The organism is Uliginosibacterium gangwonense DSM 18521, assembly GCF_000373965.1.
Taxonomy (GTDB): Bacteria; Pseudomonadota; Gammaproteobacteria; order Burkholderiales; family Rhodocyclaceae; genus Uliginosibacterium; species Uliginosibacterium gangwonense.
The window spans coordinates 1-115,343 of record NZ_KB892836.1 but is presented as its reverse complement, the minus strand read 5'-3'; the positions used below and the strand labels follow the sequence as shown (position 1 = coordinate 115,343).

The 115,343-nt window shown below is 56.5% G+C and carries 98 protein-coding genes, 1 pseudogene and 1 riboswitch (1 of these 100 running past the window's edge); of the genes and pseudogenes, 41 read left to right on the top strand and 58 right to left on the bottom strand.

Annotated elements, in window-relative coordinates; translation table 11 throughout:
• From nuoH to fusA, 9 genes are all read left to right on the top strand, one after another.
• Positions 1 to 867, top strand: partial view of an NADH-quinone oxidoreductase subunit NuoH gene (nuoH, locus tag B145_RS0106080; RefSeq protein WP_018605916.1) — the 3' portion only. The gene continues 189 nt to the left of window position 1, outside the view; 867 of the gene's 1,056 nt are visible here — the last part of the coding sequence; its start codon lies off the left edge, out of view; the stop codon is at positions 865 to 867.
• Positions 868 to 871: 4 nt separating this feature from the next.
• The gene (nuoI, locus tag B145_RS0106075; protein ID WP_018605915.1) at positions 872 to 1,360 is read left to right on the top strand and encodes an NADH-quinone oxidoreductase subunit NuoI; all 489 of its coding nucleotides are present in this window, start codon (positions 872 to 874) and stop codon (positions 1,358 to 1,360) included.
• 21 nt (positions 1,361 to 1,381) lie between these two features.
• Entirely contained in the window at positions 1,382 to 2,026 is a 645-nt protein-coding gene (locus B145_RS0106070; RefSeq protein WP_018605914.1) for an NADH-quinone oxidoreductase subunit J, read from the top strand.
• On the top strand, positions 2,023 to 2,331 hold the full coding sequence (gene nuoK, locus B145_RS0106065; RefSeq protein ID WP_018605913.1) for an NADH-quinone oxidoreductase subunit NuoK: 309 nt from the start codon (positions 2,023 to 2,025) through the stop codon (positions 2,329 to 2,331). The genes B145_RS0106070 and nuoK overlap by 4 nt, the downstream gene beginning before the upstream one ends.
• 6 nt (positions 2,332 to 2,337) lie before the next feature.
• Positions 2,338 to 4,371 carry an NADH-quinone oxidoreductase subunit L gene (gene nuoL / locus B145_RS0106060; protein WP_018605912.1) on the top strand — a complete coding sequence of 678 codons (2,034 nt, stop codon included), beginning with the start codon at positions 2,338 to 2,340 and terminating at the stop codon, positions 4,369 to 4,371.
• A 42-nt stretch (positions 4,372 to 4,413) separates the two neighbouring features.
• Positions 4,414 to 5,892 carry an NADH-quinone oxidoreductase subunit M gene (locus tag B145_RS0106055; RefSeq protein WP_018605911.1) on the top strand — a complete coding sequence of 493 codons (1,479 nt, stop codon included), beginning with the start codon at positions 4,414 to 4,416 and terminating at the stop codon, positions 5,890 to 5,892.
• 35 nt (positions 5,893 to 5,927) lie between these two features.
• Entirely contained in the window at positions 5,928 to 7,418 is a 1,491-nt protein-coding gene (gene nuoN / locus B145_RS0106050) for an NADH-quinone oxidoreductase subunit NuoN (protein WP_026258873.1), read from the top strand.
• Between the two features lie 95 nt (positions 7,419 to 7,513).
• Entirely contained in the window at positions 7,514 to 8,053 is a 540-nt protein-coding gene (locus B145_RS0106045; RefSeq protein ID WP_018605909.1) for an NUDIX domain-containing protein, read from the top strand.
• A gap of 105 nt (positions 8,054 to 8,158) precedes the next feature.
• The gene (fusA, locus tag B145_RS0106040) at positions 8,159 to 10,207 is read left to right on the top strand and encodes an elongation factor G (protein ID WP_018605908.1); all 2,049 of its coding nucleotides are present in this window, start codon (positions 8,159 to 8,161) and stop codon (positions 10,205 to 10,207) included.
• A gap of 192 nt (positions 10,208 to 10,399) precedes the next feature.
• Here fusA and B145_RS0106035 read toward each other — a convergent pair whose 3' ends face one another.
• Positions 10,400 to 13,273, bottom strand: a complete 2,874-nt coding sequence (locus tag B145_RS0106035; protein WP_018605907.1) for an adenosylcobalamin-dependent ribonucleoside-diphosphate reductase — start codon at positions 13,271 to 13,273, stop codon at positions 10,400 to 10,402.
• 646 nt (positions 13,274 to 13,919) lie between these two features.
• Between B145_RS0106035 and B145_RS0106030 the strand changes: the two genes are divergently transcribed.
• Positions 13,920 to 15,044 carry a hypothetical protein gene (locus B145_RS0106030; protein ID WP_169558540.1) on the top strand — a complete coding sequence of 375 codons (1,125 nt, stop codon included), beginning with the start codon at positions 13,920 to 13,922 and terminating at the stop codon, positions 15,042 to 15,044.
• Positions 15,045 to 15,046: 2 nt separating this feature from the next.
• Here the strand turns inward: B145_RS0106030 and B145_RS0106025 are convergent, their stop codons facing one another.
• The 4 genes from B145_RS0106025 to B145_RS0106005 all read right to left on the bottom strand — a co-directional run bounded on the left by B145_RS0106025 (position 15,047) and on the right by B145_RS0106005 (position 19,140).
• A complete protein-coding gene (locus B145_RS0106025; protein ID WP_018605905.1) occupies positions 15,047 to 15,493 on the bottom strand; it encodes a YqaA family protein in 447 nt (148 codons plus the stop codon).
• 50 nt (positions 15,494 to 15,543) lie between these two features.
• On the bottom strand, positions 15,544 to 17,202 hold the full coding sequence (locus B145_RS0106020; protein WP_018605904.1) for a fatty acid--CoA ligase: 1,659 nt from the start codon (positions 17,200 to 17,202) through the stop codon (positions 15,544 to 15,546).
• Between the two features lie 217 nt (positions 17,203 to 17,419).
• Positions 17,420 to 18,136, bottom strand: a complete 717-nt coding sequence (locus tag B145_RS0106015; RefSeq protein WP_018605903.1) for a site-2 protease family protein — start codon at positions 18,134 to 18,136, stop codon at positions 17,420 to 17,422.
• A gap of 194 nt (positions 18,137 to 18,330) precedes the next feature.
• Entirely contained in the window at positions 18,331 to 19,140 is an 810-nt protein-coding gene (locus tag B145_RS0106005; RefSeq protein WP_026258872.1) for an AraC family transcriptional regulator, read from the bottom strand.
• A gap of 76 nt (positions 19,141 to 19,216) precedes the next feature.
• Between B145_RS0106005 and B145_RS0106000 the strand changes: the two genes are divergently transcribed.
• Positions 19,217 to 20,203: a bile acid:sodium symporter family protein gene (locus B145_RS0106000; protein ID WP_018605897.1), complete on the top strand. Its 987-nt coding sequence runs from the start codon at positions 19,217 to 19,219 to the stop codon at positions 20,201 to 20,203.
• Between the two features lie 25 nt (positions 20,204 to 20,228).
• On the opposite strand, the gene B145_RS0105995 is transcribed toward B145_RS0106000, so the two are convergent.
• Positions 20,229 to 20,903, bottom strand: coding sequence for an energy-coupling factor ABC transporter permease (locus B145_RS0105995; protein ID WP_018605896.1), 675 nt, complete (start codon positions 20,901 to 20,903; stop codon positions 20,229 to 20,231).
• 128 nt (positions 20,904 to 21,031) lie between these two features.
• Positions 21,032 to 22,186, bottom strand: coding sequence for a metallophosphoesterase (locus B145_RS0105990; protein ID WP_018605894.1), 1,155 nt, complete (start codon positions 22,184 to 22,186; stop codon positions 21,032 to 21,034).
• Between the two features lie 352 nt (positions 22,187 to 22,538).
• Between B145_RS0105990 and B145_RS0105985 the strand changes: the two genes are divergently transcribed.
• The 3 genes from B145_RS0105985 (at position 22,539) to B145_RS0105975 (ending at position 26,035) form a co-directional block, all read left to right on the top strand.
• Positions 22,539 to 24,830, top strand: a complete 2,292-nt coding sequence (locus B145_RS0105985) for a M30 family zinc metallopeptidase (protein WP_018605891.1) — start codon at positions 22,539 to 22,541, stop codon at positions 24,828 to 24,830.
• A gap of 107 nt (positions 24,831 to 24,937) precedes the next feature.
• Entirely contained in the window at positions 24,938 to 25,450 is a 513-nt protein-coding gene (locus tag B145_RS0105980; protein ID WP_018605888.1) for a M48 metallopeptidase family protein, read from the top strand.
• Positions 25,451 to 25,687: 237 nt separating this feature from the next.
• Positions 25,688 to 26,035 carry a YajD family HNH nuclease gene (locus B145_RS0105975; RefSeq protein WP_018605887.1) on the top strand — a complete coding sequence of 116 codons (348 nt, stop codon included), beginning with the start codon at positions 25,688 to 25,690 and terminating at the stop codon, positions 26,033 to 26,035.
• A gap of 78 nt (positions 26,036 to 26,113) precedes the next feature.
• Here the strand turns inward: B145_RS0105975 and B145_RS0105970 are convergent, their stop codons facing one another.
• The 4 genes from B145_RS0105970 to B145_RS24590 all read right to left on the bottom strand — a co-directional run bounded on the left by B145_RS0105970 (position 26,114) and on the right by B145_RS24590 (position 31,747).
• Positions 26,114 to 26,353 carry a hypothetical protein gene (locus B145_RS0105970; RefSeq protein WP_018605885.1) on the bottom strand — a complete coding sequence of 80 codons (240 nt, stop codon included), beginning with the start codon at positions 26,351 to 26,353 and terminating at the stop codon, positions 26,114 to 26,116.
• 482 nt (positions 26,354 to 26,835) lie between these two features.
• Positions 26,836 to 28,350 carry a UxaA family hydrolase gene (locus B145_RS0105965; RefSeq protein WP_018605884.1) on the bottom strand — a complete coding sequence of 505 codons (1,515 nt, stop codon included), beginning with the start codon at positions 28,348 to 28,350 and terminating at the stop codon, positions 26,836 to 26,838.
• Positions 28,351 to 28,466: 116 nt separating this feature from the next.
• A complete protein-coding gene (locus B145_RS0105960) occupies positions 28,467 to 29,963 on the bottom strand; it encodes a tagaturonate reductase (protein WP_018605882.1) in 1,497 nt (498 codons plus the stop codon).
• 392 nt (positions 29,964 to 30,355) lie between these two features.
• Positions 30,356 to 31,747, bottom strand: a complete 1,392-nt coding sequence (locus tag B145_RS24590) for a S41 family peptidase (RefSeq protein WP_169558539.1) — start codon at positions 31,745 to 31,747, stop codon at positions 30,356 to 30,358.
• A 287-nt stretch (positions 31,748 to 32,034) separates the two neighbouring features.
• Between B145_RS24590 and B145_RS0105950 the strand changes: the two genes are divergently transcribed.
• Together B145_RS0105950 and B145_RS0105945 are read left to right on the top strand one after the other, a co-directional pair.
• Positions 32,035 to 33,165, top strand: a complete 1,131-nt coding sequence (locus B145_RS0105950) for an ABC transporter substrate-binding protein (RefSeq protein ID WP_018605879.1) — start codon at positions 32,035 to 32,037, stop codon at positions 33,163 to 33,165.
• A 64-nt stretch (positions 33,166 to 33,229) separates the two neighbouring features.
• Positions 33,230 to 33,700 (top strand): ribonuclease HI family protein, encoded by a 471-nt coding sequence (locus B145_RS0105945; RefSeq protein WP_026258870.1) that lies wholly within the window; start codon positions 33,230 to 33,232, stop codon positions 33,698 to 33,700.
• Between the two features lie 38 nt (positions 33,701 to 33,738).
• On the opposite strand, the gene B145_RS0105940 is transcribed toward B145_RS0105945, so the two are convergent.
• Positions 33,739 to 34,053 (bottom strand): hypothetical protein, encoded by a 315-nt coding sequence (locus B145_RS0105940; RefSeq protein ID WP_018605875.1) that lies wholly within the window; start codon positions 34,051 to 34,053, stop codon positions 33,739 to 33,741.
• Between the two features lie 130 nt (positions 34,054 to 34,183).
• Positions 34,184 to 35,026: a polysaccharide deacetylase family protein gene (locus B145_RS0105935; RefSeq protein WP_018605873.1), complete on the bottom strand. Its 843-nt coding sequence runs from the start codon at positions 35,024 to 35,026 to the stop codon at positions 34,184 to 34,186.
• Positions 35,027 to 35,247: 221 nt separating this feature from the next.
• Between B145_RS0105935 and B145_RS26945 the strand changes: the two genes are divergently transcribed.
• Positions 35,248 to 36,825: an acetoacetate--CoA ligase gene (locus B145_RS26945; RefSeq protein ID WP_018605871.1), complete on the top strand. Its 1,578-nt coding sequence runs from the start codon at positions 35,248 to 35,250 to the stop codon at positions 36,823 to 36,825.
• A 142-nt stretch (positions 36,826 to 36,967) separates the two neighbouring features.
• On the top strand, positions 36,968 to 37,174 hold the full coding sequence (locus tag B145_RS0105925) for a hypothetical protein (protein ID WP_018605869.1): 207 nt from the start codon (positions 36,968 to 36,970) through the stop codon (positions 37,172 to 37,174).
• A gap of 101 nt (positions 37,175 to 37,275) precedes the next feature.
• Here the strand turns inward: B145_RS0105925 and B145_RS24580 are convergent, their stop codons facing one another.
• The 12 genes from B145_RS24580 to urtB form a co-directional block, all read right to left on the bottom strand.
• Positions 37,276 to 38,499 carry an HD-GYP domain-containing protein gene (locus tag B145_RS24580; RefSeq protein WP_018605867.1) on the bottom strand — a complete coding sequence of 408 codons (1,224 nt, stop codon included), beginning with the start codon at positions 38,497 to 38,499 and terminating at the stop codon, positions 37,276 to 37,278.
• Positions 38,500 to 38,630: 131 nt separating this feature from the next.
• Positions 38,631 to 39,257: an urease accessory protein UreG gene (ureG, locus tag B145_RS0105915; RefSeq protein WP_018605864.1), complete on the bottom strand. Its 627-nt coding sequence runs from the start codon at positions 39,255 to 39,257 to the stop codon at positions 38,631 to 38,633.
• A complete protein-coding gene (locus B145_RS0105910) occupies positions 39,254 to 39,946 on the bottom strand; it encodes an urease accessory protein UreF (protein WP_018605863.1) in 693 nt (230 codons plus the stop codon). The genes ureG and B145_RS0105910 overlap by 4 nt, the downstream gene beginning before the upstream one ends.
• Positions 39,943 to 40,509 carry an urease accessory protein UreE gene (ureE, locus tag B145_RS24575; protein WP_018605862.1) on the bottom strand — a complete coding sequence of 189 codons (567 nt, stop codon included), beginning with the start codon at positions 40,507 to 40,509 and terminating at the stop codon, positions 39,943 to 39,945. Before ureE ends, B145_RS0105910 begins: the two co-directional genes overlap by 4 nt.
• Before the next feature lie 4 nt (positions 40,510 to 40,513).
• Positions 40,514 to 42,220 (bottom strand): urease subunit alpha, encoded by a 1,707-nt coding sequence (gene ureC, locus B145_RS0105900; protein ID WP_018605860.1) that lies wholly within the window; start codon positions 42,218 to 42,220, stop codon positions 40,514 to 40,516.
• Positions 42,220 to 42,525 carry an urease subunit beta gene (locus tag B145_RS0105895; RefSeq protein WP_018605858.1) on the bottom strand — a complete coding sequence of 102 codons (306 nt, stop codon included), beginning with the start codon at positions 42,523 to 42,525 and terminating at the stop codon, positions 42,220 to 42,222. The genes ureC and B145_RS0105895 overlap by 1 nt, the downstream gene beginning before the upstream one ends.
• A 32-nt stretch (positions 42,526 to 42,557) precedes the next feature.
• Entirely contained in the window at positions 42,558 to 42,860 is a 303-nt protein-coding gene (gene ureA, locus B145_RS0105890; protein WP_018605856.1) for an urease subunit gamma, read from the bottom strand.
• A gap of 18 nt (positions 42,861 to 42,878) precedes the next feature.
• Complete coding sequence (locus tag B145_RS0105885) at positions 42,879 to 43,736, bottom strand: urease accessory protein UreD (protein WP_026258869.1); 858 nt, start codon at positions 43,734 to 43,736, stop codon at positions 42,879 to 42,881.
• 8 nt (positions 43,737 to 43,744) lie between these two features.
• On the bottom strand, positions 43,745 to 44,437 hold the full coding sequence (gene urtE / locus B145_RS0105880; RefSeq protein ID WP_018605852.1) for an urea ABC transporter ATP-binding subunit UrtE: 693 nt from the start codon (positions 44,435 to 44,437) through the stop codon (positions 43,745 to 43,747).
• Between the two features lies 1 nt (position 44,438).
• Positions 44,439 to 45,215 (bottom strand): urea ABC transporter ATP-binding protein UrtD, encoded by a 777-nt coding sequence (gene urtD, locus B145_RS0105875; protein WP_245541832.1) that lies wholly within the window; start codon positions 45,213 to 45,215, stop codon positions 44,439 to 44,441.
• A 59-nt stretch (positions 45,216 to 45,274) separates the two neighbouring features.
• The gene (gene urtC, locus B145_RS0105870; protein ID WP_018605849.1) at positions 45,275 to 46,384 is read right to left on the bottom strand and encodes an urea ABC transporter permease subunit UrtC; all 1,110 of its coding nucleotides are present in this window, start codon (positions 46,382 to 46,384) and stop codon (positions 45,275 to 45,277) included.
• 8 nt (positions 46,385 to 46,392) lie between these two features.
• Positions 46,393 to 47,970, bottom strand: coding sequence for an urea ABC transporter permease subunit UrtB (gene urtB / locus B145_RS0105865; protein WP_018605847.1), 1,578 nt, complete (start codon positions 47,968 to 47,970; stop codon positions 46,393 to 46,395).
• A 240-nt stretch (positions 47,971 to 48,210) separates the two neighbouring features.
• On the opposite strand from urtB, the gene B145_RS0105860 reads away from it, so the two are divergent.
• Entirely contained in the window at positions 48,211 to 49,368 is a 1,158-nt protein-coding gene (locus B145_RS0105860; RefSeq protein WP_026258868.1) for an AAA family ATPase, read from the top strand.
• A gap of 176 nt (positions 49,369 to 49,544) precedes the next feature.
• A complete protein-coding gene (locus tag B145_RS0105855) occupies positions 49,545 to 50,132 on the top strand; it encodes a hypothetical protein (protein WP_018605845.1) in 588 nt (195 codons plus the stop codon).
• 77 nt (positions 50,133 to 50,209) lie between these two features.
• Here B145_RS0105855 and B145_RS0105850 read toward each other — a convergent pair whose 3' ends face one another.
• The 17 genes from B145_RS0105850 to B145_RS0105770 form a co-directional block, all read right to left on the bottom strand.
• The gene (locus tag B145_RS0105850; protein ID WP_018605844.1) at positions 50,210 to 50,719 is read right to left on the bottom strand and encodes an ureidoglycolate lyase; all 510 of its coding nucleotides are present in this window, start codon (positions 50,717 to 50,719) and stop codon (positions 50,210 to 50,212) included.
• Complete coding sequence (alc, locus tag B145_RS0105845) at positions 50,713 to 51,741, bottom strand: allantoicase (RefSeq protein ID WP_018605843.1); 1,029 nt, start codon at positions 51,739 to 51,741, stop codon at positions 50,713 to 50,715. The genes B145_RS0105850 and alc overlap by 7 nt, the downstream gene beginning before the upstream one ends.
• A gap of 7 nt (positions 51,742 to 51,748) precedes the next feature.
• Positions 51,749 to 52,477 (bottom strand): amino acid ABC transporter ATP-binding protein, encoded by a 729-nt coding sequence (locus B145_RS0105840; RefSeq protein WP_018605842.1) that lies wholly within the window; start codon positions 52,475 to 52,477, stop codon positions 51,749 to 51,751.
• Positions 52,458 to 53,117, bottom strand: a complete 660-nt coding sequence (locus B145_RS0105835; RefSeq protein ID WP_018605841.1) for an amino acid ABC transporter permease — start codon at positions 53,115 to 53,117, stop codon at positions 52,458 to 52,460. The genes B145_RS0105840 and B145_RS0105835 overlap by 20 nt, the downstream gene beginning before the upstream one ends.
• On the bottom strand, positions 53,114 to 53,785 hold the full coding sequence (locus B145_RS0105830; RefSeq protein WP_018605840.1) for an amino acid ABC transporter permease: 672 nt from the start codon (positions 53,783 to 53,785) through the stop codon (positions 53,114 to 53,116). The genes B145_RS0105835 and B145_RS0105830 overlap by 4 nt, the downstream gene beginning before the upstream one ends.
• Positions 53,786 to 53,849: 64 nt before the next feature.
• Complete coding sequence (locus B145_RS0105825) at positions 53,850 to 54,641, bottom strand: transporter substrate-binding domain-containing protein (protein WP_018605839.1); 792 nt, start codon at positions 54,639 to 54,641, stop codon at positions 53,850 to 53,852.
• A gap of 17 nt (positions 54,642 to 54,658) precedes the next feature.
• Positions 54,659 to 55,333, bottom strand: coding sequence for a FadR/GntR family transcriptional regulator (locus B145_RS0105820; RefSeq protein WP_018605838.1), 675 nt, complete (start codon positions 55,331 to 55,333; stop codon positions 54,659 to 54,661).
• A gap of 315 nt (positions 55,334 to 55,648) precedes the next feature.
• Positions 55,649 to 56,920: an urea ABC transporter substrate-binding protein gene (urtA, locus tag B145_RS0105815; protein WP_018605837.1), complete on the bottom strand. Its 1,272-nt coding sequence runs from the start codon at positions 56,918 to 56,920 to the stop codon at positions 55,649 to 55,651.
• A 286-nt stretch (positions 56,921 to 57,206) separates the two neighbouring features.
• The gene (locus B145_RS0105810) at positions 57,207 to 58,139 is read right to left on the bottom strand and encodes a response regulator transcription factor (protein WP_018605836.1); all 933 of its coding nucleotides are present in this window, start codon (positions 58,137 to 58,139) and stop codon (positions 57,207 to 57,209) included.
• Complete coding sequence (locus B145_RS24570) at positions 58,129 to 61,533, bottom strand: hybrid sensor histidine kinase/response regulator (protein ID WP_018605835.1); 3,405 nt, start codon at positions 61,531 to 61,533, stop codon at positions 58,129 to 58,131. The genes B145_RS0105810 and B145_RS24570 overlap by 11 nt, the downstream gene beginning before the upstream one ends.
• Before the next feature lie 102 nt (positions 61,534 to 61,635).
• Entirely contained in the window at positions 61,636 to 62,847 is a 1,212-nt protein-coding gene (locus B145_RS24565; protein ID WP_018605834.1) for an alpha/beta hydrolase, read from the bottom strand.
• A gap of 99 nt (positions 62,848 to 62,946) precedes the next feature.
• Complete coding sequence (gene gcvP, locus B145_RS0105795; RefSeq protein ID WP_018605833.1) at positions 62,947 to 65,817, bottom strand: aminomethyl-transferring glycine dehydrogenase; 2,871 nt, start codon at positions 65,815 to 65,817, stop codon at positions 62,947 to 62,949.
• A 52-nt stretch (positions 65,818 to 65,869) separates the two neighbouring features.
• A complete protein-coding gene (locus B145_RS28540) occupies positions 65,870 to 66,040 on the bottom strand; it encodes a hypothetical protein (RefSeq protein ID WP_018605832.1) in 171 nt (56 codons plus the stop codon).
• Between the two features lie 10 nt (positions 66,041 to 66,050).
• On the bottom strand, positions 66,051 to 66,434 hold the full coding sequence (gcvH, locus tag B145_RS0105785) for a glycine cleavage system protein GcvH (RefSeq protein WP_018605831.1): 384 nt from the start codon (positions 66,432 to 66,434) through the stop codon (positions 66,051 to 66,053).
• Positions 66,435 to 66,488: 54 nt separating this feature from the next.
• Positions 66,489 to 67,577 carry a glycine cleavage system aminomethyltransferase GcvT gene (gene gcvT, locus B145_RS0105780; protein ID WP_018605830.1) on the bottom strand — a complete coding sequence of 363 codons (1,089 nt, stop codon included), beginning with the start codon at positions 67,575 to 67,577 and terminating at the stop codon, positions 66,489 to 66,491.
• Positions 67,578 to 67,729: 152 nt separating this feature from the next.
• Positions 67,730 to 67,817, bottom strand: a riboswitch (glycine riboswitch).
• Between the two features lie 59 nt (positions 67,818 to 67,876).
• On the bottom strand, positions 67,877 to 68,167 hold the full coding sequence (locus B145_RS0105775; RefSeq protein WP_281167659.1) for a CPBP family intramembrane glutamic endopeptidase: 291 nt from the start codon (positions 68,165 to 68,167) through the stop codon (positions 67,877 to 67,879).
• An 18-nt stretch (positions 68,168 to 68,185) separates the two neighbouring features.
• Positions 68,186 to 68,713 (bottom strand): hypothetical protein, encoded by a 528-nt coding sequence (locus B145_RS0105770; RefSeq protein ID WP_018605828.1) that lies wholly within the window; start codon positions 68,711 to 68,713, stop codon positions 68,186 to 68,188.
• A gap of 42 nt (positions 68,714 to 68,755) precedes the next feature.
• Between B145_RS0105770 and B145_RS0105765 the strand changes: the two genes are divergently transcribed.
• The 16 genes and pseudogenes from B145_RS0105765 to B145_RS0105685 all read left to right on the top strand — a co-directional run bounded on the left by B145_RS0105765 (position 68,756) and on the right by B145_RS0105685 (position 87,705).
• The gene (locus B145_RS0105765; protein ID WP_018605827.1) at positions 68,756 to 69,601 is read left to right on the top strand and encodes a 3',5'-nucleoside bisphosphate phosphatase; all 846 of its coding nucleotides are present in this window, start codon (positions 68,756 to 68,758) and stop codon (positions 69,599 to 69,601) included.
• Positions 69,602 to 69,644: 43 nt separating this feature from the next.
• Entirely contained in the window at positions 69,645 to 70,268 is a 624-nt protein-coding gene (locus B145_RS0105760; RefSeq protein ID WP_018605825.1) for an L-threonylcarbamoyladenylate synthase, read from the top strand.
• A 190-nt stretch (positions 70,269 to 70,458) separates the two neighbouring features.
• Positions 70,459 to 71,661 carry a tryptophan--tRNA ligase gene (locus tag B145_RS0105755; protein WP_018605823.1) on the top strand — a complete coding sequence of 401 codons (1,203 nt, stop codon included), beginning with the start codon at positions 70,459 to 70,461 and terminating at the stop codon, positions 71,659 to 71,661.
• A 6-nt stretch (positions 71,662 to 71,667) separates the two neighbouring features.
• Entirely contained in the window at positions 71,668 to 72,585 is a 918-nt protein-coding gene (locus B145_RS0105750; protein ID WP_033406457.1) for a segregation and condensation protein A, read from the top strand.
• Complete coding sequence (gene scpB, locus B145_RS0105745) at positions 72,575 to 73,243, top strand: SMC-Scp complex subunit ScpB (RefSeq protein ID WP_157288292.1); 669 nt, start codon at positions 72,575 to 72,577, stop codon at positions 73,241 to 73,243. Before B145_RS0105750 ends, scpB begins: the two co-directional genes overlap by 11 nt.
• Before the next feature lie 655 nt (positions 73,244 to 73,898).
• Positions 73,899 to 74,795 (top strand): annotated as a pseudogene (gene rluB, locus B145_RS29245) (23S rRNA pseudouridine(2605) synthase RluB); the annotation flags it as partial.
• Between the two features lie 400 nt (positions 74,796 to 75,195).
• Positions 75,196 to 75,624, top strand: coding sequence for a ribosome maturation factor RimP (gene rimP, locus B145_RS0105735; RefSeq protein ID WP_018605812.1), 429 nt, complete (start codon positions 75,196 to 75,198; stop codon positions 75,622 to 75,624).
• A gap of 28 nt (positions 75,625 to 75,652) precedes the next feature.
• On the top strand, positions 75,653 to 77,125 hold the full coding sequence (nusA, locus tag B145_RS0105730; protein ID WP_018605810.1) for a transcription termination factor NusA: 1,473 nt from the start codon (positions 75,653 to 75,655) through the stop codon (positions 77,123 to 77,125).
• A 22-nt stretch (positions 77,126 to 77,147) separates the two neighbouring features.
• Entirely contained in the window at positions 77,148 to 80,105 is a 2,958-nt protein-coding gene (gene infB, locus B145_RS0105725; RefSeq protein ID WP_018605808.1) for a translation initiation factor IF-2, read from the top strand.
• An 81-nt stretch (positions 80,106 to 80,186) separates the two neighbouring features.
• Positions 80,187 to 80,594 carry a 30S ribosome-binding factor RbfA gene (gene rbfA / locus B145_RS0105720; RefSeq protein WP_018605807.1) on the top strand — a complete coding sequence of 136 codons (408 nt, stop codon included), beginning with the start codon at positions 80,187 to 80,189 and terminating at the stop codon, positions 80,592 to 80,594.
• On the top strand, positions 80,591 to 81,502 hold the full coding sequence (gene truB / locus B145_RS0105715) for a tRNA pseudouridine(55) synthase TruB (RefSeq protein ID WP_018605806.1): 912 nt from the start codon (positions 80,591 to 80,593) through the stop codon (positions 81,500 to 81,502). The genes rbfA and truB overlap by 4 nt, the downstream gene beginning before the upstream one ends.
• Positions 81,503 to 81,598: 96 nt before the next feature.
• The gene (gene rpsO / locus B145_RS0105710) at positions 81,599 to 81,868 is read left to right on the top strand and encodes a 30S ribosomal protein S15 (protein WP_018605805.1); all 270 of its coding nucleotides are present in this window, start codon (positions 81,599 to 81,601) and stop codon (positions 81,866 to 81,868) included.
• Positions 81,869 to 82,075: 207 nt separating this feature from the next.
• Positions 82,076 to 84,178, top strand: coding sequence for a polyribonucleotide nucleotidyltransferase (gene pnp, locus B145_RS0105705; protein ID WP_018605804.1), 2,103 nt, complete (start codon positions 82,076 to 82,078; stop codon positions 84,176 to 84,178).
• A 64-nt stretch (positions 84,179 to 84,242) separates the two neighbouring features.
• On the top strand, positions 84,243 to 84,998 hold the full coding sequence (locus B145_RS24555) for a hypothetical protein (protein WP_157288291.1): 756 nt from the start codon (positions 84,243 to 84,245) through the stop codon (positions 84,996 to 84,998).
• Positions 84,999 to 85,164: 166 nt separating this feature from the next.
• Positions 85,165 to 86,529, top strand: a complete 1,365-nt coding sequence (locus B145_RS27265; RefSeq protein ID WP_169558538.1) for a sensor histidine kinase — start codon at positions 85,165 to 85,167, stop codon at positions 86,527 to 86,529.
• A gap of 129 nt (positions 86,530 to 86,658) precedes the next feature.
• On the top strand, positions 86,659 to 87,705 hold the full coding sequence (locus B145_RS0105685; protein ID WP_211209769.1) for an endo alpha-1,4 polygalactosaminidase: 1,047 nt from the start codon (positions 86,659 to 86,661) through the stop codon (positions 87,703 to 87,705).
• A gap of 76 nt (positions 87,706 to 87,781) precedes the next feature.
• On the opposite strand, the gene B145_RS27260 is transcribed toward B145_RS0105685, so the two are convergent.
• The 5 genes from B145_RS27260 to B145_RS24540 form a co-directional block, all read right to left on the bottom strand.
• Positions 87,782 to 90,919, bottom strand: coding sequence for a hybrid sensor histidine kinase/response regulator (locus B145_RS27260; RefSeq protein ID WP_018605796.1), 3,138 nt, complete (start codon positions 90,917 to 90,919; stop codon positions 87,782 to 87,784).
• 30 nt (positions 90,920 to 90,949) lie between these two features.
• Positions 90,950 to 91,939 carry a sugar ABC transporter substrate-binding protein gene (locus B145_RS0105675; protein WP_018605795.1) on the bottom strand — a complete coding sequence of 330 codons (990 nt, stop codon included), beginning with the start codon at positions 91,937 to 91,939 and terminating at the stop codon, positions 90,950 to 90,952.
• Positions 91,940 to 92,200: 261 nt separating this feature from the next.
• Positions 92,201 to 95,296, bottom strand: coding sequence for an efflux RND transporter permease subunit (locus B145_RS0105670; protein ID WP_018605794.1), 3,096 nt, complete (start codon positions 95,294 to 95,296; stop codon positions 92,201 to 92,203).
• On the bottom strand, positions 95,293 to 96,408 hold the full coding sequence (locus B145_RS0105665; RefSeq protein ID WP_018605791.1) for an efflux RND transporter periplasmic adaptor subunit: 1,116 nt from the start codon (positions 96,406 to 96,408) through the stop codon (positions 95,293 to 95,295). The genes B145_RS0105670 and B145_RS0105665 overlap by 4 nt, the downstream gene beginning before the upstream one ends.
• Positions 96,409 to 96,438: 30 nt before the next feature.
• The gene (locus tag B145_RS24540; RefSeq protein ID WP_018605789.1) at positions 96,439 to 97,002 is read right to left on the bottom strand and encodes a TetR/AcrR family transcriptional regulator; all 564 of its coding nucleotides are present in this window, start codon (positions 97,000 to 97,002) and stop codon (positions 96,439 to 96,441) included.
• Between the two features lie 82 nt (positions 97,003 to 97,084).
• Here B145_RS24540 and B145_RS0105655 point away from each other — a divergent pair, with 82 nt between their 5' ends.
• The 4 genes from B145_RS0105655 (at position 97,085) to B145_RS0105640 (ending at position 105,284) form a co-directional block, all read left to right on the top strand.
• Positions 97,085 to 98,482, top strand: coding sequence for an efflux transporter outer membrane subunit (locus tag B145_RS0105655; RefSeq protein ID WP_018605788.1), 1,398 nt, complete (start codon positions 97,085 to 97,087; stop codon positions 98,480 to 98,482).
• Between the two features lie 72 nt (positions 98,483 to 98,554).
• Positions 98,555 to 100,342, top strand: coding sequence for a tetratricopeptide repeat protein (locus tag B145_RS24535; protein ID WP_018605787.1), 1,788 nt, complete (start codon positions 98,555 to 98,557; stop codon positions 100,340 to 100,342).
• A 235-nt stretch (positions 100,343 to 100,577) separates the two neighbouring features.
• The gene (locus B145_RS0105645; RefSeq protein WP_033406408.1) at positions 100,578 to 102,707 is read left to right on the top strand and encodes a TonB-dependent siderophore receptor; all 2,130 of its coding nucleotides are present in this window, start codon (positions 100,578 to 100,580) and stop codon (positions 102,705 to 102,707) included.
• A gap of 9 nt (positions 102,708 to 102,716) precedes the next feature.
• A complete protein-coding gene (locus B145_RS0105640) occupies positions 102,717 to 105,284 on the top strand; it encodes a PepSY domain-containing protein (protein ID WP_018605785.1) in 2,568 nt (855 codons plus the stop codon).
• 71 nt (positions 105,285 to 105,355) lie between these two features.
• Here the strand turns inward: B145_RS0105640 and B145_RS0105635 are convergent, their stop codons facing one another.
• On the bottom strand, positions 105,356 to 105,664 hold the full coding sequence (locus B145_RS0105635; protein ID WP_245541827.1) for an HU family DNA-binding protein: 309 nt from the start codon (positions 105,662 to 105,664) through the stop codon (positions 105,356 to 105,358).
• On the opposite strand from B145_RS0105635, the gene B145_RS29240 reads away from it, so the two are divergent.
• A complete protein-coding gene (locus tag B145_RS29240; protein ID WP_245541826.1) occupies positions 105,648 to 106,025 on the top strand; it encodes a hypothetical protein in 378 nt (125 codons plus the stop codon). The genes B145_RS0105635 and B145_RS29240 overlap by 17 nt on opposite strands.
• A gap of 288 nt (positions 106,026 to 106,313) precedes the next feature.
• Here the strand turns inward: B145_RS29240 and B145_RS24530 are convergent, their stop codons facing one another.
• The 10 genes from B145_RS24530 to B145_RS0105585 form a co-directional block, all read right to left on the bottom strand.
• Positions 106,314 to 107,285, bottom strand: a complete 972-nt coding sequence (locus tag B145_RS24530; protein WP_157288290.1) for a cation diffusion facilitator family transporter — start codon at positions 107,283 to 107,285, stop codon at positions 106,314 to 106,316.
• Between the two features lie 236 nt (positions 107,286 to 107,521).
• Entirely contained in the window at positions 107,522 to 108,289 is a 768-nt protein-coding gene (locus B145_RS0105625) for a flagellar brake protein (RefSeq protein WP_018605782.1), read from the bottom strand.
• A 50-nt stretch (positions 108,290 to 108,339) separates the two neighbouring features.
• Positions 108,340 to 108,678, bottom strand: a complete 339-nt coding sequence (locus B145_RS0105620; RefSeq protein WP_018605781.1) for an EscU/YscU/HrcU family type III secretion system export apparatus switch protein — start codon at positions 108,676 to 108,678, stop codon at positions 108,340 to 108,342.
• Positions 108,665 to 110,026 (bottom strand): flagellar hook-length control protein FliK, encoded by a 1,362-nt coding sequence (gene fliK, locus B145_RS27255; RefSeq protein WP_083917632.1) that lies wholly within the window; start codon positions 110,024 to 110,026, stop codon positions 108,665 to 108,667. Before fliK ends, B145_RS0105620 begins: the two co-directional genes overlap by 14 nt.
• Before the next feature lie 38 nt (positions 110,027 to 110,064).
• Complete coding sequence (locus tag B145_RS0105610; RefSeq protein WP_018605779.1) at positions 110,065 to 110,394, bottom strand: flagellar protein FliT; 330 nt, start codon at positions 110,392 to 110,394, stop codon at positions 110,065 to 110,067.
• A gap of 2 nt (positions 110,395 to 110,396) precedes the next feature.
• Positions 110,397 to 110,822 carry a flagellar export chaperone FliS gene (gene fliS / locus B145_RS0105605; protein ID WP_018605778.1) on the bottom strand — a complete coding sequence of 142 codons (426 nt, stop codon included), beginning with the start codon at positions 110,820 to 110,822 and terminating at the stop codon, positions 110,397 to 110,399.
• A 16-nt stretch (positions 110,823 to 110,838) separates the two neighbouring features.
• Positions 110,839 to 112,293, bottom strand: a complete 1,455-nt coding sequence (fliD, locus tag B145_RS0105600) for a flagellar filament capping protein FliD (RefSeq protein ID WP_018605777.1) — start codon at positions 112,291 to 112,293, stop codon at positions 110,839 to 110,841.
• Between the two features lie 43 nt (positions 112,294 to 112,336).
• Positions 112,337 to 112,789 (bottom strand): flagellar protein FlaG, encoded by a 453-nt coding sequence (locus tag B145_RS28015; RefSeq protein ID WP_083917630.1) that lies wholly within the window; start codon positions 112,787 to 112,789, stop codon positions 112,337 to 112,339.
• Between the two features lie 545 nt (positions 112,790 to 113,334).
• Positions 113,335 to 114,180 carry a flagellin N-terminal helical domain-containing protein gene (locus tag B145_RS0105590; RefSeq protein WP_018605771.1) on the bottom strand — a complete coding sequence of 282 codons (846 nt, stop codon included), beginning with the start codon at positions 114,178 to 114,180 and terminating at the stop codon, positions 113,335 to 113,337.
• A gap of 293 nt (positions 114,181 to 114,473) precedes the next feature.
• The gene (locus tag B145_RS0105585; RefSeq protein ID WP_026258858.1) at positions 114,474 to 115,316 is read right to left on the bottom strand and encodes a flagellin N-terminal helical domain-containing protein; all 843 of its coding nucleotides are present in this window, start codon (positions 115,314 to 115,316) and stop codon (positions 114,474 to 114,476) included.
• Positions 115,317 to 115,343 lie beyond the last annotated feature (27 nt).

Here is a 115,343-nt window from a genome sequence, read left to right as displayed (position 1 = left end):
TTCGGCCTGCTGCAACCAGTGGCGGATGGCATCAAGCTGATGTTCAAGGAAATCATCCTGCCGTCCCGCGCCAGCAAGGGGCTGTTTTTCATCGGCCCGATCATGGCGATTGCTCCAGCAATGGCTGCCTGGGCTGTGGTGCCGTTCTCCAAGAACCTGATTCTGGCGGACATCAATGCGGGCCTGCTGTATGTGATGGCGATCACCTCTTTCGGGGTATATGGCGTGATCATTTCCGGTTGGGCCTCGAACTCCAAGTATGCTTTCCTGGGGGCGATGCGTTCAGCCGCGCAGATGGTGTCCTACGAACTGGCGATGGGCTTCGCGCTGGTGTGCGTGCTGATGATTTCGGGTTCTTTGAACCTCAATGACATTGTAATGGCGCAAAACCAAGGGATCTTTGCCAGCAAAGGGCTTGGCTTCCTGAGCTGGAACTGGCTGCCGCTGCTGCCGATGTTCCTGGTCTACCTGATCTCGGGGGTGGCTGAAACCAACCGCGCACCGTTTGACGTGGTGGAGGGCGAGTCCGAAATCGTTGCCGGACACATGATCGAATACTCCGGGATGGCCTTTGCGCTGTTCTTCCTGGCCGAATATGCCAACATGATCCTGGTGTCGGCCCTGACTGCAACCTTCTTCCTGGGCGGATGGCTCTCTCCAGTGGGCTTCCTGCCGGATGGCCTGTTCTGGCTGGCGGCCAAGATCTTTGTCATCCTGCTGTTGTTTTTGTGGGTGCGGGCGACATTCCCCCGTTTTCGTTATGACCAGATCATGCGTCTGGGTTGGAAGGTGTTCATCCCGCTTGCATTGGCTTGGGTAATCATCACTGGCGCCTGGGTCATGTCGCCGCTGTCGATCTGGAAGTGAGAACATGAGCGTTGTCAGACGATTTTTTGGCTCCGTCCTGTTGACGGAATTGATTCAGGGCCTGGCCCTGACGGGACGGCACTTCTTTGCCCGCAAGATCACCGTTCAGTTTCCGGAAGAAAAAACGCCGCAAAGCCCGCGTTTCCGTGGCCTGCACGCCTTGCGCCGCTACCCCAACGGGGAAGAGCGCTGCATTGCCTGCAAGTTGTGTGAAGCGGTCTGCCCGGCCATGGCAATCACGATCGAGTCTGCCCAGCGTGATGACGGTTCGCGCCGTACTACGCGTTACGATATTGATCTGACCAAGTGCATTTTCTGTGGTTTCTGCGAGGAAGCCTGCCCGGTTGATGCCATTGTTGAAACACGGGTATTCGAGTATCACGGCGAGAAACGCGGCGATCTCTACTACACCAAGCAGATGCTGCTGGCGGTGGGGGATCGTTACGAGGCGCAGATTGCCGAAGATCGCCAGACCGAGGCGAAGTATCGCTGAACGCCGCCTACAGAGGATTACATGGACTTCACCTTTACTTCTGTTTGTTTTTACCTCTTCGCCGCCATCACGGTGTTTGCCGGGTTATGCGTGATCACTACGCGTAACCCAGTGCATGCGGTGCTCTACCTTGTGTTGGCATTCTTTACCACAGGTATGATCTGGATGCTCATGCAGGCGGAGTTTCTCGCCATCGCCATCGTGCTGATCTATATCGGCGCGGTGATGGTCTTGTTCCTGTTCGTGGTGATGATGCTGGATATCAACATCGAGCGGGTACGCGAAGGCTTCTGGCGCTATCTGCCCCTGGGTCTGATCGTGGCCCTGGTAATGGCCGCCGAGATGGCTCTGGTGCTCAACGGCAAGTATTTCCGTGCCGAAAACATGCCCTCGCCAGTGTCGCTGCCTGCGCAGTTCAGCAATACGAAGATGTTGGCGACGCTTATTTTCACCAATTATGCGTATCCGTTTGAATTAGCTTCTCTGCTGCTGTTGGTGGCGATGATTGCAGCTGTGATGCTCACCTTGCGTCATCGTAAGGGCGTGCGCTACATGGAGCCGTCTGAGCAGATTGCCGTCCGCGCCGAAGATCGCATGGTGGTGCATTCGATCCCGGCGCAGACCAAGGATTTCGTGGAGACCCCGGCTGGAGAAACAGACAAATGAATGTGCCTCTCTCTCACGTTTTGATTTTTGCAGCGCTGCTGTTTTCCATTGGTGTCATGGGTCTGTTTCTAAACCGCAAGAACCTGATTGTCTTGCTGATGGCCATTGAACTGATGCTGCTGGCAGTCAATATCAACTTTGTTGCCTTCTCCACCTATCTGGGGGATGCGGCAGGCCAGATCTTTGTGTTCTTCATCCTGACGGTGGCAGCGGCGGAGTCAGCCATCGGCTTGGCGATTCTGGTTGTGCTGTTCCGTAATTTGCGTTCCATTCATGTTGATGATCTCGACAGTCTGAAGGGTTGAGAACAGATGACTTCCATGCAGAACCTCTATCTTCTCGTCCCCTTGGCGCCGCTGGTCGGAGCCATTCTGGCGGGCCTGTTTGGTAAACAGATTGGTCGCTCGGGTGCGCACATTGTTACGATTCTTGGGGTGGCCGCAGCCTTTGTGGCTTCCCTGTTGATCTATTTCGATGTGCAGGCGGGTCATACTTTCAATGGCGCCTTGTACACCTGGGCCACTTCGGGAGACCTCAAGTTTGAGATCGGCTTCCTGATCGACAATCTGACTGTCATGATGATGCTGGTGGTCACCTTCGTGTCGTTGATGGTGCACATCTACACCATCGGCTACATGGCCGAAGACCCTGGTTATCAACGCTTCTTTAGCTACATCTCGCTGTTTACCTTCTCGATGCTGATGCTCGTGATGAGCAACAACTTCCTGCAACTGTTCTTCGGTTGGGAAGCGGTAGGCTTGGTCTCTTACCTGCTGATCGGCTTCTGGTATACACGCCCCACAGCCATTTATGCCAACCTCAAGGCCTTCCTGGTCAACCGGGTGGGGGACTTCGGTTTCCTGTTGGGCATCGGCCTGATCGCGGCTTCTGCCAATACGCTCGATTATGCCCAGGTGTTTGCCAAGGCTCCGCAACTGGTCGAGATGGTGGTGCCCTCCACCGGCTGGCCTTTGCTCACGGCAGCCTGTATCTGCCTGTTCATCGGCGCGATGGGTAAATCCGCACAGGTGCCGTTGCACGTGTGGCTGCCTGATTCGATGGAAGGCCCAACCCCCATCTCCGCATTGATCCACGCTGCCACCATGGTGACGGCCGGGATCTTCATGGTGGCGCGCATGTCGCCGCTGTTTGAATTGTCGGAAACGGCCTTGTCCTTCGTGATGATCATCGGTGCCACCACGGCCTTGTTCATGGGCTTCCTGGGGATCGTGCAGAACGACATCAAGCGTGTGGTGGCTTACTCCACCTTGTCCCAACTGGGTTACATGACAGTGGCCTTAGGCGCTTCCGCTTATTCTGCCGCCGTGTTCCACCTGATGACCCATGCATTCTTCAAGGCTCTGCTCTTCCTGGGCGCGGGTTCGGTGATCATCGGCATGCACCATGATCAGGACATGCGCAACATGGGCGGGCTGTGGAAGTACATGAAGGTGACCTGGATCACATCGTTGATTGGTTCTGTGGCGCTGATTGGTGTGCCCTTCACCTCGGGCTTCTATTCAAAGGATTCGATTATTGAAGCCGTGCAGCTCTCGCATCTGCCCGGTTCTGGCTACGCCTATTTCTGTGTGATTGCCGGGGTGTTCGTCACCGCCTTCTACTCGTTCCGCATGTACTTCATGGTTTTCCATGGCAAGGAACGTTTTGGTCATGCCCATGATCACCATGGTGATCACGCGGACGAAGAGGCGACTACGGACCACCACCATGGTCTGGCTCCCGGCGAGAAGCCGCATGAGTCGCCCTGGGTGGTGACCCTGCCGCTGGTTCTGCTGGCGATTCCTTCGCTCATCATTGGCTTCTTCACAATTGATCCTATGCTCTTTGGTGACTGGTTCAAAGGGGCGATCAAGATTGCTGAGTCCCACAATGTGTTGGGTGAGATCGGAAGCGAGTTTCATGGTCCGTTCAACATGGCTACGCATGGTTTGGCCCAGTTGCCGTTCTGGTTGGCCATGGCAGGAGTCGGGCTGTCGTGGTTCTTCTACCTGAAGCGCCCGGATATTCCGGCAGCGATCCAAAAGCGTTTTTCCTGGATTTATACCTTGCTGGAAAACAAGTACTACTTCGACCGTTTCAACGAAGTGGTGTTTGCTGCGGGTGCCCGGATGTTGGGACGTGGTCTGTGGCGGGCAGGGGATCAGACCTTGATCGATGGTCTGATCGTCAACGGCAGTGCCCGTCTGGTTGCTTCGATTTCGCAACTGAGCCGTGGCCTGCAAAGCGGTCTGGTTTATCAGTATGCATTCTGGATGATTCTCGGCTTGGTGTTGCTGTTGGTGGCATGGTTGCCTTACCTGATGGCCGGGCTGCGTGCGTCCTGATGTATTGATCATTCGAACAAAGACTAATAACGGATTCCCAAGATGAGTGCAGTGCCTTATCTCAGTTTATCGATCTGGATCCCCATCCTGGGGGGTCTGCTCGTCCTTGCGACTGGCTCCGATCGCAATGCCCAGGTGGCACGCTTTATGGGGTTGCTCACGGCCTTGGCCGGTTTTGCGATCACGCTGCCATTGTATGTAGGGTTTGACGCAAGCAGTGCCCAGATGCAGTTCGTTGAGCAGCATGAGTGGATCACCTACTTCAACATCCAGTATGTGCTGGGGGTGGATGGCATCTCGATGCCTTTTGTGCTGCTCAATAGTTTCATCACCATCATCGTGGTGATTGCTGCGTGGGAGGTGGTGCAGACCAAGGTGGCGCAGTATCTGGCGGCCTTCCTCATCATGTCCGGCCTGATGAATGGGATCTTCTGCGCACTCGATGGGATGCTGTTCTATGTGTTCTTCGAGGCATCGCTGATTCCCCTGTACCTGGCAATTGGGATATGGGGCGGTCCGAACCGGGTGTATGCGGCCATCAAGTTCTTCCTCTATACCCTGCTGGGTTCGTTGTTGATGCTTTTAGCATTTATCTACCTGTTCCGCAGCTCTGGTAGTTTTGATATCACCGATTGGCGTGGCGTGGAACTCACGATGCGTGAGCAGACCTGGATATTCTGGGCGCTGTTGGCTTCGTTTGCCGTGAAAGTGCCAATGTGGCCAGTGCATACCTGGTTGCCGGATGCCCACGTGGAAGCGCCTACCGGTGGTTCCGTGGTGCTGGCTGCCATTGCCCTGAAGTTGGGGGCCTACGGGTTCCTGCGCTTCTCCCTGCCCATCGTGCCGGATGCCGCGCAAGAGATGGCGCCGTTCATGATCACCTTGTCGCTGATCGCTGTGGTGTACATCGGTTTTGTTGCGCTGGTGCAGGCCGACATGAAGAAGCTGGTGGCCTATTCCTCAATCTCCCACATGGGGTTCGTAACCCTGGGTTTTTTCATGTTCAACACCATTGGCATGGAAGGCGCCCTGGTGCAGATGATTTCCCACGGTTTTGTTTCGGCGGCCATGTTCCTGTGTATCGGCGTGCTGTATGACCGCATGCATAGCCGTCAGATTGCCGATTACGGTGGTGTGGTGCATTCCATGCCCAAGTTTGCTGTGTTCTTCATGCTCTTTGCCATGGCCAACTGCGGTCTGCCAGCTACCAGTGGTTTTGTGGGTGAATTCTGGGTCATCCTCGGGGCGGTGAAGTTCAATTTCTGGATCGGCTTTATTGCTGCCACCACCTTGATTCTGGGGGCTGCCTATTCGCTCTGGATGTATAAGCGGGTGGTGTTTGGCGAAATTGCCAATGACCACGTGCGTGTGCTTACCGATATCAATCGCCGCGAAGGGCTGTTCCTTGCCATTTTGGCAATCTGCGTGCTCGGCATGGGGGTTTATCCGGCAGTGGTGACTGAATTGATGCACGCTTCCGTGGCTGACTTGCTCCAGCATGTGGCTGCGGGCAAATTGTGATTCAAAGAACAAGGGCTTAACCGCACAGGCGTATGATGGACTTCCAGATCCCAAATTTTCTTCCCGCTTCGGCAGAGCTGTTCCAGGCTGGCGTGATTGTGGCGCTCTTGCTGGTGATTTCATTTTGCCGCCGTGCAACCGGGGCCGCAGTGGCATACTGGGTCTCGCTGGTGACGCTTCTGGCACTGGCTACCTATCACATTGCGACGATTGATGCGGTCGATTTCACCTTCGGCAAGATGTTCTTTGATGATCCAGTGGGCGACGTCATCAAATGCGCCGCTTGCCTGTGTGTCGCGCTGGCATTGATTTATGGTCGTCGCTACTTGCGTGATCGTGATCTGGATTCGCCGGAATATTATCTGATCATCATGTTGGCGACCCTGGGGATCTGTGTGCTGGTCTCCGCTGGTTCGTTGATTACCGTGTATCTGGGCCTGGAATTGTTGTCATTGTCTTCCTATGCCCTGGTTGCGGTGGATCGGGATTCTGTCCGTTCCACAGAAGCTGCAATGAAATACTTTGTCCTTGGGGCCTTGGCTTCTGGTCTGTTGCTCTACGGCATGTCCATGATCTATGGCGCCACGCAGACGCTGGATATTGTGGACATTGCCCGCGCCCTGAGTGCATCCAACCCCGGCCCGGAGATCAATCGCACGGTCCTGCTGTTTGGTTTGGTATTCCTGGTCGCAGGCTTGGCATTCAAGCTTGGCGTGGTGCCTTTCCACATGTGGATTCCAGACGTGTATGAAGGTGCTCCCACCGCAGTGACCCTGTTCATCGCTTCTGCCCCCAAGCTGGCTGCGTTTGCCATGGCCTACCGCCTACTGGTGATTGGGATGTGGGATTTGTCGGAGTATTGGCAGCGCATGCTCCTGATTGTAGGGGTCGCGTCTATCGTATTAGGGAACGTGACGGCCATCGCACAAACCAACCTCAAACGCATGCTGGCCTATTCCGGGATTTCCCATATGGGTTTCATGGTTCTAGGCCTTGTCTGTGGGCGTATGGCTGGGGTGCACAACTGGGGTGGTTACAACTACAACGCCTACAGCAGTTCGCTTTTCTATGCGCTGACTTACGCGGTGACGGCTCTGGCTACTTTTGGGGTGATCTTGCTGCTCTCTCGCCAAGGGTTTGAATCTGAACGAATCGAAGACTTCAAGGGGCTGAACAAGCGCAGCAGCTGGTGGGCCGGGATGATGGCCATCCTGATGTTCTCCATGGCCGGTATCCCGTTCTTTGTGGGTTTCTTTGCCAAGTTCTACATCCTGCATACCCTGATTTCTGCAGGATACCTCTGGGTAGCAGTGGTTGCAGTGTTGGCCTCTTTGGTCGGTGCTTTCTACTACCTGCGTGTGGTCAAGGTCATGTTCTTTGATGAGGCAACTGACTTGAGCCCCATCGGTGGTAGCACCTGTGTGAAGGGAATCCTGTCGTTCAATAGCCTGCTCATTGCGGCATTGGGCCTGTTCCCTGATGTATTGATGCACATTTGTGCCGTGTTGGTGGGGGCGTCTTTGTAGTGGATCTCCCATCGTAATCAATAAAAAAGCCAGCCGTTGCTGGCTTTTTTATTGGGTGCTGCTGTTATCCTCAAGCTTTTGCGGGGAGATTGGCTGTGAAGAAGGATCTGACCGAGACCTGTTTACAAAGCGAGCAAACCCATTCGGGTTATCTGCTCAAGGTCTTTCAAGATGATGTGCGTCTGCCCAATGGGCAGGAGGCCAAGCGCGAATACATTCGCCACGACGGCGCTTGCGTGGTGATTGCTGAGCTGCGCCCCGGGGTATTGGTGTTTGAACGTCAATACCGTTATCCGGTTGGGTGCGAGATGATTGAACTGCCCGCAGGCAAAATTGATCCAGGTGACACGCCGCTTGGCTGTGCCCAGCGGGAACTGCTCGAAGAAACGGGTTACCAGGCTGCGCACTGGGAACATCTGGGCATGATGCTGCCCTGTATCGGCTACTCCAGCGAGAAGATCGATATCTTCCTGGCGCGGAACCTGACCCCCGGTGAGCAAAAGCTGGATGAAGGTGAGTTTCTGGAAGTGTTTGAGATGAGTCTGGACGAGGCCGAACAAGCGGTACTCGATGGCCGGATCACGGATGCAAAAACGATAGTATGCCTGTTTTGGGCAAGGCGGGCACTGGGCTGAGCAAGCCCATTAGGGCGGAGTGGTGAAAATGCCGGCAGGGCAATTGCCCTGCTGTCTTGGTAGGTGTAGTGTCATTCTTAGAACACCACAAGAGGAGACTCCGCTATGCCTGTAGTTGAGAACATCCGTACCTTAGCGTTCTTGGGTCATGCCGGAGCAGGCAAAACGACCCTGGTTGAAAACCTGCTTGCGCTTGCAGGAGCCATCCCACAAGCAGGCAGTGTAGAAAAGGGCAGCACGGTGTGCGATTACGATGCCCTGGAAAAGGAACATCAGCACTCCGCCAAGTTGGCCGTCGCCCAGTTCTTGCAGGGTGAGGTCAAAATTCAGGTACTCGACACCCCAGGTTTTCCAGATTTTGCCGGGCAGGCCATGACTGCGTTGGATGCGGTGGAAACCATTGCCACTGTCATCAATCCTCAGAATGGTATTGAGATCAGTGCGTCGCGCGCCATGCTGTGGGCACAGACACGCAAGTTATGCCGAATGCTTGTAGTCAATCGCATTGATGCCGAGCGAATTGATCTGGCCGCCGTGGTGGAGGAGCTGCAATCAGCCTTTGGCCGGGAATGTCTGCCTATCAATCTACCTGCCGACGGTGCCAGCAGAGTGGTCGATTGCTTCTTTAATTTCGATGGCGGGGCGACGGATTTTTCGAGCATAGAAGAAGCACATCGCGCCATTGTCGAGCAGATTGTCGAGGTGGATGAAGCCTTGATGGATCGCTACCTCAATGGAGAGGAAATCGAACCTGATGCCTTGCATGACGCATTCGAACGCTCGCTGCGTGAAGGCCATCTGGTGCCGATCCTGTTTGTTTCCGCACGTACCGGAGTCGGGTTGCGTGAGCTGACCGACTTCATTACACGTCTTGCACCCAATCCGCTGGAAGGCAACCCCCCGCTGTTTGAAAAGTGGTTTTCCGGCAAGGCCGAAGAAGCCGAAGCATTCAATGCCACCCACAAGCCAGGCGATCATGTGATTGCCCATGTTTTCAAGCTCGAAGTTGACCCGTACATGGGCAAGATTGCTACCGCCCGTGTGCTTCAGGGTACGATCACACCAGATAGCATGCTCTACGTGGGTGAGGGGCGCAAACCCTTTCGGGTTGCGCACCTGTACGCCTTGCAAGGCAAGCAGTTGTTGCCGATCAATAGCGCTGGGCCAGGGGAAATCTGTGCGCTGACCAAGATTGAAGAACTTTGTTTTGACTCCGTTCTGCATGATGCGCCAGAAGACTCTGTCATACACTTCAAACCGCTTTCCTTACCTCATGCCGTGTATGGTTTGGCCGTGCGCGTCAAACGCCGGGGCGAAGAGCAGAAGCTGGTGGAAATCCTCCACCGCATGGCGATTGAAGACCCTGGCCTATTCGTAGAAAGTGATCCAACGACTCATGAAGTTGTCATTAGAGGGCAGGGCGAGCTGCATCTGGGACGCATCATGGAGCGTATGCGTGCGCAATACAAGCTGGAAGTCGACAGCCATCCACCCACCATTCCCTATCGTGAGACGATTTCCTCTGCAGCCGAAGGACACCATCGGCATAAAAAGCAGAGCGGTGGCGCGGGCCAGTTTGGCGAAGTCTTCCTACGTATTGCACCTTTGTCGCGTGGTAGCGGCTTCCGTTTCAAGGATGAGGTGAAGGGCGGTGCCATCCCCGGTGTATTCATTCCTGCTGTCGAGAAAGGCGTGCGTGAGGTGCTCACCGCCGGGGCGATTGCGGGTTTTCCGGTGCAGGACGTGGAAGTCACTGTCTATGATGGCAAGACTCATCCTGTAGATGGCAAGGAAATCGCTTTTGTCACCGCCGGGAAAAAGGCATTTCTCGAAGCCGTGAAAAATGCCCGGCCTATTGTGCTTGAACCGCTGGTCAATTTGGAAATCACCGTACCCGATTACACCATTGGTGACGTGTCTGGCGAGATTTCCTTGCGCCGGGGCCAAGTCACCAATACCGACACAGGCCGAAGCGGCATGGTCTCCATCAACGCCAAGGCGCCTTTGGCTGAATTGGGGGACTTCCAGAACAGGCTGAAATCCATCACTGGCGGGCAGGGGAGTTATACGCTCGAAATGGCTAGTTACGAGGCTGCCCCCCCCAATGTGCAGCAGCAGTTGATGGCTGCATATCGGCCAAAAGAAGAGGAATAATTCGAGCCAAAGCACAAACAGCCCTTGGCGCAAACCAAGGGCTGTTTTTTGTGTGGTGGTGGAGCCTTGCTGGGCACCCTCTATGCGGCTTTGCCAACTGACTGTCAGGTTCCAGAGGAGCCTGACAGTCAAAGCTATGCGCACGATATGATGTAGCTCACATCACTGCAACTCACAATGAACCAGCGGGTATCACCCGCAGGTTCCCACTGCGCCGCAGGCGGTGCAGAAATCGCAGCCATCCTTGCGGATCATGGTGTGGTTGCCGCATTCCGGGCAGGCAGAGCCTTGCATGAGCTTTTGTTCATCCTTTTCGCGCGGGGTTTCCAGGATGCCCATTTCGCGCATCGGGTAGCCTTCCTCGTTCAGTACGCCGAGCATGGCGTAGCGGTGGATGATCAGGCGGGCCATGTAGGCGACCGTGCTGGGCCAGTTTTGCTGGCGACGCGTGCCGGGCACGAAGGCCATGAAATCGCCCAGAGGTTCCGGGTAGTTCAGCAGCTTGCGCAACTTCATGCCGATCCAGGCCGGGTCGACCACGCGCATGTCCAGTGAGAGCAGACGGGAGAGTCCATCCAGTGCACGCGGATAGTTGCCCGAGAGCCACATGGAGTAGGGGCGAGTCATGCCATCCGGCATGGTGATTTCCTTCAGGCCCAGCACGAAGTCTTCGTTGGTGGCCGGGTTCTGGATGTCCACTGTCCAGGACAGGGTGCCATCCGCACCGGTCTTGGGTTCGGCCACACTGAACACGGCGTCCCGAACGGGGGTGTTGCCTTCCTGCTCGAAGGTGCCAAGAGATTCACAACGGTAACGCACGATCTGGGCGAATGCAGCCACAACACCGGGTACGCGCTTGTGTTCGCCATGCGGCGGGAAGGGCAGCTCGAAGGAGGATTCGCCCACGGTGTGGGCCAGCATATCCAGTTTGAGCTTGAGCCAGGCATGGTCGTTGGAACGCATGTCCATCGACAAGGTCTTGGCGACAGCGCCGAGGCCACGCGGCTGGTCTGCGCCGTTGACCCATACTTCAAAGGGCAGGCCGGGGCGGTGATTGGCCTTGTCTTCTTCTGCCTGACCAACAAAGATGGCGAAGCTGCCTTGCGGGCTGTTGAGCATGTAGGTCCAGGACAGATTGCCATTGGGCATGTCCGGGCGGCCCGGCCAACGCAGGCTGGTCAGCACAGGGGCGGGCAGATTGGGAATTGTGAGGCGTCGGTTGGCATCGCTCACCTGTACATCGTGCGGGGTCTTCTTGTCTTCTGGCGCCGGGGTGCTGGGGGTAACCGAGAGTACCGAGCCGAGCACGCTGTTGGGCCGATAGGTGGCCAGCCCCTTCAGGCCTGCTTTCCAGGCCGTCATGTAGAGGTCTTCAAAGTCCTCGTAGGGGTAGTCTTCCGGCACGTTGACGGTCTTGGAGATGGCAGTGTCGATACACGGGGCTACCGCTGCTACCATGTCCTTGTGAGCCTGGGCGGAAAGCTCCAGGGCGGTCACAAAGTAGGCGGGCAGTTTGTTGGTGTCCCCGCCCAGGTGCTTGTAGAGGCGCCATGCGTAGTCTTCGACCGCATATTCCTTGTGGGTACCGTCCACCATGCGCTTCTTGCGGGTGTAGGTCCAGGAGAAGGGCGGCTCAATCCCGTTGGAGGCGTTATCGGCGAAGGCCAGCGAGATGGTGCCGGTGGGCGCGATCGACAACAGGTGGGAGTTACGGATGCCGTGCTTGCGGATCTGCTCCTTGATCTCCAGGGGCAGGCGGGAGGCAAAGTTGCCACCCGACAGGTACAGATCAGCATTGAACAGCGGGAAGGGGCCGCGTTCCTTGGCTAGTTCCACCGATGCCAGATAGGCGGAATCGCGCATCACTTCGCTGATGTGCGTGGCCATGGCGCGGGCTTCCTTGGTGTCGTAGCGCAAACGCAGCATGATCAGTGTGTCACCCAGGCCGGTAAAGCCCAGACCCACGCGACGCTTGTTGGCGGCCTCCTGGGCCTGCTGTTGCAGCGGCCAAGCGGTGGCGTCCAGCACGTTATCCAGCATGCGGGTGGAGGTGGCGACTACTTTGCCGAAGGCCACGTCGTCGAACTTGGCCTTTTTGGTGAAGGGGTGCTTGACGAAGCGGGTCAGGTTGATCGAACCCAGGCAGCAGCAGCCATACGGTGGCAGGGGCTGTTCTGCGCAGGGGTTGGTGGCCTCAATGGTTTCGCAGTAATTGAGGTTGTTGTCCTTATTCATGCGATCCAGGAACAGGATGCCCGGTTCGGCATGATCGTAGGTGGAACGCATGACCTGGTCCCACAGATCACGGGCGCGCACCTTGCGATAGACCCACAGTCCATCCTCGCGCTGATAGGCGCCGCTGGTTTTGAGGTCGGCTGCTGGTTCGGCGCGATGCACCAGTTCGATGTCACTATCGGCTTCCACGGCCTTCATGAACAGGTCGCTCACCCCGACTGAGATGTTGAAGTTGGACAGATCGCCTTCGTCCTTGGCGTGGATGAAGGCTTCGATATCCGGGTGGTCGCAGCGCAGTACACCCATCTGCGCGCCACGGCGGGCACCAGCGGATTCCACGGTCTCGCAGCTGCGGTCGAACACGCGCATGTAGCTCACCGGGCCGGAGGCACGGCTTTGGGTGCCACGGACCTGTGCGCCGGAGGGGCGGATGCTGGAGAAGTCATAACCGACACCCCCGCCACGACGCATGGTTTCGGCAGCGTGGGAGAGTGCGGTGTAGATGCCAGGGCGGTCATCCACTTCTTCGGTAATCGAGTCGCCAACCGGCTGCACGAAGCAGTTGATCAGCGTGGCGGCCAGCGAGGTGCCTGCTGCAGAGTTGATGCGCCCGCCGGGGATGAAGCCAGCCTCCTGGGCTTCGGCAAAGCGAGCCTCCCAGTGTGCGCGGCGTTCTTCGGTTTCCTTGGCGGCCAAGGCGCGTGCCACGCGGCGGCGGACATCCGTTACCGAGGCTTCATTGCCCTTGGCGTATTTCTCCAACAGCACTTCGCCAGAAATTTCTTGGTCTCTCAGGGTCAAAACGGCCTCGTCGCGGATCGTGTCGTCCATTGATCGTACTCCCGTGTGTTACGTTTTTTTGGAAGGCTGCCCCTCGCAGGTCGCGGGGGCGGATATATCTCGAAGTGAAGCGAGGATACTACATCTAGTACCCCGCTTGTCAAACCTGACTACATACAGGCAATTTCCCCGAAAAGGGCTTGACATGGCTGAATCGCTTGCCTGGCAAGATCTGGCACGAAAATTCATCCGACAGACGTCACGATTTTTTGGGTGCGGCCAAAGGGGCATGCCTTAAATACCTGCAATTTTCTTGTGGGATTGCTTGCTTGGTGTGTGCACAAAAACTGCGTTGTGTGCGTAGAAAGTCAAGTCTATAAAACGGGCCGCTCGTCAAAGTGTTTGGACGCAGATAAACGGTTGCGATCTGACAAAAACCTGTAAGGGAATGAGGTTTTTGCACGTATGTGCCATTGCGCTCGCCTGTATGAACGTATCTGGCAAAAGCCCTGCAAAAATGCGCGCCTTGCTGCGGCCAGTTAAAGCATCTTATGGTAGATATATGCTATTGGTCTAAATTTTGAGTGGATCGGAGGCGCCTTACGTTCGTCGCAAATATCTGCGCATTTCTTGACCACTTGCGCATGGGGCGGCTACCTTCATGTGAAATATTTCATATTGCTGTAACGGGGATTCTATGAAAAACATGGCGGCGTCTGTGTTGTCTTTGTGTCTGCTTGTCGCTTGTGGTGGAGGGGGCAGCAGTGGTGCTGCCAGTGCATCCAGCTCAAGTGGCGGCAGTGCTTCATCGGGTGGTGTGGCTTTTACCGACAACTATCCGGCGGCAGGCAATTCTGCCGGGTTTTGCACGGTGCCCGGCGAGGCGGGGGCCGAAGATGTCTCCAGCCCGACCACCATCATTGGTAGCGGCACCCCTGCCAGTTGCACCGGGGATGCGGTGGTGCAGGCTGTTGCCAAAGGGGGCGTGATTACGTTCAACTGTGGTGCTGACCCGGTTACGATCACCCTGAATCAGCCTGCCAAGGTCTATAACAACACAACGGCCAAAGTGGTGATCGATGGGGGCGGCAAGGTTACGCTCAGTGGTGGTGGCAGTACGCGAATCCTGTATATGAACACGTGTGATTCCTCACTGGTGTGGACAACTTCGCACTGCGATAATCAGGACACCCCTCAACTGACGGTGCAAAACCTCACCTTTATGAACGCCAATTCCAAAGGCATGACGCCGGATGGCGGTGGGGCGATCTGGGCGCGTGGCGGGCGACTCAAGGTTGTCAACAGCCGTTTTTTCAACAATCAATGTGATGCAACTGGGCCTGATGTGGGCGGGGCCGCGATCCGGGCTTTTGACCAGTACCAGGGCAAGCCTTTGTACGTTGTGCATTCCACTTTTGGCGGCAGGGCAGATTTAGGGAATTCCTGTTCCAATGGTGGGGCCTTGAGCAGTATCGGCGTGTCATGCTCAGTGTACAACAGCCTGTTTTCCTACAACACCGCCGTGGGCAATGGTGCCAACCCGGCTCGCAATGGCACACCCGGTGGTGGTAGTGGTGGCGCGATCTATAACGATGGCAACACCTTTCAATTGAGCCTGTGCGGCAACCAGATCAACAACAATACGGCCAATGAAGGGGGCGGTGCGATCTTCTTTGTCAGCAATGATCTGAGCGGAACGCTATCGATCAGCAATTCGAAGCTGAACAGCAATCCGAGTAAGAGATTTGAGACTTCGGGTTATCCAGGTATTTTCTACCAAGGGTCAGGTTCCCCACAAATCAGTAATTCGACCTTGCAGTAGAATTATTTGATTGGCATGAGCCAGCCCGTCAGCGCGGCGATGACCAGATAGCGGGTGGTTTTCCCGAGCAGTACCAGGCTCAGGAAAGGCAGAAAACGCACGCGTAGCACACCCGCTACGAGTGTGAGCGGGTCGCCGATAATGGGTAGCCATGCAAGCAGCAGGCACCAGATGCCCCAGCGTTGGAATCTTTGCGTTGCTCGCTCAAGGGCGGCTGCCTTGATGGGAAACCAGCGCTTATGCTGAAAGCGGATCAGCCCCCGGCCCAACAGCCAGTTGACCACCGAGCCCAAGGTGTTGCCCAGGCTTGCCACCAGCAGCAAAAGCCAGACCGGATACTGGGCGCTGGCAAGCAATGCTGCCAGCAAGGCTTCAGAAGACGTGGGCAGCAGTGTTGCCGCAACAAACGCGGCAAAGAATAGGCTCAGACATGCCGAGAGAGTATTCATGAAGGCTCACCGATGGACGAGCCTGGGCATCTGCGCACGTCTCTCACCGCTTATGCTTTAGGTATGGCGCGCGCTTCGCGCATTTCGCGTTTGTTGATTTTGCCTACACTAGTCTTGAGCAGGGCCTTGACGAAATTGACCTGTAGCAACACGCCATGACGCGAAACGCCCGTTGTTTCGATTAGGTGGGCAGCAAAGTTGCGGATGGCATGCTCGGTGATTTTGCCTTCGAGTTCCGGCTTGAGTACGACCAGTGCCAACGGGCGTTCTCCCCATTTTTCATCGGGAATCCCGATTACCGCCACTTCATGCACGGCTTCGTGGCGGCTGACGAGATTTTCGATTTCCAGCGAGGATGTCCATTCTCCGGCGGTCTTGATCACATCCTTGATGCGGTCCGTGATCTTGATGTAGCCACGGGAATCGACATTGCCAATGTCCTGCGTATGCAGGTAGCCCCCGGCCCAAAGTTCTTCAGAGGCTTGTGGCGCACCCAGATAGCCTTGGGTCAGCCAGGGGCTACGCACCACCAATTCACCCGTGGCAAGGCCGTCGCGGGCGACGTTTCGCATCTGGGCGTCGACAATGCGCAGGTCCACCAGTGGCAAGGGCAGGCCGGTCTTGCAACGCAGGGTTGCCTGTTCCTCCAGGCCTGCTTCCAGATCACTGCTATGCAGATGCGCCAGGGTGAGCACCGGGCAGGTTTCAGATAAACCATAGCCAGTAAATACATCCACCCCACGTTTGAGCGCTGCCTGCGCCAATGCTTGTGACATGGCAGAGCCGCCGATCACGATTTTCCAACCTGAAAGATCGGTCTGTGTCGAATGCACATGGGTCAGCAGCATTTGCAGGATGGTGGGAACACAGTGCGAGAATGTGACCTTCTCTTCGCGGATGAGGCGCAGCAATGTTTCAGGCATATATTTACCGGGATAGACCTGTTTGAGGCCCATCATGGTGGCAATATACGGGAAGCCCCAGGCATGCACATGGAACATCGGGGTCACCGGCATATAGACGTCTTCCCTGTGCAAACGCCCATGCACAGGGGAACCCCCCATGGCTGCCGCCACTGAAAGGGTATGCATGACCAATTGCCGGTGGCTGAAGTACACGCCCTTGGGGCTACCCGTGGTACCAGTGGTGTAGAAAGTGGTGGCCTGGGCGTTTTCGTCAAAGTCCGGGAAGTCGTAATCGCTGCCCGCCTGGGCGAGCATGGATTCATATTCGGCAGAAAAACTGACGGGTGTTGCCTCGACGGGGCCATCATCGTTGATCAGCACAAAGGTACGCACGGTTTCCAGGCGCGTGGCAATCGCAGCCAAAATCGGCAGGAATTCGCGGTTGACCAGCAAGACTTCGGCTTGGGCATGGTTGAGCGTGTAGAGAATCTGCTCGCTGGACAGGCGCACATTCACAGTCTGCAGGATCGCGCCCATCATAGGTACGGCGAAGAAGCATTCAAGATAGCGGTGGCTGTCCCAGTCCATCATCGCCACGGTGTGCCCCGCCTCTACGCCCAGATTGCCCAAGGCACTTGCCAGTTGGCCGATACGCCGCCGTAGATCCGCGTAAGTGTAGCGAATCTTGCCTTGGTAGGTGATTTCCTGTTCTGCTGCAAAGGCCAGTGGCGTGTGCAGCAGTTGCTTGATCAGCAAGGGATAGGCATAGGCGGAAGGCGTAGATTGGACGAGCTTGACGGGCATGAAGTTTGTCTCATTGTTTTGGTGTGATGGTTATGCCCGCCATTTTACCCATGAGTAGGGGATTGGCGGTTTTCCTGAGATCAACGGGGTAGAAATGTTACGATCTGCGGTGGGTGAGGTGGTGCTCGCAGAACCATGTGGTGGGCGCAAAGAGTCATCAGCGCATTGTAGGACCCTGGGCCCTTTGTACTTTGCTGCGTGTGTGGCAAGTGCCTTGTTATGACTGGAGCAATGGTTGTCGCAGCAGGTCATGTACCTGCTGCGTCATGACGCCCAGGTAAGCTAGTAGGCCGATATAGAGTGCTGCATATTCGAGGCGCTTGTTCAAGGGGATGTTGTAATACTGTTGATCTTCTTCACGGTTCTTGATCGCCCGCATGACTTGTGGGGCCGCCAGCAGTACGATGAGGATCAGCACGGGGCTTGGCCGCCACAGGAACAACCCGATCATGACAGGCACGCCTACAAACCAGATGCGACGTGAGATGGCGGCTGTGACATAACCCCCATCGAAAGGTGGTGAGGGGATCAGGTTGAACAGATTCAGAAAGAAGCCCGAGTAGGAAATCGCCAGCAGCAATTGGCTCCCCTCGTTGCGAGCCCAGAAATAGCAGAGCACGGTTGCAAGGGTACCTGCCAGCGGTCCCATGATACCGACATAAGCCTCGGTCTCTGCATTGTGGGGGTGGCTGCCTAGTTGTATCCAGGCTCCCACGAACGGGATGAAGGTGGGCAATCCAACCGCCAGCCCGCGTTGACGGGCGGCGATGTAGTGGCCCATTTCATGACAGAACATGAGGAACACAAAACCTGCTGCATAGCGCCAGCCGTAAATCCAGGCATAGGCTACGACGGAGAGCAGCATGGTGCCGCCCGTGGTCAGAAGCTTTCCGAATTTGGCACCACTCAAAAGCAGCAAAAGGAGTTTGATCATGACTGTTTCGTATCGAATTCGTTTGGTTTTTTACGGCTGAAAAGTTTGTGCGCTCCGGCTCCCATGCCAACGAGTGCAACCAGCATCAGCTTACCACCCTTGGCAACAAGTACGCCAAGCATGGCGAACAGGCTGGGTCTCTTGGCGGTGATACTGCCGACAAAAGTCGTTCCGTCGGGAAATTTGACCAGAAATCAGGTGCTTGCCGTATGGTGGCGGGGGCTGAACATCTCCATCGGGGTCATGCCAAAGTTGCGACGGAAGGCCGCAATGAAGGCCGAAGGGGAGGCGTAGCCGGAATCCAGGGCAACGTGGGTGACGCGCTCGCCACGCTCAAGGGCCGCCAGCGCCAGAAGCAGGCGTAGCCGTTGGCGCCAGTCCCCAAAGCTCAGGCCTGTTTGCTGTTTGAACAGCCGCGCCAGGGATCGCTCGCTCAAGCCGGCCTCCTTGCCCCAGGCTACCATGTCCCGGGTGTCGTCTGGCGTGGCCTGTAAGGCGGCGCAGATGCGCGTCAGCCGGGGATCGGTGGGCATTGGCAGGTTGAACGCAACTTCTGGGAGTTGCAGCAGTTGGTCGACCAGTACACCAATCAGGCGCCCCGCCGCAGCTTGTTCATTATAATCAGGCGGGAGTAAGCAGGTTGCCACGATGAGTTCGCGTGCCAGCGGAGTAATACTGACAACCCGGCAGCGTGATGGCGCGGTCTGCATGAGTGTGGAATCGATGTAGAGACTGCGCATTTCTGTGGGGGCGGTATTGGTGGCCTTGTGCTCTGTGCCGGGGGGAATCCAGATGGCCCGTTGAGGTGGGGCCATGAAGCTGCCGGTGGCGGTTTCCAGCTCCAGCACGCCGCTCAGGGCGTAGGTGAGTTGCCACCAATCGTGCCGGTGCCACGGCGTCAGCGTGCCAGGGTGAAGCAATTCTGCGCGGGCTACCACGGGGCGAGGCAGGCTCCGGTATTCTGGTAGGGAACGGATAACGGATGGTTGTCTGTTTTGCTGCATGATCTGGCTTTTTGGCGTTAGACGGTAGTCTGGGTTTGGATATAGCTTAGGTCAAGTGCAATAGAGTGAATGAACCATGCAAGATTTACTGAAACGCTTGGCCAAGGACTGGTTTCTGGGCGGGATGATCCTGTCTGTGATTGCAGCGTCTTTTTTCCCTGATGTGGGGCGCAGCGGTGGGCTGATCCATGCGGATAGCTTGAGTGATGCAGGGATTTTTCTGGTGTTTTTCCTGCATGGGGTGGCGCTGAGTACCGAGAGCCTGCGCGCGGGCTTCTTGAACTGGCGACTGCATTGCGTTGTGCAGGTCTTTACCTTCGGGGTATTCCCCCTGCTGTGGTGGGGCTTGAATCTGCTGGTGGGGCATTGGTTGTCGCCTGATCTGATGGCAGGCTTTTTCTATCTGTGTGCCTTGCCTTCCACCATCTCTTCTTCCGTGGCAATGACGGCTGCTGCCGGAGGGAATGTGCCAGCGGCGGTGTTTAATGCCACCTTGTCATCCCTGTTGGGCATTTTCATCACCCCCATGCTGGTCAGCTTTCAGTTTGGCGCCTCAGGTGGCAGCCTGCCAGTTGGTGAGGCGATGCTCAAGATTGCGATCATGCTCTTGCTCCCCTTTGTGCTGGGGCAGGTGATCCGCCCGGTCTGGGGCAAGTGGTTTGCCACATACAAGCGCTACACCAATGTGTTTGACCGCTGTGTGATCCTGCTGCTGGTGTTTTCCTCGTTCAGCGATTCGGTAGCGGGTGGCCTGTGGGTGAAGCACGGTTTGCTGATGCTGGCCGAAGTGGCGATGGGGGCTGCACTATTCCTGCTCGTGGTGTTGCAGTTGACGCGCTTGACCGCACGGGCATTCGGTTTTTCGCATGAAGATGAAATTACGGCGGTCTTTTGTGGGTCAAAAAAGACCTTGGCCTCTGGTGTGCCCATGGCCAAGTTGCTCTTTGGCGCCAGCCCCACGCTCGGGGTGATCGTGTTGCCGATCATGCTGTATCACCAGATCCAACTCTTTGTCTGCGCCATGTTGGCGCGCCGCTATGTGGCGGCTGCGGCAAAGGTGTGAGCAACGCTGGTGACGCCTGGATTTTTCAGGATTTGGGTTTGCGCAGGTAGGCGTCGTCATCAAAGGATGCGACCCAGCCGGGCAGCCAGATCACCATCAGGGCGATGGCAGCCCCGGTGAGCCAGGCCTCGGAGAACCCCATCAGCAGGTAGTAGGGCAGGTAGTTGTCCAGTAACCAATCCAGGGGTTGTGTGCCGAATCCTGCCAACAATGTGGTAGCAAGCACCCCAACTGCAATTACCCCCAAGGCGGCTGCCAGGCAGGCGTTGATGAATAGATACACGAAGTAGTTGGCGGGCAGATGCCGTCGCGCCAAGCTTTGTACAGCCGTGGTGATCAGGGCGGGCAGCAGGGCGCCCAGCAGAAGATTCAAGGGCAGTGCCGTCCAGGCCATGTGGGGGCCTGTGGCGTAAGCCAGCGTAGCGCCAAGGATGAGACACAGACTGCCGAGCGGGAGGCCATAGGTCAGCGTGACCAGGGTGGCGCCCAGAAGGTGCAGATCCAGCCCTGTTCCCAACTGCCCGTGCAGGCGCCAGAGCAGGCAGACGACCAGTACGCCACCTGCCCAGCGGTGCCAGAGCGGAGTGAGCAGCAATTCTCGCCATGCTATCCGCAACGAGGCCCAGCCCAGCCACAGGATGACAGGCAGGCCAGCGAGCAGTAACAGGTCAGCAGGGAAGGTGGATGCATCGAAATTCATGATGCGCCAATTCTGCCCCTATCCTGCGTTGAAAGGAATGGCTGTTTACGTGGCGAAAACCACTTTAAAAATGATGTTTTAGATTGATTATGACAAAGGAATGTGATTGGTGCAATGGGGCATCATGTTCACGAACCAGCGCTGACCAAGCGCAGACAAGTAATTTCCGATGGGGCTCCCAGGCGTTTGGGTGGTCCCCAGTAACCCGTACCCCGGCTGACATAGACCCATAGGTTCTGCAATCTGTGCAGTCCGGCGATAAAGGGTTGCTGCAGCGGTACGAACAGGTTCCAGGGCAGGAATTGCCCACCGTGGGTGTGGCCAGATAGCTGCAGATCGAAGCCTGCCGCAGCGGCAGCAGTTGCCGAGCGTGGCTGATGCGCCAGCAAAAGCTTGGCGCCAGCATCGGCAGGAGCCCCAGCCATGGCGGCGTGCGGGTCGCTGCGGTGACTGGAGTCGAATTGATGCGCTGTGTAGTCGGTTACCCCCGCCACGACAACTTTTTGGCCATCGTGATCCAGCAGCACGTGTTCATTGATCAGCACACGCAGCCCCAGGCGACGGATTTCCTCGATCCATGCAGGCGCGTTGGCGTAATACTCGTGGTTACCTGTGACAAAGAACGTGCCGTGTCGCGCCCGCAACAGGGCGAGCGGCGCGGTATGTTCGGTCAGTTCTGCCACGCTGCCATCGACCAGATCCCCCGTGATGGCCACCATATCCGCCCCGAGTGTATTGACACGTTCAACAATACGCATGAGGTAATCCCGCTTGATGGTGGGGCCGACATGGATATCACTGATCTGGGCGATCTTGAAACCCTCCAGCGCAGCAGGCAAGCCTTTGAGTGGAACCTCTACGTCTACCACCTGGGCCAAGCGCCGTGCATTGAGCATCCCCAGCAGGGTGGCGAGCACGGCCAGGAGGGGGACGGCGATTGCTGTATCGGTGAGCAAGCCGACCGAGTGGTAATCCAGCCAGTCGGCCACCAGCAAGGCCATGTCCCGTATAAAGGTGAGCACCAGCAAGGATGAAAACAGCCCCATGGTGCTCATGCCCAGCCAGGCCAGCGCGTCTGCAAGCGGGTGATCTTCAAACAGGCGGGTCAGCATCCCTGCAGGAATCAGCAAACAGGACATGATCAGCCCACCCCAGGCCAACATGCTTGCCCCGTGCGGCAAGCCAAGATCCGCCACCACGTGCATACCGATGTAAGCATGCAGGAGTGCCAGTACAGACAGTACGCACAGCAGCAGAATTGTGATGCGGATTGAACGAACCATCGGGCAAGTGCTTGTTGTTAACCTGGTGAGTCCTAGGTGGGTGCAAGCTGAACCGTTTCAAGAGCGCATTTGGAACAACATGGCAGGGATGAAGATGTTTGGCTGTAATTGCCAATCGATCAATCACATAGCGGTTTTTTACGATTCTCAAAATGCCCTGTCGTTTGCGCCGGAATCTATGCCTTTTGTCGGAGAAACTGAGGCCCATACCTACTTAATGCCGAGTCCTTGTCAAATTGTGTTTGGGAATAAAGTTACAAGTCTTTACAATTGTGCCCGGGGAATGGTTGGCTATCTGCATGCATGCAGTGGTTTGACCAGTCATTAATCAAGAACTAAGAAAGTGCTAGAAATGATTCTTCTGAATTCGTTTCAACAGCAGGGTGTATTGCGCCAAATTGTTGTGCGTACAGCCCTGGGGTTGAGTGTATTGGCATTGGTGTCTGCCTGTGGTGGTGGAGGCGGCGGTGGCGGCGGCACATCCAGCTCAAGCGCTGGTACTACCAGTAGTGGTGGGCAGACACAACAGGCACCTTCTGCGCCTGCAATTACCGTCGGGCAAAGCGCTCCGGCGGCGGGGGACTCGGTCGCGTTCTCCGCAACCAGTACCGATCCGGCTGGATTGTCGCTGACCTACAACTGGTCTTTTGGCGACAACACGGCTACGGTGACCGGGCAGAGCGTGAATCACACCTTTACCAATGCTGGTACGTATACCGTTACTGCTACAGCAAGCAATACGGCAAGCCTTTCTGCAAGCAGCACAAAATCTGTGACTGTGGTTGCCAAGGAAGTGCTGAGCACGCCTACGATTTCGGCATCGCTATCTACCGCCAACGTCGGACAGACAGTTACTTTCACTGGTTCGGCAACAGATTCGACAAATGCTGCCTTGACCTATGCCTGGAATTTTGGCGATAACACGACTGGCAGCGGTACAAGTGTGTCGCATAGCTATTCTGCCGTGGGCAACTATACGGTCACACTGACTGTGAACAGCACCACAGGCCTGACCAAGACCAGCACTGCCACAGTCGGTGTCGTGGCCGCTACAGCCAACGCGCTGACCGTTGATTGCACAGGAACAAACTGCGGGGCAACCAGCCCAACGCAGTATAGCGGTAGCGGTACAGGGGTCTGGCGTTACAACAACACTGCGGCTTCCAATGCCAGCGTCAATATTAACATTGCCGGGGTTTCGGCTGGCAAACAGGTGACCTTGCTGTTTTCCAACGGCAACAACGCTGCAACGACTGTGCCTGCCATGGGCACTGCCGCCAATGTTGCGATGACTGCTCAACCGGCTAACGCCAATCTCCTGCGTACTCTGTCTCTTGAACAGAACCGCGAGCAAGGGCATGCACTGGTCATGCAGCGGAACAAGGAAGTTGTTGATCTGCTCAAGAGCAAGTCTATTGCAACAGCCAATGCCAATATGGCAATTCGCAGTCTTCCCAAGGCTGTAATGCCTACTCCGTCTCTGGGCACAAGTCGTTCGTGGATGGATACCATGGACAGTTCGAGTTCTCCGGTGTCTTACGCAACGACGGCTGTGGCTACCTGCAGCTTGCCCTCGGGGCGTAATGTGGTCTTCTGGCGCGATCCGAATGCTGCTTCCATGGTTACGGACGCAAACATCAGCGATATGGTCAGCATGTTCTGTGGTGCCTCAACCAGTGGCCTTGCACGTATGAATGCCTTGGTGGGGGATGTTTGGGGAAGTACTGCCACATCAACTAATTCTGCTGATTTGATTCAGGATGGTGCAAATCTGCAAGACGTTAATGTCGTTCTAATTAACAAGACAGGAACCTTGAATTGGTGCGGGTACTTCTCAAACGCAAACAACGTATTGCAGAGTTCTTGGACGAGATGGGGTTATTCAACCAAGTCCAACGAGGCCCTGGTGTTTTTCATTGATGCCAACTGCTATAGGGTTAGCGGCGCCAAATACACCAAGTCTTCCTTGTTGCATGAAGCCATGCACATGACCAACTTCTATCAGCGTCTGGTTTTACGTGGTACAGACCATGATACCTGGCTGGAAGAAACAACAGCAATGATGGCCGAAGACATCATTACACAGGCGGTGGTGAGTGGGTACAATCCGACTCAAACTGCTCGTGCCCCTAACTACATGCAATCTGGTGGCGGGGTGAGCTATGTGAACTGGGGGACTCTGACCAATAACTCCTATGCGTTGGGTGGGTCTTTTGGTGGCTTCCTCAATCGTCGGTATGGCCTGTCGATCTTCAAGCAATTGGTGACGACCTGCCAGGATGGCGTTACAGGCAAGACCAGTTATGATTGTTTGGATGGGCTGATCAAGTCCAACAATGGTGTAGGTTTTGCCGACGAGTACGCACGTTATGGTGCCACCATCTTCTCTGCGTTGGGTACAAGCGATTTCGTGGGCGGTGGCTATGGTTTCCCTGCCAAGATTGATGGTGGTTACACCTTGGCCGCGGTGGATTTGAGTGGTTATGCATATGTGATTCCGGCGACAGCAACCAGCGTGGGAAGCTCGTTCAGCGCAACGACCCATACCTATCAGAAGGATACGGTGGCGAGCGGCAAGACGACCTATGCCCGTACCGGCGTGGTAGTGCCTGCTAATACTATCCTGACCGTGATCATCAAGTAAGCCGTAGCAAGTCAGCTCCAAAAGGCCATCTTCGCATTTGCGGGATGGCCTTTTTTCGATTGTATGGTTGCGCGTATAGTTGATGTTTTTGTAGCGGAAGGTTTGTGATGGCGCAGGGGCTTGAGTATCTGGCGGGGTATCCGTTGAGTTTGCAAGAACAGGTTCAGGAACTGATCGCCAGCAAGAAACTTGGGCCCATGCTGCACAAGCGTTATCCGCATGCGCATGCAGTGCGTAACGAACGGGCATTGTATGACTATGTGCTAGAGTTCAAAAGCCAGTTCTTGCGCGGTGCGGCCCCCATCTCCAAAGTGTGTTACGACAACACGATCCATATCGTTCGCAACGCTTTGGGTACGCATACTACGATATCGCGGGTGCAGGGCAACCGGCTCAAGGCCAAGCGGGAAATTCGGGTGGCGAGCTTGTTTCGTGATATGCCTGAGGAATTTCTGCGCATGATCGTGGTGCACGAATTGGCGCATCTGAAGGAGCGTGATCATGACAAAGCCTTCTATCAGCTCTGCTGCCATATGGAATCCGATTACCATCAGTTGGAGTTTGATTTACGTGCCTACCTGTGTTGGTTGGATGCCACGGGTCTGGCCTTATGGGCTTAGCGGGTGCGAGAGATCTTTATGATATTGCATGAGGTTCAGAAAGAAGTAGTGAATTCAGCCATGTTCATCTCGCTGATATTGAGCTAATCTGCTTTCTAGAAATCCCGATTGGTGTTCAATTTATGTCGGGTGTTCAGGCAAAAGGCTTCTTTTCGTGTGAGGTTCTTTGTGCCTGAGTGATCACTACGATCAACAGACTCGCGCATGCGGGTGAAAATCACGCCTCAAGGAGAAGGAATGGATAACAAACGTCTTGATGCAGTTGTAGCGCAAGCCCGGCGTGACGCATTGGCGCGGGAAGGGGATTACCGGGCGCGGGCGCTCAAGTTGTATCCGTGGGTGTGTACGCGTTGCGCTCGTGAATTCACCCACGCCAATCTACAGCAGCTTACCGTGCATCACCGGGATCATAACCACGATAACAACCCGCCTGATGGGAGTAATTGGGAATTGTTGTGTATCTATTGCCACGAAAACGAGCATGCCCGTTATCTGGACTCCCAGGCGGGCGGCGGGCAAGAGGCCAGCACAGAGGCAGCCAGCTTCAAGGCGTTTGCCAATCTTAAGGATTTGCTCGGCAAATAAGGGCCGCCCCCATCTGTCACAGGGCTGGCGCTTTGTTAGTGGCAATCCGCCGCGTACTGGTGTTTGGTGTGCGGGGCTCTACCAGGCTGCGTCAGTGGTGCAAATGAAAAAGTCAGCCTTATAGGGCCGATCCTGGAGATTGCAGCCGTAATCGACGATCCAGTCCTGCTCGTGGATTTCGTCCAGGAAGCGTTGTTTGTAGGGGGTTGCGACATCTGCCAGGGCGAATACCTCAACCGCTTTGGTTTCGTTGTCATCCAGCACATAGCTGTACCGCAACATCCCGCCCGGCAATTTGGTGAGTTCTTCGTGCGCCATCACATCCTCCAAGAACAAGTGTTGTCCTAAGTCAAGTGTGCAGCGAAAACCATGCTAAGACAAGAGTTATTTTGATGGATAAATTAGTTTTATTGATGGGCTGGTCGTGTGGCGAATGTGGAGAGGTGTCCGTCAATCAGGGTTGGGGCTAAACGCTTTGAACACATTGCACGCACGCTGGAGGCCCCGCATTGATCTCACACATCAACTTAATATTTGATACAAAGCGCGACGCCCGCTAGCAGGAATAGCGGGTGTCTGTGGGTAGCCCGGACGTCTGCGAGTGTTACAACAAACAGGGTGTTCAGCACACCGGAGAGGCCGCAGTAAAAATTCAACGCTGGCATAAATCACCAAAGGCATGTGTCGACTGCGGTGCAGCCAAGCAGTGCGGCCCCTGGTATCCGCAGCCGTCCTCAAATTTGAGCAATAAAAACGCCGCTTTCAAGCGGCGTTTTTGTGATGATGATACTGATTGGGTGTTACATGACTGCGCCGACTTGCCAGGGCAGAAATTCGTCGTTGCCGTATCCCAGCTCTTCGCTACGCACCTTTTCGCCTGAGGCGTGGCGGAGGATGGCGTCGAAGATGCGTTGGCTGATTTCCGGCATGGGGGTGCCGGTGATCAGATCGCCACAGTTGACGTCCATATCATCGCGCATGCGTTCAAACAAAGCGTTGTTGGTCGCAAGCTTGATGGTGGGCACACCCGCACAGCCAAAGGCTGAACCACGGCCGGTGGTAAAGCAGATCAATTGTGCGCCGCCGGCTGCCTGGCCTGTTGCCGAGACGGGGTCATATCCCGGGGTGTCCATGTAGACAAAGCCTTTGGCATCAATTGATTCGGCATAGAGGTAGACGCCGTTGAGCGTAGTGGTGCCGCCTTTGGCAACTGCGCCAAGCGATTTTTCCAGGATGGTCGTCAAGCCCCCCGCCTTATTGCCAACAGAGGGATTATTGTCCATTTCTCCGCCAGTGCGGGCGGTGTAGTCCTTCCACCACTTGATGCGGCCGATCAGCTTTTCGGCAATTTCTGTATTGGCTGCACGGCGTGTCAGCAGGTGTTCAGCGCCGTAAATTTCCGGAGTTTCCGACAGGATTGCGGTGGCGCCATGTGCCACCAGCATATCGACAGCCCCCCCGAGCGCCGGGTTGGCAGTGATGCCGGAATAGCCATCCGAGCCGCCGCAATTCAGGCCCACAATCAGGTTGCTGATGGAGGCTTCTTCACGCTTGTAGCTGTTGGCACGCGGAAGCATGGCTTCAACTTCCTGAATGCCTTTCTGGATCGCTGCGCGGGTGCCGCCTTCTGTCTGCATGATGACATGGCGGAGCATGCCTTCTTCATGTGCGCCGACTTTTTCGATCAATGGCAACACCTGATTCTGTTCGCAGCCCAGGCCAACGAACAGGACGCCAGCGAAGTTCGGATGCTTGGCATAGCCGATCATGGTGCGGCGCAGGATGTCCATGCCTTCACCAACCACATTCAGGCCGCAGCCGAGTGGGTGGGGTAGGGCAATCACGCCATCCACATTGGGGAAGGCAGCCAGACGTTCTTTGCTAAAGTGGTTGGCAATGGCACGTGTGACGGTGGCAGAGCAGTTTACCGACGCAATGACGGCGATATAGTTGCGTGTGCCGACCTTGCCATTGGGGCGCTTGTAGCCTTTGAAGGTTGCGGGCTTGGCAACCTTGGGTGTTTCATGCACACCTTGGCCGATGCCATAATCACGTTCGAATTCGCCCATCCCCAGGTTATGGGCGTGCACATGGCGGCCTGCGCCGATATCGGCTTTAGCAAAGCCGATGATCTGGTTATAGCGGCGCACGGCTTCACCCGCCTTGATGTCATGGGCAGCAAGTTTGTGGCCGGGGGGGATCAGCTCACGGATGGTGAGCGATTCGGTTTCGATTGTTGCACCTGGCATCAGTTGCTCGGTGGCGATCAATACATCGTCATTGGCGTGCAACCGGATCACGGAAGATTGAGACATGTTTTCTGCTCCGCTGGGGCTCGCATTCCCGTACCAGGGTGAGCCACAAACCAAAAGGAAAATCCAAATAGGGCAGGCGATCTGCGTTTGGCAACTCGCCTGCTCACACTACATTATTACAGCTCTGCCATGGCAGCCTTGACGCCCACGGCCTGAATGCGGGCTAGCGCGGCAGCCGTCTGTTCAGCCAAGCCTGCGACCTTGGTCAGGTCTTCACCCCACAGGCGGGCATCGGCCAGCACGACCTGGGTGAAGGTTGCTGCGTCCTTGGCGGCCTTCCAGGCCGTGTTCAGGATATCCAATACATCGGCATTATCACGGATCGGGTAGACACCGGCCTCACGCGTGCCTTCAAATTCGCCCGCTGCATTGAATTTGCCGTGGTAGAAATTGAGCAGGGCAGCCAGCGAGAACGACAGCCCGGCCGGAGCCTTGCCATGCTTGGCGGCGTAATCCTTGACGGTGGGCAGCACGCGAACCTGCCACTTGGAGACGGAGTTGAGCGCAATCGAAATCAGTTCGTGACGGATGTGCGGATTGGCAAAACGTTCCATGATGGTGTCGGCATAGGCGCGGCGTTCTGCATCAGGCAGCGGCACGAAGGGGACGATCTCTTCGAACATCACCTTGTTCAGATACTTGGAGACGATGGGGTCTTCAGTCATCGACTTCACCGTATCCAGACCGGCACAATAGGCACCCAGCGAGCTGGCGGTGTGGGCACCGTTGAGGATGCGCACCTTGCGGGTACGGTAGGGTTGTAGGTCGTTGGTCCAGACAACATCCAGGCCCGCCTTATGCAAGGGGAATTCGTCACCAATGGCAGCCGGGCCTTCGATCACCCACAGGTGGAAGGGTTCGGCGGCAACCAGGAGGGGATCCTTGAACCCGAATTCGCCATACAGGCCATCTGCTTCGGCTGCGGGGAAGCCCGGAACGATACGGTCAACCAGCGTGTTGCAGAAAACGTTGTGATCCTTGACCCAGGTGATGAAGTCGGCTGGCAGCTTCCAGGCTTCGGCATGTTGCAACACGTAGCTGCGCAGTTTGCTGCCATTGGCTTCGATCAGTTCGCAGGGCAGGAATACCAGGCCGGTTTTTGCAGAGGCGCCCAGCGCCATATAGCGGGCCAGCAGCAACGCGGCGATCTTGGCCGGGAAGTTGTCCGGGCACTTGCCGCCAACAAAGGCTTCATCCACATAGGCGATACCCGCTTCGGTGGTGTTTGAAACCACAAAGCGCAGGGTCGGATCTTGAGCCGTGGCCAGCATCTCGGCCCACTGTGCGTAGGGGTTCAAGGCTTTTTTCACACAGCTGACCACGCGACGGGCGTCAATACTTTCGCCACCTTGCACCCCGCGCAGCAGCACGGTATAGAGGCCATCCTGGGCGTTCATCAGATCAGCAATCCCGCGTGCGAGCGGTTGAGCAATGGTTACTTCGCCATTGAACAGCCCAGCACCGTTGGCCATGTCGATCATCCAGTCAGCAAAGGCGCGCAGGAAGTTACCATCGCCAATCTGCAGGATTCGCACGGGCGGTAGCTTGGAAGGGGCGCTGGCATCAAGCTTGAGTTTGCCTTCGGCAAGATTGGAACGATTCAGGGCAAGCACGGTAATAACCTCCAGGTGTGTGAACGCAGGGTCTGGTTTGGGAGGCTGAAATTGCCACCCTTATGTCTGACAACTTTACGTCCAAACAAAAGAAAAATCCAGATAAGTTTTACAACTTTTCAATTCCAATTCCCCTATCCGGGCTGGGAAAAGCCATTTATCTTCAGTGGTTTTGACCCTGAGCAACTGGGTTGGCGCGTGTGATGCCAGGGGGGCGTGGCCCCCTCTGCATATAGCACAGGCTTCAGACACTTTCTTGCCTTGCAACCCTAGCAGGGCGAGTGGCGTATTTCAGGAGGGCTACCCGATTGCCTGCTCCACGTTGCCCGGGGTAGGGCCGACATGAAAAAGCCCGCATTGGCAGCGGGCTTTGGCGTATGAATTGATGCTTTTCAACGCTGAGGCAGAATCACGGCTCCCGCGTGCTGGGGGGGCACAACAGGTTTGAGTGTTGAGCGCTTGCCCGCCGTAGAGGCGATTGCCGTGCTGGGGCTGCCCGTGCTGCATTGTCCTGTGGAGATGTGATTCAATGCCATGGATAGCATTTGCTCGTTTGAGTCACCCAGTTGGTGAGCAAGGTCGTCCGAGGCGGTACAACTTGGGGTGAAGCCAGAGATATAGCCGCCCTCGTTTTTGGCATTGGCCGTCTGGAACTGGAGGGCAAAATAAGAAGTCCCGCAGTAGTCCGCCTGCTGCATGCCATAGGGTTTTCCGCAGGTGGTACCGCCGACGATGATGACCGGGATGTCGATTCCGCGCAGGCCGTTGATGATCATCTCACTGGCCGAGCAGGTAGAGGCCGATGTCAGCACATACACCCGGCTCAGGTTGAGCGCAGGGAGCTTCTCAGCGTAGCGGCCGGTTGTCAGCCCCATGGCGTTGTAGAAGGGCTCGTAATAGTCTTCGGCGCTATGTTTGTCGTTGTGCAGCACATACTCAAACACCTTTTTGGAGGTTGCCGTGCTCCCCGCAATCATGTAGGCCACTTCAGAGGCGATTGCGGTATAGCCGCCCCGGTTGTAGCGCAGATCCAGGATGAGGTCCGTTACATTGGCTTGTGCCAGGGAATTGAAGGCGTCTGCCAATTGGCCTTCTGCTGGAACTGTGTGCTCGTTGAAGACTAGATAACCTGCTTTTTTGGTCGCTCCGCCTGTGCCAAGTGTTGCAACACCGATGAAAGGAACCGGCGTATCGGCGTAGGTGGTGGTTCGCAAATTGACAGCGGTACTGGCGGCGTTACCTGGGTGCAGGTAGGTGATGGAAACGTAGGTTCCACTGGGGGACGCAAAAAGCGCGTCGTACTGGGCCTGGGTAACCCCTGCGCTGGTAACGGTGCTGCCATTGATGGCAATGATCTGGTCGCCGCGTTGCAGGCCAGCCGTGGCAGCGCTGGAATTGGGCTCTATGTAGGAAATGCGAAGTGCATTATTCTGGTCGTACTCACCACGAATGCCCAGATCCATGCTTTGCCCTTCCTGCAGGCTCGAATACGCCTGTGAGGTGGGAATGGCATAGCTGAACCGATCAATACTCGGGATCGTGTTGACTGTGATGTCCTCAAAATACTGGATGGGCGAATAGGGATAGTTCTCTGGGCGTGTTGTGCCTGCATATTGGTAGAACAGATATTTATCATCTACATGCTGGCGCACAAATCTTAATTGCCCCAAGGTCGAGCAGTCTGTTGTCGTGGTGGTATTTGACGATCCGCCGCCACCTCCGCCGCAACCCGCCAATATGCTTGTGGCGATCAGTAACGGTAAAACAAGGAGATTTGTTTTCAAGTGCTTAAGCATGCGTCGGACCTTTGGAATAATTCCTACGCCATGAAAAATAGGGCAGGATTCATGCGTGGGTATTGTATAGACGAATGTAAATGTGTGCAAATTTGCGGTAATACAATGATCTTGTTCGGATTTGAGGGGGTGTTTCATATTTGGTGGGCTGTTTGATTACGCAGAGGGTGCCAAATAGTTCCTTGTCCCGCGTTGATTGCTTCGCCTTGTAACATTGCCGAAATGTGTGCTGAACAGAATGGTTCGCCTTGCTTCACTTCAGTTGGGGTTGCACGATGGATCGGCGAGCGTTTCTGGGTAGTTCTGTGGCTGCACTGTCTTTTTTGTCATTCCCGTTACGGGCTCAAGCACAGGAAAGCGCTGCACGTCGTCAGATTGTGATCGGGCAGACCGTCGACTTGTCTGGCAGCATGCAGAATTTGGGGCGTGACTACTTTACCGGTGCCAAGCTGGCGTTTGACCAAGCCAATGCAGGCGATGGGCTTGGCGGGCGCCATATCCGGTTTATTCAGTTGGACGACGGTGGCGATCCTGCACGCGCTGTTGCCAATGCCAAGCGCCTGATTGAGGATGAGCGTGCCGATGTTTTGTTTGGGCTGAGTTCGGAATCCTGCGTAGAGGCCGTCGTCAATTCGCCATCCTTCAAAAATTCGGACATTGAAATTTTCGCGCCCATTACCGGGATCGATCATCCTGCTGCAAAGGGGCGGGCGGTCTATCTGCGCCCGAGTAGTGCAGACGAGATGGTGGCAATCCTGGATCGATTTATCAAGATGTCATTATCCCGTCTGGCGCTGGTCAATACGGCATCCGCCTCCATGGTCGCGGTGCGGGATGCTGCGTTGGCCGGAATCAAGGAGCGCTATACCGAGGTGCCGCGTGCCTATGCGCTCAAGGAAGGCGGAAGCAACGCGGCCGCCGTGGTCAGTGCAATCGAAAAAGATCGGGTGCAGGCGGTGGTGATTATGGCGGATGCATTTTCTGCGGCTGAGATCACCAAGCTCTTGCGCACCCGGTTGCCCGGCTTGTTCATTTGCCTGGGGTCCGCTGTTGATGTGCAGATGGTTCAGCAGTTGATCGGCCCCGCCTTGGCCCATGGCCTGATGGTATCCCGGGTGGTGCCTGATCCGGTCAATGGCGTGGTGCCGATCGTGACCAATTTCAAGCGCACCATGGCCAAGTACATGGACGAAGCGCCCACCTCGGCGGGGCTGGAGGGTTTTATTGCCGGGCAGACTTTGCTGACGGTATTGCGGAAAGCCGAGAACCCCAGGCATCTGGTCAGTGTGGCGCAAAAGCGTGTAGGCATGCTGGATGTGGGAGGCTGGAAAGTCAATCTGGCTAACAACCGTGCAGTGGAAAAGATCGAGATGGCCATGATCTCGCGCGAAGGCAAACTACTGTAGCGGATGTATGTTCCATGCGCCAAAAGGGTTGTATGCTGATCACCCTTTTGGAACAGGATGGCGTGTGGACAGGCAAGAAAGTGAATCGACCTCAGCCCGGTGGCAGGGTTGGTGTGATGGCTCAGCCGTGCCAAACCCTGGGCGGATGGGCATTGGCGGGCTTCTGCGCGGGCCGCAAGGCGAGGAACTGGTCTTTTCCGTCGCAATGGGCCGCACGGGCTGCAATAATGAGGCAGAGGCTTTGGCATTGCGCGGCCTGCTTGAACATGCCTTGGCGCATGGCATACGCCATTTGCAGGTGTGGTCAGATAGCGATGTGGCAGTGCGTTTGTCGTTGGATGCCTACAGCAAGGAAGCGCAGCGTCTCTCGTCGCTATTTGCTGACATTCGTATTCTGATGGGGCACTTTGAGCAAATCGAATTGCGTTGGCTGCCCCAACATCGCAATTTATCGGCAGACCGCCTCTCGCGGCAGGCCTTGGGATTGAAGGAGCGCCCTCCCGTTTCCCCCCGACCGTCCAGGCGCCGCCATTGAGGGGGAGTATTTCAAATGAGCCTGGAAGTGGCCTGTTTTCAGGAACGCGCACCAAATACGTAGCGCCCGGATTCCGCTTTTGGGGCACTGGATTGGGGCGCTTTGTTTGCACTGCTATTGGGCGAACTCGTGATAGGGGCATGTGGCGCCTGGACGCTGATCCAGCCTAAACGGTTGCGGATGTCCAGTGAGGCGGTGACAAGCTCCACGTCTTCGCTTTCTTCTGCCGCATCAAGCACTTGCCCTGCATAGGCAAGGTCTGAGAAGAAGCGTTGAGTGTTGAGGATAATGCCTTTGTCGTGACGCAGGCGGATCTTGATACGAGCAAGAAGTTGCAGAACGGCTTGGTCCATTTCTCTTATCCCAGGTGAAGATCTCACCAGGATTTAGCAATTGCTATGCCTGCCGTTCGTCGGAGATCGAGAATCCGCAATGGTTTGTGACGGATTTGGCATTACTCGCATAACCATTTTATAAATAATGTTATGCCTTTGGCGTGTCTTGAGGCAGGTGGATCGTGGCCCCTGGCGGCACTTCGCAGATGACCGGGTGCTGGGTGTTGCCATCGTGCTTGTCATACCTGATCCACACAGAAATGGCAGAAGGGTTGTGCGCAACATCTCCTCTGGCAGTCAGTCGCAGGCGCTGTGCTGCTTCAAGGTAATCAATGATTTCGATGTTGGTGGCATACCAGATGTCATCATGCCCAGCCATGAGGACGGAAAAATTCTCAATCACCTCCCAATTGTTGTCGTTATCAAATTCATAGCTGTGTCCCCACAGGTAGAACAGATCCAGGTATTGGGATTTCTGGCGCGCCAGGAAGGTTTCTGCGCGTTCCAACAGACGGTCCTTGTGGTGGCAGGTTGGCTGCCAGACCATGGGTTGGGTGGGCAGCAGGAACTGGCCGTTTGAGTCTACCGTGCGGGCGTAGGCGATTCCAAGCTCTGGGAGCAGGCGGTGCAGTTCCGGGGTGTGTTGGCCATTGGGATAGGCAAAGCCGCGCACCGGGTAGCCTGCCAGATCTTCCAGGCGGCGGCGATCATCAAAAATCTGCTGCACCATGATCTCGCGCGGGCAGCGTGACAAGGTAGGGTGGGTGAGCGAGTGGGCGGCGATCTCGTGCCCTTGGTAGAGCGCTGCAACTTCGCTGCGCTCAATGCGGCCATCCCGGCCAAATTTGTCGCCATTGAGGTTGAAGCTGGCTTTCAAGCCATGGCGGTTGAGAATTTCAACCAGTCGGCGGTCGGCAATCTTGCCGTCATCGTAGCTCAGGGTCAGGGCCTTGTGGCGCCCACCGGGGAAGCAGATAACCAGCCATTCCATGTTGCAATGCTCCAGTGTGTGTCGAAGCGCAATTTTCTCACAGGGTAGCCCATACTTGCGAGCAAGTGGCCTGACCAGTTTAAGGCACGTCAAATGCCCGGTGATAGGTGCCCTGACGGGCGAAACTCCGCATGGATGCTGCGCTAGAACATAAACCGAAAGATCACACTAAAAATTTGAGTGCTCTGGATATATGATTGGGTTCTCCCGGAGGCATCCCGATGAGTCAACGCCCACTGTGGCAGCCTGACCCCTATGCCGCTGCCAGCTCGCACATGCAGGTGTTTTGGCGGAAGGTTGAAAAACGCAGAGGGCGGCGATTTGCTGATTACAATCAGTTTCATCATTGGTCTGTGGCACTGCGCGGACAATTCTGGTCCGATCTTTGGGACTACTGTGGGGTTTTGGGGGAGAAGGGGGATGCCCCGCTGATTGAACCAGATGGCATGCTGAGCGCCCAATGGTTCCCAGATGCGCACCTGAATTTCGCACGCAACCTGTTACGCAATCGTGGCGATGGTGAGGCGTTGGTGTTCCGCGGAGAGGATGTCGTTCGGCGTAGCGTGAGCCATGACGAGCTTTATGCTCAGGTTGCCCAGTGTGCTGCCGCCATGCGCAAGGTGGGCGTCACCGAGGGCGACCGTGTGGCCGCCTACATGCCGACTTTACCGGAGACGGTTGTTGTGATGTTGGCTGCGGCCAGCATGGGGGCGATTTTCTCTGCGCTGGCGCCTGATTGTAGTGTGGAGGATGTCTCCGAGTGTTTCGGCCAGATCCAGCCCAGGCTTTTGTTTGTGGCAGACAGTTGCTTGCATGAGGGAAAAACCCAGTCTGCCTTGGAGCGTGTAGTCGAGATTGCTGGGCGATTGCCGGATTTGCTGGGCGTGGTGGTTGTACCCTACGTACAAAGTGATGCCAAGGAGATGGATGCAGCAAGGGCGGCGATTCCCAAGGTCTGCTCGTGGGCGGATCATCTGGCGCCTTACGCTGCGGTTACGCAAATCGATTTTGTGGAGTTGCCATTCTCTTTTCCACTCTATATCACATTTTCGCATGGCATAAGCGGGGCGTTGAAATGCATTGCGCATGGTGCGGGCGGCACACTTTTGCAGCACTTGAAAGAACATCAGTTGCACTGCGATATTCGTGCGGGAGATCGATTGTTCTTCAGCGCCAACTGTAGTCAGGCGATATGGTATTGGTTGGTCAGCGCACTGGGTTCTGGCGCTACATTGATGCTCTATGATGGGTCCCCTTTCGGGAGAAGTGAAAATGCACTCTGGGATTATGCTGAGGGAGAGCACTTTACCCACTTCGGTGCTCCTCTCGATTACTTTGAGACCTTGCTCAAGCGGGGTATCAAGCCCGTGCATACCCATGACCTGAATCATCTGCGGAGTTTGATGACAATTGAATCAAATTTGACAGAAGAGATCAGCAATTACGTCTATCGGAACATCAAGCAGACGCTGTGGTTGAATGCCGTATCAGGATGCCCTGATACCCTGTCTTGTTTTCTGTTGGGGAACCCTCTGGAACCCGTTTGGTACGCCGATGTTCAATACAAAGCTTTGGGGATGGGGGTTGCCGTGTTTGATCAAACAGGCCGGGCCGTGATTGGAGACGAGGGTGAATTGGTGTGTACCGAATCCTTCCCTTCCATGCCCGTTATGATCTGGAATGACCCGGATGGAAGTCGTTATCGCCAAGCCTATTTCAGACACTTTCCCAACATATGGAGCCGTGGGACGAGGGGCAGAGAAACCTTGCGGGGATGCATCATGGGGTGTGGGAAATGAATCGCAGCTTGATGAATTCGTGGTTTGCTCAGGCGTGATGCCTATCGTTGTAGGGCAACAGTAGAAAATGACCGGAAATATCAAAATCATTAAACTTGTATAAATTACGCAAAAACCTTTTCGGTTGAGCCGATGGCTCCTGATGGTGTGCAAGGACGATGCCGCATTCCGCGCCCTGGTTGATAAAGCCATGGGTAACGTCATGTCCAGCGGAGAGCTTGCGACGCTTTACAACAAATGGTTTGTGACCAATACCTTGAAAGTGCCGATGTCTTTGATGCTGAAGGATTGCGTCACCCGCCCGAGCCGTGAGCCGGGTGTGGCACTTGGCGTGGGTTACTCGCTATAGTTTTATGCCCGGGGCGACAACTGTGCGCATGCTTTAAACGGCTCCGCACAGCTTGTTGATTCTTGGTAAAAGCCACTCAATGCTGGCTGATTACAGGGTATTCAGACCACTAGGGCGACCCGCATGGTTTCATCTAGGTCGCACAGGGCAGCATTGACGACATCACCGTCGATCTTGCCTTGCCCCGCCATATCAAGCATGAAATCACGTACCTCTTCGATCGTGAGCCCGGCCCGGTAGGGGCGTTCTTGTACCATGGCCTGGAAAATGTCTGCCACGCGTAGGATGCGGGCTTCCAATGGCAGGGTTTCTCCCATGAGGTGGAAGGGATAGCCGCTGCCTCCCGGTGCTTCGTGGTGGTAGGCCGCCCACGGAGTAATTTCTTCAAAGCCCTTGATTTGGCGCAGGATCTGGTAAGTCTCAAAACTATGCGTGTTGATGATCTGGCGTTCCCGGCTGTCGAGCTTGCCAGGTTTGTCCAGGATTTCATCGGGTATCCGCAATTTGCCCAAGTCATGGAGCAGCCCGGCAATTTCGATCTTGTCACAGTGGGCCGGGCTGACACCCATTCGTTGCCCCAGGAAGCGCGATAGCGATGCTACGCCTTGGGAATGTCTGGCCGTAAACACACTCTTGGCATCTACGATGTGGGCGAAGATGGAGGCCAACTGACGCAATTCGCTCATGTCAGCATGGCTTTTGGGGCCTTGCAGCAACATGTCTTGCAGGTAGCGTTGGATGGAATGTGTTTCCAACTGAAGCCAGAAAGCCTCGCTTTTTGACGTGGCGAGGAAGAGTTTCACCAGTTCTGGTGCAAAGTAGGTGCCTGAGCACATCTGTACCTGTTCACGGATTTCGCTTGCGTGTTCAAGCATGCTGCTATCAGCGTAGTAAGGTGCAGTCATGACATCCACCCGGTCCGCCAGCAGGATCAGGTTGGCTTGCCAAATTACGGGTTCCGGTACGCCTTGTTCGACCAGCTTATCCCAGCGGGTATGGTGGTACAGGACGGGGGCGGCCATTTCGCTGAGTGCTGCAAAATCCTGCAGCAGCGCTGCCCCTGTGATGCAATGCTCCTGGGAGCCTTCCCAATCAAATTCGCGCAGCAGATTACGGTGGGTTTGGGTGGATGATACGCCTATGTCATGCAGCGTACCCAGATCGAACATGAAGTTGATCTCATGACTGCGTGCGCCATACAGCCGCATGCATTCGGCAGCCATGATGCCGACCCGTTTGCCGTGATTGATATCGTCAATCCCCACAAGGTCGAGCGCATCGGACAAAGCGTAAATCACATGCCGTAGGTCGGTTTGCGTATGCATGCTTTCCCCCTTATGCCTATCGTAATGGAAGCAGTCTGGGGTGGTGGGGGAAACGGTACCGAAGGGCATGGGGCAAATTGGGCGGGTTTGGTTGATATCAAACCCGCCACCCCGGCATGGCTAAGCTGGGGTCAGCAAGCCAGCATGCCGCGTTCCTTGATGAAGGCAATAATCTTGTCCAAGCCATCGCCTGTCTTGAGGTTGGTGAACACAAAGGGGCGCTCACCACGCTGCGCCTTGGCGTCGTGCGCCATCACTTCAAGTGAGGCGCCAACCATGGGGGCGAGGTCAATCTTGTTGATCACCAGGAGGTCTGATTTGGTGATGCCGGGGCCGCCTTTGCGGGGGATTTTTTCGCCCGCAGCCACGTCAATCACGTAGAGCGTGAGGTCCGAGAGTTCCGGTGAAAAGGTGGCAGCCAGATTGTCGCCGCCGGACTCCACCAGAATCAGCTCCACCATGGGGAAGGCGCGTTGCAGGCGGTCGATGGCCTCCAGGTTGATGGAGGCATCTTCGCGGATCGCGGTATGCGGGCAGCCGCCAGTTTCCACCCCCATGATGCGCTCAGGCGGCAGTGCGGAATGATTGACGAGGAACTTCGCATCTTCCGCCGTGTAGATGTCATTGGTCACGACGGCCATATCGATCTGATCCCGCAGTGCTTGACACAGGGCCAGAGTCAATGCGGTTTTGCCGGAACCGACAGGGCCGCCGATGCCGACACGAAGGGGCGCAGAGTGGGTGTTGGAAGTATTCATGAGCGGAAAAGACGTGAATATTGGGTTTCATGACGTGCGCAACAGATTGCGAACGCAGGGGTGAGGTTGGACCATTCTACTTCGGGCAATGCCAGAGCGGTTTGAGCCAGTTGCGGAATATCCCGTCCAAGCTCTGCGAGCAGACGCTGGCCTGCGGCCTGACCAAGCGGCACGGCCTTGAGTGCGGCCATCACCTGATTTTCAGCCCAAGACCAAAGGTAGGCCGTTATGGCGTCCAGGGGGGCGATTCCCCATGTGGCAGCGATGCCTGACCACGCCGTAGGGAAAGCCACTTCACCCAGATTGGATAATCCCGCAAGAATGGGGGCAAGTTCGGCGTCATTCAGATCGGTGAGTAGGCGCTTGAGTGAAAAGCCCATCTGCGTAGTTTCGGCACGAAGTTCGGCACTCTCGCGGCTGGCAAGAAAGTCTGCGTTCAGGCGAGTGATTTCCGTAAGAGCGTGGGAATGCCAATGTTCTATTAAACAAGCCAGCAAAGGCGCCTCAAGGCGCCCAATGCCGTGCCTGAGCAGATCGCCAATCCACTGCCCGGCACCGGCGGCATCCCGGATACGGCCAGACTCCACCGCCCACTCCAGCCCCTGCGAGTAGGTATAGGCCCCTACAGGTAGGGCAGGGCTCGCCAGTTGCAGCAGGCGGACCAGGGCAAGGGACGAGGTGCTAGTCAAGACTTGGCCCCGACGGGTTTGAACTCGTGAATCTTGGGCACAGAGCGATGTGGGCCGTGGCCGGGGTCGTGCAGTTCATCATGGCTGTGCTCATGATCGTGCCCATGCCCATGGTGATAGGGATGCCCGCCGTGTGAGCCATAGGCACCTGACTCTGGCTGGAAGGGGGCTTCGGTCTCGCAGACTTCGCATCCCAGCCCCTTGACCATTTCGGCCAGCACGTGGTCAGTCTGGAAGCGCAGGCGTCCGCCATCGGATTCCGGGATGATCTGCACAGGCACATGCCGGTTGCCTAAATGATAGGCCGTACGGGCAAAGAGCAGGGGGCTGTGTGCGGCCACCTCAATCAGCTTCTCAGGCGCAGCAACGATTTCCACGATGCTTTTGCCATCCTCGGAGGCGAGTCTGTCGCCCCCGTGCAGGTGTTCGCCGCGTTCGAGAAAAATGCCCGCTTCGATGCCAGAAGCCAGCGTGACTTTGAGGCGGCTACGCTTGCGTTCGTCATAAGCCAGCGCCACCGAATCAGTGGCGGGGGCTTGGGTGCGTTGATTCAGAATCAGCATGGGTTCAGAACAGGAAATAACGTTGAGTCATGGGCAGCGAGGTGGCAGGCTCGCACACCAGCAATTCGCCATCGGCGCGCACCGCATAGGTTTCGGGATCGACATCGATCTTTGGCGTGGCACTGTTGAGGACCATGTCAGCCTTGCTCAGCTTGCGCGTGCCGCAGACGGCCACCAAGGGCTTTTGCAGGCCGAGCGCGGCAATGGCTGGATTATTCAGCGCGGCTTGCGAAACAAAGGTGACCGAGGTCTTCAGTGCTTTACCAAAGCTGCCAAACATCGGGCGATAGTGCACGGGCTGCGGGGTGGGGATTGATGCATTCGGGTCGCCCATTGCAGCAGCGGCAATCATCCCACCCTTGAGAATCAGGGAGGGCTTCACGCCAAAGAAAGCTGGTTTCCATAGCACGAGGTCAGCAAGCTTGCCGACTTCAATGGAGCCTACCGTGTGGGCAATGCCATGCGTCAGTGCCGGATTGATGGTGTATTTGGCGATGTAGCGGCGCACGCGGGTGTTGTCGTTGCGGCTGCTGTCTTCCTTGAGCGCCCCACGTTGCACCTTCATCTTGTGCGCAGCCTGCCAGGTGCGGATGATGACTTCGCCCACGCGGCCCATGGCTTGCGAATCCGAACTCATCATTGAGAAGGCGCCAATGTCATGCAGGATGTCTTCGGCGGCAATGGTTTCGCGGCGGATGCGAGATTCTGCAAAAGCGATGTCTTCAGCGATGGCCGGGTCCAGGTGGTGGCAGACCATCAGCATATCCAGATGCTCGTCGATGGTGTTGACCGTGTAGGGCATCGTCGGATTGGTGGAGCTGGGGAGCACGTTGGGCAGGCCCGCTGCACGGATAATGTCAGGGGCATGGCCGCCACCCGCGCCTTCGGTGTGGAAGGTGTGGATGGTGCGGCCTTTGAAGGCATCGATAGTGGCCTCTACGAAGCCTGATTCGTTCAGGGTGTCGGTGTGGATGGCGACCTGCACATCCATCTCGTCAGCCACACTCAGGCAACAGTCGATGGCCGCCGGGGTGGTGCCCCAATCTTCATGCAGCTTGAGCCCGATGGCCCCGGCTGCAACCTGCTCACGCAGGGCTTCGGGTAGGCTGGCATTGCCTTTGCCGAGAAAACCCAGGTTCATCGGGAAGGCTTCAGCAGCTTCGAGCATGCGATGCATATGCCAGGGGCCTGGGGTACAGGTGGTGGCAAACGTACCTGTAGCAGGGCCGGTGCCGCCGCCGATCATGGTGGTGACCCCGGACATCAGCGCTTCTTCAATCTGCTGCGGGCAGATGAAGTGGATGTGGCTATCGATACCGCCTGCGGTGACGATCATCCCTTCACCCGCAATGATTTCGGTGCCTGGGCCGATGACAATGTCAACGCCCGATTGAATGTCCGGGTTGCCCGCTTTGCCGATACCCGCGATCCGCCCATCCTTCAGGCCGATATCTGCCTTGATGATGCCGGTGACCGCGTCGACGATCAGCGCATTGGTGATCACTGTGTCTGCTACCTCGGCGGCGCAGCGCTGGCCTTGGCCCATGCCATCGCGGATGACCTTGCCACCGCCGAATTTCACTTCTTCGCCATAGGAGGTGAAGTCCTTTTCCACCTCGATAATGAGTTCCGTATCGGCCAGACGCATGCGATCGCCCAACGTTGGGCCAAACATTTCGGCATATGCCTGACGGGAAATTTTTGTACTCATCACAGTGCTCCCTGAATCAAGCCACGGAAACCGTAGACCTTGCGTTCGCCTTCCAGTGCGACGAGTTGCACGGTACGCGTCTGGCCCGGCTCAAAGCGCACCGCCGTGCCTGCGGCAATATCAAGGCGATAACCACGGGCTGCGTCGCGGTCAAAGGACAGGGCCGCGTTGGTTTCAAAGAAGTGGTAGTGGGAGCCCACCTGGATGGGGCGGTCCCCTGTGTTGGCGACTACCATGGTCAAGCTGGGGCGGCTGGCATTGAGTTCCAGTTCGCCGGGTTCAACAAACATTTCGCCGGGAATCATGTGTGCCTCGCTGAGGTTCTATGCAATCGGAATCAGATGATCGGATGATGTACGGTGACCAGCTTGGTACCATCCGGGAAGGTGGCTTCCACCTGGATTTCTGGGATCATTTCGGCCACGCCTTCCATCACCTCATCACGGCGCAGCACCTTGGTGCCTTCACTCATGAGTTCGGCCACTGTTTTGCCGTCGCGTGCCCCTTCCATGATGGCGCAGGTAATCAGTGCCACAGCTTCTGGGTAATTCAATTTCAGGCCGCGCGCTTTGCGCCGCTCAGCCAGCAGGCCTGCGGTGAAGATCAGCAATTTGTCTTTTTCGCGTGGGGTCAGTTCCATACAGGCGTCTCCTGTTCTTCAAGTATTCCAGATGCGAGGTGGCAGGGCAGGGCGGCCCAGTAGTACGGGGCGCAAAACCTGCCAGAGTTGGATGAACCAGAGCCGTGCTGCCTCGCTGTGATGGCCGAGGTAGCGAGCAAATAACAGGCCAGGCAATACGGTGAGGGCATGCTCTGCGCCATCATTCGGGGCGATGGCCCGGCACGCTTCGAGCAGCGCTGCCACATTGATACCGGGGGAAAGGGTAGCCATCAGTGTGCCGCCGACACTGGCGCCTGCCCAGGCGACTTGGCTGGCCAGCATCGGGTCATGCCCGGTGAGTTGGCCGCGCTCCAGCCAGAGGGCTTGCCCCTGGCGTTCAATGCGGGTGTGCAGGTGGATACTGCCATGGTCGAAACGCTCGCCTGAGGCGCTACGGCCCAGGCACAGAATTTCCCAGCCAAAATAACGGCTGCCTTCGCCCAATTGCACCTGGGTGTTCATTCGGCTGAGGGCGCCATCAAAGATGATGGTCTCCTGCGGCAGCCATTCCAGAATGCCATTGTCCGCCACCGTGAAATCAAGTGTCTGCGAGGCTTCCACCCCGCTGGATCGATACCATTTGCCTGCACCCGGCGTGGTGAGTTGGGCATGCGCCTGTGCACCTACGTGGGCGGCGATATGTAGATGATCCCCCCCAGCGATACCCGAGGGCGGGTGAAGCAGGATGGCTTGGCAGACTTCGCGCCCTTCCGGGTAGAGCGCCTTTTGCACACGCAAAGGGCCGTGATGCACCTTTTCGGTGAGCAAAGTGTGTCCATTTAGGTGCATGAAGCCGAGCTTGATCTCGGCCTCCCAGGCTGCCAACTGGGGCGTAAGAGGGGTAATTGATGACATGGAGTCGATTATACGGATAGCCTTTCCCGAACGCCGTCGTTTTGCATGTTTTTCCCATTGCCCTGCATGATGATCTCGCCACGCTCCATCAACAGATATTGGTCGGCAAGCGATTCGGCAAAATCATAATACTGCTCGACCAGTAGGATCGCCATTTCGCCTGTACTTGCGAGCAGGCGGATGGCACGCTCGATATCCTTGATGATCGAAGGCTGGATGCCCTCCGTGGGTTCATCCAGGATCAGAAGCTTCGGCCCCATTGCCAGTGCCCGGCCAATGGCAAGCTGCTGCTGTTGCCCGCCGGAGAGGTCCCCACCGCGCCGGTGCAACATCTGCTTCAATACCGGGAACATCTCGAAGATGCGTTCCGGAATCGGCGCGCGCCCTGGGCATGTGGCCAGCCCCATGAGCAGATTCTCCTGCACGGTGAGGCGTGGAAAGATCTCGCGCCCCTGCGGTACATAGGCGATCCCGGCCTTGACTCTGTCATGCGGGGCAGCGTGGGTGATGTCCCGCCCGGCGAACGATATGCCGCCGGATTTTGACTTGACCAGCCCCATCAGGGTTTTGAGCAGGGTTGTTTTGCCAACCCCATTGCGCCCCAGCAGAGTCGTGACCTTGCCCATCTCCACTTCGAAGGACAAACCACGCAGGATGTGGCTGCCCCCATAGTATTGGTTGAGATTTTCGATTTTCAGCATCTCAGCGCCCCAGATAAACCTCAATGACCCGTTGATCGTTCTGCACCGTGGCAAGGCTGCCTTCGGTCAGTACCGAACCTTCATGCAGCACGGTTACCTTGCCGCCCAGTTTTTCGATAAATGCCATGTCATGTTCGACTACCACCAGCGAGTGCTTGCCTGCCAGAGAGAGGAAGAGTTCTGCCGTCTTCATGGTTTCGTCATCCGTCATCCCCGCGACCGGCTCGTCAAGCAGCAATAGCCGGGGTTCCTGCATCAGCAGCATGCCGATTTCCAGCCATTGCTTCTGGCCGTGGGAGAGCAGCCCAGCCTGCCGGTCCGCTTGATCGCCCAGCCCGATCTGGCTCAGGGTGGCCGCGATGCGGTCGTGGTCTTCATCGCGCAGGTGTGCGAATAGGCTACGCCACACGCGCTTGTCCGTCTTCATTGCAAGTTCCAGATTCTCAAACGCGGTGTGGTGCTCAAAGATGGTGGGCTTCTGGAATTTGCGCCCGATGCCGACGTGGGCGATTTCAGGTTCGGAAAGCCGGGTCAGATCAATGGTCTGGCCGAAGAATGCCTTGCCGCTGTCGGGCCGCGTCTTGCCGGTAATCACGTCCATCATCGTGGTCTTGCCTGCGCCGTTCGGGCCGATGATGCAACGCAGCTCACCGGCATCAATCGCAAGGCTCAGGTTCTTCAGCGCCTTGAAGCCATCGAAGCTCACGTTGATGTCTTCCAGATATAGGATGACCTTGTGCGACAGATCCAGCGTTTCCCGATCTGCAACGTGGCCCATGGGGTCAAACCCGTCGCCACCGGTGCCGTCATAAACCGAGGGGGAGGCTACAGTAGTCATCAGGCGGCTCCTTGCTTATTCATGAGTTTCTTCCACAGGCCCACCAGACCATGCGGCAACAACAATGTAACGATGATGAACAGCAGCCCCAGGAAGAACAGCCAGTATTCAGGGAAAGACACAGTAAACCAGCTCTTGGCAAGGTTGACCACAAAGGCGCCGATGATTGGGCCGATCAGTGTGCCACGCCCCCCTACGGCTACCCAGATGGCAATCTCGATGGAGTTGGCTACACTCATCTCCGATGGGTTGATGATGCCCACCTGCGGCACATAGAGCGCCCCGGCGATGCCGCATAGCACGGCGGAAACTGTCCAGATGAAAAGCTTGAACCAAAGCGGGTTGTAGCCGATAAACATGACACGCGATTCGGCATCGCGGATCGCAGTAAGCACGCGCCCATACTTGGAGCCCACCAACCACTTGGCGAAAACGAACGTTGCTGCGAGCATCAGTGCAGTAAGGCCAAACAGCACCAGTCGTGTTTCGGACGAGGTGATTGAATAGCCCATGATGCGCTTGAAATCGGTAAAACCGTTGTTGCCGCCAAACCCCGTTTCATTGCGGAAGAACAGCAGCATGGCGGCATAGGTCAGCGCCTGGGTGATGATCGAGAAATACACCCCTTTGATGCGTGAGCGGAAGGCGAAGAAACCAAAAATGAAGGCCACGACTGCAGGCAGTAGGATCACCAGGGCGGCGACCCAGACCAGGCTATCACTACCGCTCCAGTACCAGGGCAATTGCTTCCAGTCCAGAAAGACCATGAAATCAGGCAGATTGCTGTGGTAACTGCCATCTTGCCCAATCTGGCGCATCAGGTACATGCCAAAGGCGTATCCGCCCAGCGCAAAGAAGATGCCGTGCCCGAGTGACAAGATGCCTCCGTAGCCCCAGATCAGATCCATGGCGACGGCAACAATCGCGTAGCACATGATCTTGCCGATCAGGGTGATGGCATAGGTTGAAACCGAAAGGCTGCTCTCTGCAGGCACAAAAATATGCAGTGCCGGGATGACAACCAAAGTTGCCAGCAGAAAGAAGGCAAGTGTGATGCTGCTTTTTCGGTCAAGCGAAGAGAGCAGGCGGAGTGTGATGGGTGTATGCATGGCAGGTCTCATTCAACAAAACGGCCTTTGAGTGCGAAAAGCCCTTGCGGACGCTTCTGGATGAAGATTATGATGAAGACAAGTACGGCGATCTTGGCAATCACCGCGCCCGCCCAGCCTTCGAGCAGCTTGGTGACTACCCCGAGCCCCAGTGCGGCCCACACGGCACCTGCCAGTTGCCCAACCCCGCCAAGCACCACAACCATGAAGGAATCCACGATATAGCCCTGGCCCATATCCGGCCCCACGTTGGAGATCTGCGAGAGCGCCACGCCGCCCAGCCCGGCGATCCCCGCGCCCAAGGCAAAGGCGAGGGTATCGATACGCGAAGTGGGTACGCCTACGCAGCTTGCCATCTGGCGGTTCTGGGTGACCGCACGCACGAACATGCCCAGCCGCGTTTTGTTCATCAGCACCCACACCAGCGCTAGCACAAACAGCGCAAAGGCGATGATGATGATGCGGTTCCACGGCAATATTAGATTCGGCAGCAACTCGATGCCGCCGGACATCCAGCTTGGGTTGGCGACTTCAACGTTCTGCGCACCAAAGGCGACCCGCGCTGCCTGGATCAGCACCAGCGAGAGGCCCCAGGTGGCAAGTAGGGTCTCCAGCGTACGCCCATACAACCAGCGGATGACTGTGCGTTCCATGATGACACCGACAAGTGCTGCCGAGAAAAAGCCTACGGGCACCGCAGCCAGCAGATACCAGTCAACCGCACCGGGGAAATGGGCCCGGAAGAAGCTCTGCACTGCATAGGCAGAGTAGGCGCCCACCATCAGCAGCTCACCGTGGGCCATATTGATCACCCCCATCACCCCGTAGGTGATGGCGAGCCCCAGCGCGCCAAGCAGCAGGATGCTCCCCAGGGACAAGCCGGAGAAAACCTGCCCGACCATCTCCGCACGCGAAAGCCGTGCATCGATTTCCTTGACTGCCGCACCGGCTGCCAAGCGGACGTTTTCGTCGGCCTCGTTGGCCTTGTTCATCAGTGGCAACAAGGCGGATTTGATGACCGGTGAAGAACTGCCTGCCAGCGCCTTGATGGCTGCGACGCGTGCTGCGGGGTCCGGGTTGCGCAAATTGGCTTGTGCATGCGCCAGTTGCAGGAGCGCCTTGACCTTGTCATCTTTCTCTTGCGATAAGGCGCGGGCCAGCACTGGGGCCAATTCCGCACTGGCATCGTTCTGCAACTTCTGCGCAGCCGCGAGACGCACGGCAGGGTCGGCATCAAACAGGCTCAGTGCCGCCAAGGCATTGGCCAATTCGCCCCGGATGCGGTTGTTGACCATCACTGCTTCAGCATTCTCTGGTGCCTTGACCGGGGTGCCGCTGGCAGCGTCAAAAGCCTTGTCACCTTCCATGATCAAGACCTTGTCGCCTGCCAGATACAAACCATCCTCTGCCATGGCTTTGAGGATGCGGGGCGTGGCCGGGTCTGCCGTCTGGGCCAACTTCTGGATTGCAGCCACCTTCTGGCTGGAGTCCGCATCGGCCAGTTGGCGCACCAAAGCCGGATCAGGCGCTGCCAGCGCAGACAAGGCACAGGCTGACAGACACAGGGCTAGCAGGGTTTTGAGCATGAACGGTTCATCCGCAGTAAAGCACTTGGATGAAGCTTACGGAGCGCAGCGGGCAGGGGGAATACGACAAATTGCGTAGGGCTGTTTGTACGCATGGGACCGTACCTGACCGTGAAGCGGGTCAAGCAAACCGCAACTGTCACGGTTGTAGAGCCACCACGGTAAAGCGGTGAATGTGGAGTATGATATTGAAATAATATGAATGGTCGGCCGCGACGACCTATTTGAACTTGGATTCCCATGCTTACAACTCTTGCCATAGCAAACTACCGTTCTCTACGAAGCCTCATCCTTCCTCTCGCCTCCCTTAATGTGGTCACCGGTGCAAACGGCAGCGGAAAGTCCAGTGTTTACCGCTCTTTGAGGTTGCTGGCGCATGCAGCACAAGGGCGGATCATTTCTGCGCTGGCCGGTGAAGGTGGTTTGCAGTCGACATTGTGGGCCGGGCCAGAAGAGATTACGCGTGCCATGCGTCAAGGTATTCATGCGGTACAGGGTGTGCGGCGCAAGGAGCCCATTAACCTCAAGCTGGGTTTCGCAAGCGACTCTTTGGGCTATCTGATCAATCTTGGCATTTCGTCGAACGGCATGAGTGCCTTTGCGCTTGACCCGGAAATCAAGGCTGAAAACATCTGGGCGGGCCCATTTCTGCGTCGTGCGTCGATGCTGGTTGAGCGTACGGGGTCTTTGGTAAAGGTCAAGCAGGGCAAGGAGTGGCAGATTCTGAGCAATGGAGTGCCGCATTACGAGAGCATGCTGATGCAGTTGGCTGATCCGCATCATGCGCCAGAAATGTTGGTGTTGAGAGAGCAGGTGCGTTCCTGGCGCTTTTATGATCATTTCCGTACGGACATGGAGGCGCCCGCCCGTTTCCCGCAAATCGGAACCCATACCTCATCAATCTGCGATGATGGGCGCGATCTTGCTGCGGCATTGCAAACCATTTTGGAAATTGGCGATGCGGATGCACTGTCTGAAGCGGTGGCCGATGCGTTTCCGGGGGCTTCGATTGAAGTGGCAAACCATGATGGTCGATTTGAAGTCTTGATGCATCAACATGGTTTGTTGCGACCGCTACGGGCAGCGGAGCTGTCTGATGGAACCTTGCGCTACCTGTTCTTGATCGCAGCGCTTAGCTCCCCACGCCCTGCGGAATTGCTGGTACTCAACGAGCCAGAAACCAGTTTGCATCCTGACCTGCTTCCTGCACTAGGCCGCTTGATCGGAAACGCGGCAAGAAAATCCCAGATTATTGTGGTGACGCACGCCAGCCGCCCTATCGCAGCACTTCGTGAGTACAGGGATTGCCAGGAATTTTGTCTGGAAAAAGATTTTGGTGAAACAAAGGTGTCAGGTATGCGTGAGTTGGAAAGACCTTCTTGGCACTGGACCACCTGATTAAAGTTGCTGCCGACATTTTTCTAGTTTTGATGCTGACTGCTCTGGTGGTATTCAGCCCTATCAAATTGAACAGGATTTGATGTTCGGGCAGTCGACATGGAACTGTAATTTATTTGTTGTATGTATCTCCTGTTGTTTGAGTAACGGAATCACTCACACGGCAGGAGGTTACGATGGTGAAAAAGGAAGCCCAAGGGTCTATCGCACGGCTGTCTGATCAACTTGCCACCTATAAGCAGGTGCAACAGCATGTGCAGCATCACGTGATTGATGAACTGCAGTTCTATCCTGAGCACGACCGCAGAGTTGAAACGCCTGCCTACAAAAAGGCGCATGACCATATGGTCCACGTTTTGAAGCTGCCTTGTCTGGTTTGCGGGGTGAGCGTTGATACCTTGAAAGACCCAGCAATCAACAAATACGGCGCCCGGCAGCTTGAAACCCATCACCATGTCATTGAATGGGCCTTGGCAGAGGCCATTGATGTAGATAAATTCAATCAACGACTTCTTCCCCACCTGGCACATCGTCACCCGAAAGACCCTGTCTGGGCATACGAGACGCTATTTGATAAACAGAAGATTCTGGATTGGGTCGATCACTCCGAGCACAATCTTTGGGTGCTCTGTGACGTGCATCACCGCGCAAAATACGCGGGGATTCACGAGATCACTTATCCCACCTGGGCGCCGATGGACCTATTCCGCCCGGATTTTGAGGCGTGGGCCAACTCCGAGATTCAGAAACTCAAGACTTCGTGAGTGTGAGCGCCTGCTGCCTGATACGCGCGGGTGTTTTCGGATTGTTCCCACGGTGTTGCATGGGAACAATCGCTTTGCTATGCGTATGAGCTCTCAAACGATTCAATCTGCAAGGGCTGCGCCAGTACGCATTCTTCGCAGTTGTCTTCAGGCTTGTCGCGGTCGATGACGAGAAAATCGCTTTGCCCGTCTAAGGCGAGCAAGGGGTGATGCCAGGTGCCAGGGGCAAAGTTCACGCCTTGTTGGCCGCTTGCCAGAAAGGCGCGTATCTGGGCTGGGTCGACGCTGTCTCCCTGTGGTGCAACCACGACCAGGAATGGCTTGCCGTTCAAGGGCATGAAGGCTTGTGAGGCCTTGGGATGGCGTTCCAGCATGCTGACCTTGAACGGGAGTTGGCGTGGTTGGGCGCGGAATATGCTGACGATGAGGCACCCGCCTTCACCGGGCTCCAGCGTGGCCAGATCGTGAAAGCGCTGACTGGTGCCTGCATTGATGGCATATTGTTGATGGCTCGGGTCTGCTTCCATGACATCGCCAAATGCTGAAAATGCCTGGCGGGTGAGTGGCTCGACGGGGAGTATCAGCATGCTTTCTCCTCAACGGGCCGCCCCCACAAGCGCAAGCGGGATACGCCACCATCCGGGTGCAGGTTGAAGCGGATATGGCTGACAGGGCCGAGCGCCTGTGCCGCGAAATTGTGGATTCCGTCGGCCGTAAGCGGGCTCTCTGGCAACAGCGTCTGCCAGAATTGCGATTGAGCGGGCATGGCCGATTCATCGAGCGTGGGTATAAAAGCGGCCTGCAGCGAGCTGCGGTCCGGAAAGTTGCCCTTGAAGTGGGCCGTGTCGACCTCAACGCGTACAATTTCGCCGGGAATGCCCAGTGCAAGGATGCACCAGTCATGGCCCGGTTCCCGGCGCCGCCGGGTTTCCCAGCCTTCGCCCATGTTGATGCCACGCCCTGGCAGCAGCAGATTGGCGGCGATGCCAAAGTGGGCATCGTTCCAAGCGATGGCGCGGCCACCGTGACGCATGGCTATCAGGTCGATGAGGCCATCCGGCCCCGTTTCGCGGGCAAGGCTGGCGGGTTGTCCATAGACGCGCAGGCGGGCCAGCCCGCCATCGGGGTAGATGCTGACGCGGATATGCGAAAACACTACGCCGGGGTGCGCCAAGGCTTCCTGCACATGATGCCGGTTACCCTGGAGTTGAACCATGGCTGTGAGTGGCAACCATTGTGCGTGGGCTGGGTCGCTGCCCACCGGGCAACCTTCTATGGTGGCTGCGGGCGGATAGTTGCCGGTGAAAAAGCTCGTATCCAGATCGAAGCCTGCAATGCTGCCGGGGCAGCCAAGCTTGACGATGCACCAGTCGTGCCCGGCAACGCGCTTGCGGCGGCTTTCCCAGCCATCCATCCACTTGCCGTTGTCATCATACTTGCCGGGGATGAAGCAGGCAGGTTCCGGGTTGAGCATGCGGCCCATTGGGGCGAAGAAATCATCCGAGCAGGCCACGGCCTTGGCACCCAGGCGTGGGTCGGCAAGGTTGATGGCGCGGGCGGCCCAGCGTGGCAGCTCGGCGGGTGGGGCGATCAGGGTGGTCGAGGTCATGGCTGTTCTAGTTTTGCGTACGGATAAAGTTGGCAAATTCCGGCGTGGTCGGGTTGTTGAACATTTCCTGCGGATGGCCGGATTCGTGAATGCGGCCTTCGTACATGAACACGAGTTTATCGCTGACTTCGCGGGCAAAGCGCATTTCATGCGTCACCATGACCAATGTCATGCCCTCGCTGGCAAGCTGGCGCACCACGCTGAGCACTTCATTGACAAGCTCTGGGTCCAGCGCAGAGGTGATTTCATCACAGAGCAGCACTTTTGGCGACATGGCCAGTGCTCTGGCGATTGCCACGCGTTGCTGCTGTCCGCCGGAGAGCTGATCGGGGAAGGCGTCGAATTTTTCGGCCAGACCAACCCGGGCCAGCATGTTACGGGCTATGGTTTCGGCCTCATCCTTCTTGGTGCCCTTGACGACCTGTGGGGCGAGCATCACGTTCTGCCCCGCACTCAGGTGCGGGAAGAGGTTGAATTGTTGGAAGACCATGCCGACTTTCTGGCGCAGTGCGCGCAGATCGCCCTGGCCTGCAACCAATGCGGTGCCATCGACTTCGATGGTGCCGTCATCAATGCTTTCCAGGCCGTTCAGTGTGCGCAGCAGGGTGCTTTTGCCTGAGCCACTACGCCCGATGATGGTGACGACTTCGCCTTCCTGGATGTCCAGATTGATGCCTTTGAGCACATGGTTTTTACCAAAGAACTTGTGCAGGCGCTTAGTTTGTACGAGGGGCATGGACTTTCCTTTCCAGACGCTGGGCATACCAGGACAGCGGATAGCAGAGAATGAAATAGCCCAGGGCCACCAGGCTATAGAGCAGGAAGGGTTGATAGGTGGCGTTGCTGAGCATCGAGCCGGTTTTGGTGAGTTCGGCAAAACCGATGATGGAAGTCACCGCAGTACCCTTTACCACCTGAACGGCAAAGCCAACGGTGGGGGCAATTGCCATGCGCATGGCTTGGGGGAGGATGACGTGGCGCATCTGTTCAGCATAAGTCATCGCCAGACTGGTGCTGGCTTCCCATTGGCCGCGCGGTACTGATTCAACACAGCCACGCCAGATTTCCGCGAGGAAGGCACTGGTAAACAAGGTCAGGCCTACGCCTGCGGCGAGCCATGCGGGCAGATCAAGCCCGAAGAGTGAGAGACCGAAGAACAGGATGAACAACTGCATCAGCAAAGGGGTGCCCTGGAACATCTCGATATAGAGCCGGGCCGAGGCGTTGATTGCCCGGATCTTGCTGATGCGTGCAAATAGGACTGCCAGCCCGGCCAGCCCGCCAAACACAAAGGCAGCCACAGAAAGAACGATGGTGAGGAGCCCGCTGATGGCAAGGTTGCGGATAATGTCCCACAGGGTAAATGTCATCATCATGCTTGTGGCCTCCGTGCGATGGCATAGCGCCCGATTGCTGCCAAAGCCTGCCGGATGATGACAGCTAGGGCGAAATAGATGGCAGTGGTCAGGAAATAGGTTTCAAAGGCCCGGAAGTTGCGGGACTGGATGAAGTTGGCGACAAAGGTCAGTTCTTCTGCTGAGATTTGTGAGCATACGGATGAGCCCAGCATGGTGATCACGATCTGGCTGCTCAGTGCTGGCCACACCTTGAGCAGGGCAGGGCGCAGCATGACGTAAAAGAAAGTCTGCCAGCGTGTGAAAGCCAGTGATTCAGAGGCTTCAATCAAGCCCTTGGGTATTGCCTGTAAGCCTGCGCGGATGATTTCGGTGCTATAGGCTCCCAGGTTGAGCACCATTGCCAGTATGGCGGCTTGCCATTCCGTCAGCTTGATACCCAGCGATGGCAGGCCAAAGAAGATGAGAAACAGTTGCACCAGGAAAGGCGTGTTGCGGAACAACTCTACGTAGCACCTATAGAGGCCAGCAAAGGGGCGCACATTCCAGGTTCGACTGATGGCGCCACCAATGCCGATCAACGTTCCCAGCGTGCCACCCAGCAGGGTCAGGCCGAGCGTATAGCCTATGCCGTGGGCAAGCATGCCCGCATAGTCAGGTACAAAATTGAAATCGAAGTGGTAGGCCATGGTCAGAATCTTTCAAAACCACCCCGGTTTTATGTGGGGTGGGTATTGATGATGAAACAGCGTTTTACAGATCCGTTGGTAGTGATGCATGCAGCCAGCGCTTGGAGATTTCGTTTAATGCGCCGGATTTCTTGGCCTTCTGGATGATGTCATTCACCTTGGTTTGCAGGGCGGTTTCTCCTTTTGCCAGACCGACGAAACAAGGGGAGTTCTTGACGAGGAACTTCACCGACAGCGAGCGCAGCTTGGTTCGTTCATTGACAGCCGCCGCTACAACGTTGCCGGTGGCAATGAGTTGGGTCTGGCCGGAGAGATAGGCAGTGATGGTGCCGTTGTTGTCTTCAAAGCGTTTGATGGTGGCGCTGGACGGGGCAATCTTGGAGAGTTCCAGATCTTCAATTGAACCACGGGTCACGCCAATGGTTTTACCGGCGAGCTCTTCCGGCTTGCTGATCTTTACGTCAGCCGGACCAAACACCCCGTTGAAAAATGGGGCATATGCAGCCGAGAAATCAATCACCTTTTCACGGTCGGGGTTCTTGCCCATGCTGGAGATCACCAGATCAACCTTGCCGGTAGTGAGGAAGGGGATGCGGTTGGCACTGGTGACCGGAACGAGTTCTACCTTGGTTCCCAATTCCTTGGCGATCAGGTTGGCTACATCTATGTCATAACCAGTGGGCTTCATGTCTGCACCTACGCTGCCAAAGGGCGGGAAGTCCTGTGGTACGGCGATCTTGATGGTGTTGGCCTTGGTGATGTTGGCCAATACGTCGGCCTGGGCGACGGACGCAAACGATCCAAGCGCCAGGGCGCCAACCAGCGCCAGGGAGTGGAACATATGGGAAACTTTCATGGTACTTCTCCTTCGCTTCATGGTTGGTAAAAATGAATGCCGACGCGGCTGGCGGCACGTAATAAATGGGTTTGCATGGCTTGCCGGGCCGTAGCGGGATCGTGCTGATTGATGGCGTTGATCACGGCCAGGTGTTCGTCTGCGGTATCCCAGATGCCCTGCGGGTTTGCAAATGGCAACTGCAGGCTATAGGCCACCTGGGTTTCATATTGTTTCAATACAGAAGCAAAGGCTTCGTTTCCGCTGAGGCGGGCAATGCAGTGGTGAAAGGTCATGTCGCACTCGGCGGCGGTCACCAGATCCATGCTGTGTAGTGCTGCTTCCAGGTTTGACTGGATTTCCTGCAGCTCACTACTGTTGTTTTGTGGATTGGCCGCTACCATGCTGGCGGCGGCGGGTTCCAGTACAAAGCGGAACTGGAAAATGGCCTCAGGCCTCATGCCTAATGGATTGGCAGGAATGTCACCAGCGTCTCGCCCCTTTCCTGCCGTGACAAAAACCCCTTTTCCAGCATGGGATCGAACGAAGCCCAATGCTTCAAGCATGGAGATGGCCTCTCGCAGGCTGGTTCGGCTGATACCCAAGGTTTCTGCCAGATCTCTTTGGGACGGCAGTGCAACCCCAGGGGCATAAGTGCCATCGGCAATGAGCCTTTGCAGATTTTGTGCGGCTACATTTGATAGGCTTGGCATGTTGTCCTCTCACTGGTACAACTGGTATGACTGGTTGTACCAGTTCATAGCAACCTACGTGCCAATCACTAATTATTTCTCAATTTATTGTTTTTAAAGGATTTATATTTTGATGTGCGTGAATGATCTGGTAAAGAGGGAGACGCTTGCACCAAGGCGGGTGTGTTTTTGCACCGCTGCACCATTTCGAATGGCATTACCGTAATTGTGGGATATTGAATAAAAGAAATAGAAACGTTCTTCTCATGAGGCGCGCGCACAAAGAAAAACGCCCCACCTGTAGGGGTGAGGCGTATTGGGGAGACTAAGATGTGCCTATTTGCTATCCGGTTCGTCTTTCTTCTTGTCGTTACCCGCAATAAATGGGCTCCAAGGCTGGGCTTTGACCGGACCGGGCGTCTTCCACACAACGTTGAATTGGCCGTCTGCTTTGACCTCACCGATGAAGACCGGTTTGTGTAGGTGGTGGTTCTTCTCATCCATCTTGGCGACAAATCCGCTGGGGGCCTTGAAGGTTTGCCCCGACATGGCTGCAATCACCTTGTCGACATCCGTGCTCTTGGCCTTTTCCACCGCTTGCTTCCACATGTGGATGCCGATGTAGGTGGCTTCCATCGGGTCGTTGGTCACAACCTTGTCAGCATTGGGGAGCTTTTGCTTCTTGGCCCATTCCTTGTACATCTTCACGAACTTGTCGTTCTCGGGATTCTTCAGCGACATGAAGTAGTTCCAGGAGGCGAGGTGACCAACTAGCGGTTTGGTATCCACGCCACGCAGTTCCTCTTCGCCCACCGAGAAAGCCACAACCGGTACATCGGTTGCCTTCAGCCCTGCGTTGCCAAGTTCCTTGTAGAAAGGCACATTCGAGTCGCCATTGATGGTGGATACCACGGCAGTCTTCTTGCCTTCGGAAGCGAACTTCTTGATCTTGGCAATGATGGTCTGATAATCACTGTGGCCGAACGGCGTGTACTCTTCCATGATGTCGGCATCGGCTACGCCTTTGGACTTCAGGAAGGCGCGCAGGATCTTGTTGGTCGTGCGCGGATATACATAGTCGGTGCCCAGCAGCACAAAGCGTTTGGCCTCGCCACCATCCTTGCTCATCAGGTATTCCACAGCGGGAATCGCCTGTTGGTTGGGCGCAGCGCCCGTGTAGAACACGTTCTTTTCAAGCTCTTCGCCTTCATATTGCACGGGGTAGAAGAGCAGGCCATTCAGTTCCTTATAGACCGGCAAAACCGACTTGCGGGATACGGAAGTCCAACAGCCAAAAGTGACGGCTACCTTATCCTTGCTGAGTAACTGGCGGGCCTTTTCGGCAAACAGCGGCCAGTTGGAGGCGGGGTCGACCACCACGGGCTCAAGCTTTTTGCCGAGTACGCCGCCGGATTTGTTGATCTCGTCGATGGTCATCAGCGCGGTTTCTTTGAGCGCGGTTTCCGAGATGGCCATGGTGCCAGACAGTGAATGCAGGATGCCAACCTTGATGGTATCAGCTGCGCTGGCGGAGAAGGACGCGAGCCCCATTGCCGCAATGGCGCTGGAGATTACTGTTGCCTTGATGAAGGTGCGACGGTCTTTCATGAGGAATGGCTCCTTAATGCTGGCTGGGTTTGCAGGTGTCATGCTTTGCCGTGGGTTTGATCACGGCGCAGTGCCAGATTAAGGAAGCCGGGCTGGAGCGAAAATACGTCAGATTGCGTAGTCGGGGATCGCCACCTCTCTCAGAACCTGTTCAGAATCTGTAGCGAGAGGCCGTCAGCGGGGTGAAGAGCAGCGCAGAAACCGGAGTTTATGTTTGATAAATGAGGATTTCGAGCAGCGCATGAGCCCCGATCATGGCCTCTCGCTACAGATTCTGAACAGGTTCTCAGTTGCTGCGCAGCTTGCTCATGGCTAGGTTGGCTGCGGCAGTGCGTGTCTCTACGCCTAGTTTCTCAAAGACGTGTTCAAGATGCTTGTTGACGGTGCGTGGGCTGCTGCCGAGGATGTCCCCGATATCCTTGCTGGTCTTGCCCATGGTGACCCAGTAGAGCACTTCAGCCTCCCGCTGGGTCAGGCGGAATGCAGCGATCAGCGCCTCAACCGATGAGGCATCATTTTCTTCGCGCAATACCACCAGCCACTCCTGGTCGCCCGTCTGGTCATGAAAAGAGGCCAGCAATCTGCGTTGTCCATCTTCCAGAAGCAAGGGGTTGGCTTCCCGGCCTTGTTTGTGTGCGGCGTCTGCTTCAGCGATCCAGGCCAGCAGACGTACTGGCGTCTCGCCTTCGGCAATGTTGAAATACTCTTTGAGCATTTTGCGCGAAAGGGGTGTTTGCCAGACCAGCTTGCCATCACTGGCACGCACGGCCACTGTTGCCTGTCCGAATGCGTCCAGTGCGGTTCGGGCCTGGCGCATCTGCCTTGCATTTTGCATATGCGCAGCGATTCGTGCCAGCACTTCTGCGGGGCGGATGGGCTTGGTGACGTAATCGGCACCCCCTGCGGAAAAGGCCGCGACCACATGCTCGGTTTCGGTCAGCCCCGTCATGAATACAATGGGGATATGGTGCGTGGCGTAGTCGGCCTTGAGGCGACGGGCAACTTCAAACCCATCCATGCCGGGCATGAGGGCATCGAGCAGAATGACGTCTGGCAGACTTTGATGGGCGCGTTGCAGCGCGGATTCGCCATTGGTGGCCACCAATACGGTGTAGCCCGCTTCGTCCAGCGCGTCATGCAACAGCGCCAGATTTTCCGGCACATCATCCACGATCAGGACGATATCGGATATTTCGCGTTCGAGAGCTTCAGCGGACATCGCGGGCCTTTCTTAGAATTTCCAGCATGGCATCGAATTGGAACTGCCGGGCCAGATCACGCAGGACTTTGACAAACTCGGTGTACTCCTCCTTCTCCCGCTCGATTTCACCCAGTTTGTTGAGAATGCCACGCAGATAACCAAGTTTTATGAGTTCTTCCAGCGCAAGCGTCTGATGTGCTGCTGGCGGGATGAGTGCCTTGGGCTGACTGGGTGGCGGTGCAGGGGGCGTGACAGGTACATCTGCACTCACCCAGCTCAAGTCGAGCTTGCGGCCAAGCCAGTCCAGCAGTTCCTCAACACGCAAGGGCTTGAGGATGAAATCCTCCGTGCTGATCTGAACGTCATTTTCCAGCCCCTTGTCAAAGGCATTGGCCGAGAGGATGGCGATATGCGCATCACTGAGACCTTGGGCACGGATGCGGCGAATGGTTTCCCAGCCATCAATGCCGGGCATGGCCAGATCCATGAAAATGAGATGGGGCGCAAAACCAGCCAGCATTTCAAGGCATTCTTCGCCGCTGGCCGCCTGTTCGACCTGGAAGCCCAATGGGTCCAGCACGCTTTGCAGCATATCCCGGTCGACCTTTTCGTTATCCACGACCAGGATGCGCCGCCGGATGCCCACATAACCCACTCGGTTGAGCCGTGGGAGATCTTGCGCGGCCTGGGCTGAATGGATTTGTGGCAGGAAGAGCCGGATGCGGAAGGTGCTGCCTTGGCCGGGTTTGCTGGCAACCTGCATCTCACCGCCCATCAGCGTGGTGAGCATGCGCGCAATGGTCAGCCCCACGCCACTGCCGCCCGCCTGCGCCTTGCTGCCGCGTACAAAGGGTTCAAAGATGCGTTCGATGTCGTCAGCAGGGATGCCCGGGCCGCTGTCATGGATTTCAAAGGTGGCCATATCCCGCCGATATTCCACGCGGAAGTCTACGCCCCCCAGATTGGTGAATTTGACTGCATTGCCCAGCACGTTGATCAGAATCTGGCGCAGGCGGTGCTGATCCGCCCGCACGATGCGCGGCATTTCACCTGTTGGTGCGTAGCGGAAATGCAGACCCTTGTTATGCGCCTGTAATTCAAACATGCCGACGATCTGTTGCAGAAAATCGGGGAAATCGAAGGGCTTGGCTTCCAGCGTGAGCTTGCCCCCTTCGATGCGGGCAATATCCAGTGTGCCTTCAATGACAGACAGCAGGTGGTCCCCGCTCTTGCGGATCACGCTGATTGCCTGCCTGCGGTTGGCCGGGATGGATTCATCACCATCCAGGATTTGCGCATAGCCAAGAATGCTGTTCAGCGGTGTACGTAACTCATGGCTGATGGCGGTGATGTAGCGGCTCTTGGCGAGGTTGGCCTGATCTGCGGCTTGCTTGGCCTTTTGCAACTGGCTGTCGGTGCGTTGGTGGGCGTCAATTTCCTGCATCAGCAGGTGGGTCTGGCGGTTGGATTCTTCCTGCGCCACCTGCCTGCTTTTGTGCGTCAGCACCATCCACCATGCACCAATGCCCGAGAGCAGAAAAAGTGCCGAGAAGGCTTTGATGAAAACTTGCTGCAGATGCGGGACCAGTGTCGCCTGTGTGGGGGCCAGGGTCATGACCTCATGGATGTAGAGCAGGCCCAGCAAGCCTGCCAGCACAGGGGTGATGCCCAACATCAGCAGCAGGTAATGGACCAGCCCCGCGTCAAGATAGGGCGTAACGGAGCGAGGCAGCAGGCGTTGCAAGAGCCCGTTCCATTGGCCCGAGAGGTTGGCGCCGGGTTTGCACAGGTCGTGGCAACGCGCATCGAGCGAGCAGCACAGCGAGCAGATGGTGCCCGCATAGGCGGGGCAATGGGTGGTGTCTTGCGCTTCGTATTCGCGCTCACAGATGCTGCAACGCTGCATGCCTGTTGCTGGTGTTGCCGCGTGCCTGACCAGATAGTATTTGCCGCCGGTGAGCCACGCAATCAAGGGCGCCATCACAAACGCGGTGAGTATGGCAATGAAGCATGCATAAGGCTGCACACTTATGCCCAGGATGCCACTGAATGCTGCGATGGAGGCTGCCGAGGCAATTGCCATGGCCCCCACGCCGACCGGGTTGATGTCGTAGAGATGGCTGCGCTTGAATTCGATGTGGCGGGGGGAGAGCCCGAGGGGCTTGTTGATGACCAGATCGGCGACTACTGCGCTCATCCAGGATATGGCCACGTTGGAGTACAGGCCCAGGACTTGGCCGAGCGCCTGGAATACGTCCAGCTCCATCAGCAATAACGCGATCAGGGTGTTGAACACGACCCACACCACACGGCCCGGGTGGCTGTGCGTGAGGCGCGCAAAGAAGTTGGACCATGCCAGCGAGCCCGCGTAGGCGTTGGTGACGTTGATCTTGATCTGCGAGAGCACAACAAACAGCACTGTGAGACCGACTGCCAGCGTTCCGTTGTTAACAACGTGAGAGAAGCCGATCAGATACATCTGGTTGGGGTCGACCGCCTTTGCTGCAGGCACGGCGTTGCGCAAGGCCAGATAGGCAAGCAGCGCGCCGCCCAGCATCTTGGCTACACCCGGCACAACCCAGCCGGGGCCACCCAGCACAACGGCCAGCCACCAACGGCGTCTGTTTTTGGCCGAGCGTGCAGGCATGAAGCGCAGGTAATCGGCCTGCTCGCCCATCTGGGTCACCAGCGCGATGCCTACGGTTAATGCAGCACCAAACAAGGGCATTGAAAACGCGGCGCCCGTGGCGTCCTTGCCAGGGTAGTGGAGCAGCCCCGTCAGTACAGCAGGTTCCTGCACCAGCACAAAAGCGTATGGCAAAACGAGCAGGGCCAGCCAGATGGGTTGCGTCCAGGCCTGCAGCCGGGTGATCGCGGTGACCCCGTGGGTGACCAGTGGAATGATGACCAGTGCGCTGACCAGATAGCCCCAGGCGGGGGGGAGGTGGAATGCCAGCTCCAGCGCATAGGCCATGATGGCTGCTTCAAGCGCAAAGAAGATGAAGGTGAAAGAGGCGTAGATGAAAGAGGTGATGGTCGAGCCGATGTAGCCAAAGCCTGCGCCACGGGTCAGCAGGTCCATATCCAGACCACAGCGGGCGGCCGCATGGCTGATGGGCAGGCCGATCAGAAAAATGATCAGCCCGGTCGCCAGGATCGCCCAGAACGCATTGATGAAGCCTGCGTTGACCAGCATGGTCGCCCCGACGGCTTCCAGCACCAGAAAGGAGGCTGCGCCAAACGCTGTGTTGGCCACGCGCATTTCTGACCACTTGCGGAAGCCATGTGGGGTGAAGCGCAGGGCGTAATCCTCAAGCGTTTCGTTTGCCACCCAGGTGTTGTAGTCGCGCCGCACTTTGACAACGCGCTGTGGGGGCTCAACAATCGGAGTGGCGGAGTCGGGATGTGTCATCGCGGGCCATACGGAAATCAGGCCCGATTGTAACCTCTGAAGTGACTACTTGAGTTGTGGCACTGTGCGGCTGTTTTTCGTACTCAGCCACACAGTAGCAAGCTACTTGATGCTGAGGCTTCCGTATGGGCGTAGCCAGCGCGAGGCATCCAGGCTCAGCCAATCAAGCGCCTGCTCGTTTTGATGAACGTAGGCCTGCAGGAAGGCAAGGCTCACACTATTCATCACGGTTTGCAGCGCTTCCCCTCCTTGCCCCGGTCCGCCTCGTTGATCAGGGCCGCCATCTGGGCCTTTACCCATGCCGGGGCCGCCACCTTCCATGCCAGGCCTGTTGCCCCCACCTCCATTTGGACCACCTTCTCTGCCACGTCCGCCGCCTCCTGGTGGCCCGCCTTTGTCACCTCCGCGCTGGCGCGAGCCCTGCATTTCATCTGGCATGCGTGAAGAGGTGTCACCTGACAAGGCCCGGTGGCTGATTTGCTTGAAGGAGAGCAGATACTTGTCTTCCTTGGGCATGGCCTGGAAGGGCGCGATGCGGATGCCAATGTCGTTGATAATGCCGTATTCATCGAAATCGGCATCTGAGCTGACCAGCAGAACCGGAAGATGAGTGGCTCCATAGCGGCCATGCGCACTGAAGTTCTCTGGCGGGGCGGGGCTGATGGCGATGATGCCCTTCAAGCCCGGAATGGCATCTGCGGGGGCCGGGCTGCCGGCTTCCGCACTGAAAGCCAAGGCAGCAAATGCCCCGGTGTCAAAGCCCGCTACAACGACCCGGGAGAAATCGATGGAGGCAAACAGGGGCTGGTTCTGCCGTGCCCGCTGTTGGGCCGTCTTCAGGGCAAAGAGTGTGTTCTTGATGCGGGTGGTGCGCCGCTCACTGCTTGAAGCATCGCGCGCCATGCCGCCAATGTCGCCCTTGCGTGCCTTTTCAGAGGCGAGCAGCGGCATCCCGTCCTGCCTGTCCTGCACCGACAATACGGCATACCCTGCACCAGCCCATGCCTTGCGCCAAGGTTCTCCGCCTGTGACCTGATCCCCCAGGCCTGGAAGATAGATGACAAGCGGATAGCTGCCTGCAAGGTTGGGGGCGATCAGGCTGATCTGCAGCCCGCCATCCGGCCCGTCGAGCGTTTCAGTGTGTTGCTGGGTGCCGACACTAGGGCCCGGGCTGTAGGCATGCTCAGTAAGGCTTCGCAGGGCGGGGTCTTCTGGCTTCTGGCGTTTGTCAGGCGCACTTGAGCATGCTACAAGAATGCCAAGGCATAAGGCGCAAGCGATGCGCAAGGTGAAAAGAGGTGTACTGTAAGGCATGATTCCACAGCAGGCGATACCGGAAGCATCGATGCTAAAACAAACCGCCGTAGCAAATATTGCTGCTACGGCGGTTTGCTGGAATTTACCCTGATTTTCTTAGGCTAGTTCGCCGGTGGGCACACAAGCACAGAACAGGTTACGGTCGCCCCACACGTCATCAATGCGGTTCACGCTCGGCCAGAACTTGTTCGCATGCACATAGAGCAGGGGAAAGACTGCTTCGGCGCGGCTGTAGGGGCGCGTCCATTCGCGACAGATCAGGTCATCCTGCGTATGCGGTGCATGCTTGAGCGGGTTGTTTGTGGCATCCAGCTCACCCCTTTCAACCCTGCTGATCTCGCCCCGAATGGCGATCATCGCGGCGATGAAGCGGTCCAGTTCTGCCTTGGATTCGGATTCCGTCGGCTCCACCATGATAGTGCCCGCAACCGGGAAACTTACCGTGGGCGCGTGGAAACCATAATCCATCAGACGCTTGGCAATGTCCATTTCCGTGATGCCGCTGGCTGCCTTGATGGGACGGATATCCAGAATGCATTCATGTGCCACGCGTCCATTCGTGCCGGTGTAGAGCACTGGATAATGCGGGGCAAGGCGGCTGGCGATGTAATTGGCATTGAGGATAGCGATCTCGGTTGCGCGCTTCAGGCCTGTGCCGCCCATCATGCGAATGTACATCCAGCTAATTGGCAGCACGCTTGCAGAGCCGAAGGGTGCTGCGGACACTGCGCCTTGCCCCGCATGGGCGCGGGATTGCGGGCCGGTTGGCGCAACAGCGTGGTCTGACATGAACGGAGCCAGATGTGCCGCCAAACCGATGGGCCCCATGCCAGGGCCGCCACCGCCGTGCGGGATGCTGAAGGTTTTGTGCAGGTTCATGTGGCTGACATCCGCACCAATCGTGGCCGGAGAGGTTAGCCCAACTTGGGCGTTGAGGTTGGCGCCGTCCATATATACCTGCCCACCGGCAGCGTGCACCAGTGCGCAGATTTCCTTGACCGACTCTTCAAACACGCCATGCGTGGAAGGGTAGGTGATCATCAAGGCGGCAAGGCGTGCGCCCGTCTGGGCGATCTTGGCTTTCAGGTCTTCCAGGTCAACGTTGCCGTTGTCATCGCAGTTGACCACCACTACTTCCAGTCCGCACATCTGCGCGGAGGCCGGGTTGGTGCCGTGGGCGGAACGCGGGATGAGGCACACATTGCGGCCTGCTTCACCTCGGGCCGCATGGTAGCGGCGGATGGCGACCAGCCCGGCGTATTCGCCTTGGGCGCCGGAGTTGGGCTGCATGCAGATTGCCGGGAAGCCGGTGATGGCAGAGAGATAACCGGCGAGGCCTTCGATCATCTCCAGATAGCCTTGCACCTGGTCGCGCGGGGCAAAGGGGTGAATGCGCGCAAACTCTGGCCAGGTGATGGGGATCATCTCGCTGGTGGCATTGAGCTTCATGGTGCATGAACCCAGCGAGATCATGGAGTAATCCAGCGCCAGATCCTTGTTCTGCAGGCGCTTGAGGTAGCGCAGCATCTCGTGTTCGGTGTGATGCGAATTGAATACCGGGTGGCTCAGGATGGCATCCGTACGCAACAATCCGGCAGGAATGGCACTCGGGAAGCCTGCGTCCAGCTCGGCAACATCTGTCTTCACCCCAAAGATGGCAAACAGTGTTGCCACATCTTCGCGGCTAGTCGTTTCATCGAAGCTCACCCCCAGGGTCTCTGCGGATACCTGACGCAGGTTGTAGCCCGCGTTTTGCGCTGCCTGCGCGATGGCTGCAGTGTGGGTGCCGGTTGCAATGTCAAACGAGTCAAAGAAGGCCTCCCCACTCAGTGTGAAGCCTGCGGACTTCAGGCCGGTGGCGAAGATCGCGGCCAAGCGATGAATACGCTGGGCGATTGTCTTGAGACCTTCCGGGCCGTGGTAGATCGCGTACATGCCTGCGATATTGGCGAGCAGCACCTGTGAGGTACAGATATTGGAGTTGGCCTTTTCGCGGCGGATATGCTGTTCGCGTGTCTGCAGGGCCATGCGCAGGGCGGTCTTTCCTGCTGCGTCTTTGGATACGCCAATGATACGCCCCGGCATGGAGCGGGCGTTGGCTTCATGTGTGGCAAAGAATGCTGCATGGGGGCCGCCAAAGCCCATTGGCACGCCAAAGCGTTGCCCCGAGCCAAAGGCAATGTCTGCGCCCAATTCGCCCGGGCTTTTCAGCAGCACCAGCGCCATTAGGTCGGTAGCCAGTGCCACGCAGGCGCCCTTGGCCTTGCAGGCGGCGATCAGTGCTGTGTGGTCGGTAACGTGGCCATGGGTATTCGGGTATTGCAGCAGCACACCAAACGCATCAATCTCTGCAGCCTTGGCGGCTGATTCGATGACCAAATCATAACCAAAATAAGCGGCGCGGGTCTTGATGACGTCAATCGTCTGCGGGAAACAGGCCTGATCAACAAAAAACACGTTGCTCTTGGATTTCGACACCCGTCTTGCCATGGTCATGGCCTCGGCTGCAGCCGTGGCTTCATCGAGCAGTGAGGCGTTGGCCAGCCCCATGCCGGTGAGGTCGCAGACCATCTGTTGCCAGTTGAGCAGCGCCTCCAGACGTCCTTGGGCAATTTCTGCCTGATACGGCGTATAGGCCGTGTACCAACCGGGATTTTCCAGCAGGTTGCGCAGAATGACGGTCGGGGTGAGGGTGTCGTAGTAGCCCATGCCGATCAGCGAACGCATGATCTTGTTCTTGCCCGCAATCTGTTTCAGCTCTGCCAGCGCAACATGCTCGGGCGTTGGTGCAGCCAAAGGCAAAGGCTTTTCCAGGCGAATCGCCGCAGGTACGGTTTGCGCAATCAGCGCATCCACGCTTGTCGCGCCAACGGCTGCAAGCATGTCTGCGATACCGGATTCATCTGAACCGATGTGACGGTGAATGAAATTGTCATGCTGTTCGAGCGTGCTGAGGGCATGGGACATGGCGGTCTCTAGTGTTCTGGGGAGGGGGCGAGGGGGAGAAAAGAGGGAGAATTTACCTGCGACTGCGCTTGAGGCGGAGCACCGCAAACACCAGCCACACCCCGATCAGCAAGGCCGTGAGCCATTTTCCGCGCGTCAGTACAAGCATGGCAAGGCACATGCCTGCTGCGACAATGGCATATTTCGCCAGTTCGAGCAGCGGATTGCGTTCCGGGGTGGGCATGGTTGTGGGCTTACTCTGCGTCGGCAATCTTGGTGTAGGCCGCTGCATCAAGCAGAGCGTCGATGTCATCCAGGTTGGTGGGCTTGATCTTGAACAGCCAAGCACCATACGGATCGTTATTGATGGTGTCCGGTGCGTCGGTGAGCCCGGTGTTGGATTCAATAATTTCGCCGGCAACCGGGGCGTAGATGCCGGAAGCCGCCTTGACTGATTCGATGACGGCGACTTCTTCACCTGCAACCACTACACGACCCGCAGCGGGTAATTCGAGGAACACCACATCGCCCAGCGCGCTTTGGGCATGATCGGTGATACCGATGTTCAGGGTGTTGTCGGGTTCCTTGCGGACCCATTCGTGGGAATTGGTGTAGCGCAGATTGGTGGGAATGCTCATGGCCTTGCTCCTTGTCATGTCAATATATTTGTTTGATGCCGTATTGCATCGGCATCAGATCAGAACCTTGCCCTTGCGTACAAAGGGCGTTTTCACGACGCGAGCCTTGAGTCGCTTGCCCCGCACGTCCACCTCGACGGTGTCGCCAACGGCCACCGCCACGGGCACGCGGGCAAAGGCAATCGAAGCGTTCATGCTGGGGGCGAAGCTGCCACTGGTGGTCTCACCCGCGCCATGCGGGGTGAACACTGCCATGTGGCTGCGCAAAACGCCACGGTCTTCAAGCAACAGACCGACCAGAGAGCGGCTGGGCGGGGCGGCTTCGAGGGCTTGGCGGCCGATGAAGTCACGGGCCGGGTCGGCAAAATCCACGGTCCAGGCCAGGCCGGACTCCAGCGGCGTGACGGACTCGTCCATATCCGAGCCATAGAGGTTCATACCGGCTTCCAGGCGCAGGGTGTCCCGTGCGCCCAGCCCGATGGGCTTGACGCCTGCCGCAACGAGCGCATCCCAGATTTCTGCTGCACGGGGGGCGGGGAAGATCAGCTCATAGCCTGCTTCACCGGTGTAACCCGTGTTACAGACCATTAGCTCGCCCATGCGGGCAGCCTGAAAATATTTGAGCGAGGCCGAGACGGCTTCCGTACCGGGCAGGGCTGCCCATACCTTGGCTTGGGCTTGCGGGCCTTGCACCGCGATGATGGCCAGATCGCGCCGGGCGGTAATGGTGACATTGCCACCACCGGGCATCTTGGCGGCTTGGGCGCGCATCCAGGCAACGTCCTTGTCGGCCGTGCCTGCATTGACAACGATGCGATAGTCATCAGTTGCGAAGCCATATACGATCAGGTCGTCAAGGATGCCGCCATCTTCGCGCAGCATGCAGGAATACAGGGCCTTGCCGGGTTCTTTGAGGCGGGCCACGTCATTGGCCAAGAGGCGCTGCAAAAAGGCAAAGGCGCCTGCGCCGGAGATGTCCACCGGCAGCATGTGGGAGACATCAAACATGCCAGCGTCTTGGCGCACAGATTTGTGTTCTTCAAGCTGGGAGCCGTAATGGATGGGCATGTCCCATCCGGCAAAATCAACGATCTTCGCACCAGCGGCCACGTGCGTGGCATACAACGGGGTTTGTTTGGCCAAGACTTCTCTCCAGGGGCAAAAATGAAAAAGGGGCCGAGTGCACGCAGTGTGCATCAGCCCCCATCTGTCCCTGATACCTGAGAGATTGGAAAGCGCTGTGCTCTCCGTGCCCCTTCGGTGGATGCCCTTGTGGCATCACTCTCCAGATTTGCATTCCTTGCTCGGTCCTTTTACCTGAGCGTTCCCGGGGGGTTACGCCTTCGGCGATCTGCTCAACAGATGCTCTCCCAAACAAGGCTCTCACTCTACCGTGGCTTTTGTCGAAACTCAATAGGGCGTTGAAAATCTGTCTGCGCAATTTACGCGAGAGGCGAATGCAGGCACAGCGCGATGCTGGCATTGGTGAGGAAGTGTGCAGCAATGGCTCTATCAAGGTGCGGTGTGCGCCCAGCCATGGTGCCATAAAAAAGTCCGGCCAACAGGGCCATTGCGCTGAATGCGATCCCCCAGGGCAGATGAACCAGCGCGAACAGCGTACTGCTCACACCTAGCGCGATGGGGTAGGCATACGGAGTGCGTGATGCCAGCATGCGGGTGAGACCACCCTGGATCAGGCCACGGAAGAAGGCTTCTTCTGCGAATACAGTCAGGAACAGGTTACCGGCCAGTCATAGCGTCATGTCCTCTGGCCACCGCAGGTCGAAACTGGCTAATCCCAGCAGCATGGTGACAAGCAAGAGGCCGGAAGAGCCAATCAACAAGAAACCCAGCCATCGCCAGTTTTGCTTTTCTTGGTGGGGGCGGTCAGGAAGGCATAGTAGCAGCAATAGTCCACCTAATGCTTTGTCATAGTTCCATTGCAAAGGCTGGCTGTTGCGCCCGAAGTGTTCCATCCAGCGCAAAGGGGAGAAGCCTTGCCAGAGATGTAAACCCGCGCAGAGTGCCCAGATGGCTGCTGCGATCAGAATCAGTGAGCGGACATGACGTTGTGGTGGATGGCTGGCGTGCTTTGCAACAAGAATCAATGCCCCTGTCAATAATGCAGGTATGGCGCCCGGGTTTAGCGTATGCCCTAGGCTTGCCATTGTGATGGAGGTTGCTGCAAGGCCGAGTTTCAGGCGTAGCGGGGCAGTCTGCCAAAGGCTTGTGGCCAGGGCACAGAAAAGAAGCGCAAATGCAATTTGATCAAAGAACATTGAGGAGGGGGCTCTGAAGTTGTGTGTGGCAACTGTTACACTATGCACATGAGTACAATCAATGCAGATTTGCACTGCCACTCTACCGCATCTGATGGCTTGTTGAGCCCTGCCGCTGTGGTTGAGCGCGCACATGCCAACGGAGTCGACCTCCTGGCGCTGACGGATCATGATGAACTGGCGGGGCTTGAGGAGGCACGTGCCACGGCTCAGGCACTTGGTTTGCGTTTTGTGAATGGGGCGGAATTTTCCGTCTCCTGGCTGGATCAGACGGTGCATATCGTTGGTCTGGCCTTTGATTCTGCCAGTCCTGCGCTTGTTGAAGGTCTGCATCAGATTCGCCAGGGGCGGGATACCCGTGCCCAGCGCATGAGCGATGGTCTGGCGCAGATCGGCATACGCGGCGCGCTTGAGGGCGCGCTAAAATATGCGGGAAATCCCGCGCTCATCAGCCGTTCGCATTTTGCACGTCACCTTGTGAGTATTGGTGTGGCGCGTGATGTGGGCAATGTGTTTGAACATTACCTTGTGCGCGGCAAGCCGGGTTTTGTGGAACACGAGTGGGCCAGCCTGGAAGATGTATTGGGCTGGATTCATGGTGCAGGGGGTATCGCGGTGATCGCTCACCCTGGGCGCACCCGCGTCGACAAGGCCGGGATGACCAAGCTCTTTGAGCGTTTCAAGGATCTGGGGGGCGAAGCCATCGAGGTCGTCTCAGGCGTTCAGATGGGGGCTGATGCGCTGGAATATGCTCGTGTCGCACGCCGTTATGGGTTCCTGGCCTCGCGTGCCTCGGATTTCCACGGCCCCGGTGAAAGTGTTGTGGATATTGGCCGCAGCGAGATACTGCCGCCGGATTTGACGCCCGTTTGGGAGCGTTTGGTGTAAGGTTCTGCCTTCGCTCGCGCAAGCCACAGTAGGAAACCGTGTTATGGCGCAATATTTTGAGATTCACCCCGTACAACCTCAGCCTCGTCTGATCCGCCAGGCAGTGCAGATTCTGCGCGACGGCGGCTTGATTGCGGTGCCGACCGATTGTGCGTATTCGCTGGTCGGGCTGACGGGTAATGCTGCCGTGCTGGATCGCATCCGCCGCATCCGTGGTGTGGATGAACGCCACCATTTCACCTTGATGTGCCGCGATCTATCCGAGATTGCCATCTACGCACACGTGGACAACACGCAGTACCGCTTGCTCAAGGCAACCACCCCTGGGCCTTACACCTTCATTCTTGAAGCAACCAAGGAACTGCCGCGCCGGGTGCTGCACCCCAAACGCAAGACCATCGGCCTGCGTGTGCCGGATCATCCCGTGTTGAGTGCCTTGCTCGCAGAGTTGGGCGAACCGCTGCTGTCTTCCACTTTGCTGCTTCCGGATGAAGACTTGCCTCCGACTGACGCGAGCGATATCCGTGATCGGCTGGAACGTCAGCTTGAACTGGTGATTGAGGCTGGCGCCTGTGGTCTGGAAGCCACGACCATTGTAGATCTCACCTCCGGCGCCCCTGAATTGCTGCGCGAAGGCAAGGGCGCGTTGGCACCGTTGGGCTTGTAGGTCGCTTGCCCACTTGCGCCGCAGGGCCAAGGTGGGTAATTTGTTGCCCCTCGGGGATGTCGTGTTGCGACGGCCTGCTGTTCTGAGAGTTTATTGAGGAAGTATTCCCAGTGTTTTGAGCCGGGGAGGGCTGGTTGTGCAGCCCTTGGAGTCGGCTCTTGCGTATATCTAAGTGGAGCTTGAGTTAAAAATGAGCAAACAGCGTGTTCTATCAGGCATGCGCCCCACCGGGCGCCTGCATATCGGCCACTACCACGGCGCACTCAAGAACTGGGTGCGTTTGCAAGAAGAGAAGGAATGCTTCTTCTTCGTGGCCGATTGGCACGCGTTGACCACGGCTTACGATGATGTGCAGGTGATTGAAAACAGCGTGTGGGACATGGTGATCGACTGGTTGGCCGCAGGCGTTGACCCGGAGAAGGCCTCGATCTTCATCCAGTCCCGCCTGCCGCAGCATGCCGAGTTGCATCTGCTGATGTCCATGATGACGCCGCTGGGCTGGCTCGAACGCATCCCCACCTACAAGGATCAGCAGGAAAAGCTCTCCAACAAGGATTTGTCCACCTACGGCTTCCTGGGCTACCCCTTGCTGATGAGTGCAGACATTCTGCTCTACCGTGCTGCCGGTGTGCCGGTGGGTGAAGATCAGGTGCCGCATGTGGAATTCACGCGGGAACTGGCCCGCCGCTTCAACCACCTCTATGGGCGTGAGCCGGGGTTTGAAGACAAGGCCAAGGCTGCGCTGAAGAAGCTCGGTGGCAAGCGCGACAAGCTCTTCATGGAGCTGCGCCAGCGCTTCCAGCAAGAGGGCGACCGTGCTGCCTTGGAAGAAGGACGTGCGCTGATTGCCCAATCGCAGAGCTTGGGCACGGCAGACCGTGAGCGGCTGTATGGCTATCTGGATGGCAGCGGCAAGCAGATTCTGGTGGAGCCGGAAGCCTGGCTGACCGAAGCCTCCCGCGTGGTGGGGCTGGATGGGCAGAAGATGTCCAAGTCCTACGGCAACACGGTGATGATGCGTGAGGAGCCGGAGGCGCTGGCCAAGAAGATCAAGACCATGCCGACCGATACCAACCGGGTGCGTCGTACCGATCCGGGTGAGCCGGAGCGTTGTCCGGTGTGGCAACTTCATCAGGTCTATTCGACCCCGGAGACGCGCGAATGGGTACAGACAGGGTGCCGCTCCGCTGGCATCGGCTGTATCGAATGCAAGCAACCGGTGATTGAAGGCATGATGGCCGAACAAGCCCCCATGCATGAGCGGGCCATGCGTTACATCGAGAACCCCAAGCTGGTACGCGAAGTGGTGGAACACGGCTGCGAGCGTGCCCGCGTGGTGGCGGAAGAAACCATGGCGGACGTGCGCGCTGCCATGGGGCTGGCGTATCGCTAAGTGAGCATGGCCGAGACGGAGGTTCAGGCATCAGCGTCTGCCCCCATGCAGGGCGAGTTGGTGCTCGCCCGCATCCACGGCCAGCCCTTGCTGGAAATGCCGACGGATCTGTACATTCCGCCGGATGCGCTGGAAGTCTTTCTCGATACCTTCGAGGGGCCGTTGGATTTGTTGCTCTACCTCATCCGGCGGGCGAATCTGGATATTCTGGATATCCAGATGGCGCCGTTGACGGCTCAGTATTTGAAGTACATCGAATCAATGCAGCGGCACAATCTGGAATTGGCTGCTGATTATTTGCTGATGGCGGCGACCTTGCTGGACATCAAGTCCCGTATGCTGCTGCCCAAGCCGCCGCGTGAGAAAGAGGCCGAGGGGGATCAAGATCCACGCGCCGAACTGGTGCGCCGTTTGGTTGAATACGAACGGATCAAGCTCAGTGCCCGTGTGATTGATACCGTGCCACGCGTTGAGCGGGATTTTGAATGGGTTGCCGTCCACGTGGCCGAAAAAACGGTGGAGCGCCTGCCCGATGTAAGTTTTGCCGACCTGCAAAATGCCTGGTTGGAGATTTTGCGCCGGGCCAAGTTGAATCAGCATCATCGCATTAGCCGCGATGAGCTTTCGGTACGGGAATACATGAGCCAGATCCTGCGTCGCCTGCAAGGCGCAGGGAATCAACCCTTTGAAACTCTGTTTGACATCACCCATGGGGTGTCGAGCGTAGTGGTGGGGTTTTTGGCCGTGTTGGAGATGGTCAAGGAGCGCATGATTCTGATCAGCCAGAACGCGCCGATGGAGCCGATTTATGTCCGACTCAGATCAAACGACGACGCTACCGCAGAGGGTGGAGCAGATGAATCCGCAGGAGACGACACGGGTCTCTACGTCGGAGAATCCGATGGCGGAGGCCATGAACTCTGAGGGCGTCCAGGCGCTGAGTTCAGAAGAGCTTGAAGCGTCGGCCAGCAAGCCGTCTGAAACAGGCGTGCAGACAGCCGTTGACGTCACCCTGGTCAAGCAGGTGCTGGAGGCTGCCCTGTTGTCTGCCACTGAGCCGCTGACGCCCAATACTTTGCGTCGCCTGTTTGAGCCTGACCTGGGTTCTGATATGCTCAATCACCTGCTGGCCGATCTACAGACCGACTGGCAAGGGCGTAGCGCCGAGTTGGTGCGCTTGTCTTCTGGTTGGCGTTTCCAGACTCGCAGCGATTTGCAGCATTATCTGGACCGCCTCAAAGAGACAAGATCTGCAAGATATTCACGCGCGGTTATGGAAACATTGGCCATCATCGTGTATCGTCAGCCTGTGACGCGCGGAGATATCGAAGATATACGCGGAGTTACGGTTTCCAGCCAGATTATCAAGGTGCTGGAAATGCGAGGTTGGATCGATACAATCGGTCACCGCGAGACCCCGGGCCGCCCGGCCCTTTATGCCACCACAAAGAAATTCTTGGATGATCTCGGCCTGCGCAGCCTGACTGAGCTGCCCCCTTTGGCCGAAGTGGAAGGAGTTTTCGACCTTGTCGACACCGCAGAAGCCGCGTCGTCAGACGCGCACGAACCCGGAGACGGGTGAGACGGTTGCGCCTGTGAGCGCCCGTAAGCCGCGTACCCCGCGCGCCAAACCAGAGGTGCCTGAAATAGAGGCCCCCGTGAGCAAGCCACGCGCCTCACGCAAAAAAGCAGCGCCAGTTGACACGGAGGTTCAAGCGCCAGCCGCCAAGCCTCGCGCTTCCCGCAAAAAGCCGGAAGCCGTTGTCGTTGAGCCTGAAGTGAAGCTTGTCAAACCAAAGGCTTCGCGCAAAAAAGCGGAAGCTGCGGTTGTAGAAGCCGAGGTGGTAAAGGCTACCAAGCCGCGTGTCTCTCGCAAGAAGCCAGAGCCAGCCGTTGTTGAGCCTGAAGTGAAGCTTGTCAAGCTGCGGACTCCGCGCAAAAAAGCAATCTTGATCCCGGTGGACGTGCAGTTGGAGCTGCCCATTGCACCTGTTGAGCTTGAGCCAACGCCAGTACCAGCACTCGCACCTGTTTCTGCCCCCGTTTCAAGACCTGCGCCTACGGTTGTGACGTCTGCCGTTCCAGTCCAGGCACCAACCCAGGTGCAACCTAGCGCTGATTCCGACGACGATTATCTGAGTGATGATTATCGCAACGATGCTTATCCCGGTGGCAGCAAGGATGATGAAGAATTTGACGAAAATGAGGATGACAGTCAATTGGCCTTTCTCCACCGTATCAACCAGCCCGGCGTAGTTGGCGGCGAACCCGCAGCAACAGGGCATGGCGGGCGCAAGGGGGCACAACCCCAGGCCCGTAATGGCAAGAGTGAACTGCTGGATGCCGAGGGGGAGCGCATCCAGAAAGTGCTGGCCGCTGCCGGGTATGCCTCACGCCGTGAGGTGGAAGATTGGATCATGGCCGGGCGTGTGAGCGTCAACGGCATGCCATCTTTCCTGGGGCAGAAAATCGTGCCGGGGGACCGCGTCAAGGTCAATGGCAGGCTCATCAACGTGCGCTTTGCCGAGCGCGCTGCGCGCGTGCTGGTCTATCACAAGCCGGAAGGCGAGATCGTATCGCGTGATGACCCGGAGGGTCGCCCCAGCGTATTTGATCGCCTGCCTATGCTCAAGCGTGGGCGCTGGATCGCCATCGGCCGTCTGGACTTCAACACTTCTGGTTTGCTGCTGTTTACCGATGATGGTGAGCTGGCCAACCGTATGATGCATCCGCGCTATGAGCTGGATCGTGAATACGCCGTGCGCCTGATGGGCGAGCTGAGCGATGAACAGATCAAGCAATTGCTCGATGGCATTCAACTGGAAGATGGTCTGGCAAAGTTCGGCACTGTTCGCCCTGAAGGCGGCGACGGGGCTAACCGCTGGTATCGCGTCACCATCTCCGAAGGCCGCAACCGCGAAGTCCGGCGCATGTTTGAAAGCCTGGGCTTGACGGTCAGCCGCCTGATGCGGGTGCGGTATGGCCCGGTGGAGTTGCCGCGTCGCCTCAAGCGTGGCATGTATGAAGAAATGGCTGCCGATCTGGTACAGCGTTTGACCGGCAAGCCGGTCGAGAAGCGTCAGGTTCGTCCGCAAGACCAGCGCAAGCCCAAGGGCCCGCGCAGCACGCGGCCACATCCGGTCAAGGAGGGGGGGGGGAGTGGTGGTGCCCCCAGGCCGCAAGCCGCGATGGGGCCGAAGCCGAATGCCAACAACCACGATCACGCGAATAACCGTGACAATGCCAATAGCCCCAATAATGGCGGCAAGCATAACAACGGCAAGCGTCGCTCGCGCGGACCTCGGCGTATTCGGCCCTCGGGCGGGCCTCCCAGGGAAGCTTGATCAGTCGTTTGCTTTTGCATCCCAATCCTCTAGATGAGGGTTGGGAATGTGTCATAGCGATTTACTGCGCGCCTTCAACGTGTTATGATCGCTTTGTTTTGTTGATTCGGGCTGGCTGACCTCGCAAGAGGTGCGTTCGGTTCGGTTATCGAGATGGGCATTGTGCCCATTTTTTATTTGTGGCGCCGGAATGGATCTAGTACAGATTGTTGAGCAAGCGGTAAATGGCCTTGGATATGAACTCGTGGATATCGAGATGTCCCCCAAGGCTAGACTGCTGCGCGTGTTTATCGATATCGAACGCGGAGTGAATGTGGATGACTGTGCCACAGTAAGCAGTCATCTGCAGCGCGTGTTTGAAGTTGAAAATGTCGATTACGATCGTCTGGAAATATCATCCCCAGGGCTTGATCGGCCATTGAAGAAACAGGCTGATTTTGAACGCTTTGCTGGGCAGAACGTGCAGATCCGGGTGCGTATCCCTGTGGGCAATCAGCGTAATTTTGCTGGTGTCCTTGAAGGGGTGCGTGACGGTACTGTGGTCGTTCGGACCGAAAAGGGCGAGTTCGCTTTTCCGCTGGATCAGGTGGATAAGGCGCGTCTGGTGCCGAAGTTTTGATTGAGTTCGCTTTCAGGGGATAGAAACAATGAGCCGCGAAGTGTTGCTGCTTGTCGACGCTCTGGCACGCGAAAAGAACGTGTCCAAAGAAATCGTCTTTACTGCGCTGGAAATGGCGCTTGCTTCTGCAACCAAGAAGTGGATTCATGACGACGCAGATGTGAGGGTTTCGATCAACCGTGAAACGGGCGATTACGAAGCTTTCCGGCGCTGGGAAGTCTTGCTTGATGCAGAAGTTGAAAATGATGAAGCCCAGATGGGGGTCATCGATGCACGCGAGCAATTCCCGGATATCCAGATTGGGGAATTCATTGAAGAGCCGCTTGAGCCGGTCGATTTTGGTCGCATCGGCGCCCAGGCCGCCAAGCAGGTGATTCTGCAAAAAATCCGCGACGCCGAGCGTGAGCAGATTCTCAATGATTTCTTGGAGCGCCAGGAAAGCCTGGTGGTTGGTTCGGTCAAGCGCATCGAGCGTGGCAACGCCATTATCGAAGTGGGCCGGATGGAAGCCGTCCTGCCGCGTGACCAACAGATTCCGAAAGAAAACCTGCGGGTTGGCGATCGTGTGCGCGCCTTCTTGTTGCGCATCGACCGTGGTGCCCGTGGCCCGCAATTGGTGCTCTCGCGTAGCGCTCCGCAGTTCATCATGAAGCTGTTTGAGCTCGAAGTGCCGGAAATTGAAGACGGCCTTCTGGAGATCAAGGCGGCTGCGCGTGATGCAGGTTTGCGTGCCAAGATTGCTGTCAAGGCCAATGATTCACGCATTGACCCCATCGGTACCTGCGTGGGCCTGCGTGGCTCCCGCGTGACCGCTGTGCGCAATGAGCTGGGTGGCGAGAACGTTGATATTGTGCTGTGGTCGCCTGAGGCCGCCCAGTTCGTGATCAACGCCCTGGCGCCTGCCGAAGTCAGCTCCATCGTGGTGGATGAAGAAGCACACTCGATGGATGTGGTGGTGGATGATAACAATCTGGCCATGGCTATCGGCCGTGGTGGTCAGAACGTCAAGCTGGCTTCTGAGCTGACCGGCTGGAATATCAACCTGATGACGGTTGAGGATGCCGCCCAGAAGAGCGAAGTAGAGCGTGGTCGCCTGCGTGCGCTGTTCTGCGACAAGATGGATGTGGATGAAGAAGTGGCCGACATTCTGATCGAGGAAGGTTTCTCCTCGCTGGAAGAAGTTGCCTACGTGCCGATTGCCGAAATGCTTGAGATTGAAGCCTTCGACGAAGACACGGTAAATGAGTTGCGTCAGCGCGCACGCAATGTGTTGCTGACCGAAGCCATCGTGAATGAAGAGCAGTTAGAAGGTGTTTCTGACGACCTGCTCAGCATCGATGGTATGGATAAGGCGCTGGCGGCAAGTCTCGCCAAGGCCAATGTGAAGACACGCGACGACCTTGCAGATCTGGCGGTCGATGAGTTGGTCGAGATCGGTTCGATCGACGAGGCGCGTGCCAAGGATCTGATTACCAAGGCGCGTGCGCATTGGTTCGAGTAAAGAGCGGGGAGGGAAGTACACGATGGCCCAAATGAGTGTGGCGGATTTCGCTACTGAATTGAAAATGCCCATACAGGCGCTGCTCGAACAATTCGGGAAGGCTGGTGTGGCGAATAAGGGTCCGTCCGACCTCGTCAGCGAGCAGGATAAGGCTCGTTTGCTCGAATATCTGCGTAAGGCCCATGGCGATTCGCTCGCCAAGTCCAAGATTACCTTGACTCGCAAACAGACCTCCGAGATCAAGTCTGCTGACGCCACCGGTAAGGCTCGCACTATCCAGGTTGAGGTTCGCAAGAAGCGGGTTTTCGTCAAGCGCGATGAGAATGCGCCTGAAGAGACCGTGGAGCAGGATGCTACATTGGAGGTACAACCCAGCGTTGTTGAGCCTGAGGTCGCCGCTCCCGTGGTTGTGGCTGAAGTCTCTGCACCGGAGCCGGAGATTGTTGCTGCGCCCGCGCCTCAGCCTGAACCAAAGCCCGAGCCCGCACCGGTTGTAGAGCCTGCTCCGCAACCTGAACCGGAGCCCAAGCCTGAGCCGGTTCCCGAACCTAAGCCCGAGCCGAAACCAGAACCTGTGCCTGAACCCAAGCCGGAACCTGTCATGGAGCCCAAACCCGCTCCGGCACCTGAACCCAAAGCAGAGCCGGTGGTCGCGCCCGTGGCAGCCAAGGAGCCGACACCTGCGGCGCCAGCAAAGCCCCATAGTCGCGCTACCGTCGTGCAGAAACCTGCCGAAGCATCAGCTGCACCGCGTCCTATGACCAATAGTGAGCGTGAAGCGATGCGGCACCGTGAGCTGTTGGCGCGTCAGGCTGCCGAGCTGAAGGAAAAGCAGGAGCGCATTGCGGCCCGCAAGACTGCGGAGGAGGTTGCCCGCAAGGCGGCTGAAGCCAAGGCTGTTGCCGACGCGGCGGCGGCTGCGCGTCCAAAGCCCGCTCCTGCTGCGCCTCAGGCCCGCAAGGATTCTGGCAATACATTGCACAAGCCTGCCAAGGCTGCTGATGCGAATGCTGGTAAAAAGCAACCAGGGCAGCCCGCTTCCAAGGGTAACAACAATCCGGGCTGGAAACAGGATGATGCCAAGAAGCGCGGCAGCATCAAGACCCGTGGCGATACAGCGGGCGGCGCAGGCGGCTGGCGTGGCGGCAAGGGGGGGGGCAAGCATGGCGGTGGCCGTCATGGCAATAATGAGCAGTCACAGTTCCAGGCTCCGACCGAACCTGTTGCGCGTGAAGTTCACGTGCCTGAGACCATCAGCGTGGCTGATTTGGCCCACAAGATGTCGGTGAAGGCGACCGAAGTCATCAAGAAGATGATGATGTTGGGTCAGATGGTGACCATCAACCAGGTGCTTGACCAGGAAACCGCGATGATCGTGGTTGAAGAGTTGGGGCACGTCGCTGTTGCAGCCAAGCTGGATGATCCGGAAGCCTTCCTGGTCGATGGTACAGAAGCGCAAGATGTGAAGCTGGAACCGCGTGCGCCGGTGGTGACCATCATGGGTCACGTCGACCACGGCAAGACCTCTTTGCTTGACCACATCCGCCGTACCAAGGTGGCAGCGGGTGAAGCGGGCGGGATCACGCAGCACATTGGTGCCTACCATGTGAAAACGCCGCGTGGCGTGATTTCCTTCCTGGATACCCCGGGGCACGAAGCCTTTACGGCCATGCGTGCACGGGGTGCCAAGGCAACCGACATTGTGATTCTAGTGGTGGCTGCCGACGACGGTGTGATGCCCCAGACCAAGGAAGCTATTCACCACGCCAAGGCCGCAGGTGTGCCAATCGTGGTGGCGGTCAACAAGATCGACAAGCCCGAAGCCAACCCAGAGCGCGTCAAGCAGGAACTGGTGGCTGAAGGCGTGGTGCCGGAAGAGTACGGTGGTGATTCTCCATTCTGCCCGGTGTCTGCCAAGACGGGGCAAGGGATTGATGAACTGCTCGAAAACGTCCTGCTGCAGGCTGAAGTGCTGGAACTCAAGGCCGCTGTCGAGGCGCCTGCCAAGGGGCTGATCATTGAGGCCCGTCTGGACAAGGGCCGTGGCCCAGTCGCAACCATGCTGGTGCTCAGTGGCACCCTGCGTCGTGGTGACGTGGTGCTGGCAGGGGCAACCTTCGGCAGGGTTCGCGCCATGCTGGATGAGAACGGTAAGTCGATCAACGAAGCCGGTCCGTCGATTCCCGTGGAAATCCTCGGCTTGTCCGATGTGCCGGGTGCCGGTGATGAGGCGATGGGCATGACTGACGAGCGCCGTGCCCGTGAAATTGCCCTGTTCCGTCAAGGCAAGTTCCGCGATGTGAAGCTGGCCAAGCAGCAGGCCGCCAAGCTCGAATCCATCATGGATCAGATGAAGGAAGGCGAGACCAAGTCGCTGGCCTTGATCGTCAAGGCAGACGTGCAGGGTTCGCAAGAAGCCTTGGTGCATGCCTTGGCCAAGCTGTCGAACGAGGAAGTCCGCGTCAATGTCATCCACGGTGCGGTGGGCGGCATTTCCGAGTCCGACGTCAATCTGGCGCAGGCTTCCGGTGCTGTCATTATCGGCTTCAACACCCGTGCTGATGCCAATGCCCGCAAGCTCGCAGAGAGCTTCGGTGTGGATATCCGCTACTACAACATCATTTACGATGCTGTGGATGAAGTGAAGTCGGCGCTGTCTGGCATGTTGGCACCAGAAAAACGCGAACAGGTCATCGGTACGGTGGAGATCCGTCAGGTCTTCGTCATCTCGAAGGTGGGTTCGATTGCCGGTTGTTATGTGCTCGACGGTGTGATCAAGCGTTCTTCGCGTGTTCGCGTACTGCGCAATCACGTGGTGATGCATGATGGCGAGTTGGAGTCGCTCAAGCGCTTTAAGGATGACGTTAAGGAAGTCAAGTCAGCCTACGAATGTGGTCTGTCCTTGAAGAATTTCAACGACATCCAGGTTGGTGATCAACTGGAAGTGTACGAAATCCAGGAAATTGCCCGCACGTTGTAATTGCGTCGCCACTGAATGCGGCGGCAAGCGGGCCCTGCGGGGCCCGTTTGTTTTCAGCGTGTATTAGTATAGGAGGCGGATATGCCTAAGGAATTTTCTCGCAGCGCCCGGGTGGCCGAACAAATCAAACGCGAGCTGGCTGAATTGATCCGGCTTGAAGTCAAAGATCCGCGTGTGGGTTTTATTTCGCTCACCGATGTGGAATTGACGCCGGACTATGCACACGCCAAGGTGTATTTCACCTCGATGAATGGCGAGGAGGGGTTGGAGTCCATTCTCATCGGGCTCAAGCGCGCCAGCGGCTTCTTGCGCCGCGAGCTGCGCCGCAGGGTGCGTATCCATACCACCCCGGAATTGCATTTTGTATATGACAACTCGATCATCGAAGGCAATCGTCTTTCTGCCCTGATTGATGAGGCTATTGCAACTGACAGGGCACATGAGCCTGAGGACGATGCATCGCCCGAAGGACAAGACTCGCAGGCATGACTCAGACACCCATACGTAAACGTTGGCAGAATGTAGACGGTGTACTTCTGCTGGATAAACCCGGTGGCTTGAGTTCCAACGACGCGCTGCAAAAGGTGCGCAGGTTGTTTTCTGCCGCCAAGGCGGGTCATACCGGCACACTTGACCCGATGGCGACTGGCTTGTTACCGCTGTGCTTTGGCGAGGCAACCAAGTTTTCCAATCGCTTGCTTGAAGCCGACAAGACCTATGAGGCGGTGATGCGCCTGGGGCAAACCACTACGACAGGCGACGCCGAGGGCGAGATTCTGCGCGAACGTCCGGTGGATGTCAGTGAGGCGGCGCTGGATGCTATGGAGTTGCGTTTTTGGGGCGAGATTGAACAAATCCCGCCCATGCATTCGGCGCTCAAGCATCAAGGCCGTGCCTTGTACGAGTACGCCAGGGCGGGGATTGAGATTGAGCGTGAAAAGCGCCGTGTTGTGATCATTTCACTGGATATCCAGTGGCGCAATGGCAATGACGTGGCTTTTTCCGTGCGATGCAGCAAGGGTACCTATGTGCGGACCCTGGCTGAAGACATGGGAGAAGCCTTGGGATGTGGCGCGCATCTGATTGCCTTGCGTCGTACCGCCATCGGTGAGCTGGATGTGCAGTCAGCCCATACGCTTGAGGCGCTGACTGAGATTGATGAAAGCCAGCGTGGTACTCTGCTGGCGCCGCCAGATGCCCTTTTGGCACATCTACCAGCGGTAAATCTGGACGAGCAGGGCGTGCAACGGATCATGCACGGCCAGCCAACCATGCTGCCCTGCGCTGCAGGGGAAGTGCGCATGTATGGCGGAGAAGGAAATTTTCTGGGCCTGGGGCTGGCCGATGGCGCAGGGGGACTCAAACCTGTGCGCTTGTTGGCCAGTCAGGCGGGTTGAAAAAAGGGGGCACTGAATCAAGTGCTTGTGTTAATGCAGCAGGCTTGTATATAATCACCAGCTTGCTAAAAGGACAATCGTTTCAAGAGACAGAATATGGCTATTGCTACCGAACAAAAAGCGCAAATCGTTGCTGACTTTCAGCGCGCCGCTGGCGACACTGGTTCCCCCGAGGTGCAGGTTGCGCTGCTGACCGCTCGCATCAACGGCCTGACCGATCACTTCAAGGCCAACGTTAAGGATCACCATTCCCGTCGTGGTCTGCTCAAGATGGTTAGTCAGCGTCGCAAGCTGCTGGACTACCTGAAGAAGAAGAACTTCCAAGGTTACCGCGCCCTGATCGAGCGCCTCGGCCTGCGCAAGTAATCAGTAATGCTCTCTAAAGCGTCCAATCAGCGCGGGCTGGCCCCGCGTTGACACGGCAAAGCCGGCGCTAGCCTGTTAGGCACGCCGGCTTTTTTGCGTTTTTTTGGCATGCATGTGTATGCGTGTTGTGCCAGGACGCTTTTGGACAATACTTAAATGGGTCGCATCGTTCGATGATGACCGTTATCGAATAAGAAAGGAATTTCCGTGCCTACTGCTATCAAGAAAAGCTTTCAGTACGGTCAACATACCGTAACCTTCGAAACGGGCGAGGTTGCCCGTCAAGCGCATGGTGCCGTGATCGTGACCATGGATGACACCGTGGTGCTGGCTACTGTTGTGGGTGCCAAGGATGCCAAGCCTGGTCAGGACTTTTTTCCGCTGACCGTTGATTACATGGAGAAGTTCTACGCTGCGGGTCGTATTCCCGGGGGCTTCTTCAAGCGTGAAGGCCGTCCGACCGAGAAGGAAACGCTGACTTCCCGTCTGATCGACCGCCCGATCCGCCCGCTTTTCCCGGATGGCTTCTACAACGAGGTTCAGGTTGTGGCCACCGTGCTGTCGCAAAACCCGGAAGTCGATGGCGATATTCCCGCCATGCTGGCTACCTCGGCCGCGCTGGCTGTTTCCGGCATCCCCTTCAATGGTCCGATTGGCGCTGCCCGCGTGGGTTATGTCGATGGCCAGTACATCCTGAACCCGACTGTGACCCAACTGCAATCCAGCCAGATGGATCTGGTGGTTGCAGGTACGGAAGTCGGCGTGCTGATGGTGGAATCCGAAGCTTCCGAGCTGTCCGAAGACGTGATGCTGGGCGCTGTCGTGTTCGGCCACCAACAAATGCAAGCCGCCATCCAAGCCATCCATGAACTGGTTGAAGTGGCTGGCAAGCCTGAATGGGAATGGACTGCTCCGGCCAAGGACGAAGCCCTGGTGGCTCGCGTCAAGGAAGTGGCCCAGGCTGATCTGGAAGCCGCTTTTGGCACCACCAGCAAGTCTGCCCGGAGCGACATGCTCAAGGCCGTTACCAAAAAGGCGATTGCGGCCTTGGTAACTGGTGAAGAAGGCGCGCCCAGCGACAACACCGTCAAGAACGTGTTGTTCGAGCTGGAATCCGCCATTGTGCGTAACCGTATCCTGGCCGGTGAGCCGCGTATCGACGGGCGCGACACGCGCACCGTGCGCCCCATCACCATCCGTACCGGCGTGCTGCCGCGCACCCACGGTTCCGCGTTGTTCACGCGCGGCGAAACCCAGGCTCTGGTTGTGACCACACTGGGTACGGGCCGCGATGAGCAAGTTATCGATGCGATTGCGGGCGAGTACAAGGAGCGCTATATGCTCCATTACAACTTCCCCCCGTACTCCACCGGTGAAACGGGTCGCGTGGGTTCTCCCAAGCGCCGTGAAATCGGCCACGGTCGTTTGGCCAAGCGTGCCCTGGCTGCCGTGCTGCCCAGCGCCAAGGAATTTGCCTATACCATCCGTGTGGTTTCCGAAATCATGGAATCCAATGGTTCCTCCTCAATGGCTTCCGTCTGTGGCGGTTCGCTGTCGATGATGGACGCCGGTGTGCCGTTGAAGGAACCTGTTGCGGGTATCGCCATGGGCCTGATCAAGGACGGTGGCCGCTTCGCTGTGCTGACTGACATTTTGGGTGACGAAGATCACCTGGGTGACATGGACTTCAAGGTGGCGGGTACCCGCAATGGTGTGACTGCACTGCAGATGGACCTGAAGATCGATTCCATCTCGCCTGCCATCATGAACAAGGCGCTGGATCAGGCCAAGGAAGGCCGTATGCACATCCTCGGCCTGATGGAACAGTCGATCAGCAAGCCCCAGGAACTCTCCGAATTCGCTCCGCGCATGACCACCTTCAAGATCAATCCGGAAAAGATCCGTGACGTGATCGGCAAGGGCGGCGCTGTGATCCGTGCGCTGACCGAAGAGACCGGCTGCATCATTGATATTCAGGATGATGGCACCGTGACTCTGTCGTCAAACGACCAGCTCAAGGCTGACGAAGCCCGTCGCCGCATTGACGCGATCACCGCCGATGTGGAAGTCGGCAAGATCTACGAAGGCCCGGTCATCCGCATCCTGGACTTCGGCGCTATCGTCAACATCATGCCGGGCCGTGATGGTCTGTTGCACGTATCCCAGATCGCCAAAGAACGCGTCAACAACGTTTCTGACTACCTCAAGGAAGGTCAGGTCGTGCGCGTCAAGGTGCTGGAAACCGACGAAAAGGGCAAGGTCAAGCTGTCCATGAAAGCGCTGCTGAGCGAAGAACCGGCACAACAGTAAGCTTTGTTGTACAGGTGTTTCGCAAAAGGACGCTTCGGCGTCCTTTTTCTTTATCATCGTGATTGTGAAAAGAATCTTCTGCCTCCTTCTGGCTGTGCTCTGCCTGCAAATCTCGGCAGCGGGCACTGAACGCCAGATGCACCCTGCAGTGTCTCGCCTGCCTAGGCAGATGGTCTGGGCCTGGGAGCGTGCTGAGGATTTACGCTGGTTGCCCGCTGAGGTGGGGGTGGCGTATGTGGCGCTTGTCATCGAGCTGGATGGTCGGAGAATACATCTACGCCCACGTTCCCGCCCCTTGCTGCTGAGGTCTGAGACACCTTTGGTTCCGGTGATCCATGTTGATGCGCTGTGGCATCCTTCACCCTCGCTGAGTGGCAAGCAGCGCGATGCGATAGTGGGTCAGGTGCTGCGTTTGGCGGGTGCGGGCAACCAGAAGGTGGTGCAACTCGATTTTGAAGTCAGGCGCTCACAACGCGCGTTTCTTGAAGAGCTTGTCAAAAGAATCAGGGCCGGTTTGCCGCGCGATTACGCCTTGTCAGTGACTGCACTGGCATCCTGGTGCGCAGGAGATTATTGGCTGGATCAACTGCAGGCTGATGAGATCGTTCCCATGGCATTCAGAATGGGAAATGATGACAAAGAGATACGCGCCCTGCTTGCGGGGCAGCCACATTTTACGCGTGAACGTTGCACGACTGCGGTAGGGCTGGCGACCGATGAGCCTCCGATCAGAGTGAATAGCTTGCGGCGCTATCTCTTTTCACCTGTGCCATGGTCCGAAGAAATCTGGCAGAAGAATCATAATTTGACGCTGTTTTGATTCTTGAGGCGATGGCTACAACTATTCACAGAAAAACCTGTCTATGCTACACAAGTTATAAGTGAAGACGGGCAAGGCTGGCAAAAGCACGTACTATTCAGTGTAGAGAATGACTTTTTCTATGTCGTTCGGACTAGTGCTTGGTTTTGGAGGTTTTGTGTCAGATATGGGGTCAGCTCGACAGACGTTGTTTGCCGCCCGCGTCCAGGAGCTTTTGATTGACGAACATCTGGACAAGAGCCAGCACGCCTATCTGGCTTCACTCATGGCCAGCATAATCATTTTGATTGTGTTCTATGACGCGATTAAGCCTGTTTGGATACTGCTTGCCTGGATGGCAGCGCTTAATGGCATTTCACTGATTCGTCATCGTCTTGCCAGGGTTTGGCGCACAGATATCGATCGTCTGTTCAAGGCTTCCGCATGGGAGCGAAAAATCGCTTTGCTTTCAGCATGCTCAGGGGCTCTTTGGAGTGTGCCTTGCATTCTTCTGCTCTATTACGGCAATGAAGAGTATCGCCTGATTATAGCCATGTGTTTGATGGGGGTTGCAGCGGGTGGCGTATTGTCCTTATCAATTTTGCTTTCGGCATACAGCGCTTTTTATTTATGCATGCTGCTACCCAGTATTGCCTGCTTTTTGCTGCAACCGGGAACCTTGTTGCACTGGACAGCATTCATTTTGTCGATGTTCCTGATTGTCATGATGATCAACGGGTGGCGTGCTTCCAAAGAGGTTCGCCAAGCCATGCGGCTTCGGCTCGAACTGGCCGCCGCTGTAGAGGAAGCACAAACGGCCCGCCGACATGCGGAAGAAGCCAATCTAGCCAAGAGCCGTTTCCTGTCAAATATATCGCATGAGTTGAGAACACCGATTCATGCCATCCTTGGGTTTGCACAATTAGGTGGAGAACGAGCGCAGGATCAAAAGATTCGTGACTACTTCAATCGCATCCGTCTGAGTGGTAACCGTTTGCTGGCGCTGATCAATGATCTGCTTGATCTATCAAGGCTTGAAGCAGGCCGTCTGGATATGCATTTTCAGAAACATGCGCTCGTGCCACTTGTCGAAGCGGCTGTGCACGAGATTGAGTCCTTGCTGAATGAACGCGGCCTTAAAGTAGCGCTCCACGCACAACCGGATCTGCCCCCCGTGGTTTGCGATGCTTTGCGCGTGGGGCAGGTGGTGCATAATCTCTTGTCCAATGCTGTGAAATTTTCCCCTAAAGGCGGTGACATTACGATTGATGTGGCGATGCACGCTGAGCATGACAGGGTTTGTTGCTTTGCTATAAAAGATCAAGGGCCAGGGATTCCTGAGGATGAGTTGGAGCTTGTATTTGATGAATTCGTCCAAAGCAGCAAAACCAGTACCGGAGCAGGAGGGTCTGGTTTAGGGCTGGCAATCAGTCGTCGTATCATCACCGCCCATCATGGGCGCATCTACGCCCACAACAGGCGTGAGGGTGGGGCAGAGTTTGTTTTTGAGCTACCACTGACTCAGCCTGGCAGCGTAGCGATCAATGCGTGAATTGGCCGCCATTGATATTCAGAATCTGTCCTGTGATATAGCCGCTGCAAGCGAGTGAGGCAAAGAACAGCTAGGCGGGCGCCATTTCCTCTGTTGTGCCGAAACGCTCTATAGGAATGCCTTCGCTGATTGCTGCGCGCACCTCTGGGTTTTCATGAGCGGACGATATGCGCGGATCAGCGGGCGTGTGTTGAGTGGGAACTTTTTGATAGGAGGCATTTCCGACGAAATGCATTTTGTTTTCATCGGGATTCAGGCACATTGCGCGTGGAAGTGAAGATCATATTTTGGCTGAAGGAATGGTGTTCCATGCGCGTCTCAAAGTTTGTGGGGCTGAAAGTCTTGGCTTGTCTTTCATCTTTCGCGCTGTCGGGGTGTGGTGGCGGTGGAAGTGGTGGAAGCGATAGCTCACCGTCTACATCAGCTTCCAGCCCAATAAGTGTCTCAACGATCTGGCAGGCCGGTTCATCGGCCAGTTTTAATCTGCAATTGACGGGTACGCTGGACACTTCTGTTGTTGCAGATGTCTATGACATAGATCTGTTTGACAACAGTGCGGCCACTATTGTCAGCCTAAAACAGCAAGGACGCCGGGTGGTGTGCTATTTCTCTGCGGGCAGCGGGGAGAATTGGCGTTCGGATTATACGAAGTTTGCTACGGGGGATTTGGGCAACGGTTTGGCGGGCTGGGCCAATGAGAAATGGCTGGATACCCGCTCCGCTACTGTGCGCAGCGTGATGCTTGCGCGCATGGATCTTGCGGTGAGCAAAGGGTGTGACGGGGTTGATCCGGACAATGTTGATGGCTACAGCAATTCCACAGGCTTTGCCCTAACGGCCGCTACCCAGTTGGATTACAACAAATTTCTGGCTACGGCAGCACATGCCAGAGGCTTGGCCATTGGCCTGAAGAACGATGTGGCTCAGCTTGGTGGTCTTGTGGGTGATTACGAATTTGCCGTCAATGAACAATGCCATCAGTATAGTGAATGTTCCGCCTATTCTGCTTTCACTTCGCGGGGTAAGCCTGTTTTGAATGTTGAATATAACAGCACGTATGTCAACAACACCAATGGTGCCTTTGATTCCCTGTGTGTGAGTGCCGCCCAGGATAAACTCTATACAGTTGTTTATGCCTCACTTTTGGATGGAAGTTACCGCAAGAGTTGTAAGTAAGGCGGTCAATCAGCGGTTTTCTGCGGCGCTTGCCTGCTTCCAGGCCGGTATATCAGATTATCTTACAGCTACCTTTTCATTCTGGAGGGAATCGTTCGGTGATGGCCGTAGCGGTCGCGGTCAGGTCGGCCTCTACCTGGGCGTAGAGTGCGAGGGTTTTCTCCTTGTTTGAGGTCTTGCTGCTTTGCTCAAGGGCCGCAGCGCTATGCTGCAAGCGTTTGGCGCCAAGGGTTCCTGCCACGCCTTTGAGGGAGTGGGCATGGCGTATGGCACTTGTAATGTCGGCCCCGTTTAGCGCTGTTTTGAAGCGCTCTGGGAAGTCCAGTTCGCTTTGGAGGAACATGGTGGTGATTTTGCGGTACAGATCCATGTCTCCACCAATCGCATCAAGCGCACTGTCAGGGTCGAGTATTTCTTCGGTGTCTTCAATTTGAGGAGAATGAACGGGGTCGGCGGGTGTCTGGATTTCGTTTGGCGCGTTCCCCTGCTTGGCGTATTTTGAAAGGGTATGGTAGAGAACCTGGGCGTCGATGGGTTTGGTGATGTAGTCATTCATGCCAGCCTGGAGCACCAGTTCCCTGTCCCCCGTAAGGGCATTCGCGGTCATGGCGATGATGGGCAGATCCAGTAGCTGCAGCTCTTTGCGGATATTGCGTGTGGCTTCGTAACCATCCATAACGGGCATCTGGCAGTCCATGAGCACCACCTCGAAGTCTTGCTTGAGGCTGAGGGTTTCAATGGCTTCTACGCCATGGTTGGCGATCTCAAAAACCATGCCTGCCCGGCTGAGGAATTTGCATACCAATTCCTGGTTGATGATGTTGTCTTCAACGACGAGTATGCGCATGTCTTTGAGATTCTCAGGCGGTGGTGTAAGGCTTTTGCCGGATCGGACGGGCTCCCTGTGCCTGATGGCTGTGTTCGGTTGTAGGGCGTCAAGCAGTCTTGTGGTGAGGAGGGGTTTTTCCAGTGTTCGTTCTATCCCCATTTCGTGCAACTCGCGGGCCATCCCCAACAGTTCGTCGCGCATGGCCATGAGTATGATGGGAAGTTTTTCAAACCTGGGGTCTTTGGTGAGGATTCTGGTGATCTCAAGGCCATTGAGCCCGGGCATGCGGTAATCAAGGAGGATAGCGGTCCAGTTTGCGGGTTCTTGCAGTAGACGATCATGCACTTCATTGCTGTAGGTCATGGCTTCAGCATGCCAGCCCAGTGAAGCAAAAGGCTGGCAGATTGCGAGGAAGGATTCCCGTACCCGTTCGTTATCATCAATCAGCAGAATATGCTGATCAGGTGGTATATCGGCGAGCTGGGCTTTTTCTGAGGCTGAGGCGAAGTGGCCAAAACGCGCAGTAAACCAGAAACTACTGCCTTCGCCAAGGCTACTGTTGACACCCATTCCCCCTCCCATCAGGAGCGCCAGTTGCTTGCAGATGGCAAGCCCCAACCCTGTGCCGCCATACTTGCGGGTGGTTGACATATCGGCCTGGCTGAAAGACTGGAACAGGCGGGATACTTGTTCGGGTGAGATGCCTATGCCAGTGTCTTCGACCGTAAAGCGTAATAAGGTCTCTTGTTCGCTGTCTTTGAGTTTCTGGACACGCACCGTGATCTGGCCACGTTCTGTGAATTTGATTGCGTTGCTGATGAGGTTTTGCAGAATCTGGCGCAGGCGCAGTGGGTCTCCGAGTATGCTATCCGGGATGTTCGGGTCAATAAAGAATACCAGATCAAGCTCTTTGGCTTGAAGTGCTGAACTGAAAACATCGATCAGGCTGCTCAATGCCTCCGTGATGCTGAGTTCGACTCGTTCAATGGTCAGTTTGCCCGCTTCGATCTTGGAGAAATCCAGAATGTCGTTCAGGATGCCGAGCAATAGTTCAGCGGAGTGATTGGCCTTGCCGATGTAGTTTTTGAGTTCGTCGGGATCTTGGCTGTCAAGCGCGAGTTGAGTCATGCCGATGATGGCGTTCATCGGGGTGCGGATCTCGTGGCTCATGTTGGCCAGGAATTCGCTCTTGGCATGATTGGCAAGGTCTGCCACTTCGATTGCTTTGCGCAGTTCGTCTTCGGCACGGCGCCGTGCTGCCATGGTATCCAGAAAGTTATTGAACCAGCGTACCAACTCCGATATCTCATCAAGCTGATGCGGTATTTCCAGATGTGCTGTGGGGTCCAGGCGATTGGCCTGGAAGTCGCGGAAACCATCCGATATGCGCCGGATAGGGGCTGCCACGTGACGCAGGTAGAGCCAGATGAAGAAGGCAATCATGCCCAGGCACCCCAGCATGACCAGCCCACCAGTGATGGTGATTTTTTTGACGGGCTCAATTAAGGTTTGTTGAGGAATGACACTGATAACGTACCAGTTTTTCTCGGGAATCAGGCTGTAGTTGACCAAAACGTCCTGGTGATCAAGCCAGACGGGGATGGAACCCGACGGGCCTTGTAGGAGATTGCGGAATTGGGCTTCCAGTGGCTGGCCGATGAGTTCTTTGTCCGGGTGATACAGCAGACGGCCTTTGGCGTCGACCACCAGGATGAAGGAACCGGTACCCAGATCAAGTTTACGGAAATGTTCGTAGAGCTGGTCTGCTGAATAGTTGATCAGCAAAAGTCCGACGGGTTCAAGATCAAGCTTCTTCTCGTTGATGCGTTTGATGATTTTGCTGGCGACGATGACCTTTTTATAGGACGAGGCTGCGTTGACATTGTCTTCTATGCCATGCCAGACGACAGGGTCGGGTGACTGAAGGGACTGTTTGAAAAGTGCATCGCGCAATTCGGTGCGCTTTTCCGACACATCCAGCGTGTCACCCACGTGGAATTGGGTGCCTTGCAAGGTGAATAGGTCGATTGAGACCAAGCCCTTGATGTTGCTATAGCCGCTGAGTATGTAGCCAATGCGTGCCTGAGTGGCGAGTGAATCGTAGGCGCGGTCGTTTTCGTTGCTTGGATCGACAGCGGCGCCGAGTACGCGGTTGATTTCCTCTACGCTGCCAATGTTGGAAGCGAGGTTTTCCACCTGATCCATTTGCAGGTTCAGGTAATCGCGTTGATTGGCCAGCAGCTGTGCGCTGTAGTTGCTGGCCATGGCGAGAATTGTTTTCTTGGCAACATTGCTGGAACTGAATTCCAGGAACAACAACGGCACTACGCTGATCAGCAGCAGGAAGCCTGTGAGTTTGACGGAAATGTTGGCACTGAATTTCATTTCGCTCGCTGCGGCTTAACTGGTTCTTGCTTACTCAAGACTGCTCTTTGTGATAACCCGGACATCCACCTGGATTGTGGTTGGCAGCGGCTCACCATGCAGCGCCCGGAGCGCTGTCATGATACCTTGATAGCCTTGCTCTGCGGCCTGCTGGTCTATGGTGACCGCCATCTGCCCCGCTTTGACGGCAGCCTTGGCGTCTTCCAATGCATCAAAACCGGCGAGAAGGACCGGCGCATGTTTGCTGTTGCGCAGGTACTCTATTACCCCCATGGCCATCATGTCGTTGGCACAGAAAACCAGCTTGATGTCCGGCTGGGTTTTGAAGATGGTTTTGGCCAGATCGCGGGCTTCATCGATTTTCCAATTGGCACTTTCCTGGGCGACAATCTTGATGTTCTTGTTCTCAGCGAATGCCCGCAATGCGCCGTTTTTGCGCTGCTGGGCGTTGTCGGCAGAGCGTATGCCTTCAAAGATGGCCGCCTGGGCGGGGGACTTGATTTGATCTGCAATGAATTTGGCGGAGAGATAGGCTGCTTTTTCGTTGTCTACGCTTATGAATGGAACATTGGTGAGGCCGATCTTCTTGGCTGCTTCAGCGTCCAGCCTGTTGTCGATATTGACGATCTTGATTCCTGCATCCTGGGCCTTTTTCAATACAGGGACGAGACGCAGGGAGTCTCCTGGGGCGATCACGATGGCATCAACCTTGGCGCGAATCATTTCATCTATGATCTGGATTTGCTGCTCAATGGAGGTCTCTTGCGTGGCGGTCTTGACCAGAAGCTCAATGCCGGTTTCCTTTTCGGCCCTGCGTGCGCCCTTTTCCATTTCAATGAAAAATGGATTGGTCAGCGTTTTCATCACCAGGGCTACATTCGGTTTCTTGACCTGCTCAGGGGCTTTTGCAGGGGTGCTATTGCCTGTATGGGTAATGCCGGAAACGGATTGCTGATCATTTCCGCAGGCGCCCAGCAACAGCAGGGCAGCGAGCAATAGCACATGACGAACGTAGTGCATGGTGACCTCCTTGAGAGATGTTGGGCGCCAAGATCCAATATGGGCTCATCTTATCGATTACGTCTGGGCGAACCAATGCTTGAGGCCTTGTGCCCTTTGGGAAGCCTGTTTGCTGCCTGCACATGGGCCTTGGGACCCAGGTAACGGAATGAGTCGAAGACTTGGCGTGCCAAGTGCGCCCTCCGCTCGGGAGGGATTGTTTCAAAGCTTGCAGACCAAAGGGAAGGAGGGCGGATTGTGGTGGGGCGCTGACTCTGTAGACTATCTGGATTCCGCCTGGCGGAAGCGTTGCAGAAATCTCGCAACCGGGCCATCGAAGAGCCATTCATAGAGCACGGGAACCAGTCCGAGCGTAACCAGCGTTCCCAGGCTCAAACCCCCGATGATGCTGACTGCCATGCCAGACCAGAGCGGCCCGCCAAATAGCAGAAGTGGAATCAGGCCTGTGATGCAGGTGAGCTTGGTCATCACAATAGGGCGCAGGCGTTTGACGGCAGCATTGATCACGGCCTGTCGGCAGCCGAAGCCTTCACGTAGCTCAGCCTCGATGCGTTCGAGCAGCAGCACGGCGTTGTTGACGATGATCCCCGCTAGCGAGAGCAGGCCAAAGATTACCAAAAAGCCCAAAGGTTCCCCGGAAATCTTCATGGATACCGCTACGCCAATCAATCCGAATGGAATAATCGAAATGATCAGGGCCAATTTGCGGAACGAATTAAACTGCCAGATGAATAGTAACAGCATGGCTATCAGGGCATGGGGCAGGTATTGGCCAAGCGCTTCATTGGCCTCGGCAGATTCCTCGATTTCCGCCCCCAGCTCAATCTTGTAGCCAGCGGGGAGTTTGAGTGAGGCGATGAAGGGGGTCATTTGATCCACCACCTGTTGCGAGGTGTAGAGCGTGTTACGGCCTTGCACAGTGAGTGTGCGGATCAGGTTGCGGCGACGGATTACCGAGGGTTCGGATGCCACGCTCACCTCTGCTACAGCGGAAAGTGGCACAGGTACTCCGCCAGCCGAAGGGTGGATCAGGCTGCTGGCAATGTCTTCCGGGCGCTTACGCTCGGTATCGCTGCCGCGCACCATGATCGGGATAAGGGTGTCGCCATCGCGTAATACGGATGCGGCAATCCCGCTGAACCGCCCTTGCAGCGAATAGGCTACGTCTTCGCTGGTCACGCCTAGGCGGCGTGCCTTGCGTTGATCAATGAGCACATCGATACGCGGTACCCGGTTGTCCCAATCGTCATACACGTCGATGCTGTTGGGTATTGATTGCAGAGCCGCGCGGATGCGCCCGCCCAGGTCGCGCAATACAGCCTCATCCGGCCCCGAAATCCGGTATGCAACTGTGCCGGAATCGTTGGCGCCCATCGAGAAGCGCTTGGGCTCACCCCGTACTTCCGGGTGCTGAGTCTCCAGATAATTGCGGGTGCGTTCAATGACCTTATCCAGATCCCTCTTGTCGACCACACTCACGGTGAAATAGGCCACATGGGCTGCGGGCAGCGGGGGATTCAAACCCAGGATGATCCGGGGGCCACCATCGGCGACATAGCCGATGCTGCGCGTCACCTCTGGGTTGGATTTCTTGTCGTCCAGCCAGCGGCTGATAGACTGCACCGTATCCAAGGTGACTCGTGAGTCGGTGCCCGGTGCTAGTTGCAGGGTAATCTGGAATTGTGTGCGATCAGATTTTGGCAAAAAGCTCTCTGGTACTGTGGCGAGCACAGCAACGGCGGTGCTGAGCAAAAGCACCATGCTGCCAGCAAAGATTGCTTTGTGATTGAGTGCCCAGCCAATGATCTTGCGGTATGCTCCGTAGAACTTGGAGTTGTAAGATTGCGCGCCATGGTTTCCATGTTGTTTGGGTAGCTTGAGGAAAAAATAGCATAGCAGGGGTGTTACGGTCAGGCACAGCAGCCAGGAGCCTAGCAGGGTGAGGCCCAATACAATCACCAATGGGCGCAGATATTCATTGGTTGGTGTGTTGCCAAAGAAGAAGGGGGAGAAGGCAAAGATGATGACCAGCGATGAAGTCAGCAAGGGGATGGCCAGTGTCTGCCCTGCCTGGATGCATGCTTCATAACGGTCTTCTCCTGCCACGAGGCGGCGTTCAATGTCCTCGGCAATCACAATGCCGTTGTCCACCAGCAGGCCCAGGGCGATGATGATGGCGGCCATGGAGACCATATGCAACTCAATTCCCAAAGAGCGCATGGCAATCAGCGTGCCTAGAATCGTCAATGGGACGATGCTGCCGACTATGACGCCAGCCCGCCAACCCAGGAAAAGCACTACAACCGTGATGACGATGGCGATGGTTTCGAGCATCACCCTGTTCATATTGCCGATTTCGTGTGCCACCACGTCGGCCTGAAACGTGACGTAATCACAGCTGAAACCAGCTGGCAATTGGGGCTGAAGCTCTGCCATGCGGGCTTTGAGCGCTTCACCAAAAATGCGGATGTTCTGGCCCTCTTTCATCGATACGGCCATGACCACGGCGGGGGTACCCTTATATATCGCGGCAGACTCGGGTGGATCGGGGGGGATCACCTTTACCTGGGCTATGTCACCCAGGCGCACAATGTCGCTTGTTGCCCCGGCCCGCCCTGGTATGCTGATGACGAACTGCTTGAGTGCTGTGGCGGATTCGATTTCACCCGAGACCTGCACCGCGCCATTTACATCGCCGAGTGTGACTTGACCACCAGAGAGCACTACGTTTTGCTGTTGTAATTGTTGCAATACGCCAGCAGCATTCAAACCCAGCCCAGCCAGTCGTGCTCGGTCAAAATCGATGTAGATGCGCTCATCCTGCAATCCGAAGAAACTGATGTTCTGTACCCCTGGCAGGCGTTGCAACTGATCACGTAGGCGCTTGAGCGGCTCACGCATCTCGCTTATGGAAAAGCCTGGTGCGGTTACCGCAATAGACGCGACGGCCACGCGGCCAAAATCATCGTTGATGACAGGGGTAAGTGTGCCTTCTGGAAAACGCTGAGCGGCCTCCCCAACTTTGGCCCGCATCCGCTGCCAGATGGGGGTGAGTTGCGTGTAGCGATCATGCAGGGTGATTTGCTGCATCAACAACCCGGCACGAATGGTTGATTGTATATTTTTGATCTCGGGTAGCTCCCGTAGCTGCTCCTCAAGCGGGCGGGCTACCAACTGTTCCATGCGCTCGACCGGCATGCCGGGATTTTGCACAATGATCAGGGCATCCCGTACCGTTACCGAGGGTTCTTCCTGCGAGGGGAAGTTCAGAAAGGTAAAAATACCCGCAATCGATACCAGGATGGCCGCAAACAAAGTGAGGCGACTGGCTCCCAATGCAGACCGGGTAAGATTCATGGCTGAGTTCCTTCCAGGCGGGTCAATGGGGTAAAGCGGGTGGCGGCCTGCCCATCGCTCAGGAAAGGTGTACCAGCCACGACGATCCATTCACCCGGTTTGATGCCTCCTAACACCGGCAGACGGCCATTCTGTGCCAAAGCTGTATCGATGCGGATACGGCGTAGGGATACACGTTGCCGCGCTGTATCCAGGATGAATACATCGCCTTCTCCCTTTTGCTGCCCCGGCAGTAGCGCTGAGGCAGGAATGGAGATGCTGTATTGCGTGGAGCCGGGCAATGCGACTGAAACGGTAGTGCCGGTGCGCAGTTCAGTGTTATGGCCTTCGATGCGGAAAGTAGCCTGAACCTGTGAGCCGTTGTCGGCGCGTCCCGAAAGCTTTTCCAGGCGTATGGGAAGGTTCTTGCTGACTTGCCCGGGCAGGGTCAGGCTGGCTACTTGGCCGGTGGATAGGCGGGAGGTGACGATGTCGGGGAGTGAAACCACTACCTCCAGCACGGCGGCATCTTCAATCTGGAAGATAGCCTGCCCAGGGGCTATATCTGCATAGGGCTGGGCAGTGCGCGCGACGATCTGTCCGTCAAAAGGTGCTTTGATCTGGCTGAGGACTAGATCACGGCGGGCCAGGGTGAGTGCGGCCTCTGCTGCCTGGAGTTGGCTGATGGCCGCTTGGTATTGTGCCTGCACGCTTTCCAGCGCTGCGGGCGATACCACCTGATCACGTTCCAGCTGCTGGGTGCGGTGCAGTTGCGCTTCACGTTCGGTCGCGGCAGCGACAGCCGCCTTGCGGTCCGATTCCGCTTTGCTCAGACGTTCTTGCGCCGGGATGGCATCCAGGCGTGCAAGGATTTGTCCGGCGCTTACCTTGTCGCCCACGTCGACCATGATGGCGGCAATCTTGCCCCCCGATTCAAATCCCAACTCGGCACGCTGACGGGCACGGACAGTACCGATGAAGGATTCGCTCGTCTGGCTGTTGCTCGTACCGATTTGCTCTACCTTGACCGGGCGGGGCTGTTCGATGATTTTTCCAGTTTCCTGTGTGCAGGCGCACAGACCTGCGATAGCAATACTGGCGAGCAAGACCCGGGGGCTGGGTATATGAATCATGGTGGCCTCTGTTTTTGGATTTGCTGGGGATCAGATTTTTGTGTGTTGGGTGACGGTATTGATCAGGTGCTGACGCATGGCCTCCCGCTCTTCTGTGCTGAATTGCTTGAGGTTGAGCAGTTCCAGAAAAATGATTCCATCCAGCGCGCAGGACACCATCAGGGCCAGACCCATGTGCTGGGGGTCGCGTGTCAGTTCCTGGGTTTGCCGTTCATACATGTCCTGTACCGGGCCAAGCTGGTTGGGGTAGCTGGAGACGGCTGCCAGCAGATTGGTCATCAGTGCTTTCTCTTCACGGCTCATGTCAAATACATCGTTGATCATAGCGATCAGCAAGATGTCAAGGCTGGAGCCTTGGGCCTTGGCTTTCTCCTGATAGCGGGTTTCCATCTGCTGAATGATTTTTTCAACCAGGGCATGCAGCAGTGCTTCTTTTGTTTTGAAGTGGTAGATCAATCCTCCCTTGGTCACTCCAGTGCGAGCGGCGACCCCTTCAAGGGTGAGTTCGGCAACACCTTGTTCGCTGACAATGGCTTCTGCTGCATCAAGCAGGGCTTCCCGGTGGCTGCTGCGGGGGAGGGGCGTGTTGGACATGGTGGATACCTTCTAGCTTTAACTGTACTTTACGTATAGTAAAGTGTACTATGAGTACAGTCAACCTGATATCGAGATCCCTATGGATAAATATGCATTCCCCTCAATAGCGTTGGAGCGCTGGTTGCTCCCTGTGAGTGTTTCCTTCTTGCTGGCAGGCTGTGTGAGTGCGGTACATGCGCCTACTCCAACGGTTGATGTGCCTGCACGCTGGCAGGCTGATATCAGTCAGCGTCCACAAACTGCGGTATCTGATGCGTGGTGGCGAGACCTGGGGAGCGAGGAACTCAATACATTGGTCGCGCAGGCTTTGCGTGCCAACCGGGATTTGCAGATGGCCTCCGCCAGGGTGGCGCAGGCTCGTGCCTTGGCCGGCGTGGTCGAGAGTGACCGGATGCCTCAGGTATCCGCCGTAGCAGGGGCTTCCAGAGGGCGGCAGACGATACTTGATCCGAAGACGACTGTTGTTCGTGCCGGGGTACAGGCAAGCTGGGAGGCGGATGTGTTCGGCCAGAAAGGCTTGGCGAGCCGTGCTGCTGAGTTGGACGCAGAGGGTGTCGAGTTGGCTCGCCAAGGGGCGGAAACCATTGTGGCTGCCGAGGTGGCGACTGCTTACCTGGACGCCGCCATTTTGACCAAGCGGGAGGAGTTGGGGCGTCAGCGGCTCGAAGTGCTGACCCTGGCTGTGGATACCGCACAAAAACAATTTGTGGCCGGGCGCATGACGCGGGTGGATATCAACCGGCAAGAGGCTGCGCAGCGTGCCTATGCGGCAGAGCTGGAGCAGGTGCGTAGCGCGCGCCAGCAACGTCTGCTGCAATTGGCCGTGTTGTTGGGGGCAAGCCCTGGAAGCGTGCAGCCGACTTTTGCAGAGGTTGATTCTCTTCGTATGGAGGCTCCCGCGCCCTGGCAACCCGGTGAATTGCTGGAACGCAGGCCGGATGTGCGACGCCAAGCCAAGGAGGTTGACGCCGCCGCAGCCAGGCTGGGCATGGCCAAGCTGGACCTCTACCCGAAATTTGTATTCAGTTGGGCCAATGTCCGGGAGCGTGCCAAGGTAGATGGGCAAGACGCAGCAACGCATTTTGCACTGGGCTATGGAGTGTCCCTATCGCTACCAATTCTCGATGGTGGGCGGATTCGCGCCAATATCAAGGTGAATGAAGCCCGTTTGCAGGAAGCCATGGCGGCTTATGAAAAAGCCATGCTGGAGGCTTTGGCGAATGTTGAAACAGTGCTGGTGCAGCAAGATGCTGCGGCTACCAGCCAGAAGGAACTCGAACAGGCGGTTGTGGCGGGTGAAACGGCCGTGGCGAGCAGCCAGAAACTCTTTAATGCCGGATTGGCGGATCGGAACAATGTGCTTGAGAGCCAACAGACGCTGCTACAGGCACGAGATGCCTTGCTGCAGGCGAAGGGGGCAAACTGGATTGCCGGGGTGGATGTTTACCGGGCTTTTGCAGGCCGGGCCAATTTGTAGTAGGGAGGGGCATGCAAGGGGGATGGAGCCTTGTTAAACTAGGAGCTTGCTTTCTACGCCCTGATTCTGACAATGGCCAAACATGCTTCCCGTGGCAATCAGCCACGCCTTGATCCGCTTGCTGACTCCATGTCTCAAGCCCTGGATGCGCATCAGCGGGGGCAGCTTGATAAAGCGGAAAGGCTATATGCCTATGTCTTGAATAAAAATTTCCGCCATGTAGAGGCCTTGCACTTTTCGGGTGTGCTGTGTTTGCAACGGGGTCATACTGTAAAGGGGGTGGAGGCCATTCAAGCTGCTGTGGCGATTGAGCCAACGGCTGCCATGCGTTCCAACTTGGCCAATGGCCTGATCCGGTTGGGGCGCTATGCAGAGGCACTGGTGCAACTGGATCTGTCGATTGCCGGGGATGGAAACAACCCCGCTGCCCACACCAATCGTGGTATTGCATTGGTAGGTTTGAATCGGCATCAGGAAGCCATGGATGCGCATCGCACGGCCTTGAAACTACAGGCCAATTTTGTGGAGGCTCTCAATAATCTGGGAAATAGCCAAAGGGCATTGGGGCTTCACGAGGATGCGCTGAGCAGCTATGCCCGTGCCTTGGCGCTACAGCCCGGCTATGCGGAGGCACTCAATAACCGAGGCCTTGCCCTTAATGCGCTGGGGCGTTTTGATGATGCGATTGCCAGCTTCGATGCCGCATTGGCACGTCGCCCAAAGTATCATGAGGCATGGAACAACAAGGGCAATGCCCTGCGGCAGAAAGGGGACTTTGTGGCCGCTCATGCCTGTTATGACAATGCCTTGGCGTTGAGCCCCAACGATGTTGACACCCTGTACAACAAGGCACATACCTATGGTGCCGAAAACTGCCTGGATGATGCATTGCAAACCTATCAGGCCGTGCTGGTGCGCGCCTCTGAGCATGTGGATGCACATTGGAACACCACCTTGATTCATCTGCTTAAGGCTGATTTTGAAAAGGCGTGGGCGGACTACCATTGGCGCTGGAAAACTGCGCTGGCCGAATCGCTCAGGCATGCAGACAAGCCTGCCTGGACAGGGGATGAAGACCTGCAAGGAAGATCAATCCTTGTGTGGGCGGAGCAGGGTCTGGGCGACACCTTGCAGTTTTGTCGACATGCCATCGCACTACATGAGCGCGGGGCGCAGGTGTGGCTTGAAGTGCAGGCGCCCCTGGTGGATCTGCTCCGTAGTTTGTCACCACACATTTCGGTAGTGGCCCGGGGGGAGGTGGTGCCTGTGACCGATTATCAGTGCTCGGTGATGGATTTGCCGGGGGCTTTGGGCATTACTGCCGCAAATATCCCGGCCACCATACCTTATCTGGCCGCCGATCTAACTCGAAAAGAATATTGGGCCGAGCGTCTGGCTGATGTTCGCCCCAAGATCGGCCTGGTGTGCTCGGGGAATCCAAAGTTGCTCAATGATCACCATCGCTCAATCCCTTTGCAGATGTTTGCGCCACTTGTGCAGCATGCCCCCTGTTGTTTATTGCAGAAGGAATGTCGCCAAGCCGACGTCGCATGGCTGGCAGCGAATCCTGAACTACTGGATCTGCGCGTTGAATTGAGGGATTTTCAGGATACTGCAGCAATCATCGCCTCGCTGGAATTGGTGATCAGCGTTGACACCTCGGTCGCCCATCTTGCGGGTGCATTGGGGCGCCCTGTGTGGTTGTTGCTGCCTTTTGCGCCGGACTGGCGTTGGCAACTTGTACGCGATGATAGCCCCTGGTATCCAGGCATGCGCCTGTATCGGCAACCACGGCATGGTGATTGGGGCTGCGTGTTGCAGCAGGTGGTGAGTGATTTGCAGGCTCTGCAAGGAAGCTGAAGTATTGAAGTCTCCTTGCCTGTGCAAGAGGCGGTGGTTTGCTGTGCCCTGGAAGTTTGATTGAATTCCGGAGACATATTTTGCGCTGATGCGCGCATCTGCTCATGGTTGGGGGCTGGCCAATTAATTAGTAAATGAGTATTATTCTCATTACCGTTTAATTGCGCCATCGTCTTTGTCACTGTCCCAGCGGGGTGACAGGGGCCAATAACAATTCCCTAGCTGAGCTTTTTTGATGAATATTTCTCCCAAACCTGTTTTTCGCCTTCGGCCAGTGATGTTGGCCCTGTTGTGTACGCCTTATCTGGCCCATGCGGCCGATGTCCTTCAGGATTCCGAGCAAGCAAGTCAAGTGCTGGAGGCCGTGACTGTGACCGGCGCCAGGGTGCAGGGCATGCGCCCCAACATGGTGGAAGCAGGCAGCTTTCGTGGGGCAAACATCATGGAGGTGCCCTCAACAGTGAACGTGGTAACGCGTGAGGCCCTGGATTTGCAGGCCGCAGGCGGCCTCTACGATGCAGTACGTAACACCGCTGGGGTGACGCGTCAGCAAAATGGTGGCGACACGTGGGACCAGTTGGTGATTCGTGGGATGACGGTGGAGAACCGGACCAACTATCGGCTCAATGGATCGCTATCGATCATGAATTTCTCCCAGGTGCCGATGGAAGACAAGGAGCGTGTGGAGGTGCTCAAAGGGGCTTCGGCGCTCTACTATGGTTTTACCTCACCCGCTGGCGTGGTCAATTTTGTCACCAAGCGGGCAGGCGCGGTGCCCGTAACACGGATGGGGCTCTCTCTGGACAATACCGGCACCGCCGTACTCAGCACCGATATGGCACGTCGCTTTGGTGCTGAAAAGCAGTATGGCCTGCGCGTCAATGCGGCAGGTGGTGCGTTGGGCTCTTATCTGGATGGCGTGGATAACGGTAGCCGTAAATTTGGTTCGGCGGCGTTCGATTGGCGTGCCAGCAGTCGTTTGTTGATCAAGGCAGACCTTGAATATGATCGCCGCAAGACCACCGAACAGGTTGGTGTGGCACTGCCTACAGCTGTCAATGGGGTGATCACGCTACCGCATACCGTTGACCCGAAAAAGATGGTCGGGCCGGACATCTCCCGATTCGAGACTGAAACCAGCAACGCGCTGCTGCGTGCAGATTACTCACTCAGTGATGATTGGGCGCTTACCTTGGAGACGGGGCATTCACAAACCGAGCGGGATCGTCGGTTGGCCATTTTCCGTTTCAATAGTGCTGCTACCGCGGCAAGTGGGGAAGGGCGGATTCAGGGCAATATCCAGAATCAATTGACGAAATCTGATCTATTTAAGGGGGAAGTCTTCGGTGCCTTCAATACCTACGATCTGCGCCACGAACTGACCTTGGGGCTGAGTCAGACAGATAAGTCGCAAGACCCGATCTATCAGTCAAACTACACGATTACTTCGCAAAATCTCTACGCTCCACGACCGATTACCACCATTACCTATGGTGCTATGCCCACCAACCCGACTACGGCGGAGTTGAACACGACGGATATTGGTTTGTATGCCACCGACCGGATTACCCTGTCGCAGAACTGGTTGCTGATTACCGGAGTGCGGCATTCGATGTATCACAGTGATCAGGCCGACAACCATTATGACGTCAGCAAGACGACCCCCATGCTCTCTGTCGTCTACAAGCTGGCGCCCACCATGTCGTTCTACGCTTCCTACGCACAGGGCTTGGAAGAAGGGGATACCGCACCGACTGGCACCGTCAATCAGGGCGAGCGTATGGCGCCCGGCGTGAGCAAACAGCATGAGTTGGGTATGCGCTGGATCAGTGCTGGCGGCACATTGGTTTCTGCTGCGTTCTTTAATATCAAGCGCCCAGGTGCTTATACCAACGACAGCAATGTGTACGTGGCGGACGGTGAGCAACAGTATCGCGGGCTGGAGCTATCTACGCAGGGGCAACTTAGCCCCTCCTTGTCTTGGCAGACCTCCGCGCAGTGGTTGGATCCTCGCTTCCGTCATACCACGGCGGCCTACAACGGCAAGTTGCCGGAGAATGCAGCCAAGCGCACGGCCAGTGCATTCCTTTCTTATGAGCTGCCCTGGGTCGCAGGGCTGTCGCTGAATGGTGGTGCTTACTATACAGGGCGCCGTCCGGTGAATGATCTCAATCAGGCGTGGCTGCCGGGGGTGACGCTGTTCAGCGCAGGCTCGCGTTACGTCACCTCTCTGTATGGTAAACGCACGACTTGGCAACTCAACGTGGAAAACCTGACCGACAAACACTACTGGGCAGGGGCAGGAACACGTTTGGCCGCTGGGGCACCACGCACGATCAAGCTCGGTTTCACGATGGATCTGTGAGGTCTGGGCATGACAACAGCCAAATCCAAACCGCGTTGGCCAACGCTACGCGAGATTGTTTTCCAGTTGCATTGGTTCGTGGGCATCTTTGCGGGCAGTGTACTCTTGCTGATTGGTTTGAGTGGCGCCTTGCTTGCGTTTCGTGAGGAACTGCTCAATGTGTTCAACCCCGGCGTGTTCAAGGTTGCCGTGCGGGAAGAGGAAGCACTTTCCCCTCAAGCCGTGCTTACCCGCTTGAGGGAGCAGACGGGTGAAGACGTTGTCATGTTGACGCTCTCTGCCACACCAGGGGATAGTGTCCGTGCACAACTGGCTCCCAAGGCGGGAGAGCGAAAGGGGGCAATTGTCTATGCAGACCCTTATACGGCCCAGGTGTTGTCAGAGCCTCGTGGGACCGCCTTCTTTGAATGGGTGGAGCGCCTACATCGCTGGCTGCTTTTGCCGCGTGATGCCGGGCGGATAGTGGCAGGTGGGCTTGCCTTGCTGCTGTTGGGCTTGATCGTGACGGGGGTGTATTTGCGCTGGCCACGTAAGGCCATGAGTCCGCGTAGCTGGCTGATGATCAATCCACGTTTGAAGAGGCGCCCCTTCATCTGGGCCTTGCATGCCGTGGTGGGAACCTGGGTGCTGCCGGTCTGGCGGGGATTAGCGGCGACAGGGATATATTGGTCATTCGATAGTGTGCGCTCCACGGTTGATGGATGGGCCGGTGCGCAGCGTGCTGCTGACACGAAAAAGGGTAAAAAGGTGCAGACTGGCACCAGCCCTGGTGTCTTGCCAGATATTTCCCTGGCATGGCATTCGTTCAATACCCATGCGCAAGCATGGACACTGGCGAGCGTGCGGTTGCCAAAGGAGGACGCTCCAACTTTGGATATCTCTTGGCTGGCCGCCGATGCGGTGCATGAACGTGCGCGTAATCGCATGCGGATCGATCTGCAAGAGGGTCATGTGAGCCAGGATGAACGCTTCAATGATCAAAGCGCAGGCAAGCGTGCATTGGCGGCGATCTATCCTCTGCATATGGGGAGCTATTTTGGGCTGGTCGGGCGCATTGTTGTTACCTTGTCGGCCTTGGCTTTACCCTTGTTGACGATAACCGGCTATTTGCTTTACTTGCAGCGGCGGCGTATGCGGCGCCGGGCAGAGGCGCAAGCTGCCGGATTGAAGGGGGCGGCTATCGATCAAGATGCAGATAGCATTCTGGTTGCCTACGCCAGCCAATCCGGCAAAGCTCAGGGGCTGGCTTTGCAGACTGCCCGTGCACTGGAACAGGCTGGGCAGCGTGTGATGGTGGCTTCGCTGGCTGGGTATTCTCTGACCGAGTTGGCAAGGTATCAGCAAGCCTTGTTTGTGGCTAGCACGTATGGGGAGGGTGGGCCACCAGACGCGGTGCGAGGTTTTGCGCAGGCATTGTCGTCTGCCGAAGTATCGTTAAAGCACTTGAAATATGCGCTGCTTGCGCTGGGAAATCGTCAGTATTGCAATTTCTGTGGCTTTGGGCGTGCCCTGGATGACGCTTTGCAGTATCACGGTGCCCTGGCTGTGGCGCCTATGATTGAGATTTGCGACAGCGAATCCGCACCCTTGCAATACTGGTTTTCAAGCCTAAAGCGCTTTGGTGCCGATGTTTCAACGCCTGAGATAGCGGCTGGGTATGCCTATGACGAATGGGAGGTGGTCGGGCATCAGCTTCTCAACCCCGGTAGCCAAGGCTCCGCTTTGTATGAAATCGCACTGCAACCGACGCAAACAAATGTAGTGCCTGCCTGGCAGGCGGGTTCGCTTGTCGAGGTGATGCCGCGTCAAGCTGATGCTGATGTAGCAGCGTGGCTTGTGAGTCAAAAGCTCAATGCTCAGGCCATGGTTCAGTACAAAGGGCGTTCGAGGTACCTTGTTGACGCTTTGTCGGAAAGTCAATTTCCAGATGCGGTGCAGGCGTTTGTTGATGAGCAGGCTTGTGCCCATGCGCTCAATCCGCTGGCAGCGCGGCGCTACTCGGTGGCTTCGATTCCGCAGGATGGCAGTTTGCAGTTGATTGTACGCGAGCACATTCATGCAAAAGGAATTGGGCTGGCCTCGGGTTATCTTACGCAACGCTGCGGGCTTGGTAGCCGCATTGCCATCAGGCTGATTGAAAACCCTGCTTTCGCACTAGCCAAGAGCGATGTGCCGTGCATCTTTATTGGCAATGGCTCCGGCCTTGCAGGATTGCGTAGCCTGTTGCGCGAACGGGTGCGGTGCAAGCAACACCGCAATTGGCTGATATTTGGTGAGCGCAATCATCAGTACGATACGCTTTGCGCACAGGAGTTTGAGGCTTTATGTCGTGCTGGCAGCCTGACTCTGGATCGGATCTTTTCCCGTGATGGAAATGGCCCTGCCTATGTGCAGGATCGTCTGCGCGAGGCATCTACGGAAGTATGCCAATGGGTGGCGCAGGGGGCTGTGATCTATGTGTGCGGAAGCCTGCAAGGCATGGCGCGTGGTGTGGATGAGGTGTTGGCCGAGATTCTGACTCGCCAAATACTGGATGAATTGACAGCGCAAGGGCGCTATCGTCGGGATGTCTATTAAGGAAGCTCTGAAAAAATGGGGATGCTCATGCAGAGCATTCCCCATCTGGTATGTTGCTACCGGGATATTGCTTAGATTGCAGCGTCTTTGAGCTTCTTCAGTGCGCGGATCTTCACGCGAACGGTAGCGGGCTTGGCTGCGAATTCTTGCATTTCGCCGGTGAAGGGGTTCTTGCCGACGCGCTTTTTCTTTGCGGCAACCTTTTGGGTGCTGATCTTCAGCAGGCCGGGCAGGGTGAATTCGCCAACGCCTTTTTTGTTGGCAGCGCCCAGGATTGTTTGTTCCAGGGTGGCCATCACGGTCTTGACTGCCTTGCTGTCCAGACCCGTTTGTTCTACCAGGTAAGCGATCAGAGAGGGCTTGGTGAAGGTCGCCTTCACTGCCTTGGGAGCAACAGCAGCAGCGGCTGCCTTAGGTGCAGCTGCTTTGGCTGCAGCCTTTGGCGCAGCTTTAGCGGCTGCTTTGGGCGCTACCTTCGGTGCCGCTTTCGGAGCGACTGCCTTTGTGGTTTTCTTGCTTGCTGCTGCCTTGGATGTAGTTGCCATGGTCGTGGTGTGCTTTCAAAAAAGTAAAAAGGTACTGGATCATACCGGGGCTTTTGCCAACTGCAAAGACAGTATGAGTAACAGATTACAGAAAATGAACTTTAGTGCATGCCTCAAGCGACGAATGGACGTGCAGGTGAAACGTCCAAAGCAGCCCTGCAGCACAAAATCCCCATATGTCTATGCGTTAACCTGAGCGCTGCGCCAATTCTGACCTTATAGCCAAGCGATTGCAAGATAGCAGGTGACTGGAATGCGCAAAATCAGCAGCAAGACCTGGAAGCAGGTGCGAAGGAGCATGCAAACAAGCATGTTTTGGGATTACAGGCGATGAATCCTCTGGTTTTTACGTGTTTTCACAATTTGCCCCGTATCAATTTCTGATCGTGCCCGACGAGATTGATCGGAGGGGTGATCTGGAAATCCTCTACGGACAAAGCCATTGTTGTAGTCTCTGGTATTGTGAAGGGCGCTCGTCGCTACTTCATTCAATGAGCTGCTGAACGGTTGTTGGTGAACAATGTTTGGATGATGAATCAGGGTCATTTGCTTGCGTCGGGATGACGCAATAGGTGGGCTCCAGATGGGTGCTGGTATGGGCGTTATGAAGGGCTTGGCTGATGCGTTCTTCGATTTCATCAAGTAGGTTGTGGGCGCGTTCTACCGTCCAATCGCCGGGCACCATGATGGCGACGCTGACAAAACGCTCTGCCCCGGCCCTGCGGGTGCGTAGGTCCCGGTAGATGACATCCTGTTTGGAGTAGTCGGCCAGAATGCTTTGCACATGGGCGATTTCGTCCGGCGCCAGTGCGCGATCCATGAGGCCGTCTACCGATGCGCGCATCAGGCGCCAGCCTTCAGTGAGAATATGGATTGCAACCATAATGGCGATGACTGCATCCAGCCAGATCCATCCCGTCAGCATGACAGCCAGCAAGGCGCCGATGACGCCAACAGATGTCCATACGTCTGTCATTAAGTGGGCGGCGTCGGCTTCCAGTGCGACAGAGTGGAGGCGTTGACCGGCTTTGTACAACACACGGGAAACAACGTAGTTCAGAATGGTACTGGCAATGGAGAACCACAAACCTATTCCAATCGATTGCAGGGGCTGGGGGGCGAACAGGCGGGGAAGTGCTGCATATAGGATGGAGGCTGCGGCAATGAAGATCAGGGTGCCTTCAAAACCACTGGAAAAATACTCGGCCTTGCTGTGGCCGAAGGGGTGATCCTCGTCAGCCGGGGAGCTGGCGATATGCAGCATGAAAAGCGCGAAAAGCGCCCCGGCAAGATTGACGAAGGACTCCATGGCGTCAGACAGCAGGCCAACAGAACCAGACAACCACCATGCGATGAATTTGAGCACGATGGTGGCGATGGAAGCCGCAACCGAAAGCCAGATGAAGGTGATGGCGCTTCGGGCTGGGTGGGTGGATGTCTCTTGGGTTGCTTGCATGTTCAGGATCTCCCCAAACGTCTCAGAACCTGCCTGCGATTTTACTGCAAGGGTGTCAGTGCTTGGCCGGTAGTAGGTGTTTTCAATGCGTGTAGGTGGCAGTGTGTTGCAAGGCCGCGATAGCAGCCCTGTAGCCTCTCTAGATGCAGATTCTGCCCAAGTATTCACGGCAATGCCGTTGCGCATGCACTCTTGTACTATAGATGCTTGCCAGGTGGCGTGCAGACGGAGAACATTCAGCCGCCGCGAATCTTGCGTTCCCGCTCTGCCTTGAGGATATAGCGTTGCACCATGTTTGCCATTTGTACAGGCAGATTGAGGAACTGGCAGCCCACGCGGATGGTTTCCACGCCACTGGGGCTCGTCATGCGAAAAACATTGCGCACGCGTAGCGTAGTGGTGATGACGCCCTGGTCTGGCAGTAAGAGCCTGCACTGCGGAAAAGTCATGTCGGGCTGGAAGACTGCCCCCAGAGGGGGCGCAACAACAGCAATACCTCCCCCCGAGATGTCGACAACGCGGACTTCGATCATGCTGCCGCCTGTGCTGGAGGCGGGGATCTGGCAGACCATGGCAGAAGATGTCGGTGCTGCCAGACGATAGTATTCGCGGCGTTGCAGGCGCAGTAATACCTCTGGTATCGATGCCTGGAGTGCCGGGAAGCGGTCGAATTCGGTCAGTTCCGGTTTTTCCAGTGAGAACTGGATTTTGACTTTGTCCAATTGGGTAACGCAGACCAGTTCTTTGTGGGCGATGGCTTGGGCGATCTGCCCTTCATCTTTGCCCAGATCCAGAAATAGTTTGCGTTCGTCTGCGCTGATGCCAACCACGCCGGTCATCAGAAAATCTCCCTGGTCGGCGTAATACGCAGTGATCATGCTGCGCTTGGCGGCCAGTTGGCGAAGAATAAAGACGATTTCCCGCTTTTCATGTAGCAGGTATTGGCTGAAGTCGTCCGACTGCAGAAGTTCAAAGCGAGATTCGGCGGTGTGTGCGGTATTCATACCCTGACAAAATCCGTGCGATAAAGTGTGGTCGAACCAACGGGATGAATTCAACCAGTTGTCTTGGCACGCGAGACTATATCATCAGGAAGTATAGGCGGGGGTTGATCGTGAGCGGTGTTTCCCTGTTCGAGCTGATAAATCCAGGCAAGTAATTCAGCAATGGCGATATAGAGTTGGGGAGGAATATGGCTATCCAGGTCCACCTGCATCAGGAGTGAGACCAATTCGCGCGATTCATGCACGAACACCCCAGCCGCTTTTGCACGCTCTATGATCTCTTCTGCAATCAGCCCTTGGCCTTTGGCAACCACACGCGGGGCCATCTCGCCTGTGCGATAGGCAAGGGCGACAGCGCTGGCACGGCGGTTTTCTTCAGGCGCTGCCATGGGCGCTTACCGAAAGGGTGTTGATGTTCAGGCCTGCTGTTTTCATGGCATCCAGCAGGTTTTGGGCGGCCAAGCGCATGCGTTGCGCACTCTCTTCACTGGAGGTGTCCAGACGGATGCTCAAACCCAGGGGGCTGAGAACCAGTTGGGCATCTACATCCCCCAGGTTTGGCAGGTGCATGCGCAGGTTGCTGCGCCATCCGTACTCGTCCTCTGTGGTGGAGGCGGTTCCGTTCTGATCAGGATCAACCAGATCCCATTCCACGTTCATGCCTGGCCAGGGCTGGAATTGCCACTGCATCTGGTGCGTGGCCATGGTTTCCAGTTGCTGGTAGAGCAGGGGCATCAGGGGTTCTGGAATGCGCTGCTGGTGAGTTGCGGACAGGGACGATTGAGCGTAGATGTTGGCCTGCTGCCCCTGTGAGATCGGTTGGTTGTGTGCGTTGACCTGTGGCCCTGCCTGGTGAAGTGTGCCGGTTTGTGATGTGCCCGGATTGGCTGCGTCATGGCTTTCAGTCTTGCCTATTTCTGTTGTACCCGGACGTAGATTATGGGTGGGGTCTTCGGCAATTGCTTCAGGGGTTTGTTCTGTTTCGGCAAGCGTGGTGGTTTCAGGCGTGCCCGCAAACAGAGCCTGCATAAGCCGACCATCTTCGGTTTGTATTGCTGCAGGGATAATGCTGGCGATAGAGGCTTGCTCGGCTGCGCTAGGCAGGTTTGCCTGCCCCATTGTGGCCGGTGCCGTCTCGGCGGCCAGCATCTGCATCAAGGGGAGTTTGCCCGGCATGAATTGCGCTTGCGGTTCGCGCAAAAGCGTAGCAAGCGATGTGCGGCCCTCAGCCCAGTCTTTGAGGTGTGACTCGTAAAACACACCGCTGCTCGTGAGCGCCTGTTGTAGCTTGCCTGAAAGCTGCTGGGGGTCACTGGATGAGGCGGGCATGAGCGCTTGCCCCTGGGCCAGAGTCACGGCGCGTTGTTCGCCAAAGCGCCCTGTGAGGAGTTGGCTGATCAGGCGCCCGGTCTGGCTAAGGGTGGATTGAGCGGTTTCTTCCGCTGTGCTCAAGCCGTTGGCCAGCTTTGCGGTGAGGGTTTCTTCCTGCTGCCCGGTAACAATCAGCTCCAGCACATCTCCGCTTTTTACGGAATGGGGCAGGGCCAATGTGATTGTTTTGCCTGCTACCAGGGCTTGGTAGCTGCCATCTGGCAAAGGGTTCTGGATTTGTGCAGAAAACTGTTGCCCTGTCATCAATTCCGGCAGGTTGGCCGGTAATTTGTGGATGACGGACAGAGGCTGAACAGTGGTTTCGTTCAACTGCCGGAGTCGGCTGGCGAGATCTCCTGGAATCATGGTCTATGCCCCAATCGTTTGAAGGAGGCAAGGCTCAGTTAGAGACCTACGCCATATGCTTTTTGAACCGCTTTTTGCCGAGCATTGCCAGCCAACAAGACTCTGACATTTTCCATCCAGGGCTCTGCGTGTGAGCGGATTTCCCGGTCATCATCAAGCAGTTGCTTGATCAAGGCAAGCTTACGCGTTCTGGCTGTCTCGTCACGTACCGGCGGCACTGCTTTGGGCTGGGCCATCAACTGATCGCGCAGCCTGGCTACCTGGGTTTCCAGTTCGCACAGGCGATCCCAGTCGTTGGCACGTGCAGCGTCAACCATGTGGATGGAGATCTGGCGCATATTTTCATAAAGCATGAGTTGAGCATCCATGATCAAGCCTCCAGTTTACCCGTTGGGTAAGTCTTGTCTGTATTCGTGCTAGCAATGCCTGCCCAAGCTTCACGCAAGTCCCGCAAGAGTCCGGCTACCTCGATCAGCGGGGCGGGCGTATTGTTGGCATTGGCATGCACCAGGCGCGAACACATATAGTCATATAGCGTAGCAAGGCGCCCAGGGAGTTCGCCTCCAACGTTGCCATCCAGGCTGGCCTTCAGGCCAAAGGTGATGATTTCAACGGCCTTGCCGATGTGTTTGACCTTGGTGGCCACATCGCGGTTTTCCAGCGCAATGGCTGCAGAATTGATTGAGAGCAGTGCGCCATCAAACAGCATGAGGATAAGCTGATGAGGGTCTGCGCTTGCAATGTGAGTCTCAACGCCAACCTTGGAATAAGCTGCAGCGGAAGTAGGGGCAAACATGAATGATTCCTATGCGTTAGGCGTATGAAGTCAACAGCGACTTGAACTGGGTGGTCAGGTAAGAACTGGTGCTGTTCATACTCGCCACCATGCTGTCCATGGCCGTGAATTGCTTGCGATACCTGGTTTCGATCGTGTCCATACGGTTCTGCAGGTTTTCGATCTGCTTATCCATACTGGTGATGGTCTTCTGGATACCGTCTGTTCTGGTGGCAAGCAGGCCATCCGTGCCCAGATATGCCGTGATCTTTTCGGAAACCTGTGATGCGATACCGTTTGATGACGTTGTCTTGGTAAACAGATTTGCCACGCCGGATGGTGAGCTTGCCAGTGCAGCCTGGAATTTTGTGCTGTTCAGGCTCATTGTTCCAGACGAGTCGATGCTGATCCCAACGTCTGCCAAACGGGTGATGCTGCCACTACCGACTGATGAAGTGGCAAGTGAGCGCAGCTGGTTCTGTATTGTGCGAACCGTTGAGTCTGCGGCCAAAGGACCATCGCTGGAAGTGGAGCTTGTTGAGGTTGATGAGGTCAGTTTGGTGCTTGAAGTCGTTTTTGTTTGCGACTTCATCAGGCTCATCATTGAGTTGTAGCCGTCGACGAAGGCTTGCACTTTTTTCTGGATGGCCGCTGTATCACTGGCAACCGTCAATGTGGTGGCTGTCGTGGTCGTACCTGTCAGCGTAAGCGTCACGCCGTCAATGGCGGTGCTTACAACATTGGAAGCGCTGGTGATGTTGATGCCATCAAGAGAGAATTTCGCATCCGTGGCCTGTTGCACAGAGGTGAGTTGATTACCGGTGGCTGTACTGGCAGGCGAATATGTGAGGCCATCAATGCCGCTGACAGAGAATGCATTCGTCGTCCCTGTGTCTTTTGAGGTCAGCATCAGGTGATAGGCGTTTGATGAGCCACCGTCATTCACAATGGTTGCGGTCACGCCCGCACTGGAGGCGTTGATCGCATCTCGCAGACCCGAGAGCGTGTTGGTACCCTTGGCAGCACTGATTTCGATATTGACGGCTTTACTGCTGTCTGGGGTGAAAGTGGTTCCATCGCTCGACAAAGTGCCAAGGTTGAGCGCCAATGTGCCACTGGTAATTGTTGCCGTTTGCGAGGCGTACCCGGCAGATCTTACCTTCTGGGCGGCAGCAAGGTTGGTAACGGATAGGCTGTAGCTGCCAGCTCTTGCACTTTCGCTGGTGGTCGCGGTGGCTGCCGCAGTATTGGCGAGCGTTGCGGTATAGGAAGCCAGCTTTGTAGCGGTGCCAATTGCATCCGCCGTGGTTTGAAAACTCGACAGCGAACTCTTGAGTACGCCATAGGCTGAGAGTTTCGACTGGTAGCTGGTCTCGCGCTTTTGCAGGGTGGTGATGGGCTGGCTTTCAATCGCCATCAGTTTGGTGACGAGCGATTCGATATCAATCCCGGAACCCAGTCCTGCTGATGTGATGGAACCCGTTGATGCCATGATCTGCCTCGCAATCTGTTACCGGAATGCCATGAAACGGCATTCACACCTTCTGTTTGACAAGTAAACCAGTGGATTGATCCGATGTCCTGGATTTGTCCAGATTCATGGCTTTATCTACAGTCATGGATTTGTCCAATGCCTTGGCAATGGCCAGGATTTCCTCGCTGGGAATCTGCCGGATCACTTCCTTGGTTGTCGGGTCCACCACTTTGACCACGGTCTTGCCAGTGTCCTCGTCAATGGAGAACTGCAAATTCCGTGCCGGTAGCGGCAAAGCCTGCTTAACTTCCTTCATCGCCTGGTCGACTTGCTCACGACTTGGCTGTGCAGAAGCTTGGCTAGTCGCGCTGGTGGTCTCAGTGCTTTGATTGGCGATGAGAGACTTGTCGTCGACTTTGGCCTTTACAGACTCAGAGCGTTCTACAGGTTTTGCTGTGGCGTTGGGATTTGCCGAGAGCGTGGAAGAGTAGCTGGCAATAGGTTGCATAGCCATGATTCAACCTCCGTTTTCAGAAGAGATACACGGCAGCAAGACAAAACGAACACCTACATCGCTTGACAGCGTACTGGTCGACAGGTTGTGATCGACAGAACAATTACCTGTGCCAGGAGATGCTTCGAGGCGCAACAAGCCAATTGTCGCTGAGTTTGCCATTACCTTGTTCCATCTTCTTTGCGCGTTTCTCTTTGGCGGCTGTGGGGTTGGCTATAACACGCTGTCAATCCCTCAACCACGTCTGGCCTCTCATCCTGAACCGACTGACACCAAGGAATTTAGGCTCTGTACATGGGTTTACGGCAGCAAAGCGAATGTCTAAAGGGTTAGCTGACCTTTGAGGCTTGCAAACGCGAAGTGAAATGGATTGGGTACACAAAAAGAGGGGGCATTTTCATGCCCCTTGGAGGAAATGAGTGGTAATGCAACACATACACACCAGCCCCACCCACACCACAGGGAAGCGGTGTGCCTGGAAACGCCTCCTGAATGCAAGCGCGTGTGAGGCCGATGCAGTGCCTGCCAAAGCAGGTTTTGGGCTATTAGCCTTGTAAGAGTTTCAGAACTTGTTGCGGCAGCGCGTTAGCCTGGGAAAGCATGGCTGTGCCGGCTTGTTGCAGGATTTGGGCGCGTGACAAGTTGGCGGTTTCTTGCGCAAAGTCCGCATCTACAATTCGACCACGGGCGGCAGATTGGTTTTCCACTGCGATCTGCAAGGACGAAATTACCGCCTGGGTTCGGTTCATGGCTGCGCCGAAGGACGCCCGGGTTGTGGTGATCTTGTTGATGGCGCTGTCCAGGTTGGTGATGGCTTTCAACGCGTTGGCACTGGTTGAGCCAGATACGAAGATGCTGCCTGAATTAATCAGAATACCCGCTGCCGATGCTCGAATGTCAAGGGTCTGCACCGAGATCTGGTCGTTGGTGGTCGTCCCCGCGCCAACCTGGAATGTGAAGGTGGTCGCCAGAGAGTTCAGCAAGGCTACGTTGTTGAAGCGTGTTGCCTGAGACAAGCGTGTGATTTCTCTGCCGAGCGCCACGAATTCGGTCTGGATATTGGCACGGTCACCTGAATTCAAGGTACCGTTGGCCGCTTGTACCGCCAATTCACGCATGCGTTGCAAGTTGCCGGAAATCTGCTCGGCGCCACCGTCAGCCACCTGCATCAGGGAGATGGCATCATTGGCGTTACGCATGGCGACGTTGTAGCCGCGTACCTGTGATTGGATGCGCTCGGATATAGCCAGTCCAGCGGCGTCATCTTTGGCGCTGTTGATCCGCAAACCGGATGACAAACGCTGCAACGAGGTCGACAGCGATGTTTGGGTGGCAGAGAGATTCCGCTGCGCGTTCAGCGACGGAACGTTGGTGTTGATAGTCATCGTCATGATTCAAATCCTCCACAAAAGCGGAAAACTACGATTGCCGCCGGCATCGTTTAGTTGACCACTGCGTGTCTTGCATCGCGATGACCTGAACCCGACCGGCTTGCTGCATCCTATGCAAAGGGTGGGCCAGTTTTCGTAGATCCTTATGTGGTGGGGCTTTCCGCCAGTTTTTTGGGTTCTTTCTCCTTTCTTGGCAGGGGGCTCTCCTGCGCCAACAGAATAAAAAACTGCCGGGTGGACGGGGGGGGCCCCTTCCACCCGGCAGTTGTTGCCGGTTAAAAACTGCCGGTTGCTTACTTGAGCAGGTTCAATACTTGCTGCGGCAGTGCGTTGGCTTGAGAGAGCATGGCCGTGCCAGCTTGTTGCAGGATTTGCGCACGCGACAGGTTGGCGGTTTCAGAGGCGAAGTCCGCATCCACGATCCGNCCACGCGCAGCAGATTGGTTTTCCACCGCGATCTGCAAGGAGGAGATTACCGCCGTCGTCCGGTTCATGGCNGCACCGAAGTCGGCACGCGCCTTGGAGATGGCCTTGATGGCCGAATCCAGGTTGGTGATGGCCTTCAGTGCGTTGGCAGCGGTCGAACCCGTNACGCTGATGGAGCCGGAGTTGACCGCAATCTTGGTGGCCGAGGCACGCAGGTCAATTGTGGTGACCGTGATCTGGTCGTTTGTGGTGGTGTTGGCGCCAACCTGGAAGGTGAAGGTCGTTGCGCCTGAATTGACCAGGGCGATATTGTTGAACTTGGTGGCTTCAGACAGACGGGTGATTTCCTTGCCCAGCGCAGAAAATTCGGTCTGGACATTGGCGCGGTCCGAAGAGTTCAAGGTGCCGTTGGAGGCTTGCACTGCCAACTCACGCATGCGTTGCAGGTTGTTGGAGATCTGTTCGGCACCGCCGTCAGCCACCTGCATTAGGGATACTGCGTCGTTGGCGTTACGGATTGCGACGTTGAACCCCTTGACCTGGGCATTGATGCGTTCCGAGATGGCCAGACCGGCGGCATCATCCTTGGCGCTGTTGATGCGCAAGCCTGAGGACAGGCGTTGCAGCGAAGTCGCCAGNCTGGACTGAGAGTTGACGAGGTTACGTTGAGCATTCAGAGATGCCACGTTGGTGTTGATGGTCATTGCCATTTTAAAACTCCTTTGCGTTTCCCACTT

Coding starts and splice junctions, on each gene's coding strand:
- rimP (WP_018605812.1), top strand. CDS start 75,196: ATGGATCTAGTACAGATTGTTGAGCAAGCGGTAAATGGCCTTGGATAT.
- B145_RS0106025 (WP_018605905.1), bottom strand. CDS start 15,493: ATGAATACTCTCTCGGCATGTCTGAGCCTATTCTTTGCCGCGTTTGTT.
- B145_RS0105645 (WP_033406408.1), top strand. CDS start 100,578: ATGAATATTTCTCCCAAACCTGTTTTTCGCCTTCGGCCAGTGATGTTG.
- B145_RS0105825 (WP_018605839.1), bottom strand. CDS start 54,641: ATGAAAGTTTCCCATATGTTCCACTCCCTGGCGCTGGTTGGCGCCCTG.
- B145_RS24580 (WP_018605867.1), bottom strand. CDS start 38,499: ATGCATACGCAAACCGACCTACGGCATGTGATTTACGCTTTGTCCGAT.
- B145_RS0105885 (WP_026258869.1), bottom strand. CDS start 43,736: ATGTCATCAATTACCCCTCTTACGCCCCAGTTGGCAGCCTGGGAGGCC.
- urtB (WP_018605847.1), bottom strand. CDS start 47,970: ATGCTCAAAACCCTGCTAGCCCTGTGTCTGTCAGCCTGTGCCTTGTCT.
- B145_RS0106035 (WP_018605907.1), bottom strand. CDS start 13,273: ATGGACGACACGATCCGCGACGAGGCCGTTTTGACCCTGAGAGACCAA.
- B145_RS0105970 (WP_018605885.1), bottom strand. CDS start 26,353: ATGGCGCACGAAGAACTCACCAAATTGCCGGGCGGGATGTTGCGGTAC.
- urtD (WP_245541832.1), bottom strand. CDS start 45,215: ATGGGCCACGTTGCAGATCGGGAAACGCTGGATCTGTCGCACAAGGTC.
- nuoK (WP_018605913.1), top strand. CDS start 2,023: ATGAATGTGCCTCTCTCTCACGTTTTGATTTTTGCAGCGCTGCTGTTT.
- B145_RS0105835 (WP_018605841.1), bottom strand. CDS start 53,117: ATGATGATGACATTTACCCTGTGGGACATTATCCGCAACCTTGCCATC.
- B145_RS0105760 (WP_018605825.1), top strand. CDS start 69,645: ATGGCGCAATATTTTGAGATTCACCCCGTACAACCTCAGCCTCGTCTG.
- B145_RS0105985 (WP_018605891.1), top strand. CDS start 22,539: ATGATTCTTCTGAATTCGTTTCAACAGCAGGGTGTATTGCGCCAAATT.
- B145_RS0106070 (WP_018605914.1), top strand. CDS start 1,382: ATGGACTTCACCTTTACTTCTGTTTGTTTTTACCTCTTCGCCGCCATC.
- fliK (WP_083917632.1), bottom strand. CDS start 110,026: ATGATTCCAGGAGATCTCGCCAGCCGACTCCGGCAGTTGAACGAAACC.
- B145_RS0105965 (WP_018605884.1), bottom strand. CDS start 28,350: ATGTCTCAATCTTCCGTGATCCGGTTGCACGCCAATGACGATGTATTG.
- gcvP (WP_018605833.1), bottom strand. CDS start 65,817: ATGTCCCATGCCCTCAGCACGCTCGAACAGCATGACAATTTCATTCAC.
- B145_RS26945 (WP_018605871.1), top strand. CDS start 35,248: ATGAGTCAACGCCCACTGTGGCAGCCTGACCCCTATGCCGCTGCCAGC.
- B145_RS0106020 (WP_018605904.1), bottom strand. CDS start 17,202: ATGCCCGTCAAGCTCGTCCAATCTACGCCTTCCGCCTATGCCTATCCC.
- B145_RS0106005 (WP_026258872.1), bottom strand. CDS start 19,140: ATGCAGCAAAACAGACAACCATCCGTTATCCGTTCCCTACCAGAATAC.
- B145_RS0106030 (WP_169558540.1), top strand. CDS start 13,920: ATGAAAAACATGGCGGCGTCTGTGTTGTCTTTGTGTCTGCTTGTCGCT.
- B145_RS0105950 (WP_018605879.1), top strand. CDS start 32,035: ATGGATCGGCGAGCGTTTCTGGGTAGTTCTGTGGCTGCACTGTCTTTT.
- B145_RS0105670 (WP_018605794.1), bottom strand. CDS start 95,296: ATGAATCTTACCCGGTCTGCATTGGGAGCCAGTCGCCTCACTTTGTTT.
- B145_RS27260 (WP_018605796.1), bottom strand. CDS start 90,919: ATGAAATTCAGTGCCAACATTTCCGTCAAACTCACAGGCTTCCTGCTG.
- rbfA (WP_018605807.1), top strand. CDS start 80,187: ATGCCTAAGGAATTTTCTCGCAGCGCCCGGGTGGCCGAACAAATCAAA.
- B145_RS0105990 (WP_018605894.1), bottom strand. CDS start 22,186: ATGGTTCGTTCAATCCGCATCACAATTCTGCTGCTGTGCGTACTGTCT.
- nusA (WP_018605810.1), top strand. CDS start 75,653: ATGAGCCGCGAAGTGTTGCTGCTTGTCGACGCTCTGGCACGCGAAAAG.
- fusA (WP_018605908.1), top strand. CDS start 8,159: ATGCCTGTAGTTGAGAACATCCGTACCTTAGCGTTCTTGGGTCATGCC.
- B145_RS24570 (WP_018605835.1), bottom strand. CDS start 61,533: ATGACACATCCCGACTCCGCCACTCCGATTGTTGAGCCCCCACAGCGC.
- B145_RS0105610 (WP_018605779.1), bottom strand. CDS start 110,394: ATGGATGCTCAACTCATGCTTTATGAAAATATGCGCCAGATCTCCATC.
- scpB (WP_157288292.1), top strand. CDS start 72,575: ATGAACTCTGAGGGCGTCCAGGCGCTGAGTTCAGAAGAGCTTGAAGCG.
- B145_RS0105830 (WP_018605840.1), bottom strand. CDS start 53,785: ATGGCCTACCACTTCGATTTCAATTTTGTACCTGACTATGCGGGCATG.
- ureA (WP_018605856.1), bottom strand. CDS start 42,860: ATGGAACTGACCCCACGCGAAAAAGACAAATTGCTGATCTTCACCGCA.
- B145_RS0105975 (WP_018605887.1), top strand. CDS start 25,688: ATGGATAACAAACGTCTTGATGCAGTTGTAGCGCAAGCCCGGCGTGAC.
- urtC (WP_018605849.1), bottom strand. CDS start 46,384: ATGCATACACCCATCACACTCCGCCTGCTCTCTTCGCTTGACCGAAAA.
- B145_RS0105860 (WP_026258868.1), top strand. CDS start 48,211: ATGCTTACAACTCTTGCCATAGCAAACTACCGTTCTCTACGAAGCCTC.
- B145_RS0105810 (WP_018605836.1), bottom strand. CDS start 58,139: ATGTCCGCTGAAGCTCTCGAACGCGAAATATCCGATATCGTCCTGATC.
- B145_RS24535 (WP_018605787.1), top strand. CDS start 98,555: ATGGCCAAACATGCTTCCCGTGGCAATCAGCCACGCCTTGATCCGCTT.
- B145_RS0105665 (WP_018605791.1), bottom strand. CDS start 96,408: ATGATTCATATACCCAGCCCCCGGGTCTTGCTCGCCAGTATTGCTATC.
- B145_RS0105675 (WP_018605795.1), bottom strand. CDS start 91,939: ATGCACTACGTTCGTCATGTGCTATTGCTCGCTGCCCTGCTGTTGCTG.
- B145_RS0105590 (WP_018605771.1), bottom strand. CDS start 114,180: ATGACGATGACTATCAACACCAACGTTCCGTCGCTGAACGCGCAGCGG.
- B145_RS0105620 (WP_018605781.1), bottom strand. CDS start 108,678: ATGGCAGCGCCTGAAGAAAACCGCCGTGCCAGCGCTGTCGCCCTTGCC.
- fliS (WP_018605778.1), bottom strand. CDS start 110,822: ATGTTTGCCCCTACTTCCGCTGCAGCTTATTCCAAGGTTGGCGTTGAG.
- B145_RS0105995 (WP_018605896.1), bottom strand. CDS start 20,903: ATGAATTTCGATGCATCCACCTTCCCTGCTGACCTGTTACTGCTCGCT.
- gcvH (WP_018605831.1), bottom strand. CDS start 66,434: ATGAGCATTCCCACCAATCTGCGCTACACCAATTCCCACGAATGGGTC.
- B145_RS0105895 (WP_018605858.1), bottom strand. CDS start 42,525: ATGATTCCCGGCGAAATGTTTGTTGAACCCGGCGAACTGGAACTCAAT.
- B145_RS24540 (WP_018605789.1), bottom strand. CDS start 97,002: ATGTCCAACACGCCCCTCCCCCGCAGCAGCCACCGGGAAGCCCTGCTT.
- B145_RS0105980 (WP_018605888.1), top strand. CDS start 24,938: ATGGCGCAGGGGCTTGAGTATCTGGCGGGGTATCCGTTGAGTTTGCAA.
- fliD (WP_018605777.1), bottom strand. CDS start 112,293: ATGGCATCAACGGGTTCCATCACATCAGCAGGACTGGGTTCCGGGATT.
- B145_RS27265 (WP_169558538.1), top strand. CDS start 85,165: ATGGGGTCAGCTCGACAGACGTTGTTTGCCGCCCGCGTCCAGGAGCTT.
- urtE (WP_018605852.1), bottom strand. CDS start 44,437: ATGCTGAAAATCGAAAATCTCAACCAATACTATGGGGGCAGCCACATC.
- nuoI (WP_018605915.1), top strand. CDS start 872: ATGAGCGTTGTCAGACGATTTTTTGGCTCCGTCCTGTTGACGGAATTG.
- B145_RS0106015 (WP_018605903.1), bottom strand. CDS start 18,136: ATGATCAAACTCCTTTTGCTGCTTTTGAGTGGTGCCAAATTCGGAAAG.
- B145_RS0105770 (WP_018605828.1), bottom strand. CDS start 68,713: ATGTTCTTTGATCAAATTGCATTTGCGCTTCTTTTCTGTGCCCTGGCC.
- ureG (WP_018605864.1), bottom strand. CDS start 39,257: ATGAATACTTCCAACACCCACTCTGCGCCCCTTCGTGTCGGCATCGGC.
- B145_RS28015 (WP_083917630.1), bottom strand. CDS start 112,789: ATGGCTATGCAACCTATTGCCAGCTACTCTTCCACGCTCTCGGCAAAT.
- nuoN (WP_026258873.1), top strand. CDS start 5,928: ATGGACTTCCAGATCCCAAATTTTCTTCCCGCTTCGGCAGAGCTGTTC.
- infB (WP_018605808.1), top strand. CDS start 77,148: ATGGCCCAAATGAGTGTGGCGGATTTCGCTACTGAATTGAAAATGCCC.
- B145_RS0106000 (WP_018605897.1), top strand. CDS start 19,217: ATGCAAGATTTACTGAAACGCTTGGCCAAGGACTGGTTTCTGGGCGGG.
- B145_RS24565 (WP_018605834.1), bottom strand. CDS start 62,847: ATGCCTTACAGTACACCTCTTTTCACCTTGCGCATCGCTTGCGCCTTA.
- B145_RS0105935 (WP_018605873.1), bottom strand. CDS start 35,026: ATGGAATGGCTGGTTATCTGCTTCCCCGGTGGGCGCCACAAGGCCCTG.
- truB (WP_018605806.1), top strand. CDS start 80,591: ATGACTCAGACACCCATACGTAAACGTTGGCAGAATGTAGACGGTGTA.
- B145_RS0105755 (WP_018605823.1), top strand. CDS start 70,459: ATGAGCAAACAGCGTGTTCTATCAGGCATGCGCCCCACCGGGCGCCTG.
- B145_RS0105940 (WP_018605875.1), bottom strand. CDS start 34,053: ATGGACCAAGCCGTTCTGCAACTTCTTGCTCGTATCAAGATCCGCCTG.
- B145_RS24530 (WP_157288290.1), bottom strand. CDS start 107,285: ATGCAAGCAACCCAAGAGACATCCACCCACCCAGCCCGAAGCGCCATC.
- B145_RS0105625 (WP_018605782.1), bottom strand. CDS start 108,289: ATGAATACCGCACACACCGCCGAATCTCGCTTTGAACTTCTGCAGTCG.
- B145_RS28540 (WP_018605832.1), bottom strand. CDS start 66,040: ATGCCCACCCCGGAACGCAATCCGCTGCTCGAACTGGCGAAATATGCC.
- B145_RS0105750 (WP_033406457.1), top strand. CDS start 71,668: ATGGCCGAGACGGAGGTTCAGGCATCAGCGTCTGCCCCCATGCAGGGC.
- ureE (WP_018605862.1), bottom strand. CDS start 40,509: ATGCTGATTCTGAATCAACGCACCCAAGCCCCCGCCACTGATTCGGTG.
- rpsO (WP_018605805.1), top strand. CDS start 81,599: ATGGCTATTGCTACCGAACAAAAAGCGCAAATCGTTGCTGACTTTCAG.
- B145_RS0105655 (WP_018605788.1), top strand. CDS start 97,085: ATGGATAAATATGCATTCCCCTCAATAGCGTTGGAGCGCTGGTTGCTC.
- alc (WP_018605843.1), bottom strand. CDS start 51,741: ATGACCTCGACCACCCTGATCGCCCCACCCGCCGAGCTGCCACGCTGG.
- B145_RS0105840 (WP_018605842.1), bottom strand. CDS start 52,477: ATGCCCCTCGTACAAACTAAGCGCCTGCACAAGTTCTTTGGTAAAAAC.
- B145_RS0105640 (WP_018605785.1), top strand. CDS start 102,717: ATGACAACAGCCAAATCCAAACCGCGTTGGCCAACGCTACGCGAGATT.
- B145_RS0105765 (WP_018605827.1), top strand. CDS start 68,756: ATGCACATGAGTACAATCAATGCAGATTTGCACTGCCACTCTACCGCA.
- ureC (WP_018605860.1), bottom strand. CDS start 42,220: ATGAGTACAAAAATTTCCCGTCAGGCATATGCCGAAATGTTTGGCCCA.
- B145_RS0105850 (WP_018605844.1), bottom strand. CDS start 50,719: ATGCTGATACTCCCCGTCGAGCCACTCACCCGCCAGGCATTTTCAGCA.
- B145_RS0105925 (WP_018605869.1), top strand. CDS start 36,968: ATGGTGTGCAAGGACGATGCCGCATTCCGCGCCCTGGTTGATAAAGCC.
- B145_RS0105820 (WP_018605838.1), bottom strand. CDS start 55,333: ATGCCAAGCCTATCAAATGTAGCCGCACAAAATCTGCAAAGGCTCATT.
- B145_RS0106055 (WP_018605911.1), top strand. CDS start 4,414: ATGAGTGCAGTGCCTTATCTCAGTTTATCGATCTGGATCCCCATCCTG.
- urtA (WP_018605837.1), bottom strand. CDS start 56,920: ATGAAAGACCGTCGCACCTTCATCAAGGCAACAGTAATCTCCAGCGCC.
- nuoL (WP_018605912.1), top strand. CDS start 2,338: ATGACTTCCATGCAGAACCTCTATCTTCTCGTCCCCTTGGCGCCGCTG.
- B145_RS0105855 (WP_018605845.1), top strand. CDS start 49,545: ATGGTGAAAAAGGAAGCCCAAGGGTCTATCGCACGGCTGTCTGATCAA.